This window comes from Sphingosinicella microcystinivorans, assembly GCF_027941835.1.
Classification (GTDB): Bacteria; Pseudomonadota; Alphaproteobacteria; order Sphingomonadales; family Sphingomonadaceae; genus Sphingosinicella.
In genome coordinates, this window is record NZ_CP116005.1 from 2,355,897 (window position 1) to 2,467,064 (window position 111,168).

Here is a 111,168-nt window from a genome sequence, read left to right on the forward strand (position 1 = left end):
GCGCTTCCCGACGCGCGTCGTCGCCGAGCTTCGCGGCTGGCACGACGCGGAGGGCAACTCGCCGTTCTGGGACGGGCTCGGCCGCAAGTTCTTCGAGATGCCCTTCCAGGAGGCGGACCGCTTCAATTCGCTGCACGGCAACCAGTTCATCGCCGATCTGATGCCCAAATACCCGATCTACACCGCGCTTCTCCCCGAAGAAGCGCGCGCGGTGATCGGAAAGCCGCACGATACCGGCGTTCCCGCGCTGAAGCTGCTCGAAAAGGAGGGTTTCATCTACGAAGGCTATGTTGACATCTTCGACGGCGGTCCCACCGTCTTCGGCTACATTGACAACATCCGCACCGTCCGGCAGTCCCGCGAACTCCCCGTCGCCGACGCCGCGCTTCCGGAAGGCGGAGCGGTGACGTCGCTCCTCGCAAAGGGAACGCTGCAAGACTTCCGCGCGTGGCAGAGCGGCGCCGCGGAAACCGCGCAGGGCCTGTCGCTCACCGCCTCGGAAACCGAACTGCACGGTCTTCACGCCGGGGAGACGATCAGCCATGTCGCAGCCTGAGATCGTTTCGACCGACCCATCCACCGGCGAGGTCGTCTGGCGCGGCCCGGTCGCAAGCGCCGAGGACGTGAACCGCGCCGTCGTCTCCGCGCGCGCCGCCCAGCCGGGATGGGAGGCGGTGCGTCTCTCGGACCGTGTCGAGCTGATGCGCCGGTACCAGAACATCGTGCGCGACCGCGGCGACGCGCTGGCGACGATGATCTCGCGCGAGACCGGTAAGCCCTTCTGGGAAACGAAGACCGAGGTGCAGAGCGTCATCGCCAAGGTCGACATCTCGCTCACCGCCTATCAGGAACGCACGGGCAGCCGGAAGAAAGACGGCGAGGGCTTCACGCAGCAGCTTCGCCACCGTCCGCACGGCGTGCTCGCGGTGCTCGGCCCCTACAACTTCCCGGCGCACCTGCCGAACGGACACATCGTGCCCGCGCTCCTCGCGGGCAATGCCGTGGTGCTGAAGCCTTCGGAACTGACGCCCGGCACGGCGGCGCTGATGCGCGAATGCTGGATGCAGGCCGGACTTCCCGAAGGCGCGCTGGAGATCGTGCAGGGCGGCGGCGATGTCGGCCGCGCGCTCGCGGGGCATGAAGGCATCGACGGGCTCTTATTCACGGGAAGCGCAACGACCGGCCACGCGCTCGCCCGCCAGTTCGCCGAGACGCCGCACAAGATTCTCGCGCTCGAAATGGGCGGCAACAACCCGTTCGTCGCGTGGGATGTGCACCCGGCGGACCTGCCCGCCGCCGCCGCGCTCGTCGTCCAGTCCGCCTATCTTTCCGCCGGGCAGCGCTGCACCTGCGCGCGCCGCCTGATCGTCGAGGAGGGGAAGCACGAGGCGCTCGTTGAACAGGTCACGGCGCTCATCGACAAGATCATCGTCGGCGCCCCGTTCGACGAGCCGCAACCGTTCATGGGGCCGGTCGTCGACAACCGCGCGGCGGACCGGCTGCTTGAACAGGTCTCCATCCTCACAGGCATGGGTACGACAGCCATTCGGCGGCTGACCCGGATTACACCGGACCGGCCGTTCCTCACGCCCGCGCTTCTCGACGTGACGGAGGTTCCGCACCGCCCCGACGAGGAGATGTTCGGCCCCGTGCTGCAACTGATCCGCGTGCCGGACTTCTCCGCGGCGATGATGGAGGCGAACGCCACGCGCTTCGGCCTTTCCGCCGGACTCATCGGCGGCGATCAATCGCTCTACGACCGCTTCTGGTCGGGCGCCCGCGCGGGCATCGTCAACTGGAACCGGCCGACGACGGGTGCGGCGTCGAACGCACCGTTCGGCGGCGTCGGCGCGAGCGGCAACCACCGGCCGAGCGCTTACTACGCGGCGGACTACTGTGCGTTTCCGGTCGCGAGCCTTGAGGAGACCAAGGTGCGCGGCGCGATCACGACGGGCCTGAGGGTCGACGAGGCATGACCACGATCGAGGTGAACTTCGACGGGCTGATCGGCCCGTCGCACAATTACGCCGGTCTCAGCCTCGGCAACATCGCCAGCGCGAAGAACGCGGGCGGGGTGTCGCTGCCGCGCGCCGCCGCCTTGCAGGGGCTTGCGAAGATGCGGTTTCTCATGTCGCTCGGGCTGCGGCAGGGCTTCTTCCTGCCGCATGAGCGCCCGAATGCGGCATGGCTTCGAACGCTCGGTTTCTCGGGCACGGATGCGGAGGTCTGCGCCGCGGCGTTCGCGGCCGACCCCGTGCTGTTCCGCAACGCCATGTCGGCCTCGTCGATGTGGACGGCGAATGCCGGAACGGTGTCGCCGGCGCCCGACACGGCGGACGGGCGCGTGCACGTCACCGCCGCCAACCTCTCGACGATGGCGCATCGCAGTATCGAGCACACGGAAACGTACCGGCAACTTGCGACGATGTTCGCGGACAGCCGCTACTTCGCCGTCCATGCCGCCGTGCCCGGAAAGTTCGGGGACGAGGGCGCGGCGAACTTCATGCGCCTCTGTCCGTCGCATGGGCAGAAGGGCGTGGAGGTCTTCATCTACGGCGAGGACCGGCAGGGCCGCTTCCCGTCGCGGCAGGATCGCCGCGCCTCGGAGGCCGTGGCGCGGCTGAACGCCGTGGACGACGCGATCTTCTGGCCGCAGGCGGATGCGGCGATTCAGGCGGGGGCGTTCCACAACGATGTCGTCGCGGTCGCCAACGAGCGGGTGCTGTTCGCACATGAGCAGGCGTTCGAGGACAAGGAGGCGCTTTACGCGGAGTTGCGCCGCCGTCTCCCGGAGGTCGAGATCGTCGAAGTGCCGGCAAGCGCGGTCAGTCTTGAGGACGCGATCGGCTCGTACCTGTTCAACTCGCAGCTCGTCACGTTGCCCTCGGGCGAGATGGTACTCGTGCTGCCGAAGGAGAGCGAGGAGAACGTGCGCGTGAAAGCGTGGCTCGACGCCATGCTCGCGGGCAACGGCCCGATCCGCGCCTGCCATTTCATCGACGTGCGCGAATCCATGAAGAACGGCGGCGGCCCGGCGTGCCTGCGTCTGCGCGTCGCGGTGAGCGAGGCGGCGCTCGCCGCGATCGACCGGCGCTTCCTGCTCGACGATGCGAAGGCGGACGCGCTCGAACAACTGGTGGAGTCGCACTGGCCGGAAAGCATCGCGCCCGATGATCTCGGCAATCCCGCGCTGTGGGAAACGGCGTGGGAAGCCCGGCGGGCGCTGTTTCAGCTGCTGGAGCTGGCGTAAGCCTCGCCCATGCGGCGGACGGCGGCGATCTTCGTGTTGAAGGCGCTCCAGTCGTCGGCCTCGTCGATGGGCTTCCAGATTGCTTCCACCTCGTCGATCAGCATCGTGCAGGGCGCGGTGTCCGACCAGTAGGGGTGCGTGCAGTCGTCGGTGGAGGTGTAGGCGGAAACCGCGGCGCGGAAGGTGTCGAACGGTGCCGCGTCGTAGATCGCGTCTGCCGGGTTCGCTCCGCGCCGCCTGCCGCCGCGCCAGTCGAACCAGAAGCGGTCGGGGGCGATGTCGCTTGCGCCGAGCGCGGCTTCGATGGCGAGCGCCAGCGCCTCGTCGGACTTCGCGTCGTGGGGTTTCACGCCGAGCCGCCACAGGTAGCGCTCGGCGAGCGCGGCCTCGTAGCGTTCGGGGAAGGTCTTGAGCGCGGGGATCAGGCTTTCGGGCTCCGCGACGGTGCGCAGGGCGAGCGCGAGCTGGTGGACGTTCCATTGCAGCGCCTCGGCCTGACGGCCGAAGCTGTAGAGGCCGAAGTTGTCGAAGTAGGCGGCGGTGAACGAATCGTCCCAGCGGGGGGCGAAGCGCCAGGGGCCGTAGTCGAAGCTTTCACCTGTGATGTTGATGTTGTCACTATTGAGGACGCCGTGGACGAAGCCCGCGGTGCGCCAGCTTGCCGCGAGCCGGGCGGCGCCCGCCACGGCATGGTCCATCAGCGCCGCATAGGGATCGTCGTGCGTGCCGCCGACGAAATGGCGCAGGCAGTAGCGGACGAGCGGCGGGATCGCATCGAGTTGCTTCAGGTATGCGAGGCGCTGGAAGGTGCCGTAGCGGATATGGCTGTGGCTGAGGCGGACGAGCACGGAGGAGCGCGTCGGCGAGGGCTCGTCGCCGCGCGTCAGCGCCTCGCCGGTCTCGATCAGCGAGAAGCTCTTCGACGTATGGACGCCGAGTGCCTCCAGCATCTCGGTCGCCAGCACCTCGCGAACGCCGCCCTTCAGCGTCAGCCGACCGTCGCCGAAGCGGCTGTAGGGCGTCCGGCCCGATCCCTTGGTGCCGAGGTCGAGCAGGCGGCCCGCACCGTCGCGCATCTGCGCGAACAGGAAGCCGCGGCCGTCGCCGATGTCGGGGTTGTAGGTGCGGAACTGGTGGCCGTGATAGCGCAGCGCCAGCGGCTGCAGCAGGTTGCCGGGCAGCGGCGCGAAGCGGCCGAAGTGCCGGACCCAGTCCTCGTCCGCAAGGTCGCCGAGGCCCACCGTTTCGGCATGGCGCTGGTTCCGGAAACGCAGGATCGTCTGCGGGAAGTCCGCGGCCCGGACGGGGTCGTAATAGTCGGGACCGAGTTCGAGGATCGCGGGATCGGGCCGGTAGGGCGCGCCCGTCATGCCCCGTGCGTGTGCGGCAGGCCGCAGGCGCAGCGCACGTAGCGGATCGTTTCCGTTTCCACGCGCCTGCGCTGCTCATCGTCGACGCCGGGCGCGAACGCGATGTCGAGCGCCGCGCCGACGACGGCGTAGGTCAGCTCCGCCGCGATCCTGGTGTCGACGTCGGTAAGGTCGTACTTCTTCGCCATCGCGCGGTACTGGTTTTCGCACCACGCCGAGACGACCTCGTGCGAGGCGCGGTAGAACGGCTCGGCGTCGGGGTTCGATTTCAGGCCCATCTTGCCGTGGCCCGCCGTGCCCGCGCAGTTGGCGTTGACGATGTTTTCCCACGATTTCTGCGTGGCGCAGTAATCGAAGCAGCGCTGGATGGTGATGCCGGGTTCGAGGTCTTCCAGCCGGTCGCCCGCTTCCATCGCGGCGCACATGCGCTCGCCGTACATGCGGCCCAGTTCTTCGAGCAGGCTGCGCTTCGAACCGAAGTGATAGAAGATCGAGCCTTCCGAAACGTCCGCCGCGCGGGCGATGTCGGCCGTGCCGGTTTTCGCGAAGCCCTGCGTGGAGAACAGGTGGTTCGCCGCTTCCAGCACGCGCTGGCGCGTTTCCGCCGGATCATACCGCCGCGATCGGCTTTCCGCTATGCGCGTCGCCATAAACCTCATCACCCTCCCGCAGTTGACGCTGATGATATGGGAACTTTTGAGTGAGAGTCAAAAGATTCGTGTCAACCGATCTGGCGCTCGAGGTGCTGCGCCAGATATTCGAGCGTCGCGATGCGCCGGTAGAGCCCGCTGTCGGTGACGGCTTTCATCCGGAAGAATTGCTGCATGTGCGGGAAGTGCAGATCGAGCACGCGCCCGAGGAAGGCGGGCGTCAGCAGGCCGCCGTGCTCGTCCGGGACGGACCCGAGACGCCGCCGGACCGCGTAGCTGCGCTGGCGGAGCCACGGCGGCCGCACGCGCGTGCCGAGCTCGTTCATGCGGTGCGACAGCGTCGGCGGGCGGTCGAAGCTGTAGCCGTAGTCCGAAGGATAGGCGGCGAGCACCGGGTCGATGTGCGTGAGCAGCGCGGCCTCGAAGCGGCCCGCGTTCTTGAGCGCGATCGGCAGTTGCAGCGCGCCCGCGACGACCTCGTGATCGAAGAACGGCATGAAATAGGCGCCTTGCCGCCCGACGAGGCTGATCTCCCGGCCGAAGAAGGCGCGGCAGCGCATCCGCGGGTAAAGTTGCTCGATCAGCGTGCGGCGCAGCTTGCCCGTGTGGCCGGGTTTCTCCAGCGCGGTGAGCGCCTTCGCTTCCAGCCGGTCGAGGAAGCCGCGCGGGTCGAACACGTCGGTCACGTCGCTCAGCGTGTAGCGCGCGAAGAAGGCGCCCATCACCTGCCGCGCCGTCAGCGCGCGGTCGGGCAGGTAGAAGAAGTTGCGGAACACCTCGCCGCACCCGCCGGAGACGGCAAGCTGGCCGCCTTCCTGGCGCTTGTGCCGGGCATGGGCGTTGCCGCCGTTGTCGAACAGCCCGCCGTCGGTGACGAGCGCGTCGGTCTCGTGGAAATTCCGCGCGACGATCGCCGGGAAGTCGTCGGGCGTGATGCGCGCGAAGGATGCCTTCTCGAACGGCTCGAAGCGGAAGCCCTCGTGCTCCGCGATGTGCCGCGCCACCTCGACGTCTCCGTCGCCGGGGCTGCCGTAGACGTAGACGTGCGGGCTGACCCCGGCGCCGCGCAGCAGCGCCAGCGCAAGGCGGCTGTCGAGCCCGCCCGAGAGCGGGCACTGCATCCTGTCGCCGAAGGCGTCGGCATAGACGCGCGCCGTCCCGCGCAGCCGCTCGGCCTGCGCGGCGATGCGCGTCTCGATCGGCGTCGAGGAGATGCGCTCGGGCAGCGGTTTCGTCACCTGCGCGCGCACCGCTTTCACGCCCAGCTCCATCTGGGCGTCGGGGCCGAGCCGCTTCAGTTCGTTGACGACGGTGTCGTCGCCCGTCGGGAAGACGTTGAAGGCGAACTCGTAGACGCCCTGCGGATCGAAGGTGACGCGGTCGAGACTTTTCGCGGCGGCGAGGAAGCTCGTCGAGACGACATCCCAGTCGGCGTCGTGGAAGAGCTGGAAGGCGCCGAAGAAATCGGTGAAGACATAGGTCCGCCCGGCCTTGTGGACGAGCGCGGCGAACTGGCCCGTGGTGCTCGACCAGTCCTCGAACGGAAAGCGGAAGTCCGCGAGCAGCGCGCGCAGCGCCGCCTCGCCGAACCTGCCGCCGTGGACCAGCGTTCCCGCGACCGCGATGAAATCGTCGCCGTCGCGATGAAAGCAGGCATGGCTGCCGTGGATGGGGGCGGCGTGGAAACCGGCGTGCGCGGCAGCGCGCAGCGGCGTGAACCGGCTGAAGCCGTGCAGGCGGAACTGCGCCTCGGCGGCGGCGATGCGCGCCTCGTCGGCGTGTTCCTCCGTCAGTCGGCACAGATAGAAGCCGCCCATGCCGTCCCGTTTCCCTGTTCGCGCCCCTTGGCGCATCCGTGGCGAATGCCGCCTGATCGTTAATTTTCGGCGCTTTGTCACGCCTTTATCGGTGTTTCAACACTGCTATAAGCCGAAACCATGTCCGTGACGCCGCCTTCCAGCCGGCCCCGCCTGCTGCACCTGCATTCGACCTTCGCGCTCGGCGGCAAGGAAGCGCGCGCCGTGCGCCTGATGAACGCGTTCGGCGATGCCTGCGCGCACGACATCGTGAGCGCGGTGCCGGACGCCGCGGGGGCCGCCCGGCAGATCGCCCCGGGCGTGGACGCGCGCGTGCTCCGGGATTTCCCGCAGCTCGCCGGGCGGCTGACGCCCGGCAAGCTGAAGGCGATCGGCGCGGCGATCGCGCGCGGCAACTACGACCTCGTGCTCACCTACAACTGGGGGGCGCTCGACGGCGTGATGGCGAACCGGCTGTTCGCGCGCCGGCCGCTCGTCCACCACGAGGACGGCTTCAACGACGACGAGGTGGTGCGGCAGAAACCCGCGCGCGTGCTCTACCGGCGCCTCGCGCTGCCCTCGGCAAGCGCGCTCGTCGTCCCCTCGCAGGTACTGGAGCGGATCGCGCTCGGCACGTGGAAGCAGCCGCGCGCCCGCGTCGTGCGCATCCCGAACGGCATCGACAGCGCGCTGTTCGCCGCGCCGCCGCCCGCGGGCAGCATCCCGGGCTTCGATCGGCGCGAAGGCGAGGTCGTGGTGGGCACGCTCGCGGGCCTGCGCAAGGTGAAGAACCTGCCGCGCCTCGTCCGCGCCTTCGCGGCGGCGACGCGCATCGTCTCCGTGCCCGCGCGCCTCCTCATCGTCGGCGAAGGGCCGGAGCGGGAGGCGATCCTCGCCGCGGCGGCCGAGGCGGGCGTCGCCGACCGGCTTCTCATGCCGGGGTTCATCGGCAGGCCCGAGACCTGCGTCGGCCATTTCGACATCTTCGCCCTGTCGTCCGACAGCGAGCAGTTCCCCCTGAGCCTCGTCGAGGCGATGGCGGCGGGCCTTCCCGCGGTCGCCACCGATGTGGGGGACGTGCGCGCCATCGTTTGCGAACGCAACCGGCCGATGATCGCGCGGGTCGACGACGACATGGTGTTCGCGAGGCTGCTCGCGCGCATGATCGGCGATCCGCTGCTGCGCGCCGAACTCGGCGCCGCGAACCGCGCGCGCGTCGTCGCCGAATACGACGAGGCGGTGATGGTGGCGCGCTACCGCGAGGTCTATGCCCGCGCTATGGGCGCCGCGATGGACGCTACGTGAGGATCGCCGCCTGACGGTTCAGGCGGTCGCGGCTTCCCGGCGCGCCGGCTTCGCCGCCGAACGCTCGAACACCAGCCCGCAGCGATTGCCGATCACCCAGACGACGCGCGCGTCGAGCTTGCCGGTGGTCTCGGTCTCGAACCGGATGCGCGTGCCCTCCTCGGGCGGGGACGGCAGCTCGATCATGGCGCCGCCCGTGGAAATGTTGCGGACGGCAACCGTGCTGCGCCGCCGGCCGACCGTGATCGCCCCGGACATGCGGGTGGAAACCCGTCCGCGCGCGTCGCCTTCGCTGCTGTCGATCATTCCGGTTCTCCCCCTGCCTTGATGCAACTCGTTCTGTTCTTCGTCGCCAACGCCCCTCTGACGGCGTTTCCGGCAGGTTTGCGGCGGCGACTTCGGAGGACGCAGTCGCCGCCGCCGGGGTGTGGCCGCGATCGGTTGAGAGGAACAGGATCGCGGCCGAACGTGTTGGCGTTTCGTTCTGTGGGACAGGAAATCGGATGAACGGTTCGGGCGGGAGTAAAAACCGGTTGCCGGACTCCCGCCTTGCGGTAGATTCGGCCTTGCGCCTTGCTTTGGTGACGGTGTCGTCACGGGCGGCGGGCGGCTGGTTGTAACCGTTACACCGGAGGTTTCGGCGAGGTTCCGGGAGCGCTGAACTTTCCCGTGAAATCATGCGCCTGCGCTTTTTAACGGAATGTTAGGACGTTTCCGGCTCGTAACAATCAGGGGAACGGTCGCGTTGCGGCAACGGTCGGGGGGAGAGGAGGTCTTTTGATGCACCACGACCCGATCCATCCGGGCGACGCCGTGCGGCGGAAGGTGGACGCGGAACTCGAGGCGATCGAGGCCGATCCGGCGTTCCAGCGGGCGCCCGTGATGCGGCGCCTGCTTCGCTTCCTCGTCACGGAAACGCTCGGGGGGCGCGGCGACAAGCTGAAGTCCTACGCCATCGCGGTCGAGGCGCTCGGGCGCGAGGCGGATTTCGATCCGCAGACCGATTCCTATCCCCGCGTCCAGGTCGCGCGCCTGCGCAAGCTGCTGGACGCGCACTACGCGCACGCGGCGCCCGTGGGCGGCATCCAGATCCGCGTGCCGAGCGGCGGCTATGCGGTCGAGTTCGTCGGCGAGGCGCCGGCCCCGCTGGTGCCCGAGCTTCCCGGGCCGAAGGCAAGCACGGTGCGCTATGCCGCGCTCGGCGTCGCGGCGCTCGCGGTCCTGCTGGCGGCGCTGTTCCTGTGGCGCACGGACGGGAACGCCTGGCGCGTCCGCAACTTCCCGACGATCTATCTCGCGCCCGCGACCGCGCTCGACGCGGCGCAGCCGCAGCGCGACGCGGCGGTCGATCTGACGACGGGCCTCGGCGAAGGGCTCGACCGCTTCACCGCGATCGACGTCGTGCGCACGCCCGCCTCGGGCACGGACTACCGGATCGACACGACGCTTCGCGCCGTGCCCGGCGGCACGCGCATCAACATCACGCTCACCAGCCTCGATACCGGCCGCGTGGTCTGGTCGCGTTCGGGCCTGCGCGAACCCGTCGAAGGCCGGCTGTTCGACGTCGACGAGGTCGCCGCGACGGTCACTGCGCGGCTGGCGCAGCCCGCGGGCGTCATCCACAACGACGGCGACCAGCGGAACATCGACATCGACACGCCCTACGGATGCTGGCTCGCGCTTCGCAGCTACTGGCGGATGATGCCGCCGGAGGACGAGCCGAAGGTGCGCGGATGCGTGACGGCATGGGTCGCCGGCGATCCGAAATCGGCGATGGCGCACGGCGCATGGTCGTGGTTCCTCGCGCAGGATGCGCTGAAGCGCACCGGCGAGGAGCGCGCCGACCTGCTCGCGGGCGCACATGCCGAGGCGCTGAAGGCCGTCGAACTCCAGCCCAACGATCCCGGCGCGCAATATTCGGTGATGCGCGCGGCGCTCTATCTGGGGCTGGATCGGCAGGCCCGCGCCGCCGCCGACCGCGTCATCTACTTCAACCCGAACAATCCGGAGTTCATGGCCGGGGTCGGCATGTTCAAGATCATGATGGGCGATGCCGACGGCGAGGCGGTGCTCCGCAAGGCGCTCTCGCTTCACCCCAATCCCCCGCCGTGGGTGCAGTCGGGATTGTTCTTCGCCGCCGTCTCGCGCGACGATGCCGAAGCGGCGCTCTCGGCGGCGCAGGATTTCCAGACGCCCGTCGGCCCGCCGCTGCAGCACGCGATGATGGCGATGGCGCTCGCCCGCACCGGGCGGATGGAAGAGGCGCAGGCGGAATGGCAGCAGGTCGTGGCGGCCGATCCGCACTACGCCGAGACCCCCGAGAGCATTTTCGATCCGCTGCCGCTCGCGCCGCGCGTGCTCGAACGGAGCATCGCATGGCTGCTGCTGGTCAGCGGCGCGTAATCAGCGGCGCCTGACCGGCCGCGGATGCCTCACGCGGCTTTCCGCGCCGCGAGCCATTCGTCGAAATACGCCTCCAGCACGTCGAGCGGCACCGCGCCGTTTTCGAGAACCGTGTCGTGGAAGGCGCGGATGTCGAATTTGTCGCCCAGCGCCGCCTCCGCGCGGGCGCGCAGCTCGCGGAACTTGAGTTCGCCGATCTTGTAGGCGAGCGCCTGCCCCGGCCACGTGATGTAGCGGTTCACCTCGGCGTCGACGTTTGCCGCGGAAAGCGCGGTGTTCTCCAGCATGAAGTCCACCGCCTGCTGCTTGGTCCAGCCCTTGGCGTGGATGCCGGTGTCGACGACGAGGCGGCAGGCGCGCCACATCTCGTAGGAGAGGCGGCCCATGTCCTTCTCCGGCGTGTCGTAGAGGCCCATCTCGATGCCGAGACGCTCCGAATAGAGGCCCCAGCCCTCGACGAACGCGGTGAAGAACGCGCCGTGCTTGCGGAAATCGTGGAGGTCGAGCTCCTGCTGGAGCGCGATCTGGAGGTGGTGGCCGGGCACCGCCTCGTGAACGCCGAGCGACGGCAGCTCGAACAGCGGGCGCTGGTCGAGTTCGGTGAGGTTGACGCGGTAGACGCCGGCGCGGCCCGCGGCGATGGCGCCGGGCTCGTAATAGGCGGTGGTGTTGCCCGCCGCCTGATCGTCCGGGATCGGCAGCACCGTGTAGGGCAGGCGCGGCAGGCGCCCGAACAGCTTCGGCAAATGGCCGTCGACGGTCTTGGCGAGCGCGCCCGCGCGCAGCATCAGCTCCTCGCCGGTCTTCGCGTAATATTTCGGGTCGGTGCGCAGCATGGCGATGTAGGCCTTGCGGTCGCCCTTGAAGCCCGACTTTTGCACGACCGCATCCATTTCGGCGCGGATGCGCGCGACCTCGCTGAGGCCGAGCTCGTGAATCTCCTCCGCCGTCCGGTCCGTCGTGGTCTGCTGGCGGATGCGGTAGGCGTAGTAGGCGGCGCCGTCCCTGGTCGCCGCGATGCCGACGCTCTTGCGGCACCTGGGCGCGTATTCGGACGTGTAGAATTTCAGGAAATCGCGGTAGGCGGGCGTCACCACGGTCTCCACGGCCTTTGCCGCGCGCGCCTTCAGCGCCTGCCAGTCGCCCTCCGAAATCATCGCAGGCTTCGCGCGGAACGGATACATGAAGCTGCTCTGCCCGGCGCTCGGCGCGATGCGGCCCTCGATCGTCTTTTCGAAGCCCGCCATCGGCACGCACGGCTGCGTGAAGCCTTCGGCGATGGCGCGGCGGGTGACGGCGATGCCGTCGGCGTTCTGCCTGCCGTAGGCCTCGAGGCGGCCGACGTAGCTTTCGTAGTCCGCCCTGTTGAAGAACGGGGAGTCGTCGGCAAGGCCCGCGAACGCCATGTGCCAGCCGTAGCGGTTGGTGAACAGGATGGTAGCTTCCTGCCCGAACGCCGCGCCCTCGACGCTGCTTTCGAGGCTGCGCCTGAGGATGCGGTAGTCGATGCGGTCGGCCTTCGGCAGCGCGTCGATGGAAATGGCGTCGAGGCGCTTCAGGAAGGCCTTGTCCGCGGCAAGGCGGCGCTCGTATCCGGCAAGCGAGATGTCGTCGAGCCTGCCGTCGCCGCGCCGGTCGCCGAGGCTGGTGGCAAGGCGCGGGTTCTCGGCGAGCGTCATCTGCCAGATGTCGTCGCGCAGCCTTGCGAAGTCGTCGGCGGGCGCCGCCCATGCGCCGGATGCGGCGACAGACAGGCCGATCGCGATGAGGCCGGGTTTCATGTGGGTCTCCCTGACGATGCTGTTATACATCCGCACGATAGGGTGGGCGCGGGGGAGTGCAAGATGACGATTTCGGAAGACGCGGAGCCCGAGGCGATCCACATGACGGAGGACCGGCGCTTCCTCGGGCACCCGGTCGGGCTCGGCTATCTGGCGTTTACCGAGGCGTGGGAGCGCTTCTCCTTCTACGGGATGCAGGCGCTGCTCGTGCTCTACATGACGAAGGAGCTTCTGCTTCCGGGGCACGTCGAGAACGTGGCATTGTTCAAGCCGTTCAGTGCGCTCTACGGCGGCATCGAGGGGCAGGCGCTCGCCTCGGCGATCTTCGGCACCTATGCGGCGAGCGTCTACCTGACGCCGATCCTCGGCGGCTTCCTCGCCGACCGCGTGCTCGGCAAGCGGCGCACGGTGCTGCTCGGCGCGGTGACGATGGCGCTCGGCCATTTCCTGATGGCGTTCGAGGCGGCGTTCCTGTTCGCGCTGCTGTGCCTCGTGCTCGGCAGCGGCATGTTCAAGGGCAACATCGCGAGCCAGGTCGGCGCGCTCTACGGCCCCGGCGACCTCCGGCGCGCGGATGCGTTCCAGATCTTCTACCTCGGCATCAACGCGGGCGTCATCGCCTCGCCGCTCGTCGTCGGCACGCTCGGCGAGACGGTCGGCTGGCACTGGGGCTTCGGCGCGGCGGGGGTCGGGATGCTGATCGCGCTTGCCATCTACCTCGCCGGGCAGAAGCACCTGCCGCGCGAGCATTTCGCGCCGCAGGGCAAGCATACCGCAGCCGCGCCGAAGCTGGAGGCGGGCGACTGGCCGGCGGTGATCGCGCTGCTGCTGCTGATCCCCGTGCTTGCCGTCGCGATCGTGCCCAACAACCAGATCTTCAACGCCTATCTCGTCTGGGGCGACCAGCAGTTCGATCTCGTCTTCATGGGCGAGAAACTGCCGACGACATGGCTCGTCACACTGGATGCCGTGGTCAGCGTCAGCTTCCTCGCGCTCGTTGCGCTGTTCTACCGCTGGTACGGCAAGCGCCGGCGGGAACCCGACGAGATCACCAAGATCATCATCGGCTCGGCCTTCTCGGTGGGCGGCATGTTCTGCCTCTACATGGCGGCGGAAACGCAGGGCGCGGGGCAGAAGATCGGGCTCGCGTGGCCGGTCGCCTTCCATGTCATCAACAGCATCGGCTTCGCGCACATGCTCCCCGTGAGCCTCGCGCTGTTCGCCAAGGTCGCGCCGAAGGCGATCAACGCCACGGTGATCGGCCTCTACTACCTCGCCTTCTTCACCGCGAACGCCCTCGTGGGCTGGATCGGCGGCTTCTACGAGACGATGCGGACGACCGAGTTCTGGCTGCTCCATGCCGGGCTTGCCGCCGGTTCGGGCATGGTGTTCGTGCTCTTCAAGCTGTTCATGGGCCGCCGCCTCGCCGTTCAGGGCTGAACGTCGATCAATCCCGACACGCTTTTGGCAGGCGCTTGATTGTGCGGGTGCGACGATGTGCCTGCCTGATCCGAACCCGGTCCTGCTGCGGATCGACGGTTCCTGCACCGCCCCGCGGGACACGACCCGGATCGCCTCGCATCGTTTCCTCCAGTCCCTTCATACGTCGGGGAAATTTACAATTTTCAAATCATGTGCCCTGACAAATCTTGTATCTATTTGTAAAATAAATGTTTTTCATATTGGCATCAAGCTTGCTTTCGGAAATGCGGCTCGGCTTTGGCCTGAGAAACAGGAGGACGTTCATGAAGTTTATTACGCGTACAAAATTGCTGGCAGCAGCGACCGTGAGCGCTTTGGCGCTGGCGGCGCTTCCGGGCTCCGCCAATGCAGGAGCAGTGCTGACCTCGTCGAATGGTCTGGTCCGGATCGGTCTTCAGGACACCGGCGAGATCAATTACACCAGTATCGGCATCGGATACAATTTCAGCGGTCAGGGTGGCCGCACCGGTTTCCAGGATGCGCTGTCGCCCGGCTGCCCATGCGAGGCATGGGGCGTCTCGGCGAACGGTCTCGGCGGCCAGGTCGGCCAATCGACCGGAAACCAGTTCATAGGCTTCACATCCACGGAATCCGCTCCCGGCAGCTTCACGTCCAACACGTACCTCAATCGGGCCGGCCTTACCGGTCTTACGATCTCGCACAGCGTGACCGAGGCCGCATCGACGTCGACAGGCGCCCTCTTCGGCATGACCGTCACGCTTACCAACGGAACCGGCGCGGACCTTTCGAATGTGCGCTATGCGCGGGTCATGGACTGGGACGTTCCGCCCACGGAGTTTGCCGAGCTTGTCACCCACGTCGGAACCGGGACGACCTCCACGCTTATCCGCTCGACCGATGACGGATTCGCGAACGCGAACCCGGAAACCGCGCAGTTCAATTCGGGTATCATGTCCGGCACCGTCAACACCGACTTCAGCGTCAAGGGACCCGCGGACCACGGTTCCTTGTTCGTTTTCGATTTCGGAACGCTTCTTGTCGGTGAGAGCTATACGTTCGACATCTTCTACGGCGCCGGTGCCAACAAGGCGGATGCGCTGTCGCTTCTGTCGCTGATTTCGCCCGAACTCTACTCTCTGGGTCAGTCGTCGGGTCCTGCGTCCGACACGCTTCCGACCTTCGTCTTCGCATTCAGCGGCGTTGGCGGCGATGTCGTCGTGCCTCCTCCCCCGCCGCCGCCGACCGGCGTGCCGGAGCCGGCAGCCCTTGCCCTGTTCGGGCTCGGTCTGGCCGGTCTCGGCCTGATGCGTCGCCGCAAGGCAGCTTAAAGTATACAACAAGGGGGCGGCCCTTCGGCCGCCCCTATTTATCGAACGACAAGCGATCAGGCGCCGGCGGGCGGGTCCGCCGGCGCCTTCGTTTTCAGCGCGCGGAGGCGAGGGAGGATATTTCCGTGCGCCGAAGGTCGAAGCCGCGCGCCGTCATGGCCGCGCGCGTCATGTCGAGGATGGACTTGCGCGCCGTCTCCGGCGTGCCACCGCCGAGCGGCGCGGGATCGTATTCGAGCGCGAGCTGGATCATCTCCGCGACGTCGCGGCCGTGCAGCTTCTCGACGATGCGGAAGGCGAAGTCGATTCCGGCGGTGACGCCGCCGCCCGAGATGCGGTCGCGGTCCTCGACGACGCGCTCCGCGACCGGGATCGCGCCGAAGCCGGCCAGCAGGTCGCGCCATGCCCAGTGGCATCCGGCCCGATAGCCGGTCATCAGCCCGGCGGCGGCGAGGACCAGCGAGCCGGTGCAGACGCTGGTGACGAAGCGGGCGCTCCCGGCCTGCTTCCTGAGCCATGCGAGGGCGGTTTCGTCCTGCATCACCGCGGCGGTGCCGTAGCCGCCCGGCACGCAGATCATGTCGAGCTGCGGGCAGTCCTCGAAGGTCGCCGTCGGCAGGAAGGTGAGGCCGCAATCGTCGCGGATCGGCGCCATGTCCTTCCACACGAAATGCAGCTTCGCGCCCGGCATACGCGCCAGCACCTGCGCGGGGCCGGTCATGTCGAGCTGGGTCAGCTCGGGGTAGAGCAGGAAGCCGATGTGGAATGTCCCGGTCATGGCACGTGTCCTTCGCGTTGTCGGATGCTTCTAGGGAGTTGCCGGATTGGCGGAAATGACAATAACCTGTATAATTCTGCCATGCGGACCGTACTCCTCGTCTTTCCGGGCTTCCAGCTTCTCGATCTTTCGGGCCCCGCCGCCGTGTTCGGCGCTGTCGCGGAGGGGCTCGGGAACGGGGACGAGGTGGTCACGGTTTCGGGGCAGGGCGGGCCGGTGATGTCGAGCTGCGGCGTCGCCGTCTCGACACTCCCGCTGCCGGCGTTCGATGCGGTCGACACGCTGCTCGTGGTCGGCGGCGACGGCCCCGGTCTCCGGGCGCTGATGGAGGACGGGCGGACCGGCGAATGGTTCCGGCAGGGCGCGGCGACGGCCCGCCGCTACGGCTCGATCTGCACGGGCGCCTTCGCGCTCGCGGCGTGGGGGCTGACCGACGGCCGCCGCGTCGCCACGCACTGGAACGGCGCCGGGCTGCTGTCCGAAGGGTTCCCGGGAACGACGGTCGATGCCGACGCGATGTTCGTGGAGGACGGTGCGCTGTGGACCTCGGCGGGCGTCACCGCGGGGATCGACATGGCGCTGGCGATGGTGGAGCGCGACCACGGGCCGCGCCTCGCCAACGCCATCGCGCGGCGGCTGGTGCTGTCGGTGCGCCGCCCCGGCAACCAGTCGCAATATTCGCCGCTGCTCCGCGCGCAGGCGAAAGCCGCCGGGCGCTACGCCGATCTCGTCGGCTACATCGCGGCCAACCTCGACCAGAGGCTCGACGTGGAGTCGCTCGCCGCGCGTGCCCGCGAGACGCCGCGCAGCTTCCACCGCAACTTCCGCGAGGCGACCGGCAAGACGCCCGCGGCTTTCGTCACGGCGGCACGGCTGGACCGCGCCCGCGCGCTGCTCGGCGAAGGCGCGGCGGTGAAGGCCGCCGCCGCGGCGTGCGGCTTTTCCTCGCCCGAGCATTTCGCGAAAAGCTTTTCGGGCGCCTTCGGCCTGTCGCCCGCCGCGTGGCGCGCGCTGAACGCTACTGCGTCTGCACCGCCTCGCCGGTGATCAGGTAGCCGCCTTCGAGGAAGCGCGCGACCTCGTCGGCGGCCGGGTGGCCGAACGCCTTGTATTTCGCGCGCAGGGACGTGCAGCGCTCGCCGGGGATGCGGTCGAGGCCGCTGTCGTTCAGCGTGAGGAGGTCGGCCTCCAGCGCGGCGGCGAGGTCGCTGCCGTAGCATTGCCGCGCGGCCTCCTGAAACGCGGCGGCGTAGCGATAGGCGTCGCCCTCGGCGTAGCTCATCGCCAGCGTCAGCGCGGGCGCGAGCGTCAGCCACGGTTGCAGCGCCGGGTTGATCGCGTGTCCCGCCACGCTCTCCGCGATGCCGTGCCGCCCGGTGAAGGCGCGCAGGTGCAGGAAGCGCGACATGCGCGGGCCGTCGTTGACGGGGTAGTTGTCCCACAGCACGGGTTTGCGGCGGAGCTGCTCCGCGACGCCGTCGAGGTGGCCGCGCGTGAACTCGCGGCTGCACACCTCCTCTCCGGTCCAGAACACGTCCACCGCCGGATCGAGCAGGCGGCCGAGGTCCTCGAGGTAGTGCGCGGGCCGGGCGCCGAACACGCGGTCGAGCACGGGATCGTCGCTGTAGTAGCTCGGGCACATCAGCATCCGGGCGGGGAGCGCGGCGGCGGCGTGGTGCACGATTTCGGCCTGGGTTTCGGCAAGGCCCGGAATGTCGCCGCGCATGTCGTCGAACAGGACGGCGACGATGTCGGGGGCGAGCGCGCCGATCGCCTTCAGCCGCGCGGTGAGCGCCGCCTTGCCGTCGCCGGTCCAGTCGTTGTGCAACTCGTAGGGCGTGAGGCCGACGCCGAAGGCGACGCCCGCCGCGCGGCAGGCGCTCGCGAAGCGCGCCAGTGCGTCCATCGTTTCGGCGGGATGGTCTTCCCGCCACCGGCGGCGCAGACAGGCGTCGGCCTTCGGGGCGTAGATGAAGAACGAGAAGCCGTGCGGCGCGAGGGTTCGCATCACGTGCTCCCGCTCCGCCCAAGTCCAGGGCTCTCCGAAATAGCCTTCGACGAGGCCGAGCGGCGGGATCGTTCCTGTCATGGCGGGATCGTGTAGCGGCTTTCGAGGGGATGGCAAAGGCGAGGGGACCGTGCGACACAGGCGCCGTGAGCCAGCCTGCGCCGTCCGTTCCGTTTGCCGAAGCCGCCCGGGTGTGGGCGCGCATCGGCATCCTGTCGTTCGGCGGCCCGGCGGCGCAGATCGCGCTGATGCACCGCGTGCTCGTCGACGAGCAAAAATGGGTGGGCGAGGCGCAGTTCCTGCACGCGCTCAACTTCTGCATGTTGCTGCCGGGGCCGGAGGCGCAGCAACTCGCGACCTACGTGGGCTGGCTGCTGCACGGCGTGCGCGGCGGGCTCGTCGCGGGGCTGCTGTTCATCCTGCCGGGGATGCTCCTCATGCTCGGCCTGTCGGTGCTCTACGTGACGCTCGGGCAGGTGCCCGCGGTGGCGGGGCTGCTGTTCGGCCTGAAGGCGGCGGTGCTCGTCATCGTCGTGGAGGCGCTGGAGCGCGTCGGCAGCCGGGCGCTCGGCTCGGGCATCGCGCGGCTGCTCGCCGTGCTCGCCTTCGCGGCGCTGTTCCTGTTCGGCGTGCCGTTTCCGGTCGTCGTGCTGGCGGCGGGGCTGATCGGCTACGTCGCGGGGCGGCGCGGCTCGACGGTGTTCGCCCGCGCGCCGGGCGATGCCGCGCTCGACGAGACGCCGCGGCGCAGCGCGCCGCTTGCGATCCTCGGCATTGCGGCCCTCTGGCTCGCGCCGCTGGCGCTGCTGTGGCTCGTCCTGCCCGGCGGCGTCTACGCGGAGATCGCGCGCTTCTTCTCGTGGCTGGCGGTGATCACCTTCGGCGGCGCATACGCGGTGCTTTCCTATATGACGGACGTGGTCGTCGGCAGCTTCGGCTGGCTGCGCCCGCACGAGATGATGGACGCGCTCGGCCTTGCGGAAACGACGCCGGGCCCGCTGATCCTCGTCACCCAGTTCGTCGGCTTCGTCGCGGCGTGGCGGGAGAACGGCGGGTCGGTCGGCGCGGGCATCCTCGGCGCGCTGCTGACGACGTGGGTGACGTTCGCGCCGTGCTTCCTGTGGATCTTCGTGGGCGCGCCCTATGTGGAGCGGCTGCGCGGCAACCGGGCGCTCGCAAGCGCGCTCGCGGCGATCACGGCGGCGGTGGTCGGCGTCATCGCCAATCTCGGCGTCTGGTTCGGCGTGCACTTCCTGTTCGCGCGCACCGTGCGCCTCGATGCCGGGCCGTTCGACGCGGCGCTGCCGGACTGGGCCAGCCTCGACGCCGCCGCGCTGGTGCTCACCGTGCTGCTCGGCGTCATCGCGTGGCGCTGGAGGATCGGCATCGGCCGGCTGTTGCTGATCGGCATCGCGCTCGGGCTCGCCGTCCGGGCCGTGCTTTAGGCATCGACCCCGCCACCGGGCGGCGATATAGCGCCGGACATGCGCAGCCTGATCCCTTTCATCCTGCTCACCGCCGCGCCTGCCGCTGCGCAGCAGGCGGCGGAAGTGCCGGGCGTTCCTGCCGAATGGTTCGCCGCGAAGGAGAGCGCGGCCGCATCTCGCGCGCCCGACCTCGATGCGCTGACCAAGGAGGTGCTCGACCGTGCCCGCTGGTCGACGACGACGCAGGCGTGCGAGACGCTCACGAAGGCGGAGCCCTACGGGCTTCAGTCCGCCACCGCCGACCGGCTGGTGAGCGAGGGGCTGAAGGCGGGCGCGTTCGTCGGCGCGTGGACCTTCTATGCGCGCATAGACTGCGCCGAAACGCCGCTGCTGCGCTACATGTACATCGCCGAGAGCGACGGGCGGCACCTGCTGCTGGTGGTGAACCGCGGCGAGGCGATCTCGACGCCGAGCCAGATGCGCGAGACCAGCAGGATCGCCGCGAAGGCCGCCTATGACCGCGCGAAGCAGCAGCAGCCCGCGTGCGAGGTGACGAGCGTCGGGATGCGGCAGACGCGGATCGCGGCCACGGACGGCGATCTTTCGCCCATGCAGTTCGGCACGCGCTTCGCGGGCGGCTGGAGCGAGGCGTGGGACTTTGTGGCTTGCGGTCGCCGCACGACCGTGACAGTCCGGTTCGACGCCGACGGCAAGGGCGGCGCTTCGGCGCGCGTGACGGACGTCACGCTGTCCTGAGCCGGGCGATGGGGATTACGGAGAGGTTATGACGGACAAGCCGACGCTGGACGCCTGGAAGGCGCTCGCCGACAAGGAAGTGAAGGGCAAGAGCCTCGACTGGGAGACGCCCGAGGGCATCACCGTGAAGCCGCTCTACACGGCGGAGGACGTGACCGCCGATCCCGGCCTTCCGGGCTTCGCGCCGTTCACGCGCGGCGTGCGCGCCTCCATGTACGCGGGGCGCCCGTGGACGATCCGCCAGTACGCGGGCTTCTCGACCGCCGAGGAATCGAACGCCTTCTACCGCCGCAACCTCGCGGCCGGACAGAAGGGGCTGTCGGTCGCGTTCGACCTCGCCACGCACCGCGGCTACGATTCGGACCATCCGCGCGTCGTCGGCGACGTCGGCAAGGCGGGCGTCGCCATCGACTCGGTCGAGGACATGAAGATCCTGTTCGACGGCATCCCGCTCGACCAGATGTCCGTGTCGATGACCATGAACGGCGCGGTGATCCCGATCCTCGCCTTCTTCATCGTCGCGGGCGAGGAGCAGGGCGTCGACCGGAAGCTGCTCGACGGGACCATCCAGAACGACATCCTCAAGGAGTTCATGGTCCGCAACACCTACATCTACCCGCCCGAGCCCTCGATGCGGATCATCTCCGACATCTTCGGCTACACCTCACGGGAGATGCCGAAGTTCAACTCGATCTCGATTTCCGGCTACCACATGCAGGAAGCCGGCGCGACGCAGGTGCAGGAGCTGGCCTTCACCATCGCGGACGGCGCGGAATACGTGCGCTACGGCGTCGCCTCGGGCCTCGACATCGACAAGTTCGCGGGGCGGCTCAGCTTCTTCTTCGCCATCGGCATGAACTTCTTCATGGAAGTCGCCAAGCTGCGCGCCGCGCGCGTGCTCTGGCACCGGGTTATGACGAACCTCGGCGCGAAGGACGAGCGCTCGAAGATGCTGCGCACGCACTGCCAGACCTCGGGCGTGTCGCTGACGGAGCAGGACCCGTACAACAACGTCATCCGCACCACGATCGAGGCGATGGCGGCGATGCTGGGCGGCACGCAGTCGCTGCACACCAACGCGCTCGACGAGGCGATCGCGCTGCCCACCGACTTCTCGGCCCGCATCGCGCGCAACACGCAGATCGTGATCCAGGAAGAGACGGGGATGACCAAGGTCGTCGATCCGCTCGGCGGCTCCTACTACGTGGAGGCGCTGACGCAGGAACTCGTCGACAAGGCGTGGGAGATCATCGAGCGCGTCGAATCCGAAGGCGGCATGGCGAAGGCCGTGGCGGCGGGCTGGCCGAAGGCGATGATCGAGGAAGCCGCCGCGGCGCGGCAGGCGCGCGTCGACCGCGCCGAGGACGTGATCGTCGGCGTCAACAAGTATCGCCTTGCGAACGAGGACCTGCTGGAAACGCTGGAAGTCGACAACACCAAGGTCCGCGAGGCGCAGATCGCCCGCATCAACGCCGTGAAGGCGGCGCGCGACGAGACGGCCTGCCGCGCCGCGCTCGATGCGCTGCGCGCGGGCGCCGCGAAGCCCTCCAGCATCGGGAACAACCTGCTCGCGCTCGCCGTGGACGCGGCGCGCGCGCGTGCCACGCTCGGCGAGATCTCGTCGGCGATGGAGGAAAGCTTCAAGCGCTACGGCACCGTGCCGACGCCGGTGAAGGGCGTCTACGCGGCGCCCTACAAGGGCGATCCCCGCTGGGAGCAGGTGGTGGACGGCGTCAGGGCCGTCGAGCGCCGCATGGGGCGGAAGCCGAAGCTGCTCGTCGCCAAGATGGGGCAGGACGGGCACGACCGCGGCGCCAACGTCATCGCGTCGGCCTTCGGCGACATGGGCTTCGACGTGGTCTCCGGGCCATTGTTCCAGACGCCGGAGGAGACGGTGGTGCTCGCGCTCGAGACCGGCGTCGATGTCGTCGGCGCCTCGTCGCTCGCCGCCGGTCACAAGACGCTGATCCCCGAGCTCATCAACCGCCTGCGCGCCGAGGGGCGCAGCGACATCAAGGTGATCGCGGGCGGCGTCATCCCGCCGCAGGATTATGATTTCCTGCGCGATGCGGGCGTTCAGGGCATCTACGGACCCGGCACCAACGTGGTGGAGTGCGCGGCCGACGTGCTGCGCCTGCTCGGCCACAACATGCCGCCCGCGGGGCTTGCCGAGGCGGCGGAGTAGGGAGTCGGCGCCTGCCGGTTATCGCTCGGCGGCGGCCTTGCGCCGTCCGACGATGAGTCCGGCAAGGCCGAAGCCGAGCAGGGCGAATACGCCCGACAGCGGCGGCTTCAGGACCATGCTCGCGAAGGTCGCGGCATCCGGCAGGACAGCGGGTACGGCCTCGCCGGTGATCGTGGCGCTGCCCGAGGCGACGACGATGCGGCCCTGCTCGGCGATCATCTCGTTGTCCGCGAGCCGCGCGGCGTTGGTGGGCGCGGACCGGTTGGCGAAGAACGTCACGAGCCCCGGCGCACGGTTCACGAAGCGGTTCGCGATGACGCGGACGGGGCCCGGCGGGTTCGCATAACTGCCGCCCTTGCGCATTTCGAAGCCGTAAGCGATGGCCGTGCAGCAATTGTCGGGATGGGGGCCTTTCACGAGAAGATTGCTGCTGATCGTCGCGGCGCCGCCTTGCGGCAGGTCGATGAGGTAGGATGCCGAGCCGTTCGTGTCGTCGATGCGGTTGCGGGTGATGAGGGTCTCCAGCGCGCGCGACTTGATGTAGTGTCCGCGCGCGCCGCGCTCGAAGTGCGAGTCCGTCACGACGAGCCGCGCGATTCCGTTCGCGTAGACTGCATGGCCGACATGGTCGCGCCCGCGGCTCTCCGTCCCGGTGAAGCGCGAACCGCGGACCGTGACGACGCTTCCCGGCACGCTGTCGGTCAGAATGCCCATCTCGTTGCCGTAGAACCGCGAGTCCCGGACGGTCAGGTTTCGCCCTTCGGCGCGGATTCCGGCGCCGTTGCCGTCGGGGACGCGCGCGCCTTCGAAGGCGATGCCCGCAACCGTCACGTCGTTGCCGGAAATGACGAACAGGCCCTTTCGGCCGACGGCCGCGCCGCGCACCACGACGCTGCCCGGCAGCGCGCTTTCCGCTGCGCGGATCGTCAGGCGGTCGGCATGGAAATGCGCGCCTTCATGGAAGCCGGGGGCGAGCACGATCGTATCGCCGGGCCTTGCGGCGTGCGCGGCTTGGGTGAGGGTCGCGTAGGTGCTGTTCGCGCCGACCGTGAGCGTTGCCGCCGATGCGCCGGCCGAGCCGGTTGCCAGCGCCGCTGCCAGAACGAGTCTGAATGCCATGTCCGTCGACCTCGTCGCTGCCGTCATGCCGCGCGAGACCCCCGACCGCGCGGTCTGCTCATGCCCCGCGAATGATGACGGTTTCAATCGCGCCGTCCCCGGAAGCCCGGCCAGCCGTATAGCGGACGGGATGTTACGCATCCGTTTCCCGCCGTGCGCGTATCCAGCGCCGAACATAGCGGGCGGCCGACACCAGCGTCAGAAAACTCGCCGCGATCATCAGCGCTTGCAGCAGGAGGGGCGTTTTCAGAACGCCCGGCAGCGGCAGCAGGATCAGCGCCACGAGCACCATCTGCGCGGCGTTCCCGGCCTTTCCGAACGGGCCGGGTTCGAGCTCGTCGGCATGGCCGCGCACGCGGGCCCAGACGCCGGCGGCGAGCACGAAGCCCTCGCGCGCCGCGACGACGAGCGCGAACCAGCCCGGCAGCAGCCCCGTCCACCAGAGGAGCGCAACGGCGGTGCCGACGAGCAGCTTGTCGGCGACCGGGTCCATCAGCCGCCCGAACGTCGTGACGCTGTGCCACCGCCGGGCGATCCAGCCGTCGATCGCGTCGGTGGCGGCGGCGACGGCGAAGATGATGCCCGCGCGTGTCAGGTCGCCCGCGATCAGGCACAGCGCCATCGGCGGCACCAGCAGCAGGCGCAGCACGGTGAGCAGGTTCGGGATGTTGATAGGGCGCCTCCCGTGCTGTTTTAGTCGCCAGTATCGTCCGCGCACGATAGACGAGGCATGAACGCCATGCACGCCCGTGCCCGGTCTTTTTGGAGGAAACCATGTTCCTGACGCTCAGCGAAACCGTGTCGGTCGCGCCGCAGATCTCGCCCGAGGATGTCGGCGCGGCGAAGGCGGCGGGGTTCACCGCGATCATCAACAACCGGCCCGACGGCGAGGCGCCCGATCAGCCGCCGGGCGAGGTCATTGCGGCTGCGGCGGCGGCGGAAGGGCTCGCCTACGCTCATATCCCGATGTCGCACGGCGGCATCACGCCGGACATGATCGAGGCCGTGCGCAAGGCGCTGGAAGGGCAGCGCACGCTGATGTTCTGCCGTTCCGGCACGCGCTCGACGATGCTCTGGGGGCTCGCCGAAGCCTCGACCGGCAAGGACGCCGACGCGCTCGCCGAGGCCGCGCGCGCCGCCGGATACGACCTGTCGCCGATCCACGGCGTCATGCGGCAGATGGCGGCGCGGTAGCGGACATGCTCGTCCAGACGCTGGTCTCGGTCGGCGGCATAGCGCTCGTGGTGGTGCTGGCGCGCTGGCTCGGCGTGCGGCGTCCTGCGGCGGGCCTCGATACCGGCACGGCGGCGACTCTCGCGGCGGGCGCCATCGCCGGGTTCGAGGCGGGCGAGGTCGCGCTCGATCCGGGCGGCGGCGGCGCGCTGGTTTCGGGGCGGGACGGGCGGTTCGCGCTCATCAAGCCGCACGGCGCGCAGTGGACGGTGCGCGGCCTCGCCCCGCCGGTGCGCGCGACTGTCGAAAACGCCGACTTGATCGTGGACAGCGGCGATCCCATGTTCGGCGCGGTTCGCCTGCGGATCGGCGCGGCGGCGGCGGAAACGCTTGCCGCGCGGTTGCGGGCCGCTGCCGGATAACGCCCATGCAACTGCCCGATCCCGTCGCCCTCGCCATTCCCGCGTTCATCCTGCTGATGGCGGCGGAAGTGCTCTGGGTCCGCTTCGGCGGACGCGGCGAATACGAATGGCGCGACACCGCCACGTCGCTCGTCATGGGCTTCGGCAGCACGATCGCCGGGCTCATCACCGGCGGCGCCGTCGTGGCGGCCGCTTACGGGCTGCACCGGTTCGCGATTCTCGACCTCGGCTGGCACTGGTGGGTGTTCGCGCTCTGCATCCTCGGCGACGATCTCGCCTACTACGTGTTCCACCGGAGCGCGCACCGCGTGCGCTGGTTCTGGGCGGGCCACGTCATCCACCATTCGAGCCAGCACTATAACCTCTCGACCGCGCTGCGGCAGACGTGGACCGGGTTCATCGCGCTGTCGTTCATCTTCCGGATGCCGCTGTTCCTCGTGTTCGACCCGGCGATGGTGTTCTTCGCGTCCGCCATCAACCTCGTCTACCAGTTCTGGATCCACACCGAGGTGGTGGGCCGGATGCCGCGCTGGTTCGAGGCGGTGATGAACACGCCCTCGCACCACCGCGTCCACCACGCGACGAACCCGCGCTACCTCGACAAGAACTACGCGGGCATGTTCATCATCTGGGACAAGCTCTTCGGCACGTTCGAGCCGGAACGCAACGACGAGCCGTGCCGCTACGGCATCGTCAAGAACCTCGGCAGCTTCAACGTGCTGTGGACGGCGTTCCACGAATGGGTCGGCATCGCGAAGGACGTGTGGCACGCGCCCACGTGGACGGCGCGCTGGAACTACGTCGCGAAGCCGCCGGGCTGGAGCCACGACGGCAGCCGCGACACGTCCGAGACGATCAGGGCGCGCTGGGAGGAGCGGCAGGCGCGGCTCGCGGCGGAGCCCGCCGAATGATCTCCATCGGGCGCGGGCTCGCCATCGACGCGGGCGAGATCGCGCTCAGCTTCATCCGCGCGAGCGGGCCGGGCGGGCAGAACGTCAACAAGGTCTCGACGGCGGTCGAGCTTCGCTTCGATCTCGCCGGCTCGCCGTCGCTGCCCGAGGCGGTGAAGCGCCGCGCCGCGCGGCTCGCCGGACGGCGGCTGACGGCGGAGGGTGTCATCGTGCTGCGCGCCGAGCGCTTCCGCACGCAGGAGATGAACCGCGAGGACGCCGAGGCGCGGCTGGTGGCGCTGCTCTCCGAAGCCGCCGTGCCGCCGACGCCGCGCGTTAAGACGAAGCCGAGCAGGGCCGCGAAGGCGCGCCGCACCGACGCCAAGACCGGGCGCGGCAAGGTGAAGGCGCTGCGCCGCAAACCCGCGGACATCTGAAAAGGAGAGGGGCAGCGTGGTCGCCCACGCCGCCCCGGGATTTTACGCAGGTACTGAACTCAGTAGTTGTAGGCGCGTTCGCCGTGTTCGCCGAGGTCGAGACCCTCGCGCTCCACTTCCTCGGAGACGCGCAGGCCGGTGACGAGCTTGGCCACGGTGAAGGCGATCGCCGAACCCACCGTTACCCAGATGATGGCGACCACGACCGCCTGGACCTGGATGATGAGCTGGGCACCGAACACGTAGTCGTCACCGCCCGGTCCGCCGAGGGCGGGGAGCATGGTGACGGCCGTCAGGATCGAGCCGATGATGCCGCCGACCGCGTGGATGCCGAAGGCGTCCAGCGATTCGTCGATGCCGAGCTTCGGCTTGATGGTCATCACGAAGATGCAGCACAGCACGCCCGCCACGACGCCGAGCAGGATCGCGCCCATCGGGCCCGAGTTGCCTGCCGCCGGGGTGATCGCAACGAGACCCGCGATCGCGCCGGAGCACGCGCCGAGCAGCGACGGCTTGTGGCCGAGCACCTTCTCGGTGAGCATCCAGAACAGGATGGCGGCAGCGGTGGCGACGAAGGTGTTGATGAGCGCGAGGCCCGCGCCGCCGCTGGCGCCGAGCGCCGAGCCGGCGTTGAAGCCGAACCAGCCCACCCACAGCAGGCCCGTGCCGATCAGGGTCATGGTCAGCGAGTGCGGGGCCATGATCTCCTTCTGGTAGCCGATGCGCTTGCCGAGGATGATCGCGCCGACCAGCGCCGAGACGCCGGCGTTGATGTGCACGACCGTGCCGCCCGCGAAGTCAAGCGCACCCCATTCGAAGATCAGGCCGCCTTCCGCCCAGACCATGTGCGCGAGCGGGTAGTAGACCAGCGGCAGCCACAGGGCCACGAAGATCAGGACGGCGCTGAACTTGGCGCGTTCGACAATGCCGCCGATGACGAGCGCGGCGGTGATCGCCGAGAAGGTCATCTGGAAGGCGACGAACACGAATTCCGGGATGGTCCCGGACAGCGAGTCCGACGTGATCCCGGCCATGAACGCCTTGTTGAAGCTGGCCATGAAGGCGCCGCCGCCGTCACCGAAGGCCATCGAGTAGCCGAAGATCACCCACATGAGCATCGCGAGGCTCGCGACCGCCGTGACCTGGGTGAGCACCGACAGCATGTTCTTGGTGCGCACGAGGCCGCCGTAGAACAGCGCGAGGCCGGGAACGATCATGGCCATGACGAGAACGGTGGCGACGATCATCCAGGCGGTGTCGCCGGTGTCGAGGACCGGTTCCGCGTCCTGCGCGAAGGCCGGCAGTGAAAACAGCAGGGGGGCGCCGAAAGCCAGCGCGCGTCCTGCCCATCCAAGAGTTGGTTTCATTCCTTACCCCCAGTCTTCTAAAGAGCGGTTCTGTTGGTCTCGCCGGTGCGGATGCGCACGGCGCCGCCGACATCGAGCGTGAAGATCTTGCCGTCGCCGATGCTTCCGGTCGCGGCGGCGGCGGAGATGGTTTCAACGACACGCGGAGCAAGGTCGTCGGCGACGACGATCTCGAGCTTCAATTTCGGGACCATGTTCACACTGTACTCGGCGCCGCGGTACACCTCCGTGTGCCCCTTCTGGCGCCCGTAACCTTTCACCTCCGTCACGGTCAGCCCCTGCACGCCGATGTCGCTCAGGGCCTCCCGCACGGGGTCGAGCTTGAACGGCTTGATGATAGCGATGATCAGCTTCATGCCTTTGCCCCCTCCTGTGTGGTTGTGCCGGGGAGGCGTTCTGCATGATGCGTGCCAACTGCTGCACCGCAGCAAAACAGGCGACTCTCGCGCCGTTTCGGGCAAAGCGTGATTAAAAATCAGGCGATGAAGGGGGTGTGCCTAGATTCTAGGCGTGAATATTGACGAAAGTTTAAGCGCCGGTCCCGTCGAGGATCTGCCGCGCGCGGGCGAGGTCGCTCTCGTCCACCATCAGCCGTGCCGACGTGATCGGCCCCAGCCCGAGGCTGGACATGCCCGCGTCGAACAGTACGGCCGGAATGCCCTCCGCCTCGAGCGCGAGACGGGCCACATCGGCGTCGATGCGGCCCGAATATTCGCGGACCATCGCGAGCGGCATCAGGCGTCCTCGCTCACGTAGCGGTCGGTGACGCGGATCGGCAGGCCGTCGATGCTCCGCGTGCGGTCGGCGCGGCGCTTCACCCACGCCGAGGGGTCCGTTCCGGCCTGCCGATGGTATTTCACCAGCGTCTGGCGTTCGCGCTCCAGCGTCATGTGCGGTACGCCCCAGCCGCAGCTCGTTTGCGTGCTGTCCAAGGCGATGTCGAAGATCTGCCGCGTGCCGGGCAGGATCGTGAAGTGCGCCGCGAGCGCATCCCAAGCCTCGTCCTGCGGCAGCACGGGCCTGCCGTGCCCATAGATGCGGAAGATGAGCGCGGGATTGTCGAACGCGCAGAACATCAGCGTGATGCGCCCGTCCGCGGACAAATGCGCGTGCGTCTCGTTGCCCGATCCGCCGAGATCGAGATAGGCGACGCGCTTGCGTCCGAGCACGCGGAACGAATCGTAGCCCTTGGGGCTGAGGTTGATGCGCGCGCCGGCCGCGGCGGTGGCGACGAAGAACACGGGCTGGCGGGTGATGAACGCGATATGCTCGTCGGTCAGCTCGTCGAAGAAGTCCGCCATGCGCCTGCTCTCCCGTCTCAGGCGGCGGTGCCGCCCACCGTCAGCCCTTCCAGCATCAGCGTGGGCTGGCCGACGCCCGCGGGCACGGACTGTCCGCCCTTGCCGCAGATGCCGACGCCCTCGTCGAGTTCGAGGTCGCTGCCGATGGCGACGACCTTCTGCATCGCCTCCGGCCCCGATCCGATCAGCGTCGCGCCCTTGATGGGCGCGCCGAGCCTGCCGTTCTCGATCCGGTAGGCCTCCGTGCAGGAGAACACGAACTTGCCGTTGGTGATGTCCACCTGCCCGCCGCCGAAGCTCCTGGCGTAGATGCCGGACTTCGCGCGGGAGAGGATCTCGCCGGGGTCGTCCCTGCCCGCCAGCATGAACGTGTTCGTCATGCGCGGCATTGGCGCGTGCGCGAAGTTCTCGCGGCGGCCGTTGCCGGTGGGGGCGACGCCCATCAGCCGGGCGTTCAGCCGGTCCTGCATGTAGCCCTTGAGGATGCCGTCCTCGATCAGCACGGTGCGGCCCGTGGGCGTGCCCTCGTCGTCGATGGTGAGCGAGCCGCGCCGGTTCTCGAGGCTGCCGTCGTCCACGATCGTCACGCCGGGCGACGCGACGCGCTCGCCGAGCCTGCCGGAGAAGGTCGAGGCGCCCTTGCGGTTGAAATCGCCTTCGAGGCCGTGGCCGACCGCCTCGTGCAGCAGCACGCCGGGCCAGCCGGGGCCGAGCACCACGGTCATCTCGCCCGCGGGCGCGGCGACGGCGTCGAGGTTCACCAGCGCCTGCGCGAGCGCCACGTCGATGGCGCGCTCCCACGTCGCCGCCTCGAACAGCCGGTCGTAGAGGTAGCGGCCGCCGATGCCGTGATAGCCGGTCTCCCGCCGCCCGTCCTTCTCGGCGACGATCTGGACGTTGAGGCGCACCAGCGGGCGGATGTCGGAGGCGCGGAAGCCGTCGCCGCGCAGGATCTCGATGGCGGACCAGCTCGCGGTGAGCGAGGCGGACACCTGAACGACGCGCGGGTCGCGGGCGCGCGCGGCGGCGTCGATCTTCTGGAGCAGCTCGACCTTGCGCGCGAAGGGGATGGCGCTGATCGGATCGTCGTCCACGTAGAGCTTGCGGTTGGTGCGCGCGGGCGGCGCGGCGAGCGTGCCGCCGTGCCCGCCGCGCACCAGCGCCACCGTCTCGCCCGCGCGCCGGATCGCCGCCTCGCTGATCTCATTGGCGTGTGCGAAGGCGGTGGTCTCGCCCGAAACGCCGCGCAGGCCGAAGCCCTGCGTCGTGTCGAAGCTCGCAGATTTCATGCGGCCGTCGTCGAAGCTGAAGCTCTCGGCGACGGTGTGCTGCATGTAGAGCTCGCCGTCGTCGGTGCCGGCGAGAACGTCGGCGACGACGCGCTCGGCGCGGGCCGGGTCGAGCTCTGAATAGAACAGGCGGGTCGGGTCGGTCATGCGCCCGATATGGGCGTTCCGCCCTTATTTGTCACGCGTGTCGGCGGGTCCGCCCGAAAGGATGAAGCGCCGGTCGCAGTAGCCGCAGTCGACGTAGCCGCCCTCCATCTCCATGTAGACGCGGGGATGGCCGAGCGGTCCCTCGTCGCCGTCACACGACACGCGCGTCGTGTCGACGTAGCGGACTTCGGGGACGAACGGGTCTTTCTGGGCGGTGGCGTTCATGGGCCGAGCGCTTAGCACCGGTTTTCCGCGGCCTCAAGTCCGCTCGGGGCCCGGCTCAGGCAAAGTGCCCGGCGATCACCGGGCCGAGCGCGATCGCGGCGATCAGCGCGGTCTTCAGCACGCGAAGCAGCAGCGCCGGGCGGCGGGAGACGGGAACCATGAGCATGGCCGCGACGATGGCGCCGGAACGGTTAGCAAAGCGTTAAGAGCCGCGCTCATTGAACGAAGTTGCGCAATGCCTATCTAGCCGCTTGCCGCGTGCAGGTGCGGGCGGTATAGGCCGCGCCGGGAGCGGTCGTTTCGCGCGCGCCTCACCAGCTCGCGGGCCGGAACGGTCGGGGCAGGAGTTGCGTTGAATGATTGATACGGTTGAAGGGATTACCGTCCTGGCCGACGACGACCAGAACCAGACGACAGCGGCGTGGAACGGCATCGAATTGCCGACAGGCTATGTGCCCAGCGAGGACGAGCCTTTCATGAACCCGCTGCAACTCGCGTATTTCCGCAAGAAGCTTCTCGACTGGAAGGACGACATCCACCGCGAGGCGAAGGAGACGCTCGCCCAGCTCCAGAAGGAGCCCTTGCAGGAGGCGGACGCCACCGACCGCGCATCGAGCGAGACCGACTGGTCGATCGAACTGCGCGCGCGGGACCGGCAGCGCAAGCTCATCAACAAGATCGACGCGGCGCTGCGCCGCATCGAGGCGGGCGAATACGGCTTTTGCGAAGTGACCGGCGAGCCGATCTCGCTGAAGCGCCTCGACGCGCGCCCGATCGCCACGATGACGGTCGAGGCGCAGGAACGCCACGAACGGAACGAGAAGATCACGCGCGACGAATAGCGCGGCCGTGCCGCCGGGTGCATCGTTACGCGAAAGTCACGGAAATCCGCGCGCGTCCGGGTGAACGGGCGTCCTGATCCGCAACGCCTCGTTAACTACGCAGGCGCTAGTTTGCCGTCCGGGTTGCAAACTGGCGGGGCCGATGACGCCGATCAATGAAGCCATAGGGCCGGAAGACCTGGCCGCGCTGGAGGCTGCGCTGCCGCGGAAGTGGTGGAGCGGCCGGCGCATCGTCACGGCCGCGCTGATCGCCGTCGCCCTCGCCGCCGCGCTCTACGGTCTCCGGTGGGCGGCCGCGCCGGGCGTGCTGACGCCCGCGGTGCCGCACTATGTCGAGGTCCCGGCGATGACGGTGAACCTCCGCGCCAAGGGCGGCGAGCGCCGCTATCTCAAGGTGCGCGTGGTGATCGAGGCGGCAAGCCGCGAGGACGCCGCCGCCATATCGGCGCGGCTTCCGGCGGTGATCGACGGCTTCCAGTCGTTCCTGCGCGAGCTGCGCCCGCAGGACCTCGGCGGCGCCTCCGGCACGTACCGCATCAAGGAAGAGCTGATGGTGCGGATCAACCGCGCGGGTGCCGGGCGGGCGAGCGACGTGCTGGTGCAGGAGCTGATCCAGCAATGACCAGCCGCAGCATGAAGTTCGATCCCGAGGCGTGGCTCCGCGACGACATCGAGGCGGAGTGGGCGGTGGTGCGCGAGCAGATGCAGCGCGCCGCGCCGCAGGGCGCGCCCGCGCGCGAGACGAAGCGCGGCATCCCGGCCTCCGAGCAGACCGGCATCGACGCCATCATCAACGCCGGTCTCGTCTCCAGCGAGCGGCTGCCGATGCTCGACGTGGTGTTCGACCGCCTCGTCCGGCTGATGACGGCGAGCCTCCGCAGCCTCACCTCCGACAACATCGAGATTTCCGTCGAGGCGGTCGCCTCCGTCCGCTTCGGCCGGTTCCTGAACGACATGCCGCTGCCGTCGCTGATCGGCGTGGCGCGCGCGCAGGAATGGGACAATTTCGCGCTGCTCGTCGTCCGCCCCGAGCTTGCCTTCACCATCGTCGACGTGCTGCTCGGCGGACGACGCGGCGTGCCCCCGGCGCACATCGGCGGGCGGGGCTTCACCGCGATCGAGACGAAGCTCGTCACGCGCATGGTGGGCGCGGTGCTGAACGACCTCGGCGCGGCGTTCGAGCCGCTGTCGCCCGTCACGTTCGCGCTCGACCGGATCGAGACCAACCCGCGCTTCGCCGGGATCGCGCGGCCGACGAACGCCGCCGTCAACGCGCGCTTCCGCGTCGAGATCGACGAGCGCGGCGGTCTCCTCGACCTCGTCATTCCCTATGCGACGCTGGAGCCGGTCCGCGAGCTGCTGCTGCAGCGCTTCATGGGCGAGAAGTTCGGCCGCGACTCGATCTGGGAGCGGCATCTCGCGTCGGAGCTTCACCGCACCCGCGTCGACGTGGAAGCCGTGCTCGGCGAGCAGCAGATGACGCTCGCCGACGTGATGACGTTCAAGCCCGGCCAGACCATCCTGTTCGGCACGCGCGAGACGCATCCGGTCACGCTGCGCTGCGGCGGGCGCACCGTCGGGCACGGACGCATGGGCCGCTGCGGCAATCGCGTGGCGGTGCGGCTGACCGACCGCGAGACGGAACGGCAGCCGGGAAAGACGTTCCGCCCGCGCGGCGAGGACTAGGCGGTGCGCCTTTTCTCCAAACGATCATTGTTGCTCGCCGCGCTCGCGCTGGCGGCCCCGGCGCCCGTTTCGGGCGATGCGCCGGACGTTCGCGCCGCGCTCCGGGCGCTCAGCGTCGCGTCGGAGGCCGAGCGGCCTGAGTGGCGCTGGCGGCTGGCGCGGGACTACGTCGCCGCCGGTCTCTACGCCGAGGCGGACGGCGTGCTCGGCGTGCTCGGCGCCGATTCGCCGGGCCGCGCGGAAACACCCGAATTCCGGCTGCTGCGCGCCGAGGTCCTCACGGCGATCGGGGAACCGGAAAAGGCGCTCGCGCAGCTGGAGACGCCGGCGCTCGCCGAAGCGCCCGCCGCCTGCCTTCTCCGCCTCGCCGCGGCGGCGCGGCTGCGGCGTCACGCGGCGGTCGCCGACGCCCACCGCTGCGCTGCGCCCGCGCTTGCGGCGATGCCTGCTGCGGCACGGGTTCCCTACCTGATGGCCGCCGTCCGCACCTATGCGGAGGCGGGCGACACGGATGCCGCGGCGGCGCTGCTTCGCGGGATGGAGGGGCTGTCCCCGCTCCAGCAGGGCGAGGCCGAATACTGGCGGGGCGTCACGCTGCGCGGCAGCGCGCCCGAGGCGGCGCTGGCGCATTTCCGGCGCGCGGCGGGGGGCGCAAATCCCATCGCGGCGCTGCGGGCCGAGGTTGCCGCCACCCGGATCGAGGTCGCTGCGGGCCGTCTCGGCGCGAAAGCCGCGCTCGGCCGTCTCGAGCGGCTCGGCAACCGCTGGCGCGGCGGCGCGGCGGAGCGGGACTTGCTGATGGCGCTCGGCGATCTCAGGGACGCATCGGGCGACGTGCCCGGCGCCTTCGCGGCGTGGAGCGCGGTCGCGGAGGGCTTCCCGGTCGATGCGCCCGCGCTCAGGCAAACGCTTGCCCGGCGGTTCGCTGCCGCCTTCGCGGAGGACGGCGCCGCACTGCCGCCCGCGCAGGCCTTCGCCCTGTTCCGCGATTTCCCGGACTACGCCCCGCAAGGCCCCGAAGCCGATGCCATGATCCGCCGCCTTGCCGAACGCCTCGCCGGTGCGGGCATGATCGCCGAGGCGGCGCAATTGCTCGGCCATCAGGTCGCCAACCGGCTCGAAGGCACGGCGCGGGCGAGCGTCGCGGTGCGGCTCGCCGAACTGCTCGTGGCGAGCGGCAAGCCGCGCCGCGCGCTCGCCGTGCTCGCCGACGCGCGCGCCGCGCTGCCCGCCGATCTCGACCTGCGCCGCCGTCAGGCGGAGGCCGCCGCGCGCATCCGGACCGGCGGTGCGTCGGAGGCCCGCACCCTGCTGGCGGGGATCGAAGGCCGCCGCGCCGACATCCTGCGCGCCGAAGCGGCGTGGACGCTTCAGGACTGGCCTGCGGTGATCGACGGTCTCGAACCCCTGCTGCCGGAGCGCGAGGCGCGCACTGCGGACGAGGGCATGATCCTGCGCGTCGCCGTCGCGGCCGCCCGGCAGGGCGACAAAGACCGGCTTCGCGGCCTCGATGCGCGCTATGGCACGGCGATGCGCGGGCAGGCGGGCCGCGCGTTCGAAGCGATCGTGAATGCCGCGCGGCTCGATCCGCTCACGCGCCGCCGCGTGCTTGCCGCCGCAGCGGAGACGGCGTCCGGCTATCCGGTGATCGACGGCAGCGCGGCGTAGGCGGCGGGGTCGCCCCACGCGAGGAACGGCCCGTTCAAATAGTCGTCCTTGCCGTAGCGGAACGGCGTGCCGTGCTCGTCGACCATTGCGCCGCCCGCGGCGAGCAGCACGGCGTGCGCCGCGGCGGTGTCCCACTCCGATGTCGGGCCGAAGCGCGGATAGACGTCCGCCTCGCCCTCGGCGATCATGCAGAACTTGAGCGAGGAGCCGCTCGGCTTCACGTCCGCGCCCGGAATCCCCGCCACATAGGCCAGCGTGCGGTTGTCGTTGTGCGAGCGGCTGGTGACGACGACGGGCCGCGCTGGAAGCGGCCGGCAACGGATCGCCGTCTTCCTGTCCCCGTCGAACCGCCACGCGCCCTCGCCGACGATGCCCGCCCAGATCGTGCCGGTGCGCGGCGCCATCACCATGCCGAGCACGGGGCTGCCGTTCACGACGAGGCCGATGTTCACCGAATAGTCGGCGCCGCCGTCGAGGAAGCTCTTGGTGCCGTCGAGCGGGTCGATGAGCCAGAAGCGCTCGGCGGCGGCGGGCTTGCCGCCGGCCTCGCAGGCTTCCTCGCCGACGATCTGCGTCCCCGGGTCGATGCTCTGGAGCGCGGCGACGATCAGCGCCTCGGCGCGCTCGTCGGCCTCGGTGACGGGCGAGCGGTCGGCCTTGGTGCGCGAGGCCGCGCCGGTTTCGCGGATCTGTTCGATGAGGGTTGCCGCGTCCCGGATCACCGGGAGCAGCGCGTCAAGAAAGCGGCGTGTCACGCATCCGCGGTATCGAAGAGTTCCGCGGGTTTCAAGCCGAGGCGGTCGATGTGGCGGCGGATGCCCGGCCACTCGCGCGTCAGGAACTGCTTGCGTTCGTCGGCGATCAGCCGTTCGCGCGCGCCCGGCTCCACGAACAGCCCGAGCCCGCGCCGCGCAGAGACGAGCCCGGCGGATTGCAGCTCCTGATAGGCCTTGGAGACGGTGAGCGGATTGACCTGCTGCTCGGCGGCGAGCGCCCGCACCGAGGGCAGCGAATCCCCGACGCCGTAGTCGCCGTCGATGATGGCGGCCGCGATCAGGTCGCGAATCTGGATATAGATCGGGCGCGTCGTCTGCCACATAGTGTCATAAAACCATAAGACAGTAGTACGGTCAAGGCTTACGGTGCGGCTATGCGCTGCGCCAGACGCTCACCACGTCGTCGAGGTCCGGGCGCGGGCGTTCTTCCACCGGCTTCCCCGGCGTGCCGAGGAACAGGAAGCCGACGATGCGGTCGCCCGCTTCGCCGAGCAGCTGCGTCACGCCCTCCGAATAGGCCGCCCAGCCGGTCAGCCAGCACGACACGAAGCCCTCGGCGTGCGCGGCGTGCGCGAGCGTCATGGCCGCGGCTGCCGCCGACGCCGTCTGCTCGGCGAGCGGGATGTGCGATTCGGGCGCGGGGCGGTGGAGGACGACGACCAGCGCGGGCGCCTGCCGCGCGAACTCGCGGATGGCTTCGCGCTCGAGGCGGCCCGCCTCCGGCTTCTCGGCCACATAGATCGCATCGAACGCCTCGGCGAGCGCGGCGCGTTCGCCCTCCGGCACCACCACGAAGCGCCACGGCGCCAGCTTGCCGTGGTCGGGCACGCGCGCGGCGGCGGTGAGGATGCGCCGGAGCTGCGCCGCGTCCGGGCCCGGTGCGACCATATCGCGCGCCTTGCCGGAGCGGCGCGTGAGAAGCAGGGACATGGGGGTGGTGCGGTCGTTGAACGCGGTCACAGATGGTTTGCCTTCTTGCGATTCGCCGATAGGCCGTTGCGGTGCGGGAGTCCGCTCGCTAGCAGAAGCGCCTCCGGAAAAGAAAGCAGGTCGCGACTGTGCGGTATCGTTTTTGCCTTTTGCTCGCCCCCGTGCTCGCTCCGGTGGCCCTCGCGCATCCCGCGGCGGCCGAGGAGACGATCGTCGTCACCGGCCATGCGCTCGAGCAGCCGCCGGGGACGCGGGCCTATTCGGTGCAGGTCATCGACGGCGCTGCGCTGCGGGACGTGCCCGGCGGGCTGGAGACGGCGCTGGAGGCGGCCTCCGGCTTCCAGATGTTCCGCCGCACGGACAGCCGCTCGGCGAACCCGACGAGCCAGGGCGCGCAGCTTCGCGGCATCGGCGGCAATGCGTCGAGCCGGGCGCTGGTGCTGCTCGACGGCGTGCCGGTGGCCGATCCGTTCGCGGGATGGATCCCGTGGCCCGCGATCCGGCCGGAAAGCCTGTCGTCGGTGCGCATCACCACCGGCGGCGGCGCAGGTGCGTTCGGCGCGGGCGCGCTCACCGGCGTGATCGAGCTGGCGAGTGCGGGGCGGGACCGCGCGCCCGTGATCGGCATCGACTACGGCAGCCGCGATTCGATCGCCGCTTCCGCGGGCGTGACCGTGCCGCTCGGCCGGGGCTTCGTGTCGGTCGATGCCGGCTATGACCGCGGCGACGGCTTTCATCTCGTCAGGCGGTCGCAGCGCGGCGCCGTCGATATTCCGGCCTCCTACGAGCAATACGGCGGCGCGGTGCGCTTCGTCGTGCCCGTGGGCGACGAGACCGAGCTCCAGGTGCGCGGCGCGGCGTTCGCGGACGACCGCGTGCGCGGCGTGGACATCGTCGATTCGGCGAACAGCGGCGCCGATGCGAGCGTGCGGCTGGTGTCGCGGGGGGCGCTGCCGTGGGAGGCCGTCGCCTACCTCCAGACGCGCGACTTCTCCTCGCGCTTCGCGCGCGTCGAGGCGGACCGCAGCGCCGCCTTCCCGACGCTCGACCAGTATTCGGTTCCGGCAACCGGCTACGGCGCGAAGGTCGAGCTTCGCCCGACGCTCGGCGCTCATGCCCTGCGCCTCGGCGCGGACTGGCGCGGCGCGACCGGAGAGACGAAGGAGTTCTACACGCCGGTCGCCAACGTCTACACGCGCATCCGCGAGGCGGGCGGCGACAGCAATGTCTACGGCGTTTTCGTCGAGGACGACTGGCGGCTGACGGAGGCGCTGCTGCTGACGGGCGGTGTCCGCGTCGACCGCTGGTCGCTGACGAACGGGCACCTCGACGAGCGCCAGATGACGGGCGGCGTGCTGACCGACACGGATTTCGCGAAGCGCTCGGGCACGGAGCCGAGCGCCCGGCTCGGGCTCGCGCTCGCCGCGACCCCGGCGCTGACGCTGCGCGCCGCTTCCTATCTCGGCTTCCGCGTGCCGACGCTGAACGAGCTTTACCGGCCGTTCCGCGTCGGCGCGGACGCGACCGCCGCAAATGCTGCGCTGAAGCCGGAGCGGCTGCGCGGCATCGAGGCGGGCTTCGACTACCGCCCGCTCAGCACCGCGCATGTCTCGGTCACGGCCTTCTACAACCGCGCGCGGAACGCCATCGGCAACGTCACGCTGGCGCAGGGGCCGGGCACGTTCCCCGGCGTCGGCTTCGTGGCGGGCGCCTACCGGCAGCGGCTCAACCTCGACGCGATCGAGGCGTGGGGCGTCGAGGCCAATGCGGGCCTCGATCTCGGCCGCTGGTCGCTCGGGCTCTCCTACGCGTTCACCGATGCGACGGTGGAGGCGAGCGGCGCATCCGTGGCGCTCGACGGGATGCGCCCGGCGCAGACGCCGAAGCACCAGGCGAGCGCATCGGCGAGCTGGCGCTCGGGCGGCTGGAGCGCGGGCGCGGCCGCGCGCTACGACGGCGCGCGCTACGAGGACGATCTCCAGACGCTCCGGCTCGACGACGCACTGACGCTCGACGCCTTCGCTGAGGCGCCGCTCGGGCGCGGCCTGTCGCTGCGCGTCGCGGCCGAGAATCTCGCGGACGCGAACGTCGAGGCCGGGCGCACCAGCGACGGCATCGTCGATCGCGGCCAGCCGCGGACCTTCTGGGTCGGCGTGCGCTGGCGGCCCGGCCGCTAGGCGCCGAAACATTCTTTCAATGCGCGGGGCGCGCGGCTAGTCTCGCGCCACGGGAGAGCGGCGCGGCCTGATCGAAGCCGTTCGCGAAAGGGAAGAGGGTCCGGTATCCATGACTCAACCGACGGGGGCCGCCGCCGGCGCCCTTCCAGCAACCGATTCGATGGGCACGATCCTCGGGCACCCCAAGGGTCTTTTCGTGCTGTTCTTCGCCGAGATGTGGGAGCGCTTCTCCTACTACGGGATGCGGGCGCTGCTCATCTTCTACCTCGTCCAGCACTGGATGTTCTCGGACCAGAAGGCCTCGGTGATCTACGGCGCCTACACGGCGCTCGTGTACATCACGCCCGTCATCGGCGGCTATCTCGCCGACCGCTGGCTCGGCCAGCGCAAGGCGGTGCTGTTCGGCGCGGTGCTGCTGAGCTTCGGCCACCTGCTGATGGCGGTGGAAGGCGACGGCGGGCAGGACAGCACGGCGCTCAACGTCTTCTGGCTGGCGCTCGCCTTCATCGTCGTCGGCTCGGGGTTCCTCAAGGCCAACATCTCGGTGATCGTCGGGCAGCTCTATCCTCGCACCGACGTGCGGCGGGACGGCGCCTATACGATCTTCTACATGGGCATCAACCTCGGCGCGGCGCTCGGCGCGATCATCGCGGGCTATCTCGGCCAGACCCATGGCTGGAGCTACGGCTTCGGCGCGGCCGGGTTCGGCATGTTGCTCGGCCTCGCCGTGTTCGTGTGGGGCAAGCCCTATCTGATGGGACGCGGCGAATCGCCCGCGCCCGAGAAGCTGGCCGCGCGTGTCGGCGGCATTTCGTTCGAATGGCTGCTCTATGCGCTGTCGTTCGTGACGGTCGGCCTCGTCTGGCTGATGATCCAGTACCAGGCGCTCGTCGGCACGCTGCTCGGCATCTCCGGCGCCATCCTCGTTGCCTATGTGCTCTACACGGCGGTCGCGAAGCTCTCGCACGAGGATCGCGACCGGATCTTCGCGGCGATGTTCCTCATCCTCGGCTCGATCCTGTTCTGGTCGCTGTTCGAGCAGGCGGGCTCGTCGCTCAACCTGTTCACGGACCGCCACGTGGACCGAGAGATTTTCGGGATCGAGGTGCGCGCGGCGATTTTCCAGTCGCTGAACGCCATCTACATCGTGCTGCTCGCGCCGCTGTTCGCCGCGCTCTGGATCGGGCTCGGGCGGCGCGGCATCGAGCCGTCGGCGCCTGCGAAGTTCGGCCTCGGCCTCATCCAGCTCGGTGCGGGCTTCTTCGTTCTCGTCGCCGGCGCCGCCGCGGCGGGCGCGGACGTGCCGACGCCGGTCATCTACATCTTCCTCATCTACCTGCTGCACACCACCGGCGAGCTTTGCCTGTCGCCGGTGGGGCTCAGCGCGATGAACCGGCTCGCGCCCGCGCACATGGCGAGCCTGATCATGGGCACGTGGTTCTTCGCCTCGGCCGCAGGCAATTTCGCGGCGGGCCTGATCGCGGCGGCGACCGGGGCCGATCACGGCGGCGGCGCGGGCGCGGCGAAGGAGGTCGTGCTCGGCGTCTATTCGAACGTCGGCTGGGTGGCGGTTGCCGTCGGTGTCGGCGTGCTCGTCATCTCGCCGCTCATCAGGCGGCTCATGCACCTCGACACGCTGAAGGACGACGGCGCGCTCGCGGGCGCAGGCGAGATCGGCGAGCCGCAGGCGGCAGGGGTGAATACGGCGGCGGAGACGCGCCCGTGAAGCGCCTCGGCCTTGCACTCGTATCGGCCGCGCTGCTTTCCGCCTGCGCAGGCCAGCAGGAAGCCCCGAAGTCGGCGGCCGCCAAGCCGTCGCGCGATCTGCCGACGATCAACAGGAACCCGTTCCCGTCGACCTACAAGCCCTATGCCTCGGCGCCCACGCTGATCCGCGGCGCCGACATCTACGACGGCGCGGGCGGCAAGATCGTCGGCGGCGAGGTGCTGCTGGTCGACGGCAAGGTCGCCGCCATCGGGCAGACCGTGTCCGCGCCGGAGGGCGTGACGGTCGTCGACGGCACCGGCAAGTGGGTGACGCCGGGCGTCATCGACGTGCACAGCCATCTCGGCAACTATCCGACGCCCTCGGTGGACGCGCATCAGGACGGCAACGAGATGACCGGCGCCAACACGGCGGACGTGTGGGCCGAGCACGGCGTCTGGCCGCAGGACCCCGGTTTCAGCCGCGCGCTCGCAGGCGGCATCACGACGCTGCATATCCTGCCCGGTTCGGCGAACCTGTTCGGCGGGCGCGGCGTCTCCTTGCGCAACGTGCCGGGCCGCACCGTGCAGGAGATGAAGTTCCCCGGCGCCCCCTACACGCTCAAGATGGCGTGCGGCGAGAACCCGAAGCGCGTCTACGGCAGCCGCAACCAGAAGCCGGGCAGCCGCATGGGCAACATCGCCGTCGACCGCGCGACATGGGCGAAGGCGCAGGAATACGACCGCAAGTGGGACGAGTACGAGGGCAAGGTGAAGGCCGGCACGGCGGGCATGAAGGACGTGCCCGCGCGCGACCTCGCGATGGACACGCTGCGCGGCGTGCTCGACGGCGAGATTCTCGTGCAGAACCACTGCTACCGCGCCGACGAGATGGCGCTCGTGCTCGATATGGCGAAGGAGTTCGGCTACAAGGTCACGACCTTCCACCACGCCGTCGAAGCCTACAAGATCGCCGACCTTTTGAAGGCGAACGGCACCTGCGCCGCCATGTGGGCGGACTGGTGGGGCTTCAAGATGGAAGCCTACGACGGCATCCGCGAGAACCTGCCCTTCGTCCACGCGGCGGGCGGCTGCGCGATCACGCACTCGGACGACGATCTCGGCATCCAGCGGCTCAACCAGGAAACCGCCAAGGCGCTCGCCGACGGCAACCGCGCGGGCCTCGACATCAAGCCCGAGGAAGCGTGGACGTGGATCGGCATCAACGCCGCGAAGGCGATCGGACTCGATAAGGAGATCGGCAGCCTCGCCCCCGGCAAGCGCGCCGACGTCGTGCTGTGGAACGACGATCCGCTCTCCGTCTATGCGAAGGCCGAGAAGGTCTGGATCGACGGCGCGCTGATGTTCGATGCGCTGTCGCGGCTGCGGCCGGTGAGCGACTTCGAGCTCGGCCAGCCCGGCGAAGGAGACCCGAAATGAAGCGGCTTCTCTCCCTCATCGCACTGACGCTCGCGTATCCCGCCGCGGCGGAAACCGTCGCCATCGTGAACGGCAAGGTCGCGACCGTCGCCCGCGCCGAGCCGATCGAGAACGGCACCGTCCTCATCCGCGACGGGCGCATCGCCGCTGTCGGCGCGAACGTGGCCGTTCCGGCGGACGCGCGCGTCGTCGACGCGGCGGGCGGCTGGGTGACGCCGGGGCTGTTCGCGGGCTATTCGCGCGTGGGCATCGTCGAGGTCGACGCGGTGTCGGGCACCAACGACACCCGCGCCTCGGCGGCGCCCTACGCGGCGGCGATCGACATCGTGCCCGCCGTCAATCCGCTTACCACCGCCATCGCCGTGACGCGCATCGAGGGCGTGACGCGCGCCGCCGTGATGCCGGAGGCGGGAAACGACATCTTCGGCGGGCAGGGCCTCGTGCTCTCGCTCGGCGACGGCGCGCCGGTCACGCGGCCGCAGGCGTTCCAGTACATCGTGATGGGCGAGGACGGTGCGCGCCTCGCGGGCGGCTCGCGCGGCGCCTTGTTCGCGCGGCTTGCCGATGCGTTCGCCGAGGCCGCGGCCTACGCGCGCAACCCGGCGGGCTACGGCTTCGGCCGCGACCGCGGCTCGCTCCTCAAGAGGGCCGATGCCGCCGCGCTCGCGAAGGTCGTCGGCGGCGAGGTTCCGGCGGTCGTCAGCGTCAACCGCGCCAGCGACATCGTGAATGTGCTCGCGCTTAAAAAGACCTATCCGCGCCTGCGCCTGATCCTCGCGGGCGCGGCGGAAGGCTGGACGGTGGCGGACAGGATCGCGGCGGCGGGCGTGCCGGTGCTGGCGTCGGTCGCGCCGAACCTCCCCGAAAGCTTTGAGGCGCTCGCCGCGACGCAGTCGAACGTCGGGCGCATGATCCGCGCGGGCGTGAAGGTCGCGATCGTGCCGATCGGCCGCGATCTCAACCATCAGGTGCGCCTCATTCCGCAGCAGGCGGGCAACCTCGTCGCGCAGGGCCGGATTCCGGGCGGCGTTCAGGTCAGCCATGCCGAGGCGCTCGCGGCGCTCACGCGCAACCCGGCCGAGATCTTCGGGCTCGGCGGCGAACTCGGCACGCTGGAGCCGGGCAAGCGCGCCGATGTCGTCGTCTGGTCGGGCGATCCGATCGAACTCGCCTCCGCGCCGACCGCGCTGTTCATCGACGGCCGTGCGACGCCGCTCGAATCGCGGCAGACGAAGTTGCGCGACCGCTACAATCCGCTGAAACAGGATACGATGCCCAAACAGTACAGCCGCTAGGAGAAGGGGAGGGCCGTGAAATGGCCGGGCTTGCAATCGCCGTCGCGTTGTTTGTGCTTACCCATTTCATCCTGTCCCACCCGCTCCGAGCGCCGCTCGTCGCAAGGCTCGGCGAGAAGGGCTTCCTCGGCCTCTATTCGCTGGTGGCGGCCGCGACGCTGATCTGGGCGGTGCTCGCCTACCGCGCCGCGCCGACCCAGCAGCTCTGGGTGCCGCCGCTCTGGGTGCTGCAAGTCGGCGGCCTCTTGATGCTGATCGCCTGCATCCTGTTCGTCGGTTCGTTCCTCGCGCCCAATCCGGCGATGGTGGAGGCGGGGAGGCTCCTTGCGAAAGGCACCGCGCCGAAGGGCGTGATGGGTATCACCCGGCATCCGATGATGTGGGCGTTCGGGCTCTGGGCCGTGGTGCACGTCGCCGCGACCGGGCGGCTCGAAACGCTGATCCTCGCGGGCGGCATCGGCATCCTCGCGCTCGTCGGCGCGCGGTTGCAGGACGGCAAGAAAGCCGCCCAGCTCGGCGCGGCGTGGGCGGCCTATGCGGGAAGCACCAGCTACTGGCCGCTCGGCGCGCAGCTTTCGGGACGGCTCGGCTGGTCCCGCGCGTGGCCCGGCGTGCTGCCCGTCGCCATCGGCCTCGCGCTCTATGTCGTCCTCGTCATGGCGCACCCGCTCGTCATCGGCAAAGCGACGGGGGCGGTGCCGTGGAGCTGACCGGCAAGACCGTCTGGATCACGGGCGCGTCGTCGGGCATCGGCGCGGCGCTCGCCGAGGCCTTCGCGGCGTCCGGCGCGAACGTCATCCTCTCGGGGCGGCGCGAGACCGCGCTCGCCGACATTGCGCGGCGGCTCGAAGGCGAACGGCTCGTACTGCCGTTCGAGACGACCGACTACGCGGCGCTGCCGGGCATCGTCGACCGGGCGTGGGCGTGGCGCGGCGCCATCGACATCCTCGTCAACAACGCCGGTATCTCGCAGCGCTCGATGGCGCTCGACACGGATTTCGGCGTCTACCGGCAGATCATGGAGGTCGATTTCTTCGCGCCGCTCCGGCTCACCCAGTTCGTGCTGCCGAAGATGGTGGCGCGCGGGCAGGGGCATTTCGTCCAGATCGCCAGCGTCGCGGGCAAGATCGGCGCGCCGATGCGGACCGGCTACTGCGCCGCCAAGCACGCGCTCGTCGGCTATTCGGACGCGCTGCGCGCCGAAGTCGCCCAGCACGGCATCGGCGTCACGGTGGTCACGCCCGGCTTCGTGCAGACGAATATCGCGGAGAACGCGCTCGACGGCCACGGCAACCGCTACGGCCCGAAGGACGACCCGACCGGCCACGGCATCAGCGCTGCCGAAGCGGCGGACGAGATCCTCGCCGGCCTGCGCGCCGAAAAGCCCGAGATTCCCGTCGGCAGGGGTCTCGAGATGCAGGCGCTGTGGCTGAAGCGCCTCGCGCCGCGCTATGTTTTCCGGCGCGTCGCAGCGATGGCGCCGAAGCGCTAGCGGCGCACCATCGCGAGCATCGCCGGGCTACCGTAGCGCTCGCCCGCCGTGCCGCCCACCGGCGCGGCGGCGTTCAGCGCCGCGACGTCCGCCGCGGTCAGCGCCAGATCGGCGGCGGCGGCGTTCTCCTCCAGCCGCTTCACCTTCTTCGTGCCGGGGATCGGGATGATGTCCGGCCCCTGCGCGAGCAGCCATGCGAGTGCGACCTGCGCGGGCGTGGCGCCGTGCGCGTCGGCGATGCGCTTCACTGCTGCGACCAGCTCCATGTTGGCGTCGAAGTTCGCGCCCTGATAGCGCGGGTCGTGCCGCCGGTAGTCGGTTTCCGGATAGTCCTCCGCCCGCTTCACGTCGCCGGTGAGGAAGCCGCGTCCGAGCGGCGAATAGGGCACGAAGGCGATGCCGTGCCTGCGGCACACGGGCAGGATGTCGGTTTCGACATCGCGCTCCCACAGCGAATATTCGGATTGCAGCGCGTCGATCCGGTGCGTCGCGGCGGCGCGTTCCAGCGTGGCCGTGCCCGCCTCGGACAGGCCGATGAAGCGGATCTTCCCCTGCCGCTGGAGGTCCGCCATCGTGCCGACGACCTCCTCGATCGGCACGTCGGGATCGACGCGGTGCTGGTAGAACAGGTCGATCACGTCCGTTTGCAGCCGTTTCAGGCTCGCCTCGCAGACGGCGCGGATGGTCTCGGGGCGGCTGTCCGTTCCCCGCGAACGCCCATCGACAATTTTGAAGCCGAACTTGGTGGCGATGAACGCCTTGTCGCGCCTGCCCTTGAGGGCCTCGCCGAGGAACTCCTCGTTCGCATAGGGGCCGTAGACCTCGGCGGTATCGAGGAAATCGACGCCGATCTCGAGCGCGCGGTGGATGGTGCGGACGGCTTCGTCCCTGTCCACCTCGCCGTACATCGCCGCCATGCCGGAAACCCCGGCGATGCCCATGCAGCCGAGCCCGATCGCGGAAACGTCAGTCGTGCCGAGGTTGCGCCGTTTCATCGTCGATGCCCTTTCCGTAGATCGTGCCGGCCTTCACGCCGGCAAGGAAGCCGTTCATCTCGCGTCTCACGGGAACGGCCAGCAGCGCAAGCCCGATCAGGTTCGGCACGACCATCAGGAAGAACAGGCTGTCGATCAGGTCGATGACCTTGCCGGGCGAGAGCACCGCGCCGATCGGTTGCAGCAGGCAGTAGAGCAGCTTGAACGCGATCTCGCTCGCGCGGCCGTGGCCGAACAGGTAGCCCCACGCCTGAAGCCCGTAGTAGCCCCACGAGATTAGCGTCGAGAAGGCGAACAGGAACACCGCGACGGAGAGCACGTAGGGGAACCACGACGCCACCGTGCCGAACGCGGCGGAGGTCATGGCGATGTCGCCGTGGCCGTCGTCGTAGACGCCGGTGACGACGATGATGAGCGCGGTCATCGTGCAGATGATCATGGTGTCGAGCAGCGGCTCGATCAGCCCGACCATGCCTTCGGATGCCGGGTGATGCGTCCGCGCCGCGCTGTGCGCCATCACCGCGCTGCCGACGCCCGCCTCGCACGAGAACACCGCGCGCCGCATCCCGACGACGAAGCTGCCGATGGCGCCGCCCGCCACGGCCTCGGGCGCGAAGGCCGTGCGCACGATGGTTTCGAGCGCGCCGGGGATGGCCCCGGCGTTGGTGATCAGGATGACGACGCCCGCGCCGAGGTAGATGAGGCACATCAGCGGCACCAGCCGCGCGGCGACGCTGGCGATGGAGCGGACGCCGCCGATGATGACGACGCCGACGGCGAGCGTGAGGAACAGCCCGTAGACGAGGCCGTTGCCGGGTCCGTTGTCGATTTCCGCGATGAGGGTGAGCTGGCTGAAGCTCTGGTTCACCTGCAGGAGCGGCAGCGCGCCGCCGAGCGCGAAGACGGCGTAGAGCGCGCCGAGGCCCCGGCCCGTCTTCGGCAGGCCGAGCCGGGCGAGGCCGTTCTTCAGCGTGTACATCGGCCCGCCGAGCACCTCGCCCGTGGGCGTGAACTCGCGGTACATCAGGCCCAGCGTCACCTCGGCGGCCTTCAGCGCCATCGCGAAGAAGCCGATCACGAACATCCAGAACGCCGCACCCGGCCCGCCGAGCGCGATGGCGATGGCGACGCCGCCGATGTTGCCGAGGCCGATGGTGCCCGAAAGCGCCGTCGACAGCGCCTGGAACTGGCTGACGCTGCCGGGCGCGCTGTCGTCGATGTGGCGGCCGCGGATGAGCTGGAAGCCGATGCCGACGCCGCGGAATTGCGGCAGGCCGAGCCAGAGCGTGAAGAAGATCATCGCCGCGCCGAGCGCGAGCACCACCAGCTCGATCTGCGCCCCGAAAAACGGCACCTTCATGAACACGAAGGCGGAAAGCCGGTCGATAAAACGACCCATTGCCTCGATCATTGCGTGCGGCCCGCCCTTCATTTTAACGATTTTGAGGCATAAAGAGCCTGTTATGAACGCGCGTGCAAGACGCGCGGGGGCTTGAGAGGACGATTATGGGCGGCCGCCGCTATTTCGGCACCGATGGAATCAGGGGGCTCACCAACACCGCGCCGATGACGCCCGAGATCGCCATGCGCGTCGGGCAGGCGGCGGGCGCCAAGTTCCTGCGCGGCGATCACAAGCACCGCGTCGTCATCGGCAAGGACACGCGGCTTTCCGGCTACATGATGGAATCGGCGCTGATCGCCGGCTTCACCAGCGTCGGCATGGACGTGGTGATGGTGGGGCCGGTGCCGACCCCGGCGGTCGCGATGCTGACGCGCTCGATGCGCGCCGATCTCGGCGTCATGATCTCGGCGAGCCACAACGCCTATCAGGACAACGGCATCAAGCTGTTCGGGCCGGACGGCTACAAGCTCTCCGACGAGGACGAGCTCGAGATCGAGGCGCTGCTCGAGGCCGCGCCGAAGCTCGCCGACCCGGCGCAGATCGGCCGCGCCAAGAAGATCGAGGACGCGCGCGGCCGCTACATCCACTTCGCGAAGTCGACCTTCCCCGATCACCTGCGCCTCGACGGGCTGAAGCTCGTCGTCGATTGCGCGAACGGCGCGGCGTACAACGTCGCGCCGAGCGCGCTCTGGGAGCTTGGCGCGGACGTCGAGGCGATCGGCGTCAACCCGAACGGCTTCAACATCAACGACGACGTCGGCTCCACGAAGCCCGCGGCGCTCCAGAACAAGGTCGTGGAATCGGGCGCACATATCGGCATCGCGCTCGACGGCGACGCCGACCGGCTGATCATCGTCGACGAGCGCGGCCAGATCGTCGACGGCGACCAGTTGATGGCGCTCGTCACCCGGAGCTGGCACGCGGCGGGCCGCCTCAAGGGCGGCGGGCTCGTCGCCACGGTGATGTCGAACCTCGGCCTCGAACGCTACCTCGGCGGCCTCGGCCTCGGCCTCGAACGCGCCAAGGTCGGCGACCGCTACGTGCTCGAGGCGATGCGCGCCAAGGGCTACAACGTCGGCGGCGAGCAGTCCGGGCATATCATCCTCTCCGACTATTCGACGACCGGCGACGGCCTCGTCGCGGCGCTTCAGGTCCTCGCCGTGCTCGTCGAGGACGGCAGGCCCGCCTCGGAGGTGCTGAAGCTGTTCGATCCACTGCCGCAGCTCCTCAAGAACGTCCGGTTCAACGGCGGCCAGCCGCTCGACGCCGACAGCGTCAAGGGCGTCATCGCCGCCGCCGAGGCGCGCCTCAACGGCACGGGCCGGCTCGTCATCCGCAAGTCGGGGACGGAGCCGCTGATCCGCGTGATGGCGGAGGGCGAGGACATGGGCCTCGTCGAAAGCCTCGTCGACGAAATCTGCGAAGCGGTGGCGAAGGCGGCATGACCAAGCCCAGACCGGCGCGCGTCCTCATCATCGCGGGGTCCGATTCCGGCGGCGGCGCCGGCATTCAGGCCGACATCAAGACGGTCACGATGCTCGGCGGCTATGCCGCGACCGCGATCACCGCCGTCACCGTACAGGACACGAACGGCGTCCACGACGTGCATCCCGTCCCGGTCAGCGTGATCGCCGCGCAGATCGAGGCCGTGCTGGCCGACATCGGCGCGGATGCGATCAAGATCGGAATGCTCGGCAGCCAGGCCGTGGTCGAGGCCGTGGCGGGCGCGCTCACCGACGTTTCCGTGCCGATCGTCCTCGATCCGGTGATGGTCGCCAAGGGCGGCGCGCACCTGCTGCGTCCGGATGCGGTCGAGGCGCTGACCTCGCTGCTCGTGCCGATGGCGGACGTGGTGACGCCCAACATCGTCGAGGCGGAGGCGCTTTCGGGCAAGAAGATCCGCTCGCCGGAGGATGCCCGCGACGCCGGGGAGGCGATCCTCGGGCTCGGCGCGAAGGCGGTGCTGGTGAAGGGCGCGCACCTCAAGGGCGACGAGATCAGCGACTGGCTGGTGACGCCGGGGCGCGCCAAGGAATGGATCGATTCGCGCATCGCCACCAAGCACACGCACGGCACGGGCTGCACGCTCGCCTCGGCGCTCGCGGTCGGCCTTGCCCAGAAGATGCCGCTCGAACAGGCGGCGTGGCGCGCGCGCGACTACGTGCGGCAGGCGATCCTCGCCGCGCCGGGCTTCGGCGCCGGGCACGGGCCGCTCGGCCACGGCTGGCCGCTGGCGCGGTGAAACGCGCAGGGCCGGACTACAGTCACGAGGCGCGTTGCAGCGGCCTCGTCGCCGGTGTCGACGAGGCGGGCAGGGGGCCGCTCGCCGGGCCGGTCGTCGCGGCCGCGGTGATCCTCGATCCCGCCTGCATCCCGGACGGTCTCGACGACAGCAAGAAGCTCACCGCGCAGCGCCGCGAGGCGCTGTTCGACACCATCATGGGCTGCGCGCGCGTCGGGGTTGGCGAGGCGAGCCCCGAAGAGATCGACCGCATCAACATCCTTCAGGCGACCTTCCTCGCCATGACGCGCGCCGTCGCCGCGCTGCCGGTCGCGCCCGACCATGTGCTTGTGGATGGCAACCGCACGCCGCGTTGGCGCTGGCGCTGCGACGCGATCGTCGGCGGGGACGGTCTCTCCGTGTCGATCGCGGCCGCCTCGATCATCGCCAAGGTGACGCGCGACCGGCACATGATCCGGCTCCACGAGGCGTTCCCCGGCTACGGCTGGCACGAGAACAAGGGCTACCCGACGCGCGCCCATCTGGAGGCGGTCACGCGCATCGGCATCACCGTCCATCACCGCCGCAGCTTCGGCCCGGTCCAGCACGCGTTCGAATTCGGCGACTGAACGGCGATTGAGTCGTTTCCGCCACACCCACTAGGTCTGGCGTGCGGCGCTCCAAGGGATCGCAAGGGGTTGCGGTCAAGACTTCATGTTTAATAGAATCTTAAGTTAACTCTGCAACCCTTTGAATCCACGGACTCTTGACGCAGGAGTCCGTGCCGGGCCAAGGTCCGCGCGCTTTTGGATCAAGAGGGCGAACAGGGGTCGTTATGGGAACTGCACCGGACAGCATCGACGAGGCGTCGCGCGTCTCCTCGCGCATCATTCTCGGCGATTGCATCGCGGAGATGGAGGCGATGCCGGCGAAGTCGGTGGACCTCGTTTTCGCCGACCCGCCCTACAACCTCCAGTTGAACGGCGACCTGTTCCGCCCCGAGGGCAGCCGCGTCGATGCGGTCGACAACGACTGGGACAAGTTCGACACGTTCGGCGCCTACGACAATTTCACCTGCCGCTGGCTCTCCGCCGCGCGCCGCATCCTGAAGGACGACGGCACGATCTGGGTGATCGGCAGCTACCACAATATCTTCCGCGTCGGCACCGTGCTTCAGGACCTCGGCTACTGGATTCTGAACGACATCGTCTGGCGCAAGACGAACCCGATGCCGAACTTCAAGGGCACGCGCTTCACCAACGCGCACGAGACGATGATCTGGTGCTCGAAGTCTGAAAAGGCGCGCTACACCTTCAACTACCACGCCATGAAGATGCTGAACGACGACGTGCAGATGCGCTCGGACTGGACGATCCCGATCTGCACGGGCGGCGAGCGCGTCAAGGTCGGCGGCGTCAAGGCGCACCCGACGCAGAAGCCCGAAGCGCTGCTCTACCGCGTGCTGATGGCCGCCTCGAACCCCGGCGACACGGTGCTCGACCCGTTCCTCGGCTCCGGCACCACCGGCGCGATGGCGAAGATGCTGGGCCGCAGCTTCATCGGCATCGACCGCGAGCAGGCCTATGTCGAGGTCGCCGAGAAGCGCATCGCGGCGACGAAGCCGCTGGCGCCCGACGCCATGCAGATCACCCGCGGCAAGCGGCAGGCGCCGCGCGTCGCCTTCGGCACGCTCGTCGAGGCCGGGCTCATCCTGCCGGGTCAGGAACTCGTCGACACGGCGCGCCGCTACAGGGCGCGCGTCCGCGCCGACGGCAGCCTCGCCTTCCGGGGCGACGCCGGCTCCATCCACCAGATGGGCGCGGCGGCGCAGGGCGCGCCTTCGTGCAACGGCTGGACCTTCTGGCACATGGAGACGGGCGGCAAGCTCGAACCCATCGACGCGGTGCGCGAGGCTTACAGGCGCTCGGCCGCGGCCTGACACAGGGGACGCACGCCCGATCTGTCACGCTGACGAGACACGCTGATGAAAACCTACTACCGCCCCACCGGCTTCGTCGACGCGCCCTTCGGCTACGACGGGCAGACGCAGCGCCTCGCAGGTGGGCTGACATGGTTCTCGGCGGTCGAGATCATCGAGCGCGGCGGCGGCAGGCGCGTGTCGCAGCGGCTGGTGCCCGTCTCCGAGGTCGATACCGCGCACCCGCTCTGGGCGCGGCTGACGGCGCCGCGCGCGCCGATCCGGCTCGGCGAGCGGACGGTGCGCTTCTCCGAGCCTTCGGTGATGGCGATCCTCAACCGCACGCCCGACAGCTTCTCCGACGGCAGACGCCATGCCTCCGACGACGAGGCCGCCGCCGCGGCCGTCGCGATGGCGGCGGAGGGCGCGGCGATCATTGATGTCGGCGGCGAATCCACGCGCCCCGGCGCCGCCGAGGTGTGGGAGCAGGACGAGATCGCGCGCGTTGCGCCCGTCATCGAGCGGCTGGCGAAGGCGGGCATCGCCGTTTCCATCGACACGCGCAAGAGCGCGGTGATGGCGGATGCGCTGGCGCGCGGCGCGGGGATGGTCAACGACGTCTCCGGCCTCACGCACGACGAGCGCGCGCTCGAAACCGTTGCGAAGGCGGGCTGCCCGGTCGTCATCATGCACACGCAGGGCCCGCCCGAGACGATGCAGCGCGATCCGCAGTACGAGGACGCGCTGCTCGACGTCTACGACTGGCTTGAAACGCGCATCGACGCGGCCGTTGCGGCGGGCATCGCGCGCGACAGGATCATCGTCGATCCCGGCATCGGCTTCGGCAAGACGGTGCGCCACAACCTCGAGATCCTGAACGGCCTGTCGCTGTTCCACGGCCTCGGCGTCCCCGTGCTGCTCGGCGCCAGCCGCAAGCGCATCGTCGGCGCGCTGTCGAACGAGGCGCCGGTCGATCGCCGCCTCGGCGGCTCGCTCGCGCTGGTGATGGCGGCGATCGCGCAGGGCGTGCAGGTGGTACGCGTCCACGACACCTTCGAATCGGTGCAGGCGATCCGCGTGTGGCGCGGCCTGCGCGACGCGGCGCTCAGCCCGCCCGCGCCGTAGCCCATCGTGGAAGGCGGCAACCGCCGCTTGTGAGTCCGTGGGTCGTGCGGGTAGAACGCAGCCGCTTTTCGCGGGAGTGGCGATCATTCGATTCGTCCTTGGATTGCTGGCCGTCATCCTGTTTGCCGGGGCCGCAGCGCTCACCGGCGAGCGGATCGCCGCGCCCGGCGTGCCGAGCGCATCCGACGTGCGCGCGGCGCGCAATCTCGCGCTTTCGCTGGCGGGCACGGCGACGGCCGAGGGGCCTTCCGAGATCACCGCCTCGCGCGCCGAGATGGAAAGTGCCGCCCGCGTGCTGATGAACGGCGTTCCCCGCCTGCGCATCGCGCCGCGCCTTGCCGACGATGCGCTCGCCGTGAAGGCGAACGTCCGGCTTTCCGGCGGGACGTGGCTGAGCGGCGGGCTTCGCATCGCCGAGAGCGAGGCGGGCGGCTATCCCGAGATTTCCGGCAATCTCGGCGTCCTTCCGCTTCCGAGCTTCGTCGTCGAGCCGCTGCTCGGGCTCGCGCACAAGGCCGCGGAGATGCGCGCCGGGACGCGCTTTCCGACCACGCGCGAAGCGATCCTCGGCTTCGAATCGCGGGACGGCGCGGCGCACGCCGTGCTCGATCTGCCGCGGGGCCTGCTGAAAGGGGTGAGCAAGCTCGCGCCGTCCGACGACGCCATCGACGGCGGGCGCGTGAACAGGCTCTATGCCCGGACGCTGGCCTCGCTCGGCGACCGCCCGCTGGACCTGCCGGACGTCTATGCGTCGCTCTTCGAAGGCGCGCCCCGAAACGGAGAGGCTGCGCGCGCCCACGCCCGCGCCGCGATGGTGGCGGCAGCGATGCTTACGGTCGGGCCGCGCGCGGCGCGCCTCGCCCGCGGCGCCGAGGCCGCGCATCACCCGGAGTTTCCGGTGGTCCTCGACGTCTCGCTCGCGGGGCGGGCCGACCTTGCCAAGCACTTCGCGCTGTCCGCCGCGCTGGCGGCGGCTGCCGATCCCTCGATCGGCCGTGCGCTCGGCACGTGGAAGGAACTCGACGACAGCCTTGCCGGAGGCAGCGGCTTCTCGTTCGTCGACCTCGCCGCCGACCGGGCCGGTCTCCGGCTCGGCGAGGCGGCGGCCGACCCCGCGCGCGCCGGACAGCTCGCCTCCCGCTTCGCGGCGGGGGCGCCCGACCTGCTTCCCCTGTCCACGCTCGGCCTCACCGAAGGCATCAGCGCCGAGGTGTTCGAGCGCCGCTACCGCAACATTTCCAGCGCCGAATATGCGGCAGCGGTGGCACGCGTCGACCGCGCGCTCGACACGCTGCCCGTCATGGCCCGCTGAAAGGCCCGGCGTTTCCGCTCAGTTCAGCCGCTCGACCGCCACGGCTGTCGCCTCGCCGCCGCCGATGCAGAGGCTGGCGACGCCCTTCGTCAGCCCCGCGTCGCGCAGCGCGCCGAGCAGCGTGACGATGACGCGCGCGCCGCTGGCGCCGATCGGGTGGCCGAGCGCGCAGGCGCCGCCGTGGACGTTCACCTTGTCCTCGTCGAGGCCGAGGTCGCGGATCGCCGCCATCGCTACCACGGCGAAGGCCTCGTTGATCTCGTAGCGGTCGACGTCGCTCGCCGACCAGCCGACCTTCTTCAGCAGCTTCTCGATCGCGAACACCGGCGCGGTGGTGAACCACGCCGGGGCCTGCGCGTGCGTCGCGTGGCCGAGGATGCGGGCGATCGGCGTCAGGCCGCGCGCCTTCGCCGTCGATTCGCGCATCAGCACCAGCGCCGCCGCGCCGTCGGAGATCGAGGAGCTGTTCGCCGCCGTCACCGTGCCGTCCTTCGCGAACGCGGGCTTCAGCGTCGGGATCTTGTCGAGCTTCGCCTTGCCGGGCTGCTCGTCGATGTTCACCGTCACGTCGCCGCCGCGGGCGCTGATCGTCACCGGCACGATCTCGCCCGCGAACTTGCCGTTCGCGATGGCGGCCTGCGCGCGCGTCGTCGAGCGCACGGCGTAGGCGTCCTGCGCCTCGCGCGTGAACTGGTAGTGGCGCGCCGTCTCCTCGGCGAACGTGCCCATCGCGCGGCCCTTGTCGTAGGCGTCCTCGAGGCCGTCGAGGAACATGTGGTCCTTCACCTCGCCGTGGCCCATGCGGTAGCCGCCGCGCGCCTTCAGCAGCAGGTAGGGGGCGTTCGTCATCGATTCCATGCCGCCCGCGACCATGATCTCCGCGCTGCCCGCGAGGATGTTGTCGTGCGCGTCCATCGTGGCCTTCATGCCCGATCCGCACATCTTGTTGAGTGTGGTCGCGCCGACGCTGTCGGGGAGCCCCGCGCCGAGCAGCGCCTGACGCGCCGGGGCCTGCCCCTGTCCCGCGCCGAGCACGTTGCCCATGATGACCTGCTCGACGTCGGCGGCCGGAACGCCCGCCTCGTCGAGCGCGGCGCGGATCGCGGCGCTGCCGAGCTGGCTGGCGGTAAGCGCCGAAAAATCGCCCTGAAAGCCGCCCATGGGGGTGCGCTTGGCGCCGACGATCACGATTGGGTCCACGAGATGCTACTCCTCTTTCGTTCCGGTCATCGCGAGGCCCGACAGCGGGTGCGCGCCGGCGACGTTGTTTTCCCAGCCCGTCACGCGCGGCGACACCAGCGACCAGCGGATCGGCGACAGGACGGCTATCAGCGGCGCATCCTCGGAGATGAGCCGGTTCGCGCGCCGCTGGAGCTGGATGCGCGTGCCGGGATCGTCCTCGGTGGCCGCGTCGGCGAGTAGCTGGTCGACGGCGGGGTTGCAATAGCCGCCGAGCCGCACCGCGCAGGTGAACGGCTGCAGGAACGTGTCGGCGACGGGGGCGCGCGCGATGCGCTCGACGACGGCGAGGTCGAAATCGCCCTTCTCGATGGCGCGCCGGTGCGACAGCGGCCCGCGCGCATAGGCCTTCACGCGCACGCCGATGGCGCCCCACGAATTGCTGATCGCGCCGAGCAGGTCCGCGTGCTCGCGGCCGTGGGGGATCGCGACCGAGAGCGTCAGCGGCTGGCTCACCGTGTACCCGGCCTCCGCGAGCAGGCGCACGGCCTCGCTCTCGCGCGCGTCGGGCGACCACCCGGCCCAGTCGCCCGCGCTTCCGGCGTAGGCGTCGGGCAGCGTCGGCGGCAGCGCCGAGTAGGCGGGTTGCAGCCCGGCGACGCCGAACAGGCGGGAGAGGATCGCGGTGCGGTCGAACGACATGGCGAGCGCGCGGCGCACGCGCACGTCGGCGAGCGGACCGGCGCTGGTGCGCGCCAGATAGAAATAGAGGCCCCACGTCGGCTCCAGCAGCAGCGCCCGCGAATCGGCGCCCGTCCGCGCGGCGCGAAGGCCGGCGAGGCGGCCGCCGCTCACGACGTCGAGTTCGCCCGCGTTGAAACGCCGGATCGCGCCGTCCGCATCGGCGCGGGACAGCACCGCGCCCGCGAGCGAGACCGTGTCCGCTGCGTAATAGGCGCTGTTCTTCACGAGGTGCAGCGCGCCGCCCGCTTCCTCCGGCGTGTCGGCCATCGTGAACGCGCCCGAAGCGGGCGGGGTCTTGCCCGTGCGGACGATCGCCGCCGCCGGGTCGGCGAGCAGCTGGAGCAGCGCCGGTTCGGGCTTGGCGAGCGTGATGACGACCGTGTCGGGGCGCGGATCGGTGACGCCCAGCATCCGCGCGGGCCGCCGGTTCGCGGCGATGAGCGCGGCGTTGTCGATCATCATCAGCTCGTCGCGCAGCGGATTGCCGGAGCCGGGGCTGACGATGCGCCGCATCACCGCCACGACGTCCCCGGCGGTGAGCCGCCGCCCGTCCGCCCAATAGGCCTCACGCAGCTTGAACACGTAGGTGAGGCCGTCGTCGCTGACGCGCCAGCTGAGCGCGAGCGACGGCACCACCCGCCCGCTCGGCTCCAGCGTGGTAAGCCCGATGTGCATGGCGCGCGCCGCGGCGCTTTCGAGGCTGTCGTCGGGCGCGAGGCTGGCGCCGTCGTCGGCGACGAAGGCCATGCGGAGCAGGCTGTCGCCGCCGTCGTCCGCCGCGCGCTCGCAGCCGCCGAGCGCGATCAGCGCGGCTGCGAAGCAGCCGGCTATCCTGGCAAGGCGGGTCGTCGCTGGGCGGGTCATCGGGGCCGGTCTAGACCAGCAGTGTGGCAATTTCAGCCACGAGTTTTCCGCTTTCGTCACGAATCTGACCCGGATGCACGCTAGCCTTTGCGTCTCGAAGCGCGGCGGCTTGCCCTTTCGCGCTGCGGTTCCCCCAAACCGACCTTGCCGGCGGCGCAGAAATGCGCCGCCGATCTTTCACGCGCCAGCGCGACGGCGCGATTGCATGGCACGGCGCGCGTCGGTAAGCCTTGCATTCACCATGCCAAGTCACGCCTCCCGCGCCCCCGCGCACGATATCCTGAAGCTTATCGGCGGTACGCCGCTCGTCCGCCTGCGCGGCCCGTCCGAACGCACCGGCTGCACCATTCTCGGCAAGTGCGAGTTCCTCAATCCCGGCGGATCGGTGAAGGACCGCGCGGCGCTCTACATGATCGAGGCCGCGGAGCGCGAAGGCCGCCTGAAACCGGGCGGCATCGTCGTCGAGGGCACGGCCGGGAACACCGGCATCGGCCTTGCCGTGGTGGCGAACGCGAAGGGCTATCGCACCATCATCGTCATGCCCTCGAACCAGTCGGTCGAGAAGATGGCGACGCTGCGCGCGCTCGGCGCCGAGCTGGTGCTGGTGCCACCCACGAAATACGCCGACCCCGAGCATTTCCAGCACCGCTCCCGCCGCATCGCGGAGGAAACGCCGGGCGCGATCTGGGCCGGGCAGTTCGACAATCTCGCGAACCGGCAGGCGCATATCGAAACGACTGCACCCGAGATCTGGGCGGACACCGGCGGCACGGTGGACGGCTTCACCTGCTCGGTGGGCACCGGCGGCACGCTCGCGGGGACGGCGATGGGCCTCAAGGCGAGGAACCCGGACGTCCGCATCGCGCTCACCGATCCCTACGGCGCGGCCATGTACTCGTGGTTCGCGCGCGGCGTGCTGGAGCCGGAGGGCGCGTCGCTCGCCGAGGGCATCGGGCAGGGCCGCGTCACCGCCAACATCGACGGCGCGCCGATCGACACGCAGTTTCGCGTCACCGACGAGGAGGGCCTCCGCGCCATCCACGGCCTGCTCATCGAGGAAGGCATCAGCCTCGGGCTTTCATCGGGCATCAACATCGTCGGCGCCGAGCGGCTCGCCGAGGAGATGGGGCCGGGCCACACCATCGTCACCATCCTCTGCGATTCGGGCCTGCGCTACCTCTCCAGCCTCTACAATCCGGAGTGGCTGGCGGAAAAAGGCCTGCCGGTGCCGGACTGGCTCGCCAAGCCGTGACGTCCCGATGAGCGCCCCATGAGCACCCGATGAGCACGATCGTCCGCTTCGACAACGTCGGCCTGCGCTACGGCACGGGCGCGGAGGTGCTGCGCGACATCGGCTTCCGGCTCGAAACCGGCGCGTTCATGTTCCTCGTCGGCTCGTCGGGGGCGGGCAAGACCTCGCTGCTGAGGCTGCTCTATCTCACGCAGCGCCCGTCGCGCGGCCGCATCGACATGTTCGGGCGCGACATCACCAGCCTGCCGCGCACCGCGCTCCCGGCGCTGCGCCGCCGCATCGGCGTCGTGCTCCAGGACTTCCGCCTGATCGAGCACCTGACCGCCTTCGACAACATCGCGCTGCCGCTCCGCATCGCGGGCGTGCACGAGGCGGAGGTGAAGGCGCACGTCGACGAGCTAATGGCGTGGGTCGGCCTCGCCGAGCGCCGCGATGCGCGCCCCGCCGTCCTCTCGGGCGGCGAGCAGCAGCGCGTCGCCATCGCCCGCGCCGTGATCGCGCGGCCCGACATCCTGCTCGCCGACGAGCCCACCGGCAACGTCGACCCCGAGATGGCCGGGCGGCTCTTGCACCTGTTCCACGAACTCAACCGGCTCGGCACGACGGTCGTGGTGGCGACGCACGCGCTGCACCTGATGTCGCGCGTCCCGTCCGCGATCACGCTGCGCCTCGACCGCGGCGAGATGCTCGATCCGATGGGCGTGCTGCGCAATCCGCCGCCCGTGGAGCCCGCGGAGCTGCGCGCGTGATCGCCTGGCTCCAGCCGCGCGCCCAGCGCTACCGTTTCCTGCCCGAAGGGCGCTGGGCCGGCGGCACGCTGCCGTGGATCATCGGCATGATGACCTTCCTCGCCATGCTGGCGCTCGCGGGCGGCATCGCGCTGTCGAATGCGACCGCGGCGCTCACCGGGGGGCTTTCGCGCAGCTTCACCGTGCAGATCGTCGAACCCAACCCCGACCTCAAGCGCGAGCAGACGGCGGCGGTCGCCGCGATGCTGCGCGCCCGCGCCGATCTCGCCGACGTCGTCGTGCTCGGCGACGCCGAGCTTCGCGCGCTCGTCGAGCCGTGGCTCGGCTCCGGCAACATCGGCGAGGACCTGCCGCTGCCCGCGATGATCGACGCGCGCTGGAACAGCGGCGCGGGTGACACAGCGGTGATCGCCGAGGCCGTCCGCGCGCTTGCCCCCACCGCGCGCATCGACACCCATGCCCAGTGGTTCCGTCCGCTCGCAGGCGTCGTCGCGGTGCTGAAATGGCTCGCGGTCGCGATCGGCGTGCTGGTCGTCGCCACGACCGCGGCGATCGTGGCGCTGTCCGTGCGCGCCGCGCTCAGCACGCACGGGCCGACGATCGAGACGCTGCACATCATGGGCGCGGAGGACCGCACCGTGGCGGCGCTGTTCGAATACCGCTACGCCATCCAGGGGCTGGCGGGCGGCATGGTCGGCGCGCTCGCCGGGGTCGCGGTCATCGTCTTCATCGGCAACCTTCTCGGCCAGTTCGGCGGCGGCCTCGCCGGGGAGATCAGCCTGTCGCCGCTCGGCTGGACGGCGCTTGCCGCCGTGCCGCTGCTCGTGGCGCTGCTCACGATCCTCACGGTGCGCGTCACCGTGGGGCGCAGGCTGAAGCAGCAGCTATGACCTCGGTCCTGGTGCGCTCCGCCATGCTGCTCGCGCTCGCATGGATCGCGGGTTTCGTGTGGTTCGTGATGAGCCTGCCCGAACCCGCGCCCGACGATATCCGCACCGAGGGCATCGTCGTGCTCACGGGCGGCCCCGGCCGCATCGCGCGCGGCGTCGACCTGCTGCGCGCGGGCAAGGCGGACCGGCTGCTGATCTCGGGCGTCGACGCCAGCGTCCGGCCGATCGAGCTTGCGATCGAGCTGAACGTCCCGGCGGACGTGTTCGAATGCTGCATTGATCTCGGCAAGCAGGCGGCGGACACGCGCGGCAACGGCGAGGAGATCGCCGCGTGGGTGCGGCAGTACGAATACACGTCCGTGCGCCTCGTCACCTCGCAGTTCCATGTCGCGCGCGCCACGGCGGAGGCGCGCGCGCGGGTCGGCGCGGGCGTGACGCTCGTGCCCGACGCCGTCCCCGCGCGCATGTCGGCGCGGGTGCTCGCGCTCGAATACAGCAAGTTCCTGTTCCGGCGCCTGCTGCTGCTGATGGGTGAGGCCTGATGGTCGTGTTGCGTTCGCTTGCCTTCGCCTTCGTCTTCTATGTCGTCGGCGCGCTTCTCGTGGTCGCCGCGGCGTTCGAGGCGCTGGTCTCGCGCCGCGCCGCGCACGACGGCGCGCGGCGCTGGTCGGCATTCTTCCTGTGGGCGTCCTCGCGCATCGCGGGCGTGCGCCTCGAGGTCGTCGGCGCGGTGCCCAAGGGCCCGGTGATCGTCGCGATGAAGCATCAGGCGGCCTATGAGACGATGGCCGTGCCGCGCCTGTTCCGCTGGCCTGCCGTGGTGATGAAGGCGGAACTGATGCGGATTCCCGTGTGGGGCTGGATCGCGCGCCGTCACGGCTCGATCCCCGTCGACCGGGATGCGTCCTCGGCGGCGATGCGCACGATGCTGCGCGTCGCCGAGCAGGCCGTGGCGGAGGGCCGCGAGATCGTGATTTTCCCGGAGGGCACGCGCACGCCCGTGGGCGAGGCGCCGCCGCTGAAGCCGGGCGTATCCGGGCTCTACAGGCTGATGAAGCTGCCCGTGGTGCCGGTCGCGCTCGATTCCGGAACGCTTTGGCCGCGCCGCAGTTTCTGGAAGCGGCCCGGCACGATCACGATGCGCTTCGGCGAGGTGATTCCGGCTGGGCTCGACCGCAAGACGTTCGAGGCGCGGCTCCACGCCGCCATCAACGAGGAGCCGTGATGAGCCGCCTGCCGTTCTGGGTGCCGGTGCTGCCGCTGCTGCTCGGCCTCGTCGCCTACTGGCTCTACTGGCAGGGCGAGGCGAAAGCCTTCGGCGAGATCGTGGCCGCACGGATCGGAGTGCCCGTGGAGACAGCCGGTTTTCCGTACCGGATCGAGGCGCGCGCTGCGAACGTCGCGGTACGCCGCCAGACGCGCGAGCTTTCCGTCGCCGCGCACGCGGCGGGCATGGTCGTCAACCGCCAGCCGTGGCGCACCGGGCACGTGGTGATTCAGGCCGAGGCGCCCCGCCTCCAGATCGCGCTCACGCGGCTCACGGGTATGCGCCTCGATGTCGAGGCTCCCGCGATGCTGGCGAGTATGCGCCGGCCGGGCGACACGCTCGAACGCCTGTCGATGCACTTCGAAACCGCGAAGGTCTGGCTGCCGCTCGCGGGCGGCCCCTTCGATGCGACGGACTTCGAGCTGCACCTGCGCGAGACGCCCGGCGGCGAACCGCAGGGCCGCTCCCCGACGCTGCCGGTTCAGGCCGAGGCGCGCATCGCGGGGACGCTGGACCGGGCCGGCGCGCGCCTCGGCATCGACATTCCGCTGTTCGTGACGGCGCGCGCGCGTATCGGCTCGCTCGACGGCTGGCGCGATGGCGGCACCATCGAGGTGAAGGGCGCGCAGCTGCTCGCACAGGGCAAGCCGCTCGCGGACCTCGACGCCACGCTCGCGCCGCTGCCGGACGGCCGCGTCGCCGTTTCCGGCACGATCAGGAGCGAATGTCCGTTCACGGTGAAGGCGCTTCTCGAAGGCGCGGTCCCGGCGACGGAATACCGCGCCCGCCGCCCCCGCACGATGACGCTCACCGGCGACAGCGCGGCGGGCTTCGCGGTCGGCGATCCCGAGGGCGCTAGCGGTGGTCCCGTCCGAAGTCAGGAGCCGCCGTGTCCTGTCCTGCGTCGATGATCGTGCGGCGGATGTCGCGCGTGCGCGTGAACAGGGTGAACAGCGTGTCGCCGTCGCCCCAGCGGATCGCGCGCTGAAGCGCGGTCAGGTCCTCGGTGAAGCGCTGGAGGACTTCGAGCACGGCGTCCTTGTTGGCGAGGAACACGTCGCGCCACATCTGCGGATCGGACGCCGCGATGCGCGTGAAGTCGCGGAAGCCGCCCGCCGAGTACTTGATCACCTCGGAGCGCGTCACGCCCTCGAGGTCGGAGGCGGTGCCGACGATCGAATAGGCGATGAGGTGGGGCAGGTGGCTCGTCACCGCCAGCACCAGGTCGTGGTGCTGCGGGTCCATCGTCTCCACCTTGCTGCCGAGGCGCCGCCAGAATTCGGCGAGCCGTTCCGTTGCCGTCGCATCGGTGCCGGGGGGCGGCGTCAGGATGCACCAGCGGCCGTGGAACAGCTCGGCGAAGCCTGCGTCCGGCCCGGATTTCTCGGTGCCCGCCACGGGGTGCGCCGGGATGAAGTGCGCGCGCGCCGGCACCAGCCCGGCAAGCGCCGCGACGCTTCCCTTCACCGATCCGACGTCGCTGACGACCGCGTCGTCGGCGAGGTCCTCGCGCATCTCCTCGATCACCGCGCCCATCTGCCCCACGGGCACGCACAGCACGACGAGATCGGCGTCGATCACGGCGGTGCCGGGCGTGTCGGCGACATCGTCGACGAGGTCGAGGTCGTGGGCGCGCTCGCGGACCGCGGCGCTGCCGTCATAGCCGACGAGGCGCACCGTCGGCATGTGCAGCCGCACCGCGCGCGCGAGCGACGAGCCGATCAGCCCGAGCCCGATGACGGCGACGCGGGAGAAGGGCAGCATCAGGCGAGGAAGGCGCGCAGCGCCGCGATCACGGCCTGCGTCTCTTCGTCCGTACCGATGGAGATGCGAAGCGCGTGGCCGAGGCCCTGGTTCGGCAGCCAGCGCGTCAGGAAGCCGCGCTCGGTGAGGTACGCGTTCGCCGCTTCCGCCGTGTGCGGGCCGGCCTCGGGGAACGTCACCAGCACGAAGTTCGCCGCCGAAGGCACCGCGCGCAGCCCCTTGTTGCCGAGCGCCTCGACGGCCTCGACCAGCGCCGCGCGGTTGCGGGCGTTGTCGGCGCGGCACCTCGCCACCCAGTCCTGATCGGCGAGGGCCTCCACCGCGCCTGCAAGCCCGGCGCTCGTCACGTTGAACGGCCCGCGGATGCGGTTCACCATGTCGATGACGTCCGGCGCGCCGTAGGCCCAGCCGACCCGCTCCGCCGCGAGGCCGTAGATCTTCGAGAAGGTCCGCGTCATCACGACGTTGGGGTGCACGCGGGCGAGCGCGATGCCGTCGTCGTAGCCGGGTTCCTCGACATATTCGGCGTAGGCCGAGTCGATCACCAGCAGCACGTGCGGCGGCAGCCCGGCGTGCAGCCGCTCCACCTCGCTCTGCGCGATCAGCGTGCCGGTGGGGTTGTTGGGGTTGGCGAGGTAGACGATCTTCGTCCGCTCGGTGACGGCGGCGAGCAGCGCGTCGACATCGGCGGTGTAGTCGGTGTCGGGCGCCGCCACGGGCGTCGCGCCCGCGCGCTCGGCGGCGATCGGGTAGACCATGAAGCCGTGGCGCACGTACAGCACCTCGTCGCCCGGCCCCGCGTAGGCGAGCGCGATGCACTGCAATATCTCGTCGGAGCCGGTGCCGCAGACGATGCGCTCCGCCTCGATGCCGTGCCGCGCGGCGATCGCCGCGCGCAGGTCGTGGCTGCTGCCGTCCGGGTAGCGGTTCGCCTTGCCGACCGCGGCGCGCATCGCCTCGATCGCCTTCGGGCTCGCGCCCAGCGGGTTCTCGTTCGAGGAGAGCTTCACGAGGGTGACGCCCGGCGCGGCCTTGGCGCGGCCCGGTACATAAGCTTCGATGGCGCTGATCCAGGGCTTCGCGGTGGGGGCCTCAGTCATCGTTTCTCGGGCTTCCTGCTCATGGGTCCAGACGGCACGCGCATTGGACGAAGCGGCGCGCGGTTGCAAGAGAAGCTGCTGCGAAAATCATATCAGGCCTGAAACAACACATGAAACCAAACGCGCGACCCGCGCGTTGGCGGCGCATTGGGAACAACAGGGAGACATGCCGTGGATAAAGGCAGTCGCACCATTGTGGTCGTTGTCGCCGTGATCGTCCTGCTGGCCGTCGTGGGTTACGCGCTCGGTCTGTTCAACGTGGATGCGAGCGGCACCCTGAAGACGCCGGAAGTCAGCGTCACGGGCGGCGAGATACCCGAACTTCAGGTCGAAACCGGCGAGATAGACATCGGTACGGAAAAGGCATCGGTGCCGGTCCCCGAGGTCGACGTGAAGACGGACAATGTCGAGATCGACGTTCCGACGGTGGATATCAAGCCGGCCGGAGACGACGGTAGCGCCAGGCAGTAAGCCGGCTGCTGCCGTCGAGCGCCCCGGCCGGAATCCCCCTCCGCCGGGGCGCTCAATCTTTCAGCCCCCCCGATTCAGCGCTGCGCGGAAAGGTGATCCGCGAGCTTGAACGACAGCGCGAGGATGGTGAGCGTCGGGTTCGCCCACCCGCCCGTCGGGAACAGCGAGCTTCCCGCCATGTAGAGATTGTCGATGCCGTGGACGCGCGCGTCGCCGTCGCAAACGCCCTCGGCGGGCGGCGCCATGCGCGTCGTGCCCATGTGGTGATAGCCGCCGATCGGGTTCTTCGAGATCAGCGGGTCGAAGGCCCACGGGTTCGCCGGATCGTCGAGCCACGCCATCGGCTCCACGCGCCCGATGCCGAGCCGCCGGAACTCGCGGTCAAGCGCCTGCATCGTCGCCTTGACGCTGCGCTTGTCGATCTCCTTCAGCGCCCAGTGCAACTCCGCGCGCGGCATACCGAGCGCGTCGGTCTCGGTCCTGTTCAGCATCACGCGGCTGTCGCGGTTCGGCGCCTGCTCGCTGCGCACGACGGCATAGATGCGCCTATCGCTGGTCTTGGTCAGCAGCCACGGGCGATACGGGTCGATCCATTCCTGGAAGCGCGTGCCGGTGTGCTTCAGCGCGTACCAGCTCTTGCGCCAGAACTTGTTCGGCACCGCCATCGAATGGCGCATGAAGTTGAAGCCCTGCATGAACGCGCCCATCGGCCGTCCCGGCGGTTTCCGCACGTTGATCGTGAAGCTGGCGTTGAGCACGCCTTCGCCGCGCTGCACGGCCTCGCCCGGCCGCAGCGCGGCGGCGAAGCGGCTGCCGTGGAAGCGGAACGACTTGCCGAAGGCGAGCGCGGCGATTGGCTTCTCCGCGACGATCTCGCCGCCCCGGCAGTGGACGTGCTCCATGAAGCTGCGGCCCACCCAGTCGGTGTCGTTGCCGACGCCCGCCGGGCGCACCGAGCGCGAGGCGAGCAGCAGGCGCGCGTTCTCGATGCCGCCGCAGGCGATCACGTACTGCCTCGCCTTCACCTGCCCGCGCTTGCCGGAAAGGTCGGCGATGTCGAGCCGGTCGACGGTCTTGCCGTCGCCGTGCAGGACGATCTCGGTGACGGTGGCTCCGGTCATCACGGTGATGCGCGGATGCTTCAGCACGTCGTCGCGGTACGCCGCCGTGAAGCGGTCGATGTGATGGTCGAACTGCCAGTAGGAGGCGTCGATCTCGCTGCGGTCGAGCTTGGGGATGCCGCGCATCCGGTCGAGCACGTGCGCCGTGCGGTATTCGCTGATGAGCCCGAGCCGCGCTTCCGCCATGTCGTAGAACGGCGCGAGCGCTTCCGGCCCGAACGGCCAGCCGGAATGTTCGACCCACGGACGCGTCTCGAAGTCGATGGGGTCGAGCCGGCAGGTGCGGCCGCCCCAGATCGCGGTGGTGCCGCCGAAGAAGCGTAGCCGCGCGCGGTAGAGGTCGTAATAGGGCAGGCCGGTGTTCGCGGCGCGGTTGAGCTGCTGCACGGCCTCGTCGAAATCGAGGCCCCCCGATTCGAGCAGCAGGACATCGCGGCCCTTGTCGGCGAGCGCCTTCGCCACCGTCTGCCCCGCGGCGCCCGCGCCGACCACGCAGACATCCGCCGGAATCGCACTGCCGCCTGCCACGTCGCCGAAGGACGAGAGCATGTTTCCCCCTGACGCTCCCCCCCGAAAGGGAGCCGAGCGGCCCGATGACCGCTGCACTGCAATGGTCTATGCAGCATCGGCATGGGCATCAAGCACGAACCGAATCCCGGGCACAGCGGCCCGATGACCGTGGCGCTCGGCGCGGCGCGGGCGGCGGCGGCGCGCGGCGAGGTGCCGGTGGGCGCGGTGATCGTCGATGCCGACGGGACCGTGCTCGCGGCCGAGGGCAACCGGACGCGCGCGCTTTCGGACCCCACCGCGCACGCCGAGATGCTGGCGATCCGCGCGGCCGCCGCGCGCCTCGGCAGCGAACGGCTCGCCGCGTGCGATCTCTACGTCACGCTGGAGCCGTGCCCGATGTGCGCGGCGGCGATCAGCGCGGCGCGCATCCGGCGGCTCTATTACGGTGCGTCCGATCCCAAGAGCGGCGGCGTCGAGCATGGCCCGCGCATCTTCGCAAGCCCCTCCTGCCATCACCGGCCGGAGGTGTATCCGGATATTTCCGCGTCTCCGGCGGCGGCGCTGCTGCGCGAGTTCTTTGCGGCGCGGCGTTAACACTCGCCTCAACATTTGAGTCTAAGTGCCGATGCCGGATAGCGTTTTATCCGAATTAAGGGTCATGGGAAGTGCAAGGGGTCGTCGCCGCAAGGGGACGAGTGATGTTGTTCAAAAAAGTGCAGGCGTTCGTGAACAAGGCCAAGAAAGCCGACGACCTGCCCGCCCTGACCGATCTTACGCAGGCCATCACCGAGGAGCTCGGTTTCGACTGTTTCGCACTGCTGCATTCGCCGCGGCAGAACGGCGTGCCCGCCGAGACCGTGCAACTCACCACCTATCCCGCCCCGTGGGTGGAGATGGTGCGCGACCGCGCCTACTGGGTCGACGACCCGGTCTTCGCGGCGTGCGAGATTGCGGTGGCGGGCTTCCCTTGGAAACACATTCCCGAGATGGTCGTGCTCAGCGAGCGGCAGAGGGGCGTGATGCGCCTTGCGCGGGACGAAGGATTGCTCGACGGGTTCACCGTGCCGATGCCCAAGGGCGGCACGACGGTCGGGCTCTGCTCGTTCGCGACGCGCCGCGAATGCCGGAACGATCACTACGGCGCGGCGGCCGCGCAGTCGGTCGGCTGGTTCGCGTTCGAGGCCGCCCGCCGCATCAGCGCGCACGCGCCGATCGCGCTGCCGCCGGCTGCGGCGCTGACGCCGCGCCAGCTCGATTGCATCGTGCTGTACGCGCGCGGCAAGAGCGACGCGATGATGGCGCGGCTGCTCGGGATCAGCCCCAAGACCTGCAACGAGCATATCGAGATCGCCAAGCGCCGCTACGGCGTCGCGACCCGGCAGCAGCTGCTCGCGCGCGTGCTCTGGAACGGCCAGCTCAGCTTCGCGGACATCCTGAGCTGACCGGCGCGCTGCCCAAGCCCGGGAAGTCTGGCGGTCAAGCGCCGGTTGTGTCATGGTGGCGCCGGGCTCATGAAGGGAGAACTGCGTCCAGTCGCCGGCAAACAGGTGACGGACATCGAGGGGGAGGGTTACTGATGGCGCGTCTGGCCGGTGAGACCGAAACGCTCCTTTCCATTCAGGAAAGCGTCCTGTCATGCGCGGATTTCTCCGCGCTCGAACGCGATGTCCTTGCGCCCGCCGCGGATTATCTCGGCGCCGCGACAAGCTGCTTCATACAGTTCTGGGTCAATCCCACGGGCGAAATCCGCTTTGGGCGGACCGCCGCCCACAACGTGCCCGAACGCGCGCATCAGGGTTATCTCACGCATCATTTCCGCGGGGACCCCGCGATCAACGCGGCCAGCCGAAACTTCGGCACCATGCCCTATGTCTTCTGCACCTCGGAGGTCTCCGACTATTCGGAGCTCACCAACAGCCCGTTCTACAACGATTTCTTCCGGCCGAACTGCATCCACCACGTGATGGTGATGACGCAGCGGCCGCAGAGCCGCGACGGCGACATGCTGATCTTCGGCTTCCATCGCCCGCGGTCCGACCGCCCGTTCAGCGATACCGAGAAACACCGCCTGAAGCGGCTGGCGTCAGCGCTCGGCTGCTCGGCGCGGACGCTGTGCCTGCAGGACGACTTCGCCATGAGCGAGCGCGCCATCGCCGAGTATGGCGCGGCGTATCCCGCGCACGGGCTGGTGTTCCTCGACGATCACATGAGGGTGCTCTACGGCAACCGGACCGGGCTCGCGCACCTCGCGCTTCAGGACGTCGGCGGGCGCGTGCGGCTGGAGGCGCTGTCCCGCGCCTGCCAGAGGGCGCTGCGGACCAGCGACACGGCCGACGCCGTTTCGGTCGATATTTCGAGATCGAGCGGCATCGTCGCGTCGGTGCGGGCGCGCTCCGATCACGAGGGGCGCCTCGTCTTCGTCGTGCACACCAACCGGCGCAACGACGAGGCGGTCTTCGAGACCCGCTGCCGCGAATACCAGCTCAGCCCGCGCGAGGTGGACATCACGCGGGCGCTCGCCGCCGGGCTTTCCAACACGGAGATCGCCGGGCGGCTGTTCATCAGCGTCCGCACGGTGGAGAACCACCTGCGCTCGATCTATGCCAAGGCCGGCGTCAACCGCCGCACCCAGCTGCTGAGCCGGCTCAACGACTTCGAATAGTCGGCAGCCAGGCGATGATCCGCGCCAGCGCGTCGCGCCCGGACGAGAGCGCGCCGGCGAAGGACAGGAAGCCGTGGATGGTGCCCGCGTAGTGGTGGCTGATCGAGGCGACGCCCGCCTCTTGCAGCCTGCGGTGATAGGCGAGGCCTTCGTCGCACAGCGGATCGTAGCCCGCCGTCACGACGAGCGCTTGCGGCAGCCCCGCGAGGCTCTCCGCGAGCATCGGCGAGGCGAACGTATTTTCCGTTTCGGCGGCGTCCGTCAGGTACATGCCGCGCAGCCAGCCGATGTCCTGCTGGCCGAGGAAATAGTCGCCGCCGCCATAGGCCGCGCGGGAGGCGTAGGGCGGCGTGTCCGTGAGATCGACGCAGGGGTAGACGAGGACCTGTGCGTCGATGCGCGGGCCCCCGTTGTCCCGCGCGTGCAGCGTCAGCGCCGCGGTCAGATTGGCCCCGGCGCTGTCGCCCATGACGACGAGCGGCTGGCCCGGGCGGCGCTGCGCATCGCACCACGACAGCGCGGCGACGCAGTCGTTGAAGCCGGCCGGGAAGGGATGCTCGGGCGCGAGCCGGTATTCGACCGACACCACCGTCGCATCCGCGCCCGCCGAGACCGCCCGTGCGATCGCGTCGTGCGTTTCGACCCCGCCGAGCGCCCAGCCGCCGCCGTGGATCAGCAGCAGCATCGGGCCCTTCGCGTCCGCGCCGCGGTACACGCGAACGGCGACATCCGTCCCGTCTCCCGGGATCCTCAGGTCCCGGCTGCCGACCTCCGGCGCTTCCGGTGCCATCTGGGCGGTCGCGGCGGAAAGCTGCCGGCGCGCCTCGGCGACGGGCAGGGTCCAGAGCGGCGGCGCGCCCGAAGCCCGCATGGTGTCCAGAAGCGCCGCCACATCGGGATCGAGTCCGGTCATCGTGCGCCCCCTCCCTAGAAGCGCTTCTTCACCGAAAGCCCCCACTCGCGCGGGCGCCCGTAATAGCCTTCGGTGTGGCCGAAGCTGGTTTCCGCGGAGACGCCGCCGCCGAGATAGGCCTTGTTCGTCAGGTTGGTGACGAAGCCCGCGATCTCGAGGCCGAGGTCGTCGTTCGCATAGGTGATCCGCGTGTTGATCAGCGCGAAGCCGTCCTGCACGAGCGTCGCCACGTTGGTGGGATCGAGATAGGTGCGGCTCTTGTACGTCAGGTCGCCGCGGAAGGAGAGATTGCTGTTCGTGCCCACCGGCACCGTGTAGACGATGCTCGCGTTGCCGGTCCATTTCGGGACGAAGGGCTGATGCGTGTCGAGCGTGATGTCGCTCACCCCGGGCGCGAGGCTGGTGTACTTGAAATCCGTGTAGCCGAGCCCGGCCGAAAGCTGGAGGGCGGGGGTCGGCTGCGCCTGCAACTCCAGCTCGAAGCCCTTCACCTCGGCGTCGCCCGCGTTGCCGAGGTCGAGCACGAGCACGCCGGCCTCGTTGGCCTTCACGCGCGAAAGCTGGATGTCGGTGTAGTCGTTCCAGTAGGCGGCGACGTTGAAGCGCAGCATCCGGCCGAGCAGGTCGGACTTGAAGCCGAGCTCGTAGGCCGTGACCTCCTCGGGGTTGAAGGGCACCGGCGGCGTGTTGTCCACGGTCGGGCGGCCGTTGAAGCCGCCGCTCTTGAAGCCGCGCGACACCGACGCATACGCCATGAACTGCGGCGAGAAACGATAGTCGATCGACGCCATCGGCGTGAACGAATCCCAGCTCTTGCCCACGGTCGTCAGCGGGATGATCGGCACGCCCGACGCGACGCGGATGTGCCGCAGCGTGTAGTCCTTGCTCTCGTGCGTGTAGCGCGCACCGACCGTCAGGTTCAGGTCGTCGGCAAGCGCGTAGGTCGCCTGTCCGAACGCGGCGTAGCTCTTGATGCGGATCTGTCCGTCGTCAGAACATTTGGCGCAACTCGCGGCGTAAATTAGCGGAGCGCGGGCCTCGTCTGGGGGCTGATATTAGGCGGCGAGCTTGCGGTGCAGCAAGCGCCGATGTTCGATGGTCTGTCGTTTGATCCTTTCGCGCTGTTTGATGATGGCAGGTGCCCTGCCGAAGTAGGCGTCGGCTGGCGTCACGTTGCCGAGGCTTTCATGGTATCGGCGGTGATTATAGTGGTCGATGAAGGCCTCGATCTGGGCCTCCAGATCGCCGGGCAGGAAGTAATTTTCCAACAGGATGCGGTTCTTGAGGGTCTGGTGCCAGCGTTCGATCTTGCCCTGGGTCTGAGGATGCATCGGGGCACCGCGGACATGGCTCATGCCGTTGGCGCCGATCCATTCGGCCAGCTCTTCAGCGATATAACTGGGACCATTATCGCTGAGCAGCTTCGGTTTTTGCACGACCCTGGCCGAAGAACAACCCGAGGCTTCGAGCGCCAGCTCCAGCGTGTCGGTGACGTCCTCGGCACGCATGGTGGTGCACAGCTTCCAAGCGATGACGTAACGGGAGAAGTCGTCGAGCACGGTCGACAGATACACCCAGCCCCACCCGATGATCTTGAAGTAGGTGAAGTCGGTCTGCCACATCTCGTTCGGCCGTGTCGTCTTCGTGTGGAACGCATCGGCCGCCTTGATCACGATGAAGGCCGGGCTGGTGATCAGGTCATGGGCCTTCAACAGACGGTAGACCGTGGCTTCCGACACGAAGTAGCGCTTCTCGTCGGTGAAGCGCACCGCGAGCTCGCGGGGTGACAGATCGGTTGTATCCAACGCCATGTCGATGATTTGCTGCTGGATATCATCGCCGATGCGGTTCCACACTCGGCTTGGAGCCGATGGCCGATCCTCCAGTGCCTCCGGGCCGCCCTCGAGGTAACGGTCGTACCAGCGGTAGAAGGTTCTGCGCGGGATACCGAGCTGGTCCAGCGTGCGTTTAGCCGGCAGGTGCGATTGCTCGACGATCCTGAGGATCTCCAGCTTCTCGGATGCGGGATACCTCATTCGCCGCCTTCCCCATCCGCGATCATGCTTTTTTGAGCAGACGGTTCTCCAGCGTCAGATCGGCGACGCATTCCTTCAGCGCACGGGCTTCGCGGCGCAGGTCATGCACCTCGCCGGTGGTCGCGGCACGGGCGGTGTCGCCCGCCAAGCGCCGCTTGCCCGCTTCCATGAACTCCTTCGACCAGGTATAGTACAGGCTCTGCGCTATGCCTTCCTTGCGGCACAGCTCGGCGATGCTGTCCTCGCCGCGCAGCCCTTCCAGTACGATCCGGATCTTGTCCTCTGCTGAGAAGTGCCGGCGTGTCGCGCGCCGGATATCCTTCACCACCCGTTCCGCAGGGGCTTGGCCGATTTTTTCAAGGAGGATTTGGGCTTCATCTTCGTTCCTTCGTCACTACGACGAAGCCCAAATCCTCCTTACTTCACAACCTCAAATCTGTGCCATTGGTGCTGACGGCGGACACTTTTTCCGCTTCGATTTCTTGAGGCCACTTTCTGCATTGGCAGATGTTGCGAACGCACGCAGCGCGATTTGCAGGTTGTCGATTTTCTCGCTCATGCCGCACCACCATTCTCGGACGTGGCAGCTCGATTCATTAGGGCGTCCGCGAAGATGTAAAGGCGTTCGACGATTACTTTCAGCATATCAGCGAGGCCGCGAAGGAAACGCCCGATGCTGTCGAGCATCGTGTCAGCATCGGGACTGACGGGTGGATAATCCTTCTGATCGTCGGTGACCTTATCGTGACTGAGGATCAGCGTGCAATAGGCACCCCCTTCGTGGGGTGATCGGCGTGCAAAAAGGACCCCTTCATCCCGGGGATTTAGTCGGCCGACTGGTTTTGATCAGTTGGCGAGAACGGGATGTTGATCGTGGAGACAGTGGTTCGGATTCGGCGTGAGCATGCAGCGGGTAAGGCGATCAAGGCGATCGCTCGTGACCTTCGTTTGTCGCGGAAGGTCGTCCGCAAAGCGATCCGGTCGCCGGAGGCGGCGTTCAACTATCAGCGCAAAGTCCAGCCGCTGCCGCGGATCGGTCCTTATCAGGATCGTCTCGATGCGCTGCTTGAGGAGAACGAAGGTCGCGGCCGCCGCGATCGGCTACGGATGACGCGTATCCATGACCTGCTGGTGCGCGAGGGGTTCGATGGATCCTATGATGCGGTGCGCCGCTATGCGGCGCGCTGGCGTGCTGCGCGGCGGAAGGATGCTGGCGAAGGCGCACCGGCGTTCATCCCGATGACCTTCCAGCCGGGTGAGGCCTACCAGTTCGACTGGAGCCACGAGGATGTGGAGATCGCCGGCAAGCCGATGCGGGTGAAGGTGGCGCATATGCGTCTCTGCGACTCGCGCGCACCCTATGTCCGGGCCTATCCGCGCGAGGGCCAGGAGATGCTGTTCGATGCCCATGCCCGGGCGTTCGCGTTCTTCGGCGGTGTGCCGCGACGCGGTATCTACGATAATATGAAGACGGCGGTGACGGCCGTGTTCACCGGCAAGGAGCGTGTGTTCAACCGCCGCTTCCTGATCATGACCGATCATTACATGGTCGAGCCGACCGCCTGCTCGCCGGCGGCGGGATGGGAGAAGGGCCAGGTCGAGCAGCAGGTCCAGACGATCCGAGGCCGCTTCTTCCAGCCGCGACTCCGGTTCGCCAGCCTGGCCGAGCTCAACGGGTGGCTGGAGGCCGAGTGCCGGCGCTGGGCCGAGCATCATGCCCATCCCGAACGCGGGGATATTACCGTCGCCGAGGCGCTGGATATGGAGCGACCGGCCCTGCAGCCGATCCTGGCACCGTTCGACGGCTTCCATGAGAGCGAGCATGCCGTCACCGGCACCTGCCTCATCAGCTTCGATCGCAACCGCTACTCGGTCATGTCGACGGCCGCACGCCGGACCGTTCAGGTGCGCTCCTATGCCGATCGCATCGTCATACGCTGCGGCGATGCGATCGTCGGGGAGCATGAGCGCCACTTCGGTCGGAACCGCACGATATACGATCCCTGGCATTATCTGCCGGTCCTCGCGCACAAGCCCGGCGCGCTGCGTAACGGCGCACCGTTCCAGGACTGGGATCTGCCGCCCGCCCTGCACCGATTACGGCGAAGGCTCGGCACCGGGGACGAGGCCGATCGCAGGTTCGTGCGGGTCCTCTCGGCGGTGCTCACCGATGGCCTGGAGCCGGTAGAGGCTGCCGTGCGCGAAGCGTTGGCGAACGGAACGGCCAGCGACGAGCTGATCCTCAACATCCTCTCCCGGCGCCGCGAGCCGGCGACACCCCACAGCATCGTCACTTCGGAAGACCGGATGCTGCAGCATCCTCCGCTCGCCGACTGTGCCCGCTATGATCTGCTGCGAGGCTATGATGCAGCGGCATGATATGATCGACACGATGCGCGGCCTCGGACTCAAGGGCATGGCGGCGGCGTTCGACGAGGCGGTCACCACCGGCCTCCAGCGCAAGCGCACCACCATGGAGATACTGACCGACCTGCTCCGTGCTGAGGCGACCCACCGGGATGCAGCCTCCATCCGCTATCGGATGACGGCTGCGAGGCTGCCCGTGGTGAAGGACCTGGAGCGGTTCAGCTTCGAGGGCACACCGATCAATGAGGAGATGATCCGCTCCCTTCACGATGGCTCCTTCCTCCCGCCTCGCCGCAATATCGTGCTGGTCGGCGGCACGGGGACAGGCAAGACCCACCTCGCCATCGCGATCACCGCCAATGTCGTGCGAAGGGGCGCTCGCGCCCGCTACTTCAACACCGTCGATCTGGTGACACGCCTCGAAGAGGAGACCCGGATCGGCAAAGGCGGGACCCTGGCGGCGCAGCTGTCGCGGCTCGACCTGATCGTGCTCGACGAGCTCGGTTATCTGCCGTTCGCCCGCTCGGGAGGGCAGTTGCTGTTCCACCTCATCAGCAAGCTTTATGAGCGGACCAGCGTCATCATCACCACGAACCTCGCCTTCGGCGAATGGCCGACCGTGTTCGGCGATCCCAAGATGACCACGGCGCTGCTCGACCGCGTCACCCACCACTGCGATATCGTCGAGACGGGCAACGACAGCTGGCGCTTCAAAAACCGCAGCTGACAGCCACCTTCGGCGCCTTCAAAAATCTATCTTGCGCTGCGCGCGCCTCCGGTCGGGCTACGCCCGCCCTCCGCCGCACGCAGCGCAAGGCCATCTTCAACAAACCAGCATCATATTATCCGAAAAGGGGGTCCCTCTTCGACGCCGATCGGGGGTCCCTTTTGAACGCCGTTTGACACCTCCGCGCTAGCGCAGCATAAGAATGCCCTTGTTTCTTATTATCTGCAAACGCGCAGCAAGGACTATTTTGGGAATATAGACAATAAGCGTTGGTATTCAAAAATAGAGATGTTTCTCTATCATCAGGTTGGTGTGAAAAATATAAATATATATGAATTTCAAAATACGAAAAATGGCAGGAAATTAATAAGACATATTGAGAACTTTATTCAAAACGAAATTCATAAGGAGAAGAGGCATACTGCTTTATCTGCTGTCGATATCGGCGCGCTTACGCCATTAGAGTACGAGCGCTATTGCGCAGACATATTACGGCGTCTATCCCCTTGGCATACGGCGTTGACCGCGTAACGAAATCGGCATAGCTTCCCTATGGGGGGAGCATGATGGCATCGCTTACAATTCCTCGGGAAGAGGAAATAGTCCTACAGTTTGACTTCGATCCCGGCGCGAATGCCGATGCGATCATCGCTGCTGAGGCGCTGATAGCTTGGGTTGAAGCGGCTCGCACGGCGAATGCCATTATTAACCCGCTCAGCGAGTTGAAGGTTGATCTTGTAAGTGCGGAACAGGCCTGCCTAAAACTTCGCACCGTTTTTCGATTTGTCGAAGATAAGGTTCTCGGACCTCCCGCGGACTTTCTTGACGAGTTTCCTCGTATAAAAAAGCTGGTGGTCGCCACCGTGATTGGCATTCCGGCAGGACTTGCCATTGTTGTTGGCGAGCATGTGATGTTTCCCGATCCACCAGCCGACCTAAGCCCCGCCGCCAAGCAGGTCTTTCAGGAAGAAGCCAAGAAGCTGGAATCTTCTCCAGAAGTCAAAAAGAAGGTCCAGGAATTCTATAAAAAGGTCGAAAAACAGGGAACCATCAGTCAAGTTCAGATCAAGGAGGGAGACGAGCGCGCGCCCCCTCTAATGACAATCCCTCGCACTGAGTTTTCGGTCCGGAGCGGCCTCTGGTCGCCGCCCGAGGAGCAGCCCACTGAGCGGCCACAAGTGAAGGATTGGGATGTGGTGCTAACCCATCCCGTCCTAGTCTCGAAACCGGAGATTTGGCGCTTCAAGAGGGAGGGACTGCCATTCTCTGCGAAGATGGAGGATAATGCCATCCTTCTGGCCATAAAGGACGGGCGGCTACCCTTACACTTCCAAGAGGGGGAAGCAATGAAGGTCCGTGTAGAGTGGCGAGAGCGGCTTGTAGGAAAAGTTTGGGAGCCGGTCGCTCGATCATACAAAATTACTAAAGTGCTTGCGCCAAAGCCGCTAGCTGCCGCCGCCCCGCTTCTCACCGAATAGAAGGACAGCGAGCGAACACAAAAAGATCGGTCCAAGAGTCGAAAAGGCGGCCAACGGAAAGGCGTTTATGGCCAGATAAGTGCCACACGCGATAGCCACGGCAAGTGCCAAAATCGTCGGATCGGAAAAGGCGCTCCTAAACCACCGCCCTAGCATTTCGCGCCTCACTCGTGCTATCGTTCGGAGCCGTCAAGCTAGCACGACACGGATCGAAACCCTAATCGTGAGTCTTTTCAATGGCTTGATTCAAAAGGAGAATCGCCGTGGATGCGCGGAATAGGTTAAAGCTCACGCAAACCCGCGACGAGGCTGGAAACATCATTCCTGAAATGCTCAATCATTTCATTGCCGAACGCGAAGCCGAGGGCCAAGCCCCCGGCGACGCGGCGAAGCTCACTGACCTTACTCGTCGCCTTGCGGAAACTCCGAAATCAGTTCAGCGAACATCGAAGCGGGGCGGGTTCGCCGGTTGAACCGGAACTCGAACTCTTTGACGTAGCGGTCCAAATGCTTGGCGCTCACGGCGGTATGCGTGCCCTGAATGCTGCATTTCAGGTGCCGCCAGAACGCTTCGATGCTGTTCACCGTCGCGCCCTGAAAGCCGACATACTCCCCAGCGCCGTGGTTCACCGTCTTGTGGACGTAGCCCATCGTGTGCAGGCCCATGTAGCTGTTCAGCTCGTCGGTGTGCAGTTCGCCGCCCGGCTTCACGTTCTCGGTGACGAACGGCTGTAGCGTCGCGCGGCGCTGGTTCGGAACGACCTTGGCGATCAGGTCGCCGTTGCGCTCCAAAGCGCCGACAACAACGGTTTTGCCCGCCGCGCCCCGCATGTGCTTGCCGCGCTTCACGCCGCCTACCAGTGTCTCGTCTACCTCAACCGCCGTGCCCTCGCCGCCAATCGGCTCCTCGCCGTCCACAGCAGCCATGTGCTTGCGGATTTCATGGCCGATCCGCCACGCTGTTTTGTACGTCACGCCAAGCTGGCGCTGGAGTTCCTTGGCCGAAACGCCGTGCCGCGTCGTCGTGAACAGGTGCATGGCATAGAACCAAAGCTGAAGCGGCGTGCGGGTCTGCTCGAACGGCGTGCCAACGGTCGGGTGCAGATGGTCGCCGCAGCCGCCGCAGGAATAGGCGCGTTCGGCCTTGATCCGATACCAGCGGCCAACGGTGCCGCACTTGGGGCACTCGTGCGCATCGCCGAAGCGGACGTTGAACAGGTGCTGTAAGCAAGTCTCGTCGTCAGGAAACTGCTTGAAGAACTGGCGGGTGGTGAGCGGCTTCGTGTTCATGAAACCTATATAGCGAAATCATGTTCCGTATGCAAGGGGGATAGACGCCCATATTACATCATTGCGGGTGGTCTGTGCAGATGACACCAGCAACCAGAGACGGAGGCGCAGACTTTGTTGCTGAAAAGGGGCGGCATCGTCTGGTAGCGCAATGCAAGCGTTACGCCCAGCCTGTCGGGAACAAAGCCGTTCAGGAAGTCCATTCAGCAGTTCGCCTGTACCACGGCACCATAGCGTGTGTAATTGCGCCAATGGGTTTCACTTCACAGGCTCGACGCGAAGCTCATGGCTTATCTGTCACGCTTCTACATCATTCAGCGTTAAAGGCATTCGCTGAAAAATTCGATGCACACACATCTGAAAATCGTTCAATCATTAAAATAATTAATTCGTAATAAATATAATTAAAAATACACTACTGCGATTTTAATGAAAAATTCTGATTTTCATTTCATATTATAATTGAATTTATACGTTGAATTGGATCATATTCTATGAAATTGATTGTGATAATGGGTCTTTCGGCTGGACTTTCCTTTTCAGCAATGGCTGCTGACAAGCCCTCGGCCGAAGCGATACAGCCGATAATCGTGGCCCAGCCGGAGCAGAAACTTCCGAGCAATCAGGTTTATCTGCCAGCGAATACGGAGATATTTCTTAGCCTTAACGAGGCACTCAGCACAAAGCAGAGCAAGGAAGGCCAAGCCTTTTCCTTAACCGTCACCCATAACGTCATGCTAAATGGCTATGTCGTTATCCCAAAAGGCTCACGTGCCGTAGGTGAGGTAACGTGGATTACCGGAAAGGGCATGTTCGGCAAGTCCGGCAAGATGGAAATTGAAATCCGGTACGTGGACTTCGCTGGTACGAGGGTGCCTGTAGAGGGCAAGTTCCGTCAGGAAGGCAATGGGAACACAGTTGCAACGGTCGGTGCGGTCGTTGTGGTGCCGGTCGCTGGCTTCTTTGTGACCGGGAGAAGTGGAGAAATACCGAGGGGCCGTGAACTGGGCGTGTTCACCAAAGACCCGATACCGGTGCTTCTCCCAAGCGCCTACCAGCCTACCGCTCTAAGGTAATAGCAACGTTCAATCCGCTCGCGGGCGGGCGAACGAGTCTAGGAAGCGTCTCGTCGCCGACGAGGCGCTTTCTTGTGTTGTACGCCGCATCGGTGTCACCTTTTTGCAACACAATGTGACCTTAACCCGGCGCTTGTGGTCACTCTTCGCTTTATTTTCCCTTATCCCTATACCCCCCGGTAGTTACCGGGATAGTAACCATGGATATTTCTGAGTTAAGACGGAAATACTGCTGGTGCGCTGTACGGCGCGGTGTTTCGTGAGGGGGGCTATGATCAGGTTCGTAACGGCGAAGAACAGGTCGCAACATCGCGCGCTCCTCGATCAGATGCACCGCGACAGGAAGCGCGTGTTCGTGGACTGGCTGAAATGGGACGTGCCCGTGGTCGGCGACATGGAGATCGACCAGTACGACACCGACGACGCCATCTACATCATCGACGTGGATGATGCCGGCGATCACGTCGCCTCCATCCGCCTCCTGCCCTGTTCGGTGCCGACGCTGATGGCGGAGCATTTCTCCGACATGGTGCAGAGCCCGGTTCCGGCGGACGACACCGCGTGGGAGATGACGCGCCTGTGCGCCAATCCGAACGTCAAGGACAAGCTCGCGCAGTGGACGGGCCGCAAGAACATCACCGTCGCCGCCATCGAGTTCGCGCTGATGCGGGGCATCGGGCAGCTCATCTTCGTGACGCATTCGAGCTGGGTGCCCACGATCCTGTCGGTGGGCTGGGACATCGAGCTGCTCGGCCTGCCGCGCAAGGACGGCAATGAATCGATCGCCGCGATGCGGATCAACGTCACGCCTGAAACACTGGCGCTGATCCGCCGCAACTGGGGGGTGAAGGAATCGCTGCTTCCGGCCGAAGAGGCGCTTTCAGCGGTTGCCTGAGGAGGCATCGTCCCGAAAGGGGCGGTGAGTTCGAAACATGCTGGACACGACGGTCGCGGATTCGCGGCGCGATGCCGCGCGCGCCTTTGAGCACCGTGCGGAAAAGTGGGAACCGGTTTTCCGCAAGAACGATGCGGCCACAAGGCGCTGGAGCAGGCTGCGCAATTCCGGAATCACGCAGCCTGCTCCAGAGATGCCGATCGGCGAACCGGATGTGCTGTAAGTGCCGGTCGTGCGCCGCGTTCACGCTGGCCGGGCGGGTCAGCGAGGCGAAGGCGCTGCTCGATGCGATCAATGTCGGCGGGTTGCTCGATCCGGGGCAGGGGGAGGATGCGCGGGTCGCGGGCCGGGCGCTGCTGGAGGTGGTGCTGAAGCGCCTCGCGGACGGCGTCGACGATGCGCGCCGGCTGCCCGCGATCTGCGGGTCCGCTCAGCCCGGGGGACCGAGCGTCTTGAGATAGGCGACGAGGTCGTCGATCTGGTCGGGCGAGAACTCGAACGCGGGCATGTCGCCGTGGCCGACGAAGACGCCCTCCGCGAAGGCCTCGGCGATGTAGTCGGGCGGGTAGTTGGTGAACAGCGTCGCGAACGACGGCGCCGAGGCGTGCGTGCTCTTCTGCCCCGTCTGCGTGGCGTGGCAGCGCGTGCAGTTCGCTTCCGCAAGCGCCTCGCCGCGCGCGACGGCGGCGGTGTCGCGCGCGAGTTCGGACGGCGGCGGGCTGCCCTCCGGCAGCGCCGCCTCCGGCGAGGGCTGCGGCGCCTGCGCGGGCTGCGGCGCGGCGGTCTCCTGCCCTGCGGGCTTGTCCGCGTCCTTCTTCTTCTCGCACCCGGCAAGGACAAGTCCCCCGGCCAGCGCGATCATTGCCAGCCTTGCCGTAACCCCCGGAACTCCGATGCGCATACCTGTCTCCTCGCGCGCACAATGCCGTCTGCGCGCGCCGCGTCAACGGGGTGTTTGGTGTTTGGCGTGCGCTGCGATGAACGGCGCCGGGGCATGGACGGCTCGTCGCATACCGGGGGAACTCCCCGGGTGCCGCCTCGTTGGGTTGGCAGATGGACGAGAGAAGGAGGATCAGCAATGCAGACAGAAAAATCCGATGAGACCCACGATCTCATCTCTTCGGAGAAGGTGGACGGCACCGCGGTTTTCGACCGCGACGGCGGGCGGATCGGTTCGGTGAAGTCGCTGATGATCGAAAAGCGCGGCGGCCGCGTCACCGATGCCGTGGTCTCGGTCGGCGGCTTCCTCGGCATCGGCGAGAAGTACCACAGCCTGCCGTGGTCGACGCTGAAGTACGACACCGATGTCGACGGCTACCGCCTCGACGTGACCGAGGACCAGCTCCGCAGCGGTCCGACGTTCGACGAGGCGCACGCTGATACGGCGCTCGACCGCGCCTATCAGCACCGCGTCTATTCGCATTACGGTGTGAACCCTTACTGGTAATCGCGAAGAGACGCGCTGGCAGCGGCTCGCGGGCTCATGGCCTGCGGGCCGCTGTTTGCATTCGCGGGCCGCGCGGCCTATGCGGCTTTCCCATGCGCGTCCCCATCCTGCTGTCGCTCGCCATCGCCGCCTGCGGCAACGCCGCCCCGCCCGCCATTGAGCCCGTCGCCGTCGAAAGCACCGCGGTTCCCTTCGATGCGCGCGACGCCGCGCGGCAGGGCGAGGGGCGGCTGCGCTATGCGGGCGGCATCGCCCTGCGGTCTGCGGCGTCGTGGTTCGGCGGCCTGTCGGCGCTTCGCTGCCCGGACGGCTGCTACGCGGTCGGCGATACCGGATTCCTGTTCAGCTTCGATCGTCTGGAGCGGGACGGCCGCCTCGTCGGCATCGCGAATGTCCGCGGCGGCGCGCTTCTGGATCAGGACGGCGCGGCCGGGACCAAGGCGACGCGCGACGCGGAATCGCTCGTGCTGAGCCCCGGCGGGGCGGAGGCGCTCATCGGCTTCGAGCGGACGAACGCCCTCTGGGTCGTGCCGCTCGATCAGCCGGAATGGCGCGCGCGGCAGGTCTACGGCCTTCCCGAAATGCGGGACTGGCCGCTGAACGGCGGCGCCGAGACGCTGGTGATGCTGCCGGGCGACGTGCCGCTCGTCATCGCCGAGGACGCCCCGGACGGCGGCGACCGGCCCGCCGTCGCCATCGGCGCGGTGAAGCGGCCGGACGGCACGCGCGCGAACTTGCAGTTCCGCTATCGTCCGCCCGCGAATTTCTCGCCGACGGATGCGGCGCTGCTGGACGACGAACGGCTTATCGTCCTCAACCGCGCCTTCTCCCCGCTCACCGGCGTCGCGATGGCGCTGGTCGAGGTGCCGCTCGCCGAGATTCGGGAGGGCGCCACCGTGCAGGGCCGCGAGATCGCGCGCCTGCGCCCGCCCGCGAGCATCGACAACATGGAGGGGATCGACATCCGCCGCGAGGACGGGCGGGTGTTCGTCTACCTCGTCAGCGACGACAACTTCAACGCCGCGCAGCGCACGCTGCTGCTGAAGTTCGAGCTGTTGCCAGAATAGCAGAAGGGCCGGCGGATCGTCTCCGCCGGCCCTTCCGGATCGGTCAGCGAAACCGCTCAGGCGGCGGCGGTCAGCTTCTTCTTGATGTCGCGCTTCAGGCGGCGCGCGCGCAGGCTCAGCTTCTCGTCGCGGGTCTTCAGCAGCCAGTTGTCGAGGCCGCCGTTGTGCTCCACGGAGCGCAGGCCGTGCGTCGAGACCTTGAGGCGAACCGTGCGGCCGAGCGCGTCGGAAATCAGCGACACGTTCTGGAGGTTCGGCAGGAACACCCGCTTGGTCTTGTTGTTGGCGTGGGACACGTTGTGACCCACTTGGCGGCCCTTGCCGGTCAGTTCGCAAACGCGCGACATGCTCTTCGTCCTCGAATCTCTTGAGTTTCAGCCGTGGCTTGAAAGAGCGCGCCTATAGGGGACGAAGCGCGCTGCGTCAACCGCGCTCATCCGCCGCCGAGCTTCGAGAGCACGAAGGCGAACAGGAAGCCCGTCACCGCGATCAGCCCCGCGAACTCGGGCGTTTCCTCGGTGGCCTCGGGGATCATCGTGTCGACGAGCATGGCGAGGATGCCGCCCGCCGCAACCGCCGTCGTCGCGGCGAGCACGTTTGGGTCCGCGCCCGCGAGCAGCAGGTTGCCGAGCAGCGCGGCGAGTCCGGAGGCGAGCGCGATGCCGCCCCACACACCGAAGATGTAGGCCGGGCCGCGCCCCGCCGCGCGCATCCCGGCGGCGCTCGAAAGCCCCTCCGGCACGTTCGACAGGAACACCGCGGCGACCATCACGAGGCTGACGCCCGTGCCGTCGAGCAGGCTAACGCCGATCGCGATCGATTCCGGGATGCCGTCGAGCAGCGCCCCGACCGCGATGGCGAGCCCGCCGCTCCCGGCGGCCGGCGCCTGGCTCTCGTCGGGGTTGTAGCCCGATCGCTTGCGGTGCCTCGCGCCCCGGCGGGAGATCGCGATGTTGGCGGCGGTGTAGACGAGCGCGCCCGCGAGAAAGCCCGCGGCGGCGGCGTCGAAGCCGCCCTGCGCGTAGGCCTCGTCCATCAGGTCGAAGGCGACGGCGGAGATGAGGACGCCCGATCCGAACGCCATCACCATCGCGATCAGCCGCTGCGACGGGCGGCGGAGCGCGGCGAACGCGGCGCCCAGCAGCAGCGCGCAGCCGCTGCCGAATCCCCACAATCCTGCTTCGAGCCACTGCGGCACCGCACCCTCGCGCACATCGGCGATGTCCCGGCATAGCGCAGCGCGCGCTCAAAGTCCCGCGCTGCCGCGCGGGCGCGAAACCGCTCTTTCCTCATCCGCCCATCCGTTCTAGACGGGGCTCATGGCTCTTTTCGCGATCCACTGCATCGACAAGCCCGCCAGCGGCGACCTGCGCACCGCGACCCGGCCCGCGCACCTCGAACATCTGGATCGCGCGCGCGATCGCATCCTCGTCGCCGGGCCGCTGCTCGACGAGGAGGGGAAGCCGATCGGATCGCTGCTCATCATCGACTGCGAGGACCGCAAGGCCGCGATCCAGTACGCGGCGGACGATCCCTACGCGCTCGCGGGGCTGTTCGCCTCGGTGGCGGTGACGGCATGGCGGCAGGTCCTTCCGAAATAGGCGTCCTCACCGGGCGGCGGGGCCCGGTGCTCGTCGTGACGATCAATCGTCCCGATGCGCGGAACGCCGTTGATGGCCCCACGGCCGCCGCGCTCGTGGACGCTTTCCGCGCGTTCGATGCCGACGAGACGCTGGCGGTTGCCGTGCTGACCGGCGCGGGCGGCAATTTCTGCGCCGGCGCCGACCTGAAAGCGATGGGCACGCCGCGCGGCAACCGCGTCGATGCCGCGGGCGACGGCCCGATGGGGCCGAGCCGCCTCGTGCTCTCGAAGCCGGTGATCGCCGCCGTCGAGGGCTATGCCGTCGCGGGCGGGCTGGAGCTTGCCGCCTGGTGCGACCTGCGCGTCGCCGCGCGCTCGGCGGTGTTCGGCGTGTTCTGCCGCCGCTGGGGCGTGCCGCTCATCGACGGCGGCACGGTGCGGTTGCCGCGCCTCATCGGCGATCGCGTGCGCTCGACATGATCCTCACCGGACGGCCCGTGGCCGCGGACGAGGCGCTGGACTGGGGCCTTGCGAACCGCGTGGTCGAGGACGGCGCGGCGCTGGAGGCGGCGGTCGCGCTCGCCGAGGCGATCTCGGCTTTCCCGCAGGCCTGCCTCAGGAACGACCGCGCCAGCGCGCTCGCCCAGTGGAGCGCAAGCGAGGCGGACGCGATGGCCCGCGAGTTCGCGCTCGGCATGGAGACGCTGGCGTCGGACGAGGGGCGGGCAGGGGCGGCGCGCTTCGCCGGCGGCGCGGGGCGCGGCGGCCGTTTCGAATGATGCGCGCCTGACAGGTCTCCCACCGGGCCGAACCTGTGAATTCGTGACGTCATGACGTTGACGCTCGGGGCGCACTGCGGCACATGCGCCCTTTCAGGTCTGTAAGCGTTTCTGTTTCACCGGCCCCACGACGCGACGGATCTTCATGGACGTTCTTCGGCATTTCGGTTTGAAGCATGTGCTGTTCCGGCAGGAGCCGCACGGCCAGCTCTACCTGCACCACGCCTTCGAAACCGCGCTTTCGGAGATCGTCGACGCCGTGCTGGCGTGCGAGGGCGTGACGCTTTCGGGCGCGGCGGGGATGGGCAAGTCGCAGCTTCTGGCGGCGGCGGCGCGGGAACTTGCCGCGCGCGGCGTCTCGGCGGCGGGCTTTGCCGGTCCCGCGCTCGCCGTGCAGGCCGATTTCGCCAACCTCGACGCCATCCTCATCGACGAGGCGGACGCTGCCGCGCCGCGCGTGCTGGAGGCCGTGCTCGCGAAGGCCGCGCAGCACCGCGCGACCGTCGTGCTCGGCGCGCTCGATCCGTCGCGGCTGCCCGAACAGGCGCGCTTCGTCCGGCTGGCGCCGATGGCGGGGCGCGAGGCCGCGGATTTCCTCGTCGATGCGTCCGCCGCCGCGGGGCGGCCGGACCTGTTCACGGCCGCCGCGCAGGAGGCGATCGTGGAGGCGGTGTCCGGCAATCCCCGCGTGCTGAAGCAGATCGCCGGGGCCGCGCTTCTGGAAGCGATGTTCGATGGCGCTGTCGTCGTCGAGCAGCGCCACGTGCTTGCCGTGATCGCCGCGCGGCCGCCGCTGCCCGCGGCGGAGCCCGACTACGCGCTCGACGCGCCGCAGCGGCTGCAACGCGCCCCGGAACGCCAGTCGCCGCCGCAGCCCGAGCCCATCGTCGTCGCCGCGCCCGAAGCCGAAGAGCCGCAACCGATGAAGCCGTGGGTGCCCGAGGAGCCGCGCCGCCGCTTCGGCGCGCGCGGCGTCGTCGCGGCGACAGGCGCGCTCGGCCTGCTGATCGCGGCGGCGCTCGCCTACGCCGTCAATACGTTCGGGTGGGAGCGGATCGCGGCGTTCCTGCATGTGCCGGACACCGTCCGGCCCGCAAGCGGGGAACTGCGCCCGGCGCCGCAAGGCCCTGCGCCCGGCTTCTCCGAGCCGGAGCTCGCCGTGCTGCCGGATACCGGCGACATCGTCGACGCGCCGGTGCCGGTGCCGGTGCCGGCGCTCGCCGAGACGCTGTCGGACGGCAGCGCCGCGGTGCCGCCCCCGGTTCCCGACTGGGCGACGCCCGGCTATCGCCCGCCGTCGGCGACGCTGCCGACGATCTCGGCGGCGGTCCGGGCGGGCATCGCCAATCCGGCGGTGGGCAGGACGCCGAGCGTCGCCGGCTCGCTGCCGCAGGAAGGCCCGGCGATCGAGGGCCGCGAGGCGCTCGCCGAGCCGCCCGCACCGGACATCACGCTCACGCCGCTCCCCGCGATCGAAGACTAGGCGCGCGCCGGGCGGCCGCGCCTAGCGCCGCCGGATACCCTCGGCGATCATCGCGTTCGCCAGCGCGGCGACGGTTTCCGGGTCTGACGAATCGTCGAGCACGCAGTAGCGCAGGCCGAGGAAGACGTTGATGCCCATGATCGCCCACGCATGGGCTTCGTCGACGTCCTCGCGGATCTCGCCGCGCGCCGCGCCCGCCTTCAGCCTGTCGAAAATGCGCCGCGCCGTCCCCTCGTAGTGCTGGCGGTAGCTCTCGGGGTCGGCGAACTCGGCCTCGTCGATGATCCGGTACACCTCCTTGTGCTCGCGCGCGAACTCCAGGAACGCCTTCAGCGCCGCGCGCTCCCCGGAAAGCGTATCCGTGGTGCGCGCGATCGCCTCGCCCGCGCGCTGCCCCACGCGCGCCGACATGTCGCGCACCAGCGCCCGGAAGATCTCATCCTTCGATTCGAAGTAGGTGTAGAAGCTGCCGAGCGCCACGCCTGCGCGGCGCGTGATCCCGCTGATCGAGCCCTCGTGGAAGCCCTTCTCGCCGAATTCGACGGCCGCCGCGTCGAGCAGGGCGCGCTGCGTGCGCCGCCCGCGCGCGGTGCGCGGCGTGCGCTCGCCCTGTTGCGGATTTGCATCGGTTGCCATCGTCCTCCCCTTCATTCTTTCCCGACCCCATAAATCAATTTGAAAGGTGGTTCAACTTTCAGTATTGGAGCAGTCAACACAGGTCGTCGAGCCTGGAACCTATCGCCGTTGGGGAGGAAAAATGCGCAGCATTTCGATTCATTCCGTTCTTGTCGCCACGACCGCGCTTGCGGCTTTCGCGCCGCTTCCCGCGTTCGCGCAGGACACCGCCGTCAGCGAGACCTTCGATGACGCGATCGTCGTCACCGCCCGCCGCCGCGAGGAAAGCCTTCAGGACGTGCCGATCGCCGTCACGGCGATCAGCGGCGCTGCGCTTGAGCGGCAGGGCGCGCTCGACATCACCGAGATCAGCGAAAGCGCGCCGAACGTGACGCTCGAAGTGTCGCGCGGCACCAACACCACGCTCACCGCCTTCATCCGCGGCGTCGGCCAGCAGGACCCGGTCGCGGGCTTCGAGGCGGGCGTCGGCCTCTATCTCGACGACGTGTATTTGAACCGCCCGCAGGCCGCCGTGCTCGACATCTACGACGTCGAGCGCATCGAGGTGCTGCGCGGCCCGCAGGGCACGCTCTACGGCCGCAACACCATCGGCGGCGCGGTCAAGTACGTGACGAAGAAGCTCGATGCCGACCCGATGCTGCGCCTGCGCGGCGCGCTCGGCACGGACGAGCAGGCCGATCTCGTCGTCACCGGCAGCATCCCCGTGGGCGACGGCACGCTCCGCCTCGGCGGGTCGGTCGCGCGGCTCAGCCGCGGCGGCTTCGGCAAGAACCTCACCACGGGCGACGACAACTACAACAAGGACATCTGGGCGGGCCGCGCCACCGCCGAGGTCCACGGCGAAGGCGTCTTCGTCCGTCTCTCGGGCGACTACACCAAGGACAAGAGCAACCCGCGCGGCGGCCACCGCCTGATCGCGGGCATCGCCAGCGGCACGCCGGTGCTGGGCGACGTCTACGACAGCCGCGGCGGGCTCGACGATCCGAAGCAGGAGGTGAAGGCGTGGGGCACCGCGCTGTTCGTCGAGGCGAATCCCTCCGACTATGTCACGCTGCGCAGCATTACTTCCTACCGCAAGGACGACAGCGGCACGCCGATCGACTTCGACGCGCTGCCCGCGGTCGATGTCGACGTGCCCGCGACGTACAACAACAAGCAGCTCTCGCAGGAAATCCAGTTCCTCTACCAGAACGGCGCGTTCAGCGGCCTCATCGGCGGCTATTTCCTCGATGCGAACGCGCGCACGGCGTTCGACGTGCGCCTGCCCGCCACCGTCACCGCGCTCACCTTCGGCGACGTGGATACGGAGACGTTCGCGATCTTCGGCGATTTCACCTACGATTTCAGCGAACAGCTCAGCCTGTCCGTCGGCGGCCGCTACACGTGGGACGAGCGCACATCCACGATCCTGCGGCAGGTTTTCATCGGCGGCGGGTCGCCGTACTTCGGCGGCGGCGGCACGCTGTTCGCCTTGCAGTCCGACTTCAAGGGCACGGCGAACTTCAAGGAGTTCACGCCGCGCGCCTCGATCAGCTTCAAGCCGAATCCCGATCACAACCTCTATGCGAGCTATTCGAAGGGCTTCAAGGGCGGCGGCTTCGATCCGCGCGGCGTCAGCACCGCGGCGCCGGACACGAACGGCGACGGCGTGCGCAGCTACGACGAGATCTTCGATTTCATCTCGTTCGAGCCTGAGACGGTGGACAGCTACGAGATCGGCTGGAAGGCGTCGCTGTTCGACCGCCGCGTCCGCTTCAGCCTCGCGGCGTTCCACGCCGATTACAAGGACGTGCAGATTCCCGGCTCGGTCGGCACCGTCATCGGCGGCCAGCAGACCTTCATCGGCGTGACGACGAACGCCGGCAAGGCGCGCATCCAGGGCATCGAGTTCGAGGGGAGTGCGGTGCTCGCGGAGAGCTTCGGCGCGACTGACGATGCGCTCAGCTTCAACTGGGCGCTCGGCTACATCAACGCCGACTACAAGCGCTTCATCGACAGCCGCGGCATCGACGTCGCCGACCGCCGCAACTTCCAGAACACGCCGAAGTGGACGGCCTCGGGCACGCTCGCCTACGAAGTGCCGGTCTCGTCGGGCACGCTGCACGCCGGCACCACGCTTTCCTACCGCAGCAAGACCTACCAGTTCGAGCTGCCCGCGCCGGGCCTCGACCAGAAGGGCTATGCGCTCTGGGACGCGAGCCTCGTCTGGTCGTCGGAGAGCGACCGCTTCAGCCTCGGCGTCCACGGCAAGAACATCCTCAACAAGAAGTACATCACGTCGGGCTACGTGTTCCTCAGCCAGAATCTGGATACGGGCGCGTACAACCGCACGCCGGAGGGCGCGCTCATCCCGACGCTCGGCGCGGACGGCGTGCTCACGGCATATTATGGTAATCCGCGGCAGGTGTTCGTCACGGCCGGGTACAAGTTCTGAACGGTTCCCCCACCGACCTCGGCCCCGGTATGCGAACGCGCGTACTGGGGCTTCTTCTGCTCGTCTACACGTTCAACTTCATCGACCGGCAGATCATCGGCATCCTCGCCGGGCCGATCAAGGCGGACCTCGGCCTCAGCGACACCGAGCTCGGCCTGATGGGCGGGCTCGCCTTCGCGCTTTTCTATTCGGGCCTCGGCATCCCCATCGCCATCGCCGCCGACCGGATGAGCCGCAGCACGATCATCGCCGTCTCGCTCGGCCTCTGGAGCCTGTTCACGGCGGCGTGCGGCCTTGCCACGAACTTCTGGCAGCTGTTCCTCGCGCGGCTCGGCGTCGGGGTCGGGGAGGCGGGCGGCGTCGCGCCCTCCTATTCGCTGATCGCCGACTATTTCCCGCCCGATCAGCGCGCCCGCGCGCTCGCCGTGTTCTCGTTCGGCATCCCGGTCGGCTCGGCGCTCGGCGTCGTGCTCGGCGGCTGGGTGGCGAGCACGGTCGACTGGCGCTTCGCCTTCATCGCGGTCGGCCTTGCCGGGCTCCTCATCGTGCCCGTGTTCAGGCTCGGCGTGCCGGAGCCGGAGCGCGGCCGCTACGACCCCCCGGCGGCGGAGCGCCTGCCGGTCAGGCGCGTGCTCGCCACCGTGGTCGGCAAGCCGACCTTCTGGTTCATTTCGCTCGGCGCGTCGTGCAGCTCGATGTGCGGCTACGGTCTCATGTTCTGGCTGCCGTCCTACTTCGGGCGCAGCCTCGGCCTCGGCCTCGCCCAGATCGGCTGGTACATGGGCGCCATCCTGTTCTTCGGCGGCATCGCGGGCGTGTGGGCGGGCGGCTGGCTCGGCGACCGGCTGGGTAAGGCGAGCAAGCGCGCCTATGTGCTCGTGCCCGCCGCCGCGTTCGTGGTGGCGGTGCCCTTCTATGCCGCGGGCATCCTGCAATCGTCGCTGGCGTTCGCGTTCGTGCTGTTCCTCGTGCCGCAGGCGCTCGCGCTGATGTGGCTCGGCCCCGTCGTCAACGCCGTGCAGGGCCTCGTGCCGCCGACGATGCGCGCCACCGCCTCGGCCTGTTTCCTCTTCGTCAACAACCTCCTCGGCATCGGCGCGGGCACGCTCTTCTTCGGCGCCGTCTCCGACCTCTACGGCAGCCGCTTCGGCGACGAATCGCTCCGCTATGCCATCCTCACCGGCCTCGGCTTCTACCTCCTCGCCGCCGCCTTCCTCTGGCTCGCCTCCCGCCGCATCGCGCAGGATTGGCACCAATAAGCCTCTCCCTTGATGGGAGAGGATACGAAGACTTGCCGGCAGGGCCGGCCAGTCGCAGTCGGTGAGGGTGGCCTGCGGCAAAAAGTTAACAAATCGTGAATTTCCACCTTGGCCGCTCCGGCTCGGATGCTATCAATACGCCATGCGTATGCTGCGTCGCATCGGACGGCTCTTCAGGATCACCAACGGCTTCGAGGCTGGCGTGATCGTCTACGCCCTCGGCCTCGGCGCGGCGATGCGCGGCAACGCCTATCTCGAAGCCTACCCCGGCGCATTCGGCTGGGCGCTTTACGCGGCCTGCCTGCTCGCCGTGCTCATGGCCGGGGCGGCGCTCGTCGATGGGGTTCACGCGGCAAGTCCGGAGCTGGCTGCCGAGCGGCGGCTTTTGCGGGTGACGCGCGCCGCACGCGGCCCACGGGGCTGACGGCAAGACCGTCCGTCTTCCTTGCAAGCACGAAGTGGATGCCGCCGAGCGCGGGCAGCAGCCGCGTCAGCGGCCGGTCCAGCCATTTGAGGCCGCGCACCGGCGGCGCCACGAGCGCCGTCTTCCACGCGACCGGCTCGAACATCGCCTCGCGCAGCAGCGCGCCGAGGCCGTTGCGGCCATAAGGCTGCCCCTGTCCGAACGGCGTCGATTCGAAGTGCGTCCACACGCCCGCGCGGTTCGGCGCGATCAGGATGAGTTCCCCCGCCGGCGCGAGCACGCGCCACAGCTCGCGCAGCAGCTTCGGCGGATCGGCGAATTCGAGCGCATGGACCAGCAGCGCCTGATCGAACAGCGCCTCCACGAACGGCAGCTCGGTCTCGCGCGCGCTCACCGCGCACGACGGTCCCCGCCGCGGCCACGCCCGCGCGCCCTGATCGGCGGGCATCACCATGCACAGCCGCTCGACGCGCGCGGGGTCGAGGCCTTGCAGCAGCGGCGCCGGATAGCCGAGCGCGAGCAGCCGCGCCGAGGCGTCGGTGCGGACCGCGGGGGCGACGATCTGCGCGAGCAGCCGCGCCGTCCTGCGCCCGTCCGCGCCCGCGTAATAGGCCCTCAGCGCGTCGAGGCCCGGTCTCATTGTTGCGTCGGCCCTACCGCTCCACGCACATGGCGATGCCCATGCCGCCGCCGATGCACAGCGTCGCGAGGCCCTTCTTCGCGTCGCGGCGCTGCATCTCGTGCAGCAGCGTCGTCAGGATGCGCGCGCCCGACGCGCCGATCGGGTGGCCGATGGCGATGGCGCCGCCGTTGACGTTGAGCTTCTCGGGATCGAAGCCGAGTTCCTGCCCCACGCAGAGCGCCTGCGCTGCGAACGCCTCGTTGGCCTCGATGAGGTCGAGGTCGCCGACGCTCCACCCGGCCTTCTCCAGCGCCTTGCGCGATGCCGGAACCGGCCCGATGCCCATGTAGGCGGGGTCGACGCCCGCGCTCGCCCACGATGCGACGCGCGCCAGCACCTTGGCGCCGCGCCTTGCCGCCTCGTCTGCGGACATCAGCACCAGCGCCGCCGCGCCGTCGTTGAGGCCGCTGGCGTTCGCCGCCGTCACCGTGCCGTCCTTCTTGAAGGCGGGCTTCAGGCCCTGCATCACCTCGATGGTGGCGCCCGCGCGGATATATTCGTCCTGATCGACGACGGTGTCGCCCTTGCGGCCCTTGATCGTCACGGGGACGATCTCGTCCCTGAAGCGTCCGGCGGCGCGCGCGGCCTCGGCCTTGTTCTGGGAGGCGACGGCGAAGGCATCCTGCGACGCGCGGTCCACCTGGTACTTCTCGGCGAGGTTCTCCGCCGTGATGCCCATGTGATAGCCGTTGAAGGCGTCCCACAGGCCGTCCTTGATCATCGTGTCGACGAACGCGATGTCGCCCATCTTCTGCCCGGCGCGCAGATGCTGCGCGTGCGGGGCGAGGCTCATCGATTCCTGTCCGCCCGCGATCATGACGCTGGCGTCGCCGTTCTGGATCGCCTGCGCCGCGAGCGCGACGGCGCGCAGGCCCGATCCGCACACCTGGTTGACGCTCCACGCGGGCGTCTCCTTGGCGATGCCCGCCGCGATCGCCGCCTGCCGCGCCGGGTTCTGGCCCTGCGCCGCCGTCAGCACCTGCCCGAGGATGACCTCCGACACGTCCTGCGCGCCCACGCCCGCCTCGGCGAGCGCTGCGGAGATGGCGATGCGCCCCAGCTCGTGCGCGGGGGTGCTTGCGAAGCTGCCGAGAAAGCTGCCGACCGGCGTGCGCTTGGCGGCGACAATGACTGCGTCCATGCGGGAATCCTTTTTTCGAATTTCCCGGCCTATGTAGTGCGCTTCAGGCCATCAGCCAATCGGCGAGCGGTTGCCAGAGCTGCGCGCGCGCGTTCGCGCCGACCATCATCCCCACATGCCCGGCGTCGATCAGCCGCGTCTCGCCGAACGGTTCGACCGCGATCGCGGGCACCAGCCGGTCGCTGCGCGAGACGATGTTGAGCGTCGGTTTCACGGGCGGGCCGACGACCTTGCCGTCGACGCGCCAGCCGCCCTCGATGGGCACGTTCGCGCCGAAGAAGTCCTCGAAGCACTCGCGCGCGGCGGGGATGGTGAGGGCGGGGCCGGTGTTCGCCCAGTCCTCGACCGCGACGAACAGCCGCGCCTCCTTCGAGGCCGGGTCGAGGCCTGCGAAGCGTTCGTACTTCGCGACCGCGCCCGCCGGGTCGAGCGACCAGAAGGCCGGCTGGACGAGGTCCATCGGCATCCCGCCGAGCGCGGGAAGCGATGGCGCGAGGCGCCGCCAGTACCGGACGAGGTCCTGCCGCCGCGTCTCCGGATAGCCCGCGAAGTCCCACGGCGCCGCGATCGTCGCGACGCGGCGCACAAGAGGGTGCGACGCGGCGGCGAGCGCCATCGTGCCGCCGAGGCAATAGCCGACGAGGTCGAGCGGTTCGCCCACGCTGTCCAGCAGCGGCCGCAGCCGCTCGGTGACGTACCCGCCCACGGAGAGTCCGGCCTCCGCCGCGCCGGGCGACTGCCAGTCGACGAGCAGCGGCCGCACGCCGCGCGCCGCGAGGTAGCGCAGCAGCGAGCGCTCCGCCGTCAGGTCGAGCACGTCGGCGCGGTTGACGAGCGACGGCACGAACACCGCCGGGCGCCCGCCGCGGCCGTAGTCGCGCAGCACGGCGCTGCCCGCCGACGCGGCCACGGGCATCTCCGCGAGATCGCGCCGCCAGCCGAAGCGCTGATAGGCGGCGAGGCCGGCGAGGAACCGGTCCATGCGCGCCCGGTCGTCGCCGATCGCCTGCCGCGCATGGTCGAGGAACAGCGGCAGCGGATGCGGGCCGCGCGGCGCGGCCGCGGCATCCGACGCCGTCTGTTGCTGCGCAGCATTGCCGCGTGCTATGGTTTTCGCACCCGCAGCATCGAGGTCGTTCATGTCCGACGAAGAAACCAAATCCGACCCGATCATCATCAAGAAATACGCCAACCGCCGTCTCTATAACACCGGATCATCTAGCTACATCACGCTCGACCATCTCGGCGAGATGACGCGTGCGGGCGTGGACTTCAAGGTCATCGACGCGAAGTCGGGCGAGGACATCACCCGCTCGGTGCTCACGCAGATCATCATGGAGGAGGAGAATCGCGGCCAGACCATGCTGCCGACGCCGTTCCTCCGCCAGCTGATCGCGATGTACGGCGATTCGATGCAGTCGATGGTGCCGCCCTATCTCGAGGCGTCGATGACGGCGCTCCGCCGCAATCAGGAGCAGTTCCGCAAGTCGATGGCGGGGGCGTTCAACCCGTTCGAGGCGATCGCCAAGCAGAACATGGCGATGTTCCAGGCCGCCGCCGACATGATGGCCGGCAAGACGCCGCCCGTCCCGCAGGACGAGCCGGCGGACGAGGCGAGCGAACTCGCCGATCTCAAGCGCGAGATGGCGGAGCTTCAGGCGAAGCTCGACAAGCTCGGCAAGAAGTAGCGCCTTCCTCTCCTCCCCCTGACAAGGGGAGGCCGGGTGGGGGTCGATGGCACGGCGCCCGCCGCCTGACCCTCCCTGACAGGGAGGGGCGAGGTGCTACCGCCCCATCGCGAGGAACTTCGTCCGCCGGTCGTCGCGCACGGCGTCGGCGCCCATGCCGTCCATCGTCGCGAGCTGCGCCTCCACCGCGTCGCCGAGCAGCTTGATCGCCGCCTGCGGGCTCCTGTGCGCGCCGCCCACCGGTTCCGGCACGATCGCGTCGATGAGGTTCAGCGCCTTCAGGTCCTGCGCGGTCTGCTTCATCGCCGCCGCCGCGTCCGCCGCCTTGTCCGCCGTGCGCCACAGGATGGAGGCGCAGCCTTCGGGCGAGATCACCGCGTAGACGGCGTGCTCGAACATGATGATGCGGTTCGCGGTCGCCAGCGCCACCGCGCCGCCCGATCCGCCCTCGCCGACGATCGCGGCGACCATCGGCGTGCCGAGCCTCAGGCACGCCTCGGTCGAGCGCGCGATGGCTTCCGCCTGTCCGCGCTCCTCGGCGTGGATGCCGGGAAACGCGCCCGAGGTGTCGACGAAGCTGACGACGGGCAGCCCGAAGCGGTCGGCCATCTCCATCAGGCGCACGGCCTTGCGGTAGCCTTCCGGCTTCGCCATGCCGAAATTGTGCTTGAGGCGGCTCGCCGTGTCGGAGCCCTTCTCGTGGCCCATCACCATCACCGGGCGGCCCCGGAAGCGCCCCGGTCCGCCGATGATCGCGCAGTCCTCGCCGAACTTGCGGTCGCCCGCGAGCGGCGTGAAGTCGGTGATGAGCGCGGCGGTGATGTCCTTCAGGTGCGGCCGCGCCGGGTGGCGGGCGACCTGCGTCTTCTGCCACGGCGTCAGCTTCGCGTAGATCGCCTTCAGCTGCGCCTCGACCTTGGCTTCCAGCCTCTTCACCTCGGCGTCGATGTTGACCGCGCCTTCGCCGGCCGACGCCTTCAGTTCCTTGATGCGCGTCTCCAGCTCGGCGACGGGCTTCTCGAATTCGAGATACGTGATCATCGCCCCCGCCTAGTCGTCTTGGCGCCGATCGGCAAGCGGATGCGCGCGGTTGACGAGATCGACGAGGTGCGCGGACTGCACGTGCGTATAGATTTGCGTCGTCGCGATGTCGGCGTGGCCGAGCATGGATTGAAGCGCGCGGAGGTCCGCGCCGCCCTCCAGCAGGTGCGTCGCGAAGGCGTGGCGCAGCACGTGCGGGCTGACCCGCGCGGGTGCGATCCCGGCGGCGGCGGCAAGGTGCTTCACGATCTGGAACAGCCGCACGCGCGACATGTGCGTGCCGCCGGACGGGAACAGGTATTTCTCGCCGGGGCCGAGCGTCGCCGCCCACGCCGCCACGGCCTCCCCGGCGCGCGTCGAGACCGGCACCATCCGCTCCTTGTCGCCCTTGCCCTTCAGCACCGCATAGGGCGTGCCCGGCTTGATCGCCGCGCGGGGCAGGGAGACGAGTTCGGTCGCGCGCAGCCCCGATCCGTAGAGCAGCTCGATCAGCGCTTTCAGCCGCAGCCCCGCAGGGGTGCCCGACGCCGCCTCTTCCTCGACGACGGCGAACATCCGGTCCACCTCCTCGCGCGACAGCGTCTTGGGCAGCGGCCGGCCCTTTGCGGGAGAGCCGAGGTCGCCCGCCGGGTTGTCGGCGCGCAGCCCCTCGGACACGAGGAACGCGAAGAAGCGCCGCACCGCGGAGAGCTTGCGGGCGAGGCTCGTCGCCGCGAGGTCGCGCCATTCGTGGACCAGCCGTTCGAGCCCGCGTGCATCCGCAGCGCCCAGCCGGCCGGAGAGCGCCTCGCTCGCCTGCGCAAGATCGCGGCCGTAGGCGGCGATGGTGTTGGCGGCGGCGCCCCGCTCGGCGGCCATCATGTCGAGGAACAGCGCGATCGCGCGGCGATCATCCAGCGCGGTCAACTCCGCGTCACCGCCTCGACCGCCATCATCCGCGCCTCGCGCGTGAAGCCCGCGCGGTTCAGCGCGCCGACGACGACCGAAAGCTGTGCGGGCGAAACCCCCGCCCAGCTCGATTGCAGGCCGACCGCCGCCAGGATCGCCACCTCGCCGCGCCGCTTCGCGATGGCGGCCTCCGCGATGCGCCGCGTGTAGCGGTTCTCGATCGGCTGGACGCCGAAGTCGCTCGCGAGGCTGCTCCAGCCGCCGCCGGGGTCGAGCGCCTGCATCGCCGCGGCGAACATCGCGGCCTTCCGGTCCGCGCTGCGCCCCGAAAGCCCCCTGTGCCATGCCCGCGCCGCGCCGAGGTCGCCGCTCGCGACCTTGCCGGTGCGGTCGGCGAGCGCGAGGTACGGCCACGCCGCCCGCCGCGCGTCCTCCGGCCCGTCCGCCAGCACCGGCCACCACGCCAGCGCCTCGCGCACATAGCCCGCCGAGAGCATGGATTCGATGAGGCCGGGCGCGTCGTCCGCCTGCGCGGCGGCGGGCGGGATGCGCGCGGCGGCGGCCGCCGTCCGCACGAGCGCGCCGTAGCGTTCCTGCGGCGTCTTGGCGCCCCGCCAGATGCGCTGCATCGCGGCGATGCGTTCCTCGGCGTTGCGGCCCGCGTAGGCGGCGCGGATGTCGGCGATGGCGTCCTCGCCCGCCGCGCCCGGTTCGATCGCCGCGATGCGCGCGGCGGCGAGCGCGGCGAGTTCGCGTGCCGAGGCGATGCCGTAGGCGGCGGCGATCGGTGCTGCGGCGGAGCGCTGCGCGATCGAAAGCCCCGGCGCGCGCATCATCCACCCGGCGAGCGCGACCGGCGGGCGGGCGAGAAGCGTTTCCGGGATCTCGATGCCCGCGGCGGCGGCGAGGCCGAAGCGGTAGGCGCTGAGCTGCTTCGTCTCGCTCCAGTCGACGTTGGCGCCGCGGCCTTCGCCCGTCACCACGGTCGCGGCGCGCTCGGCGAGCACGATGTCGATCACCGGCATGGCGCGGCGCGCGCGCAGCCGGTCGAACTGCGCGGCGGCGGTGATGTCGTCGCCTTCCAGCCCCGCGCAGATCGCGTTCGCGGCTTCCCAGAACGGCAGCTTCGAAAACGCCTTGGCGGTCGGCGCGAGCGGGCACAGCGCGGGGATGTCGGCGGCGGCGAGGTGCACCTGGCTCGCCACCGCGTAGAGGCGCGGCGTGTAGCGGTCGAGCGGCAGCGCGTCGACGAGCAGCTTGGCGCCGTCCACCTCGCCCATGCGCAGCAGCAGCAGCGCGCGCTCGGCGAGCCAGTCGGCGGGGCGCACGCCGCTCGGCGTCGGCACCCGCGAAAGCAGCGCGCGGCGCAGCACGATATGGCCCCAGCGCGAGGCGATCGGCGGCCTGGTGCGCTGGAGCAGGCCGTTCAGGAACCGCCCGTCGCTGTCCTGGAACGCGCCCATGCCGTAGCCGCCGAGCCGCGCGGTGAGCGGCCCCGCGACGTCGAAGCTGCCCGCACGGGCCGGGCCGCGGGCGAAGGGGTCGGGGGCGGCGGGCGTCTGCGCGGCGGGCACGCCCGGCAGCCCCGGGACCGGCAGGCCTGCGGACGGGCTGGCCGCCGGCGTCTCGGCTGCCGCGGGCGTATCCGGCTCGCGTTCCACGGGTCGCGGCGCGGGCGGCGGGGTTTCCGGCGGCGGCGCGCCGAACACGTCGGGCAGCAGCGACTTCGGCGCATCCTGCCCGGATGCTGCCGTCGCGATGAACAGTGCTGCGAGGGCGGTGCTAGAGACCCAGCGTTTCATTCGAAACCGGCTCTTCGACGCGTTGTGTCGTGTGCGGAATATCGACGAACATCAGCACAGCGCCGCCGATGACGACGATGGCGAGGATGATGACAAGCAGCCAGAAAATCAGGCGGGACAATCGCATCTCCGGGGCAATCGCGTTGGTTTCGTTCCGCTCCAAGCGTGAGCGCGGCGGAGCGCGCTTGGCCTTCGGCGAGGCGCCTGTGTATAGCGAGTGCGATGAACGCTTGCGAACCAAAAAACACCTCCCCGCCGCCTGTTCGCCGCAGGCGCGGTCTCAGCCGTTCCGTCGTGCTGGTGGGGCTGATGGGCGCAGGGAAAACCACGATCGGGCGGCGGCTCGCCAGGCGTCTCGGCCTCGAGTTCGTGGACGCCGACGAGGCCATCGAGGCGGCGGCCGGGCTCACGGTTTCGGAGATTTTCGCGCGCTACGGCGAGGCGTATTTCCGCGAAGGCGAGCGCCGCGTGATCGCGCGCCTCATCTCCGGCCCGCCCAAGGTGATCGCGACCGGCGGCGGCGCGTTCGTCGATCCCGAAACCCGCGCGCGCGTGCTCGAAAGCGCCATCGCGGTCTGGCTCGATGCCGACATCGACACGCTCGTCGAGCGCGTCTCCAAGCGCGACCACCGGCCGCTCCTCAAGGACAAGGATGCCGGGCAGGTGCTCCGCGATCTCGCCGCCGTGCGCAATCCCGTCTATGCCGAGGCGCAGACTCGCGTGCCGAGCCAGCCCGCGCCGCATCACATCGCCGTCGATGCCATCGTGGCGGAACTCCGCCGTCTGGGGGAAACCGCGTGAGGGAAACCGTTCGGGTCGAGCTTGGCGCGCGCGCCTACGACATCGTCATCGCGCCGGGCGTGCTCGCCGAGGCGGGGCGCGAGATCGCGCTGCCGAAAAGCGGCCGTCCGCAGCTCGTCGTCACCGACGAGACCGTCGCCGCCGCGCACTTCGACAGGCTCGTGGCCGCGCTCGGCCGTCCGGTCGACCCCGTGATCTTCCCGGCGGGCGAGGCGACGAAGAACTGGCGCTCGCTCGAAACGCTCGTCGAGCGTATCCTCGCGGCGGGCGTCGAGCGCGGAGACGCCGTCATCGCCTTCGGCGGCGGCGTTATCGGCGATCTCACCGGCTTTGCCGCCGCCGTCGCGCGGCGCGGCTGCGAATTCGTGCAGATCCCGACGACATTGCTCGCGCAGGTCGATTCGTCGGTCGGCGGCAAGACGGCGATCAACGCCGCCGCGGGCAAGAACCTCGTCGGCGCCTTCCATCAGCCCGCGCGCGTGCTGATCGACCCGGAGCTTCTCGACACACTCGGCCCCCGCGAGATGCGTGCAGGGTACGCGGAGGTCGTGAAGTACGGCCTCCTCGGCGACGCGGACTTCTTCGCGTGGTGCGAGGCGAACGGCGCCGCGCTCCTCGCCGGGGACCGCGCCGCGCAGGTCCATGCCATCGCGCACAGCTGCCGCATGAAGGCGGCGATCGTCGCGGAGGACGAGCGCGAGACGAGCGGCCGCCGCGCCCTCCTCAACCTCGGCCACACCTTCGGCCACGCCTTCGAGGCGGAAACCGGCTTCTCCGACCGCCTGCTGCACGGCGAAGCCGTCGCGATGGGCATGGTGATGGCCTTCGCCTTCTCGGCGCGTCGGGGCCTGTGCAGCGCGGAGGACGCCGCGCGCGCCGGGGCGCACCTCGCCGCCTCGGGCCTGCCCGTCAGCCCCAAGGGCTTCGGCTTCGATGTCGAGGCGCTCCTCCACCACATGCAGCAGGACAAGAAAGCCGCAGGCGGCGCCACCCCCTTCGTCCTCGCCCGCGGCATCGGCGACGCCTATCTCGACAGGACCGTGGTGCTGACCGAAGTTGCCGCCTTCCTCGCGCTAGGACTCTGACCCTCTTCATCCTTTTTATCGTCATCCCGGCGAAGCGGAGGCGCTCGAGGATCAATGCCGGGATGGCGAGCCTCGCGCGCAGCCTGAACGCGACGCGCAGATGGAGTCGCTGCCGCGCCCACGTGCGCGCCGGCCAGGGCTCGAATGGAAACCGGAGCGCGGGCTGTCCCGGAAGCTCTCAGGTCGGTTCGGACTCGGACGGGGAAGGGGGCTCAGTCGCTCACTCTCTTAAACGATCTGAATCTGCATCTTTCCGGGTATGTCGCCAGGATCACGTCACAACCCCATTGGAAAGCCGCCGGCAACCGGAACGGCCAGCCCAGTCAGGAAACGGGCTCCGGGCCCTGCGAGGAAGGCGACGACATCGGCGACTTCCTCGGGGGTTCCGCAACGGCGCAGTGCGGCCGGCGCCGACATCATCTGCTCGGCCTCCGCTACGCTGACACCGTGTTCGCGCGCCATCATCTCAGCCTCGGTCACGCCCATCTGGGTCTGGATCATGCCGGGGCAAATGGCGTTGCAACAGATGCCGCCGCTGCCGAATTCCGCAGCGATGGTCTTGGTGAGGCCGATGACGGCATGTTTCGTCGTCGTGTACGCACTATAGCCCGCGACCGCCGTGATCCCCAGCAACGACGAGTTGTTGACGATCGCGCCGCCACCGCGCGCCAGCATGACGGGGATGGCGGCCCGGCACGTGTTGATCATGCCCTGCACGTTGACGGCGAAGCTGAGGCCCCAGTCCGCGTCGCTCACCTCCAGAAACGGCCCGGCACCGGCAACCGTGCCGGCATTATTGAAAAGAATGTCGAGGCTGCCGAAGCGCCGGGCACAGCTTGCCAGCGCCTCTTCCACCTGTGCGCGATCGGTTACGTCAACGGCCATCGCGTGCGCCTCGCCACCAGCCTGCCGTATCTCCGCCGCAAGGCGTTCCAGCTCCTCCTGGCTGTCGCCGATCGTGAGCGCACCCCAATGCAACTCTGGCCGGGCACGGCACAGATCCGACAGAACCACGGTGGCGCCTCTCGCAGCCAACGTCGCGGCGGTTACAGCGCCCATGCCGCGCGCCTTTCCCGCCCCGGTCACGAAGGCGACCTTGCCGGCAAGGTCCTTTTCCAGACGCGCTCTTCCTTTGCCTGTGTCCCCGTTCATTGGTGAATGACCTGAACGGTTGTGAACTCGGCGAGTCCGAGGGTTCCGAACTCGACGCCGATGCCGGACTGCTTGACGCCGCCGAAGGGGGCGTCGGGGCGGATGGCGCCGTGGGCGTTGACCCACGCGCTGCCGCATTCGAGACGGCCCGCGAGCGCCGCGGCCCTGGCGACGTCGCGCGACCACACCGAGCCGCCGAGGCCGCTCGGGTTGTCGTTGGCGCGGGCCAGCGCATCCTCGACGTCGCTGTAGCGGATCACCGGCAGCGCCGGGCCGAACTGCTCCTCGTCGACGATGGCCATGCCGTCCTTCGCGTCGGCAAGGATCGTCACCGGATAGAACAGCCCCGCGCCTTCCATCGGCGCGCCGCCGCACAGGGTCGGGCGCCGTCCGCGATCGCCGCGTCGACGAGCGTGCGCACGCGGTCGAACTGCATCCGGTTCTGCACCGTGCCGAGCGCGCTGTCGGCCTCGCGGCCGTCGCCCACCTTCACGTTCGCGGCATAGTCGACGAGCCGCCTGCACACGGCGTCGTAGATCGAATCGTGCACGTAGAGCCGCTTGATCGCTGCGCAGGTCTGGCCGTTGTTGATGAACGCGCCCCAGAACAGCTTCTCGGTGACGGCATCGAGATCGGCGTCGGGCAGCACGATCGCCGCGTCGTTGCCGCCGAGCTCCAGCGTCAGCCGCTTCAGCGTCTCCGCCGCGCTCGCCATCACGCGCCGCCCCGTGCGCGTCGAGCCCGTGAACACGATCTTGTCGATGCCCGGATGCACCGACATGGCGCGGCCGATCTCGTCCTCGCCCGCCACCGCGTTCAGCACGCCGGGCGGCAGCGCCGCCTGCAGCAGCTCGGCGAGGCGAAGCGTCGCGATCGGCGTGTAGGGTGAGGGCTTCAGCACCACGGTGTTGCCCGCGCGGATCGCCGGCATGATGTGCCAGATCGCGATCATCACCGGGAAGTTCCACGGCGTGATCGAGCCGACGACGCCGATCGGCTTCCTGTGCAGCGTCACACGGCCGCCCGCGTCGTCCTGGATCGTCTCCACGGGCAGGTCGAGGCTCGCGGTGTGGCGCGTCCACGCCACCGCGCCGCCGATCTCCCACTGCGAGCCGAGCCCGCCCAGGGGCTTGCCCTGTTCCAGCGTCACCAGCCCGGCAAGCTCGGCGGCGTTCGCCTCTATGATGTCCGCCATCGCGTTCACCGCCGCCTTGCGCTCGGCGTCCGGCGTCCCCGCCCACGCCGGGAACGCACGCCGCGCCGCCGCGACCGCCGCGTCCAGATCCGACGCGCGCGCCGACGGGCACCGCGCGAACACGGTCCCGTCCGCAGGGTTCAGCACGTCGAAATACGCGCTCGCCTCAACAGACGCGCCGTCAATGATCAGACTGTAGGTTTGCGGCATCTGATGATTCTTCCTGAAGGGGCCTTGACGCGGGAATGCGATCAGATTGTCTGTTGTGCCCCTGCGGTCGCCAGCGTCTCGATGAGCGCGGGAGAAAAGCCGGCAGTAACGCCGCCATCTATGAGAACAGCCTGCCCCGAGACGAAAGCACAGTCGTCGGCGACCAGAAAATGGATCAGCGCGGCCACCTCGTTCGGCTTGCAGATCCGGCCGAGCGGAGTCGCCGTGGCCATCATCGCGCCCTCCGCCGCCGCCGCGGGATCATCCATCATCGGCGTATCGACGGTGGACGGACAGATGCAGTTCACACGGATGCCGAGCGGCCCCAGCTCGGTTGCCGCCACACGCGTGAAAGACACGACGGCTCCCTTGGACGCCGAGTATGCGCCGTAGGTGGGAAAGCCAAAGGTTCCGGCCAGCGAGGCGGTGTTCACGATGGCGCCGCCACGGCCCTGACTGGCCATGATCGCCGCCGCGTGCCGCGTGCCGATCACGACGCCGAGCGTATTCACGCGGAACATGCGCTCGTAGAGCAGCGTTCCATGCCCTTCGAGCAGCGGCTCGCCATCACCGATCCCGGCATTGTTGACCATGATGTCGAGGCCGCCCATGGCCGCGGCGGCACGCGCGATTGCATCCGCCATTGCCCGTTCATCGGATACATCGACCTCGATACCGATACCGCCCGCCCTGGCCGCGAGCGCCCCGGTGGGCGTGAGATCGAGCGTGGACACGCGGGCGCCCGCCGCCGCCAGGCGGTCGGCGGTCGCCGCGCCGATGCCGGATGCGGCTCCGGTGACGACCGCGCATTTTCCATCAAGCCTGAACATACTGTGCCTCCATCAAAGAGCGCTGCCCGGGTACGGAAACGGGCGCGGATCGAGAAAGCGCCGGAGAACATTTCCCGTCACGCGCGCCACGGAATTGGCATAGCAGTTGTGTGCAAGGCTGCCGCCCCACGAGATCGAACCGGTGGAAAACACCGCGCCGCCGGACGGCGTTTCGAAGAACGTCATGTCTGCGCGTACATCGGGGTCGGCGATCCCGGCCGGCACGGTCATCAGCAGTTCCTCCTTGGCGCGGAGCATCGCGTCATTGAAGCCGCTCGCCGAGGCGACCACGAGCGCGTGCGACGGGGTGCCGAGCACGATGTCTGCCCGGTCGATCTCCTCGCCGGCCGCAGCACCGCCATGGCTGCCGAAATCGCCGATAATGTCTCCGTCGATCCCATCGAAGATGAAGGCGACGCGGGGATCATGGCTTGCGCCCGTGCGCTGATACGGGCGTCCGCCGCCGAAGCCCTGTGCGGCAAAGCCAACGCCGACCAGCCGCTGCGGCGGCAAGCCCTGATGGCGCCAGAGGCCGCCCAGGCCGCCGTCGAAGCTGTTGTAATATTCGCCGGGCTCCGCCCGCCATCCGCGCGTGCTGTCGTCCGCGCGGCGAATCTCCATGACGCCCGGAAGCGTGGGATGAAACGCGACACGCCAGTAGAAACCGTTGCCGCCCATGTAGATGAGCCGTCCGCCGCGATCGAGGAAACCACGCACGGCGTTCATCATCGGCAGCGACCAGTATTCCGGATGCGTGCCCGTGATCACCACCCGGTAAGGCGTGAGGAGCGCGGCACCTTCGCGATCGAGCACGTCGTCGGTGAGCATGTCGACCGGCTGACCGATAGCCTTGAGCCAGGCGATGATGTCCCCGTCCGCGGTAAAACCCCAGTTGACCGTGCACGGCGCCACGTTGACGATGGGCCGATGCCAGGTGCTGACGGCCTTGCCGGCGCCATCGGGATGCGTCTCGTAAAGCGAAAAGCCGAACTCGGGATGCGAAAGCAGGAACCGGTCGGTCGGGCCGTCCAGATTCATTTGCGCGACGTGCTCGGGCATCACGGTCGGCACGATGACGTTGGCATAAGCGAGATAGCTGGCCGTCGGCGCGAGAAAGGCGATGTCCGACGTTGCCGTGCCCTTCTGCGGCAACACGTAGAACGGCATCCATGCCCGGTCCGCCGCCGCGCCGACCCGAACCGCATAGAGGCCTGAAGGCGTGTTTTCCGGGATATTCAACCGCAAGCTGGCAGGCCATCCGGCATCAGCCATGTCGTCGACATGAAACCGGATCGCGCCGTAATGCTCCGGCGCGTGTTTCCAGTCGAATGCACTGCCGTTCCACAGGCGGCCCGTGACGCCGCGAAGCGGCTGCTGCACGGTCTCCCCGCTCCGCCCGGCGATCCGCTCCGACACGACCTCCGATCCGATATCGCGGCTGAAATCCCATGCCGCGACGGTTGAGGGCAGGACCGGTGCACAGCTTGCGTCCACGATCAGCCTGTCCAGATCGCTTTCCGTCACGCCGCCGTGAAGCGCCGGTGCTTCGAGCTTGCCGGTGAAGCCGCGCCGCGCGTTGCCGTTCGCGGCCGCGCCGAAGTGAAGGTCCTCGATCGCCGCAAGCGACGATGCCGCCGGCAGCACGCCGGACTGCGTCAGCCACGGGCCCCCGGGTTCGTCGCTGCCCGTTCCGGCGAGCGTTTTCGATTTCAGCTCGACGGTGCCGTTCGCTCTCTCGATCGTGCAGGCAAGAAACGTCCAGCGCTGCAGCCGGATCGGCGCGGATGCCGCGACGCGCGCACCGCCGCATTCCACGAAGAGATGCCCGTCGGCACCGATACCGATGAGGACGGCGTCCGCGTTGACGCTGGCGACGATCGCATCGTGCGGCAGAAAGGTGCTGACATGTAGGAACAGCGTGAGCGTGACCCGCTCGGGAACGGCAAGCGGCTGGCGGCTGCAATCGACCCTTACGCAGGAACCGGCGACTGTAGGATGCCGGGCAACGTCAAGCACCTCGGGACAATCGAAACCGGCCGGCTCTTCGGCATAGGTCGGCGGATCGCAGCGACTGTCGCAGCCGAACAGCCGCACGATACCAACGGGATAGACGCCGGGTGCATCGGAGCTGACGAAGACCTGAAGCGCCTCTCCCGGCCGCACCGACCACCGGTCGAGATATCCTGCAACGCTGCGTTCCATGGCACCTTTCCGCAATCGCCGTCTGCAAGGGACTAGAAGGTCACGCCCAGCTCGATGCCGACAGCGCGGGGCTCTCCCGGAATGACTTGTACGAAGCCGAAGTCGGCCAGCGGGTTCCGGTTCACCGCATAATAGGTGTCGAACAGGTTCCGGCCCCAAAGCGCGACCGAATAGCGTTCGTCGAACGTCACCCCGATGCGGCCGTTCACCAGCGTGTAGGCCGGCTCGCGGCCCAGTGCCGTGTTTTCCGTATTGTAGTAGACAAAGCTGCGGTGGCTCACATCGATATTCGCCTGCAGCCGTGCGGCCTGCGAGATATCGTTCTCGTAGCGGATGCCGCCGCTCAGCGTCACGCTCGGCGCACGGGCGAGGCGATTGCCGGAGAAGTCTCCAAAGTCGCTCGGGAAGTCCTTGAACTCGGAATGGAGCAGCCCGACGGCCGTGTTGAACGAAAAGCCGCCGCCCAGCCGCGCGGAGAGTTCCATCTCCGCACCGTAAAGTTCGGCTTTCGGTGCATTCACCAGCAGCGTAACCGGGAACCCGTTCGAATCGAACTGCGAGAACACCTGGATGTCGCGGTAATCGTAGTAGAAGCCCGCCATGTTCAGCGTCACGCGATCATCAAACAAGCGTCCCTTCGCGCCGACTTCATAGGAGGTGAGCTCCTCGGTTTCGAACGGTACGTTCTGCGCCGGATCGAAGATGAAACCGCCGTTGAAGCCGCCGCCCTTGTAGCCCCGCGAAACGCTGCCGTAGAGCAGCCAATCCGCGCTCGGCTCGTAGTTCAGCCCCAGCTTCCACGACCAGTTGCTGTCCTTGAAGGAAAGCGGCGTATCGAACAGCGGAATGACGAGACCGGGTTCCTCGAATTGCAGCCGGGTCCGGAAGTCCTTCTCGTCGTGCGTGTATCGCAGGCCCGCAACCAGCGTGAGCGGGTCCGCGATCTTCGCCTCGACCTGTCCGAACGCCGCATAGGTCTCGCCGCTCTGACGGTTGAGGTGGCGGGAGAAGAACGCATCAGGCGAAGGCCGCGCGTCGCGCAGCATGTCGGCGGTCTGGTCCTGCGTGATGCGTTCCCACGAATAGAAGGCGCCGACGATCCAGTTCATGAAGCCGGCTTCGCCGCTGGCGCGCAGCTCCTGCGAGAAGGTTTTCGATTTCGCCCCGAGCGCCACCTCGATGAACCTGTTCGGGCTGACATCGGTATCTTCGGGGAAAAAGTTCTCGGCTTCGTTGTAGCCGGTGACGGAGATGATCTGGGCGGCATCCAGATCGAGCGCCATGCGCAGCGACGTGCCATAGGCTTCGTTCTTCAGCCTTGCGTTGCCGCTAAAGCGACCCCGGTATTTGGGATCCTGATCGCTGTAGCCGAACGCGTCGACACACTGGCCCGCCAGGATCTGCGCGTCCGCGCAGAACGCGGGGGCCCCCGCGATCACCGAGGCCGGATCGAACATGCCGAGTTGATCGTACCACGTGAAACGGTTGGTGCTCCGGTCGAACCGGCCGCGCAGGATCATGTCGAGCCTGTCGTTCGGCCGGAAGCGCAGCGTGCCCCGAAGCGCCCACGCATCGGCGCCGTTCGAGCGCTGGCCGGTCAGCACGTTCTTGAAATAGCCCTCGGCATAGTTGCGCAGCGCGGCGACGCGCACGCCGACCGTATCGCTCAGCGGACCGCTGGCGACGAACTCGCCGCGAACGGCATTGTACGATCCGTAGCTGGCGATGGCATGGCCTTCGAAGCTGTCGCCGGGAAGGTTGGAAACGAAATTGACCGCGCCGCCCGTGGTGTTGCGTCCGTAGAGCGTGCCCTGCGGTCCGCGAAGAACCTCGACCCGGTTGAGGTCGAGCATCGCGAAATTCTGCGCGCCGAACGCGCTGAGATTGACCTCGTCCGTGTAGAGCGCCACCGGCCCCGAATTGTTGAGGCTGAAATCGTTGAGACCGATGCCGCGCAGGAAGATCGCCGGCTGCGAACCGGGGCCCGCGATCTCGTTGATCTGGAGGTTCGGCGTGAAATCCCCGAGATCGACACTGTCCTGCAACCCGAGTTCGTTCAGCCGCTCACCGGAGAACGCCGTCACCGCGATGGGCACCTTTTGCAGCGACTCCTCGCGTCGCTGCGCGGTGATGATGATCTCGTCGGTCGCATCTCCCGCACTTTCGCTCTGGGCGAACGCCTGTGTGCCCCACACGAACGAAGCAGATCCCGCAAGCAGCACGACGCAGGTCGCGCTTTTCAGTCGACTTCCCATTTTCCCCTCCTGAAATTGTGTTGTTTTCCTGATTATTCCGCAGCAGCAAGCGCCGGCGCGCAGGCCGGGTCGTAAAAACCGGGTCTGACTTCAGGCCATCCCATCAACGCACGCACGCGCTCCACTTCGCGCACGAAAACCTCGACGTTGACGTAGTTGGCGGTGCGGTTCGTCGCGATGTAGTGCATCCCCTCCTTGAGATCGATGACATCGCTCTGAACCAGCTGCTCCCACGTCCTCGCGGCGTCCGGCGCTTCCTTTCGCGCCTTCAGATAGTGGGCCGCCATCACGCTCAGCTGATCGCCCTGCAGATAGGGCGCGCCTGCGGCCTCGATCAGCCCGAAGGTAAACAGGGTCGGATACCGCGCACTGAATGACCCGAGGTAGAGCTGCGGGCGCCCGTCCTGCCAATCGATCAGCTCCGGATCGATGAACGGGATCAGGTGATCATAGCCGGTGGCGCAGATGATAAGATCGACGTTCTCGCGCGTGCCGTCCTTGAACACCACGCCGCTACCGTCCAGCCGCTCGATCGCGCCCTTGGCGACGACATCGCCGTGCCCCAGGTGGTGGATGAGCTGCGTGTTCAGCAGCGGATGGCTTTCGAGGAGCCCATGATCGGGCTTGGGCAGCCCGAGGCGCGTGGGATCGCCGACGATGATGTAGAACAGGTCCTCGAGCGGAAGCTCTGCGATATGCTTCGGAATCCCCTCCCGGCTGCCGCGCAGGAATTCCAGAAGCGGCATACCGCACACATATTTCGGCACGAAATGATAGCCGCGGCGCACACTGATAAACGTGGCGGCGGCTGAGCGCGCGGAATCGCAGGCGATGTCCGCGCCGCTGTTGCCGAGCCCGATGACGAGCACGCGCTTGCCTTCAAGCTGGTCGCTGTCGGTGTAGGCGGCGGAATGGATGATCTCGCCCGAGAACGCGCCTTCCAGCGCCGGCATCCGGGGGTGCCAGTTGCTGCCCGGGCAGCAGACCAGCGCCCGGTAACGGCGGCGCTGCACCGCTCCGCCCGGCAGATGCTTCAGCGTGACGATCCAGTCCCCGGACTCCAGCGGCTCGGCGTGCTGGACCTCCGTATTGAACTCGGCGAGCCGAATCAGATCGAACTTGCTGGCGAAGCCCTGAATATAAGCTAGAATGTGAGTATTACTCGGGTAATCGGCATAATCATCCGGCATCGGGTAGTCCGGATAGGCCGATGTGTTCCGCGACGAAATATAGTGGCAGCTGCGGTACATGGGCGTGCCGGGGTTGGCGATGTCCCAGAGACCGCCAACACCGCTGTGGCGCTCGACAATCTCGACTTTCAGGCCGGATTTCCGCATGGCCCGCGCTGCGATCAGGCCGTGCGGCCCCGCACCTACGATGCAGACCGTGTCGCTGCGGTCCTCCACGTCCTCCGCAACCGGCACACCACGCCCACCCGCAACATCGCCCTCTGTCATTGCCCACTCCCGCTTCCAATATGTGAGCAGCTATCATCTTTTTGAAACGTGAGCAATACTCGTTTATGGAGAGCGAATGCGTATCGAGAAAGACAGCGCCGCTCCAAGGCGCACCCCCATCCAGCGACGCGCCCGCGACCGGGTGAATCGCATCCTGACCGCCGCCGAAGCGCTATTGGTGGAGCGCGGCGTCGGCGACCTGAAGATGAACGAGGTCGCCGAGCGCGCGGAAGTGCCGATCGGTTCCGTCTATCAGTATTTCGCAAGTCGCGAAGACCTGCTGGGGCAGCTCGTTACACGCTATCATCAGGCGATCGAGGACTATAACCGGTCGCTTTTCAAGGAAACGGACAGCATCTCCGGCTTCCTCGCGGCCCTTCGCAGCATCCTCGATTTCGCCTGGACATATCTGCACGAAAATACCGGCTATCGGGAAATCTGGTTCGGCGCGCAAACCTTTGAACCCCTGCGTCAGCTCGATTGGGAAGACACGTTCTGCAACGCGTCAATCCTCTCCGACACTCTGAAAACGCTTCTTCCGAACATCCCCCGGGAGGAGCTGGAAGCGTTCTGCATCATCATTTGCGATTCGTCCGGCAGCACGGCACGCATGGCCGTGCAATTCCCCGAGCGCGCGGCGCAGCTGCAGGAGCAGAGCTGGCGAATGATTACCTGCCGCCTGATGGAATTCGTGTCGCGGGACGCGTTTGCAAACTGCGCCTGAGAGTGGTTTCCCCTCATCAAAACCAAAGCTCAAATAGCCTCCTGAAGGCCGGGACCCATAACCACGGTAGCGGCCTCCGGGTGTAAGGGGCCATGCGGCATGACCGGGCTCAAGCCGAAGAGGCTTCCGAAATAGGATCGGCCATGCAAGGCAGGGCCGCTGCTCTTTGAAGCGCGCCCGTTCCCCGCGCGCACATGAATATCCTCAACCACCGAACACCGGCGCGCACGAGCGCCGCACGCTCACGCGCGAGCATGTCTCAGCTTCATCAACTTCGCGGGAAATCCGGGCTTCGCGGAGCACGCCGGAGCGCGCTCTCCAGCCGCTCCCGTCCTATTTTGCAAGCGGCCGTCAGGCCTCGATCCGGTTCGTGCCCGGCCGCACCCGCGCGCTGTGCGTCGCCGCCAGCGCCGTCGACCGCGCCCGGATCGTTTCGAGGAAGTGCCAGTCGCACTGCGCCGCGTCGGGCGTCAGCGACAGCGTCATGTAGCCCCGGCGGCTCGTCTCGCACCACTTGAGTTCCGGGTTCGCACCGATCAGCGCCGCCGCCACCTGCTTCGGGTTCGCGCCGCGCATGTAGCTCTCCATGCCCGGCGAGGTGACGCCCTGCACGCCGAACTCCACGCCCGCGGCCGCACCGTTGTTCGCAAGGTCGCAGGCCCATGCGTTGTGGCTGTCTCCGGCGAGGTTCAGCAGGTTCGCGCCCGCCGCCTGCGCCGCGCCGAGGTAGCACGTCCGCGCCGCCGGATAGCCGCCCCAAGAATCGAAGTTGAACGGCAGCCCGACCTTTCCGGCGAGCACGCCCGCCTGAAAACGCTGCTTCACGTAGTCGGGCGGCGTGCCGCCGAGCCACGAGGCGTCGGCGTCCGCGGGCACTTTCGTCTCGCCCGCGAGAATCTGCTGCGCCACCACCTGCCAGCGCGTGCCCGCCTTCACGGATCGAGCGAGCGCATCCGCGAGGAACGCCTCCTGCGCGGTGCCGAGCATCTGGCGCGCGGGATCGGCCCACACGGTGTCGCGGAACGCCGCCAGCGCCTTCGCCGGATCGTCCGCCAGCTTGAACGCATCGGCGAGTTCCGGTTGCCGGTCGCGACCCTCCAGCCGCGTGTCGAGCCGGATCAGCGTCGCGAGGTCGCCGATCTCATACGCCTTGTAGGGCGCGTCGGACATCGGCAGCCAGTGCCGGTACGCAGCCTTCGCCGCCGCCTTGCGCGCCGCCCACGGACCTTCCGTTTCCGGCTGGTGATTCTCGGCGCCGTCCTTCCACGTGTCGTTCGCGAACTCGTGGTCGTCCCAGATCGAGATCATCGGGAAGCGCTGGTGCAGCGTCTGCAAGTCCCGGTCGCGGCGATAGGCGGCGTAGCGGGGGTGGTAGTCGGCGGGCGTCACGATCTCGTGCGCCGGTTCGAGGATGCGCCCCGGCATCGCCTCGGCGGCGCTCGGGTAGGTGCCGCGCCCGTACTCGTAGATGTAGTCGCCGAGGTGGACGAGAAGGTCGATGTCCTGCCGCTCCGCCGCGTGGGCGTAGGCGTTGAACAGGCCGAACGGCAGGTTGGAGCAGGAGAAGACCGCGATGTTGAAGCGCCCGGTGCGCCCCGCCGGCAGCGTCCGCGTCCGGCCCGTGGGCGAGGTTTCGCCGGAGGCCGCACGGAAGCGGTAGTAGTACCAGCGCCCCGGCTCCAGCCCCTCGGCGCGGGCGCGGGCGCAGTGGTCGGC

106 protein-coding genes and 3 pseudogenes (2 of these 109 running past the window's edge) are annotated in these 111,168 nt (G+C 68.6%); 61 read left to right on the plus strand and 48 right to left on the minus strand.

Annotated elements, in window-relative coordinates; all coding sequences use genetic code 11:
* The 3 genes in view from PE061_RS11330 to PE061_RS11340 are tightly spaced (each overlapping or abutting the next) and all read left to right on the plus strand, a layout consistent with a single transcriptional unit that may run on beyond the window.
* Positions 1 to 556, plus strand: partial view of an arginine N-succinyltransferase gene (locus PE061_RS11330; protein ID WP_271255394.1) — the 3' portion only. Its footprint begins 464 nt before the window's first position; the window shows 556 of its 1,020 coding nt (coding positions 465-1,020); its start codon lies off the left edge, out of view; its stop codon occupies positions 554 to 556.
* Positions 543 to 1,976, plus strand: a complete 1,434-nt coding sequence (gene astD / locus PE061_RS11335) for a succinylglutamate-semialdehyde dehydrogenase (RefSeq protein ID WP_271255395.1) — start codon at positions 543 to 545, stop codon at positions 1,974 to 1,976. Before PE061_RS11330 ends, astD begins: the two co-directional genes overlap by 14 nt.
* Positions 1,973 to 3,250 (plus strand): N-succinylarginine dihydrolase, encoded by a 1,278-nt coding sequence (locus PE061_RS11340; protein ID WP_271255396.1) that lies wholly within the window; start codon positions 1,973 to 1,975, stop codon positions 3,248 to 3,250. Before astD ends, PE061_RS11340 begins: the two co-directional genes overlap by 4 nt.
* On the opposite strand, the gene PE061_RS11345 is transcribed toward PE061_RS11340, so the two are convergent.
* The 3 genes from PE061_RS11345 to PE061_RS11355 all read right to left on the minus strand — a co-directional run bounded on the left by PE061_RS11345 (position 3,229) and on the right by PE061_RS11355 (position 7,087).
* Positions 3,229 to 4,620, minus strand: a complete 1,392-nt coding sequence (locus tag PE061_RS11345; RefSeq protein ID WP_271255397.1) for a protein adenylyltransferase SelO family protein — start codon at positions 4,618 to 4,620, stop codon at positions 3,229 to 3,231. The genes PE061_RS11340 and PE061_RS11345 overlap by 22 nt on opposite strands.
* Positions 4,617 to 5,270 (minus strand): TetR/AcrR family transcriptional regulator, encoded by a 654-nt coding sequence (locus PE061_RS11350; RefSeq protein WP_271255398.1) that lies wholly within the window; start codon positions 5,268 to 5,270, stop codon positions 4,617 to 4,619. The genes PE061_RS11345 and PE061_RS11350 overlap by 4 nt, the downstream gene beginning before the upstream one ends.
* Positions 5,271 to 5,341: 71 nt before the next feature.
* Positions 5,342 to 7,087 carry an asparagine synthetase B family protein gene (locus tag PE061_RS11355; RefSeq protein WP_271255399.1) on the minus strand — a complete coding sequence of 582 codons (1,746 nt, stop codon included), beginning with the start codon at positions 7,085 to 7,087 and terminating at the stop codon, positions 5,342 to 5,344.
* Between the two features lie 120 nt (positions 7,088 to 7,207).
* On the opposite strand from PE061_RS11355, the gene PE061_RS11360 reads away from it, so the two are divergent.
* Positions 7,208 to 8,371 carry a glycosyltransferase family 4 protein gene (locus PE061_RS11360; RefSeq protein ID WP_271255400.1) on the plus strand — a complete coding sequence of 388 codons (1,164 nt, stop codon included), beginning with the start codon at positions 7,208 to 7,210 and terminating at the stop codon, positions 8,369 to 8,371.
* Between the two features lie 18 nt (positions 8,372 to 8,389).
* Here the strand turns inward: PE061_RS11360 and PE061_RS11365 are convergent, their stop codons facing one another.
* Complete coding sequence (locus PE061_RS11365; RefSeq protein WP_271255401.1) at positions 8,390 to 8,677, minus strand: PilZ domain-containing protein; 288 nt, start codon at positions 8,675 to 8,677, stop codon at positions 8,390 to 8,392.
* A gap of 474 nt (positions 8,678 to 9,151) precedes the next feature.
* Here PE061_RS11365 and PE061_RS11370 point away from each other — a divergent pair, with 474 nt between their 5' ends.
* The gene (locus tag PE061_RS11370) at positions 9,152 to 10,774 is read left to right on the plus strand and encodes a hypothetical protein (RefSeq protein WP_271255402.1); all 1,623 of its coding nucleotides are present in this window, start codon (positions 9,152 to 9,154) and stop codon (positions 10,772 to 10,774) included.
* A gap of 29 nt (positions 10,775 to 10,803) precedes the next feature.
* Here the strand turns inward: PE061_RS11370 and PE061_RS11375 are convergent, their stop codons facing one another.
* Positions 10,804 to 12,555 (minus strand): DUF885 domain-containing protein, encoded by a 1,752-nt coding sequence (locus PE061_RS11375; RefSeq protein WP_271255403.1) that lies wholly within the window; start codon positions 12,553 to 12,555, stop codon positions 10,804 to 10,806.
* Between the two features lie 63 nt (positions 12,556 to 12,618).
* Here PE061_RS11375 and PE061_RS11380 point away from each other — a divergent pair, with 63 nt between their 5' ends.
* Both PE061_RS11380 and PE061_RS11385 read left to right on the plus strand, forming a co-directional pair.
* On the plus strand, positions 12,619 to 13,995 hold the full coding sequence (locus PE061_RS11380; protein WP_271255404.1) for a peptide MFS transporter: 1,377 nt from the start codon (positions 12,619 to 12,621) through the stop codon (positions 13,993 to 13,995).
* Between the two features lie 305 nt (positions 13,996 to 14,300).
* Entirely contained in the window at positions 14,301 to 15,326 is a 1,026-nt protein-coding gene (locus PE061_RS11385) for a PEP-CTERM sorting domain-containing protein (protein ID WP_271255405.1), read from the plus strand.
* Positions 15,327 to 15,420: 94 nt separating this feature from the next.
* Here PE061_RS11385 and PE061_RS11390 read toward each other — a convergent pair whose 3' ends face one another.
* Positions 15,421 to 16,104 (minus strand): DJ-1/PfpI family protein, encoded by a 684-nt coding sequence (locus tag PE061_RS11390; protein WP_271255406.1) that lies wholly within the window; start codon positions 16,102 to 16,104, stop codon positions 15,421 to 15,423.
* A gap of 81 nt (positions 16,105 to 16,185) precedes the next feature.
* On the opposite strand from PE061_RS11390, the gene PE061_RS11395 reads away from it, so the two are divergent.
* Positions 16,186 to 17,151 (plus strand): GlxA family transcriptional regulator, encoded by a 966-nt coding sequence (locus PE061_RS11395; protein WP_271255407.1) that lies wholly within the window; start codon positions 16,186 to 16,188, stop codon positions 17,149 to 17,151.
* Here the strand turns inward: PE061_RS11395 and PE061_RS11400 are convergent.
* Positions 17,123 to 18,193 (minus strand): beta-N-acetylglucosaminidase domain-containing protein, encoded by a 1,071-nt coding sequence (locus tag PE061_RS11400; RefSeq protein ID WP_271255408.1) that lies wholly within the window; start codon positions 18,191 to 18,193, stop codon positions 17,123 to 17,125. The genes PE061_RS11395 and PE061_RS11400 overlap by 29 nt on opposite strands.
* Before the next feature lie 29 nt (positions 18,194 to 18,222).
* Here PE061_RS11400 and chrA point away from each other — a divergent pair, with 29 nt between their 5' ends.
* Genes chrA through scpA form a run of 3 tightly spaced genes read left to right on the plus strand, consistent with a single transcriptional unit; the run spans position 18,223 to position 22,480 of the window.
* On the plus strand, positions 18,223 to 19,557 hold the full coding sequence (gene chrA, locus PE061_RS11405; protein ID WP_420794298.1) for a chromate efflux transporter: 1,335 nt from the start codon (positions 18,223 to 18,225) through the stop codon (positions 19,555 to 19,557).
* A gap of 39 nt (positions 19,558 to 19,596) precedes the next feature.
* Positions 19,597 to 20,295, plus strand: a complete 699-nt coding sequence (locus tag PE061_RS11410) for a hypothetical protein (RefSeq protein ID WP_271255410.1) — start codon at positions 19,597 to 19,599, stop codon at positions 20,293 to 20,295.
* A 28-nt stretch (positions 20,296 to 20,323) separates the two neighbouring features.
* Positions 20,324 to 22,480, plus strand: coding sequence for a methylmalonyl-CoA mutase (gene scpA / locus PE061_RS11415; RefSeq protein ID WP_271255411.1), 2,157 nt, complete (start codon positions 20,324 to 20,326; stop codon positions 22,478 to 22,480).
* Between the two features lie 18 nt (positions 22,481 to 22,498).
* On the opposite strand, the gene PE061_RS11420 is transcribed toward scpA, so the two are convergent.
* A complete protein-coding gene (locus PE061_RS11420) occupies positions 22,499 to 23,599 on the minus strand; it encodes a right-handed parallel beta-helix repeat-containing protein (protein WP_271255412.1) in 1,101 nt (366 codons plus the stop codon).
* 133 nt (positions 23,600 to 23,732) lie between these two features.
* Positions 23,733 to 24,344, minus strand: coding sequence for a CDP-alcohol phosphatidyltransferase family protein (locus PE061_RS11425; RefSeq protein ID WP_271255413.1), 612 nt, complete (start codon positions 24,342 to 24,344; stop codon positions 23,733 to 23,735).
* A gap of 29 nt (positions 24,345 to 24,373) precedes the next feature.
* Between PE061_RS11425 and PE061_RS11430 the strand changes: the two genes are divergently transcribed.
* Genes PE061_RS11430 through arfB form a run of 4 tightly spaced genes read left to right on the plus strand, consistent with a single transcriptional unit; the run spans position 24,374 to position 26,521 of the window.
* Positions 24,374 to 24,793 carry a TIGR01244 family sulfur transferase gene (locus PE061_RS11430; protein WP_271255414.1) on the plus strand — a complete coding sequence of 140 codons (420 nt, stop codon included), beginning with the start codon at positions 24,374 to 24,376 and terminating at the stop codon, positions 24,791 to 24,793.
* Positions 24,794 to 24,798: 5 nt separating this feature from the next.
* Positions 24,799 to 25,194, plus strand: a complete 396-nt coding sequence (locus PE061_RS11435; RefSeq protein WP_271255415.1) for a hypothetical protein — start codon at positions 24,799 to 24,801, stop codon at positions 25,192 to 25,194.
* A gap of 5 nt (positions 25,195 to 25,199) precedes the next feature.
* Positions 25,200 to 26,105, plus strand: coding sequence for a sterol desaturase family protein (locus PE061_RS11440; protein WP_271255416.1), 906 nt, complete (start codon positions 25,200 to 25,202; stop codon positions 26,103 to 26,105).
* Entirely contained in the window at positions 26,102 to 26,521 is a 420-nt protein-coding gene (gene arfB / locus PE061_RS11445) for an alternative ribosome rescue aminoacyl-tRNA hydrolase ArfB (RefSeq protein ID WP_271255417.1), read from the plus strand. Before PE061_RS11440 ends, arfB begins: the two co-directional genes overlap by 4 nt.
* A gap of 59 nt (positions 26,522 to 26,580) precedes the next feature.
* On the opposite strand, the gene PE061_RS11450 is transcribed toward arfB, so the two are convergent.
* The 6 genes from PE061_RS11450 to PE061_RS11475 form a co-directional block, all read right to left on the minus strand.
* On the minus strand, positions 26,581 to 27,888 hold the full coding sequence (locus tag PE061_RS11450) for an ammonium transporter (RefSeq protein ID WP_271255418.1): 1,308 nt from the start codon (positions 27,886 to 27,888) through the stop codon (positions 26,581 to 26,583).
* A 17-nt stretch (positions 27,889 to 27,905) separates the two neighbouring features.
* The gene (locus tag PE061_RS11455) at positions 27,906 to 28,244 is read right to left on the minus strand and encodes a P-II family nitrogen regulator (protein ID WP_271255419.1); all 339 of its coding nucleotides are present in this window, start codon (positions 28,242 to 28,244) and stop codon (positions 27,906 to 27,908) included.
* Positions 28,245 to 28,416: 172 nt separating this feature from the next.
* Entirely contained in the window at positions 28,417 to 28,623 is a 207-nt protein-coding gene (locus PE061_RS11460) for a DUF2007 domain-containing protein (protein WP_271255420.1), read from the minus strand.
* Positions 28,623 to 29,189: a pyridoxamine 5'-phosphate oxidase family protein gene (locus tag PE061_RS11465; protein WP_271255421.1), complete on the minus strand. Its 567-nt coding sequence runs from the start codon at positions 29,187 to 29,189 to the stop codon at positions 28,623 to 28,625. The genes PE061_RS11460 and PE061_RS11465 overlap by 1 nt, the downstream gene beginning before the upstream one ends.
* A 17-nt stretch (positions 29,190 to 29,206) precedes the next feature.
* The gene (gene tldD / locus PE061_RS11470; RefSeq protein ID WP_271255422.1) at positions 29,207 to 30,625 is read right to left on the minus strand and encodes a metalloprotease TldD; all 1,419 of its coding nucleotides are present in this window, start codon (positions 30,623 to 30,625) and stop codon (positions 29,207 to 29,209) included.
* A 24-nt stretch (positions 30,626 to 30,649) separates the two neighbouring features.
* Positions 30,650 to 30,850 carry a zinc-finger domain-containing protein gene (locus PE061_RS11475; RefSeq protein WP_271255423.1) on the minus strand — a complete coding sequence of 67 codons (201 nt, stop codon included), beginning with the start codon at positions 30,848 to 30,850 and terminating at the stop codon, positions 30,650 to 30,652.
* 476 nt (positions 30,851 to 31,326) lie between these two features.
* Between PE061_RS11475 and dksA the strand changes: the two genes are divergently transcribed.
* The 4 genes from dksA (at position 31,327) to PE061_RS11495 (ending at position 35,046) form a co-directional block, all read left to right on the plus strand.
* Positions 31,327 to 31,692, plus strand: a complete 366-nt coding sequence (dksA, locus tag PE061_RS11480) for an RNA polymerase-binding protein DksA (protein ID WP_271259179.1) — start codon at positions 31,327 to 31,329, stop codon at positions 31,690 to 31,692.
* Positions 31,693 to 31,834: 142 nt separating this feature from the next.
* Complete coding sequence (locus PE061_RS11485) at positions 31,835 to 32,314, plus strand: flagellar basal body-associated FliL family protein (protein ID WP_271255424.1); 480 nt, start codon at positions 31,835 to 31,837, stop codon at positions 32,312 to 32,314.
* Positions 32,311 to 33,378, plus strand: a complete 1,068-nt coding sequence (gene fliM, locus PE061_RS11490; RefSeq protein WP_271255425.1) for a flagellar motor switch protein FliM — start codon at positions 32,311 to 32,313, stop codon at positions 33,376 to 33,378. The genes PE061_RS11485 and fliM overlap by 4 nt, the downstream gene beginning before the upstream one ends.
* A 3-nt stretch (positions 33,379 to 33,381) precedes the next feature.
* Positions 33,382 to 35,046, plus strand: a complete 1,665-nt coding sequence (locus tag PE061_RS11495; RefSeq protein WP_271255426.1) for a hypothetical protein — start codon at positions 33,382 to 33,384, stop codon at positions 35,044 to 35,046.
* Here PE061_RS11495 and cysQ read toward each other — a convergent pair.
* The 3 genes from cysQ to PE061_RS11510 are packed head-to-tail and all read right to left on the minus strand — an operon-like array spanning position 35,016 to position 36,752.
* A complete protein-coding gene (cysQ, locus tag PE061_RS11500) occupies positions 35,016 to 35,801 on the minus strand; it encodes a 3'(2'),5'-bisphosphate nucleotidase CysQ (protein WP_271255427.1) in 786 nt (261 codons plus the stop codon). The two genes, PE061_RS11495 and cysQ, sit on opposite strands and share 31 nt — an antisense overlap.
* Complete coding sequence (locus PE061_RS11505) at positions 35,798 to 36,145, minus strand: GntR family transcriptional regulator (RefSeq protein WP_271255428.1); 348 nt, start codon at positions 36,143 to 36,145, stop codon at positions 35,798 to 35,800. Before PE061_RS11505 ends, cysQ begins: the two co-directional genes overlap by 4 nt.
* 49 nt (positions 36,146 to 36,194) lie before the next feature.
* A complete protein-coding gene (locus PE061_RS11510; RefSeq protein WP_271259180.1) occupies positions 36,195 to 36,752 on the minus strand; it encodes a nitroreductase family protein in 558 nt (185 codons plus the stop codon).
* A 128-nt stretch (positions 36,753 to 36,880) separates the two neighbouring features.
* Between PE061_RS11510 and PE061_RS11515 the strand changes: the two genes are divergently transcribed.
* The 6 genes from PE061_RS11515 (at position 36,881) to PE061_RS11540 (ending at position 44,860) form a co-directional block, all read left to right on the plus strand.
* Positions 36,881 to 38,929, plus strand: coding sequence for a TonB-dependent receptor (locus tag PE061_RS11515; protein WP_271255429.1), 2,049 nt, complete (start codon positions 36,881 to 36,883; stop codon positions 38,927 to 38,929).
* A gap of 109 nt (positions 38,930 to 39,038) precedes the next feature.
* On the plus strand, positions 39,039 to 40,655 hold the full coding sequence (locus PE061_RS11520; RefSeq protein ID WP_271255430.1) for a peptide MFS transporter: 1,617 nt from the start codon (positions 39,039 to 39,041) through the stop codon (positions 40,653 to 40,655).
* Positions 40,652 to 42,073, plus strand: coding sequence for an amidohydrolase (locus PE061_RS11525; protein WP_271255431.1), 1,422 nt, complete (start codon positions 40,652 to 40,654; stop codon positions 42,071 to 42,073). Before PE061_RS11520 ends, PE061_RS11525 begins: the two co-directional genes overlap by 4 nt.
* Positions 42,070 to 43,368, plus strand: a complete 1,299-nt coding sequence (locus tag PE061_RS11530) for an amidohydrolase family protein (protein ID WP_271255432.1) — start codon at positions 42,070 to 42,072, stop codon at positions 43,366 to 43,368. Before PE061_RS11525 ends, PE061_RS11530 begins: the two co-directional genes overlap by 4 nt.
* Before the next feature lie 20 nt (positions 43,369 to 43,388).
* Positions 43,389 to 44,078 carry an NnrU family protein gene (locus PE061_RS11535; protein WP_271255433.1) on the plus strand — a complete coding sequence of 230 codons (690 nt, stop codon included), beginning with the start codon at positions 43,389 to 43,391 and terminating at the stop codon, positions 44,076 to 44,078.
* On the plus strand, positions 44,069 to 44,860 hold the full coding sequence (locus tag PE061_RS11540; protein ID WP_271255434.1) for an SDR family oxidoreductase: 792 nt from the start codon (positions 44,069 to 44,071) through the stop codon (positions 44,858 to 44,860). The genes PE061_RS11535 and PE061_RS11540 overlap by 10 nt, the downstream gene beginning before the upstream one ends.
* Here PE061_RS11540 and PE061_RS11545 read toward each other — a convergent pair.
* Both PE061_RS11545 and PE061_RS11550 read right to left on the minus strand, forming a co-directional pair.
* Positions 44,857 to 45,855 (minus strand): aldo/keto reductase, encoded by a 999-nt coding sequence (locus tag PE061_RS11545; protein ID WP_271255435.1) that lies wholly within the window; start codon positions 45,853 to 45,855, stop codon positions 44,857 to 44,859. The genes PE061_RS11540 and PE061_RS11545 overlap by 4 nt on opposite strands.
* The gene (locus PE061_RS11550) at positions 45,827 to 47,263 is read right to left on the minus strand and encodes an alanine/glycine:cation symporter family protein (protein WP_420794397.1); all 1,437 of its coding nucleotides are present in this window, start codon (positions 47,261 to 47,263) and stop codon (positions 45,827 to 45,829) included. The genes PE061_RS11545 and PE061_RS11550 overlap by 29 nt, the downstream gene beginning before the upstream one ends.
* Before the next feature lie 98 nt (positions 47,264 to 47,361).
* Here PE061_RS11550 and glmM point away from each other — a divergent pair, with 98 nt between their 5' ends.
* The 6 genes from glmM to PE061_RS11580 all read left to right on the plus strand — a co-directional run bounded on the left by glmM (position 47,362) and on the right by PE061_RS11580 (position 53,833).
* On the plus strand, positions 47,362 to 48,702 hold the full coding sequence (gene glmM / locus PE061_RS11555; protein WP_271255437.1) for a phosphoglucosamine mutase: 1,341 nt from the start codon (positions 47,362 to 47,364) through the stop codon (positions 48,700 to 48,702).
* A complete protein-coding gene (thiD, locus tag PE061_RS11560; RefSeq protein ID WP_271255438.1) occupies positions 48,699 to 49,499 on the plus strand; it encodes a bifunctional hydroxymethylpyrimidine kinase/phosphomethylpyrimidine kinase in 801 nt (266 codons plus the stop codon). Before glmM ends, thiD begins: the two co-directional genes overlap by 4 nt.
* Entirely contained in the window at positions 49,496 to 50,107 is a 612-nt protein-coding gene (rnhB, locus tag PE061_RS11565; protein ID WP_271255439.1) for a ribonuclease HII, read from the plus strand. Before thiD ends, rnhB begins: the two co-directional genes overlap by 4 nt.
* 206 nt (positions 50,108 to 50,313) lie before the next feature.
* Positions 50,314 to 51,417 carry a site-specific DNA-methyltransferase gene (locus PE061_RS11570; protein WP_271255440.1) on the plus strand — a complete coding sequence of 368 codons (1,104 nt, stop codon included), beginning with the start codon at positions 50,314 to 50,316 and terminating at the stop codon, positions 51,415 to 51,417.
* A gap of 45 nt (positions 51,418 to 51,462) precedes the next feature.
* Positions 51,463 to 52,521 (plus strand): dihydropteroate synthase, encoded by a 1,059-nt coding sequence (folP, locus tag PE061_RS11575; RefSeq protein ID WP_271255441.1) that lies wholly within the window; start codon positions 51,463 to 51,465, stop codon positions 52,519 to 52,521.
* Between the two features lie 76 nt (positions 52,522 to 52,597).
* Positions 52,598 to 53,833 (plus strand): hypothetical protein, encoded by a 1,236-nt coding sequence (locus PE061_RS11580; RefSeq protein ID WP_271255442.1) that lies wholly within the window; start codon positions 52,598 to 52,600, stop codon positions 53,831 to 53,833.
* 18 nt (positions 53,834 to 53,851) lie between these two features.
* Here PE061_RS11580 and PE061_RS11585 read toward each other — a convergent pair whose 3' ends face one another.
* A complete protein-coding gene (locus PE061_RS11585) occupies positions 53,852 to 55,033 on the minus strand; it encodes an acetyl-CoA C-acyltransferase (protein WP_271255443.1) in 1,182 nt (393 codons plus the stop codon).
* A gap of 6 nt (positions 55,034 to 55,039) precedes the next feature.
* On the minus strand, positions 55,040 to 56,620 hold the full coding sequence (locus PE061_RS11590; protein ID WP_271255444.1) for a peptide ABC transporter substrate-binding protein: 1,581 nt from the start codon (positions 56,618 to 56,620) through the stop codon (positions 55,040 to 55,042).
* A 241-nt stretch (positions 56,621 to 56,861) separates the two neighbouring features.
* Between PE061_RS11590 and PE061_RS11595 the strand changes: the two genes are divergently transcribed.
* From PE061_RS11595 to PE061_RS11620, 6 genes are read left to right on the plus strand one after another with little or no spacing between them, the layout of a single operon-like run.
* The gene (locus PE061_RS11595) at positions 56,862 to 57,872 is read left to right on the plus strand and encodes a cysteine synthase A (protein WP_271259181.1); all 1,011 of its coding nucleotides are present in this window, start codon (positions 56,862 to 56,864) and stop codon (positions 57,870 to 57,872) included.
* A 29-nt stretch (positions 57,873 to 57,901) separates the two neighbouring features.
* Positions 57,902 to 58,621: a cell division ATP-binding protein FtsE gene (gene ftsE, locus PE061_RS11600; protein ID WP_271255445.1), complete on the plus strand. Its 720-nt coding sequence runs from the start codon at positions 57,902 to 57,904 to the stop codon at positions 58,619 to 58,621.
* A complete protein-coding gene (locus PE061_RS11605) occupies positions 58,618 to 59,511 on the plus strand; it encodes a cell division protein FtsX (RefSeq protein ID WP_271255446.1) in 894 nt (297 codons plus the stop codon). The genes ftsE and PE061_RS11605 overlap by 4 nt, the downstream gene beginning before the upstream one ends.
* On the plus strand, positions 59,508 to 60,053 hold the full coding sequence (locus tag PE061_RS11610; RefSeq protein WP_271255447.1) for a YdcF family protein: 546 nt from the start codon (positions 59,508 to 59,510) through the stop codon (positions 60,051 to 60,053). Before PE061_RS11605 ends, PE061_RS11610 begins: the two co-directional genes overlap by 4 nt.
* Entirely contained in the window at positions 60,053 to 60,736 is a 684-nt protein-coding gene (locus PE061_RS11615) for a lysophospholipid acyltransferase family protein (RefSeq protein ID WP_271255448.1), read from the plus strand. Before PE061_RS11610 ends, PE061_RS11615 begins: the two co-directional genes overlap by 1 nt.
* Positions 60,736 to 61,689, plus strand: a complete 954-nt coding sequence (locus PE061_RS11620) for a DUF2125 domain-containing protein (protein ID WP_271255449.1) — start codon at positions 60,736 to 60,738, stop codon at positions 61,687 to 61,689. Before PE061_RS11615 ends, PE061_RS11620 begins: the two co-directional genes overlap by 1 nt.
* Here PE061_RS11620 and PE061_RS11625 read toward each other — a convergent pair.
* Positions 61,634 to 62,542: a prephenate/arogenate dehydrogenase family protein gene (locus PE061_RS11625; protein ID WP_271255450.1), complete on the minus strand. Its 909-nt coding sequence runs from the start codon at positions 62,540 to 62,542 to the stop codon at positions 61,634 to 61,636. The genes PE061_RS11620 and PE061_RS11625 overlap by 56 nt on opposite strands.
* The gene (gene hisC, locus PE061_RS11630) at positions 62,542 to 63,642 is read right to left on the minus strand and encodes a histidinol-phosphate transaminase (RefSeq protein WP_271255451.1); all 1,101 of its coding nucleotides are present in this window, start codon (positions 63,640 to 63,642) and stop codon (positions 62,542 to 62,544) included. The genes PE061_RS11625 and hisC overlap by 1 nt, the downstream gene beginning before the upstream one ends.
* Positions 63,643 to 63,813: 171 nt before the next feature.
* Between hisC and PE061_RS11635 the strand changes: the two genes are divergently transcribed.
* On the plus strand, positions 63,814 to 64,113 hold the full coding sequence (locus tag PE061_RS11635; RefSeq protein ID WP_271255452.1) for a hypothetical protein: 300 nt from the start codon (positions 63,814 to 63,816) through the stop codon (positions 64,111 to 64,113).
* Between the two features lie 74 nt (positions 64,114 to 64,187).
* On the opposite strand, the gene PE061_RS11640 is transcribed toward PE061_RS11635, so the two are convergent.
* Positions 64,188 to 65,783: an FAD-dependent oxidoreductase gene (locus PE061_RS11640; RefSeq protein ID WP_271255453.1), complete on the minus strand. Its 1,596-nt coding sequence runs from the start codon at positions 65,781 to 65,783 to the stop codon at positions 64,188 to 64,190.
* 123 nt (positions 65,784 to 65,906) lie between these two features.
* Between PE061_RS11640 and PE061_RS11645 the strand changes: the two genes are divergently transcribed.
* The 3 genes from PE061_RS11645 (at position 65,907) to PE061_RS11655 (ending at position 68,406) form a co-directional block, all read left to right on the plus strand.
* On the plus strand, positions 65,907 to 66,338 hold the full coding sequence (locus PE061_RS11645; RefSeq protein WP_271259182.1) for a nucleoside deaminase: 432 nt from the start codon (positions 65,907 to 65,909) through the stop codon (positions 66,336 to 66,338).
* Positions 66,339 to 66,442: 104 nt separating this feature from the next.
* Positions 66,443 to 67,186 carry a helix-turn-helix transcriptional regulator gene (locus PE061_RS11650; protein ID WP_271255454.1) on the plus strand — a complete coding sequence of 248 codons (744 nt, stop codon included), beginning with the start codon at positions 66,443 to 66,445 and terminating at the stop codon, positions 67,184 to 67,186.
* A 134-nt stretch (positions 67,187 to 67,320) separates the two neighbouring features.
* The gene (locus tag PE061_RS11655; RefSeq protein ID WP_271255455.1) at positions 67,321 to 68,406 is read left to right on the plus strand and encodes a response regulator transcription factor; all 1,086 of its coding nucleotides are present in this window, start codon (positions 67,321 to 67,323) and stop codon (positions 68,404 to 68,406) included.
* Here PE061_RS11655 and PE061_RS11660 read toward each other — a convergent pair.
* The 4 genes and pseudogenes from PE061_RS11660 to PE061_RS11675 form a co-directional block, all read right to left on the minus strand.
* Positions 68,390 to 69,319 carry an alpha/beta hydrolase gene (locus tag PE061_RS11660; protein ID WP_271255456.1) on the minus strand — a complete coding sequence of 310 codons (930 nt, stop codon included), beginning with the start codon at positions 69,317 to 69,319 and terminating at the stop codon, positions 68,390 to 68,392. The two genes, PE061_RS11655 and PE061_RS11660, sit on opposite strands and share 17 nt — an antisense overlap.
* A gap of 14 nt (positions 69,320 to 69,333) precedes the next feature.
* Positions 69,334 to 70,341 (minus strand): TonB-dependent receptor, encoded by a 1,008-nt coding sequence (locus PE061_RS11665; protein WP_271259183.1) that lies wholly within the window; start codon positions 70,339 to 70,341, stop codon positions 69,334 to 69,336.
* Between the two features lie 33 nt (positions 70,342 to 70,374).
* Positions 70,375 to 71,733: pseudogene (locus tag PE061_RS11670) on the minus strand (IS3 family transposase).
* Between the two features lie 52 nt (positions 71,734 to 71,785).
* Entirely contained in the window at positions 71,786 to 71,914 is a 129-nt protein-coding gene (locus tag PE061_RS11675) for a hypothetical protein (protein ID WP_271255457.1), read from the minus strand.
* Between the two features lie 305 nt (positions 71,915 to 72,219).
* On the opposite strand from PE061_RS11675, the gene istA reads away from it, so the two are divergent.
* The 3 genes from istA to PE061_RS11690 all read left to right on the plus strand — a co-directional run bounded on the left by istA (position 72,220) and on the right by PE061_RS11690 (position 75,927).
* On the plus strand, positions 72,220 to 73,734 hold the full coding sequence (istA, locus tag PE061_RS11680) for an IS21 family transposase (protein ID WP_021238707.1): 1,515 nt from the start codon (positions 72,220 to 72,222) through the stop codon (positions 73,732 to 73,734).
* Complete coding sequence (istB, locus tag PE061_RS11685) at positions 73,721 to 74,449, plus strand: IS21-like element helper ATPase IstB (RefSeq protein ID WP_031304487.1); 729 nt, start codon at positions 73,721 to 73,723, stop codon at positions 74,447 to 74,449. Before istA ends, istB begins: the two co-directional genes overlap by 14 nt.
* Before the next feature lie 563 nt (positions 74,450 to 75,012).
* Positions 75,013 to 75,927 carry a hypothetical protein gene (locus tag PE061_RS11690; RefSeq protein ID WP_271255458.1) on the plus strand — a complete coding sequence of 305 codons (915 nt, stop codon included), beginning with the start codon at positions 75,013 to 75,015 and terminating at the stop codon, positions 75,925 to 75,927.
* Positions 75,928 to 76,329: 402 nt separating this feature from the next.
* Here the strand turns inward: PE061_RS11690 and PE061_RS11695 are convergent, their stop codons facing one another.
* Positions 76,330 to 77,217, minus strand: coding sequence for an IS1595 family transposase (locus tag PE061_RS11695; RefSeq protein WP_271255459.1), 888 nt, complete (start codon positions 77,215 to 77,217; stop codon positions 76,330 to 76,332).
* Between the two features lie 50 nt (positions 77,218 to 77,267).
* Between PE061_RS11695 and PE061_RS21775 the strand changes: the two genes are divergently transcribed.
* The 5 genes from PE061_RS21775 (at position 77,268) to PE061_RS11715 (ending at position 79,649) form a co-directional block, all read left to right on the plus strand.
* Positions 77,268 to 77,612: a restriction endonuclease gene (locus PE061_RS21775; protein WP_420794398.1), complete on the plus strand. Its 345-nt coding sequence runs from the start codon at positions 77,268 to 77,270 to the stop codon at positions 77,610 to 77,612.
* A 99-nt stretch (positions 77,613 to 77,711) separates the two neighbouring features.
* A complete protein-coding gene (locus tag PE061_RS11700) occupies positions 77,712 to 78,293 on the plus strand; it encodes a hypothetical protein (protein WP_271255460.1) in 582 nt (193 codons plus the stop codon).
* A 271-nt stretch (positions 78,294 to 78,564) separates the two neighbouring features.
* A complete protein-coding gene (locus PE061_RS11705) occupies positions 78,565 to 79,188 on the plus strand; it encodes an acyl-homoserine-lactone synthase (protein WP_271255461.1) in 624 nt (207 codons plus the stop codon).
* Between the two features lie 37 nt (positions 79,189 to 79,225).
* Entirely contained in the window at positions 79,226 to 79,411 is a 186-nt protein-coding gene (locus tag PE061_RS11710) for a hypothetical protein (RefSeq protein WP_271255462.1), read from the plus strand.
* On the plus strand, positions 79,401 to 79,649 hold the full coding sequence (locus tag PE061_RS11715) for a hypothetical protein (RefSeq protein ID WP_271255463.1): 249 nt from the start codon (positions 79,401 to 79,403) through the stop codon (positions 79,647 to 79,649). The genes PE061_RS11710 and PE061_RS11715 overlap by 11 nt, the downstream gene beginning before the upstream one ends.
* Here PE061_RS11715 and PE061_RS11720 read toward each other — a convergent pair.
* A complete protein-coding gene (locus tag PE061_RS11720; protein WP_271255464.1) occupies positions 79,619 to 80,089 on the minus strand; it encodes a c-type cytochrome in 471 nt (156 codons plus the stop codon). The genes PE061_RS11715 and PE061_RS11720 overlap by 31 nt on opposite strands.
* Before the next feature lie 177 nt (positions 80,090 to 80,266).
* Here PE061_RS11720 and PE061_RS11725 point away from each other — a divergent pair, with 177 nt between their 5' ends.
* Together PE061_RS11725 and PE061_RS11730 are read left to right on the plus strand one after the other, a co-directional pair.
* A complete protein-coding gene (locus PE061_RS11725; RefSeq protein ID WP_271255465.1) occupies positions 80,267 to 80,635 on the plus strand; it encodes a PRC-barrel domain-containing protein in 369 nt (122 codons plus the stop codon).
* A 92-nt stretch (positions 80,636 to 80,727) separates the two neighbouring features.
* Positions 80,728 to 81,702, plus strand: coding sequence for an esterase-like activity of phytase family protein (locus PE061_RS11730; RefSeq protein WP_271255466.1), 975 nt, complete (start codon positions 80,728 to 80,730; stop codon positions 81,700 to 81,702).
* Positions 81,703 to 81,758: 56 nt separating this feature from the next.
* Here the strand turns inward: PE061_RS11730 and rpmB are convergent, their stop codons facing one another.
* Together rpmB and PE061_RS11740 are read right to left on the minus strand one after the other, a co-directional pair.
* Positions 81,759 to 82,049, minus strand: a complete 291-nt coding sequence (gene rpmB, locus PE061_RS11735) for a 50S ribosomal protein L28 (RefSeq protein ID WP_271255467.1) — start codon at positions 82,047 to 82,049, stop codon at positions 81,759 to 81,761.
* 86 nt (positions 82,050 to 82,135) lie between these two features.
* Entirely contained in the window at positions 82,136 to 82,915 is a 780-nt protein-coding gene (locus PE061_RS11740; protein ID WP_271255468.1) for a ZIP family metal transporter, read from the minus strand.
* Between the two features lie 106 nt (positions 82,916 to 83,021).
* Between PE061_RS11740 and PE061_RS11745 the strand changes: the two genes are divergently transcribed.
* The 3 genes and pseudogenes from PE061_RS11745 (at position 83,022) to PE061_RS11755 (ending at position 85,546) form a co-directional block, all read left to right on the plus strand.
* Positions 83,022 to 83,303 (plus strand): YciI family protein, encoded by a 282-nt coding sequence (locus PE061_RS11745; protein ID WP_271255469.1) that lies wholly within the window; start codon positions 83,022 to 83,024, stop codon positions 83,301 to 83,303.
* Positions 83,279 to 84,063: pseudogene (locus PE061_RS11750) on the plus strand (crotonase/enoyl-CoA hydratase family protein). Before PE061_RS11745 ends, PE061_RS11750 begins: the two are co-directional and overlap by 25 nt.
* A 145-nt stretch (positions 84,064 to 84,208) precedes the next feature.
* Entirely contained in the window at positions 84,209 to 85,546 is a 1,338-nt protein-coding gene (locus tag PE061_RS11755; protein ID WP_271255470.1) for a hypothetical protein, read from the plus strand.
* 21 nt (positions 85,547 to 85,567) lie between these two features.
* Here PE061_RS11755 and PE061_RS11760 read toward each other — a convergent pair whose 3' ends face one another.
* Positions 85,568 to 86,182, minus strand: coding sequence for a TetR/AcrR family transcriptional regulator (locus PE061_RS11760; protein WP_271255471.1), 615 nt, complete (start codon positions 86,180 to 86,182; stop codon positions 85,568 to 85,570).
* A gap of 121 nt (positions 86,183 to 86,303) precedes the next feature.
* On the opposite strand from PE061_RS11760, the gene PE061_RS11765 reads away from it, so the two are divergent.
* The 3 genes from PE061_RS11765 (at position 86,304) to PE061_RS11775 (ending at position 90,299) form a co-directional block, all read left to right on the plus strand.
* Positions 86,304 to 88,616: a TonB-dependent receptor gene (locus PE061_RS11765; RefSeq protein WP_271255472.1), complete on the plus strand. Its 2,313-nt coding sequence runs from the start codon at positions 86,304 to 86,306 to the stop codon at positions 88,614 to 88,616.
* Between the two features lie 29 nt (positions 88,617 to 88,645).
* Positions 88,646 to 89,875, plus strand: coding sequence for a spinster family MFS transporter (locus PE061_RS11770; protein WP_271255473.1), 1,230 nt, complete (start codon positions 88,646 to 88,648; stop codon positions 89,873 to 89,875).
* 142 nt (positions 89,876 to 90,017) lie between these two features.
* Positions 90,018 to 90,299 (plus strand): hypothetical protein, encoded by a 282-nt coding sequence (locus PE061_RS11775; RefSeq protein ID WP_336296991.1) that lies wholly within the window; start codon positions 90,018 to 90,020, stop codon positions 90,297 to 90,299.
* Here the strand turns inward: PE061_RS11775 and PE061_RS11780 are convergent.
* The 3 genes from PE061_RS11780 to PE061_RS11790 are packed head-to-tail and all read right to left on the minus strand — an operon-like array spanning position 90,190 to position 93,263.
* Positions 90,190 to 90,939 (minus strand): class I SAM-dependent methyltransferase, encoded by a 750-nt coding sequence (locus PE061_RS11780; protein ID WP_271255474.1) that lies wholly within the window; start codon positions 90,937 to 90,939, stop codon positions 90,190 to 90,192. The two genes, PE061_RS11775 and PE061_RS11780, sit on opposite strands and share 110 nt — an antisense overlap.
* 13 nt (positions 90,940 to 90,952) lie before the next feature.
* The gene (locus PE061_RS11785) at positions 90,953 to 92,122 is read right to left on the minus strand and encodes an acetyl-CoA C-acetyltransferase (protein ID WP_271255475.1); all 1,170 of its coding nucleotides are present in this window, start codon (positions 92,120 to 92,122) and stop codon (positions 90,953 to 90,955) included.
* A gap of 43 nt (positions 92,123 to 92,165) precedes the next feature.
* Positions 92,166 to 93,263 (minus strand): alpha/beta fold hydrolase, encoded by a 1,098-nt coding sequence (locus tag PE061_RS11790; RefSeq protein ID WP_271255476.1) that lies wholly within the window; start codon positions 93,261 to 93,263, stop codon positions 92,166 to 92,168.
* On the opposite strand from PE061_RS11790, the gene phaR reads away from it, so the two are divergent.
* Complete coding sequence (gene phaR / locus PE061_RS11795) at positions 93,262 to 93,810, plus strand: polyhydroxyalkanoate synthesis repressor PhaR (protein ID WP_271255477.1); 549 nt, start codon at positions 93,262 to 93,264, stop codon at positions 93,808 to 93,810. The genes PE061_RS11790 and phaR overlap by 2 nt on opposite strands.
* Before the next feature lie 96 nt (positions 93,811 to 93,906).
* On the opposite strand, the gene PE061_RS11800 is transcribed toward phaR, so the two are convergent.
* From PE061_RS11800 to PE061_RS11815, 4 genes are read right to left on the minus strand one after another with little or no spacing between them, the layout of a single operon-like run.
* Complete coding sequence (locus PE061_RS11800; protein WP_271255478.1) at positions 93,907 to 94,851, minus strand: acetyl-CoA carboxylase carboxyltransferase subunit alpha; 945 nt, start codon at positions 94,849 to 94,851, stop codon at positions 93,907 to 93,909.
* A 9-nt stretch (positions 94,852 to 94,860) separates the two neighbouring features.
* The gene (locus PE061_RS11805) at positions 94,861 to 95,748 is read right to left on the minus strand and encodes a tyrosine recombinase (RefSeq protein ID WP_271259185.1); all 888 of its coding nucleotides are present in this window, start codon (positions 95,746 to 95,748) and stop codon (positions 94,861 to 94,863) included.
* Between the two features lie 5 nt (positions 95,749 to 95,753).
* Positions 95,754 to 97,541: a hypothetical protein gene (locus PE061_RS11810; protein ID WP_271255479.1), complete on the minus strand. Its 1,788-nt coding sequence runs from the start codon at positions 97,539 to 97,541 to the stop codon at positions 95,754 to 95,756.
* Positions 97,522 to 97,662 (minus strand): hypothetical protein, encoded by a 141-nt coding sequence (locus PE061_RS11815; protein WP_271255480.1) that lies wholly within the window; start codon positions 97,660 to 97,662, stop codon positions 97,522 to 97,524. Before PE061_RS11815 ends, PE061_RS11810 begins: the two co-directional genes overlap by 20 nt.
* 101 nt (positions 97,663 to 97,763) lie before the next feature.
* Here PE061_RS11815 and PE061_RS11820 point away from each other — a divergent pair, with 101 nt between their 5' ends.
* Positions 97,764 to 98,342, plus strand: coding sequence for a shikimate kinase (locus tag PE061_RS11820; protein ID WP_271255481.1), 579 nt, complete (start codon positions 97,764 to 97,766; stop codon positions 98,340 to 98,342).
* Positions 98,339 to 99,427 (plus strand): 3-dehydroquinate synthase, encoded by a 1,089-nt coding sequence (gene aroB, locus PE061_RS11825; RefSeq protein ID WP_271255482.1) that lies wholly within the window; start codon positions 98,339 to 98,341, stop codon positions 99,425 to 99,427. The genes PE061_RS11820 and aroB overlap by 4 nt, the downstream gene beginning before the upstream one ends.
* Positions 99,428 to 99,703: 276 nt before the next feature.
* On the opposite strand, the gene PE061_RS11830 is transcribed toward aroB, so the two are convergent.
* From PE061_RS11830 to PE061_RS11855, 6 genes and pseudogenes are all read right to left on the minus strand, one after another.
* Positions 99,704 to 100,579, minus strand: a complete 876-nt coding sequence (locus PE061_RS11830; RefSeq protein WP_271255483.1) for an SDR family NAD(P)-dependent oxidoreductase — start codon at positions 100,577 to 100,579, stop codon at positions 99,704 to 99,706.
* Positions 100,576 to 101,984, minus strand: a pseudogene (locus PE061_RS11835) (aldehyde dehydrogenase family protein). The gene PE061_RS11830 and the pseudogene PE061_RS11835 overlap by 4 nt, the downstream one beginning before the upstream one ends.
* Before the next feature lie 41 nt (positions 101,985 to 102,025).
* The gene (locus PE061_RS11840; protein WP_271255484.1) at positions 102,026 to 102,814 is read right to left on the minus strand and encodes an SDR family NAD(P)-dependent oxidoreductase; all 789 of its coding nucleotides are present in this window, start codon (positions 102,812 to 102,814) and stop codon (positions 102,026 to 102,028) included.
* A gap of 12 nt (positions 102,815 to 102,826) precedes the next feature.
* On the minus strand, positions 102,827 to 105,016 hold the full coding sequence (locus PE061_RS11845; protein WP_271255485.1) for a N,N-dimethylformamidase beta subunit family domain-containing protein: 2,190 nt from the start codon (positions 105,014 to 105,016) through the stop codon (positions 102,827 to 102,829).
* Between the two features lie 32 nt (positions 105,017 to 105,048).
* Positions 105,049 to 107,271 carry a TonB-dependent receptor gene (locus tag PE061_RS11850; RefSeq protein WP_271255486.1) on the minus strand — a complete coding sequence of 741 codons (2,223 nt, stop codon included), beginning with the start codon at positions 107,269 to 107,271 and terminating at the stop codon, positions 105,049 to 105,051.
* Between the two features lie 32 nt (positions 107,272 to 107,303).
* Complete coding sequence (locus PE061_RS11855) at positions 107,304 to 108,677, minus strand: flavin-containing monooxygenase (RefSeq protein ID WP_271255487.1); 1,374 nt, start codon at positions 108,675 to 108,677, stop codon at positions 107,304 to 107,306.
* A gap of 127 nt (positions 108,678 to 108,804) precedes the next feature.
* Between PE061_RS11855 and PE061_RS11860 the strand changes: the two genes are divergently transcribed.
* On the plus strand, positions 108,805 to 109,452 hold the full coding sequence (locus PE061_RS11860) for a TetR/AcrR family transcriptional regulator (protein ID WP_271255488.1): 648 nt from the start codon (positions 108,805 to 108,807) through the stop codon (positions 109,450 to 109,452).
* 351 nt (positions 109,453 to 109,803) lie between these two features.
* On the opposite strand, the gene PE061_RS11865 is transcribed toward PE061_RS11860, so the two are convergent.
* Positions 109,804 to 111,168, minus strand: the 3' portion of a protein-coding gene (locus PE061_RS11865; RefSeq protein ID WP_271255489.1) for an alkaline phosphatase D family protein. The gene runs 261 nt beyond the window's last position; only the last 1,365 of its 1,626 coding nucleotides appear in the window; its start codon lies off the right edge, out of view; its stop codon occupies positions 109,804 to 109,806.

Excerpts from the sequence above, each read along its gene's own strand:
- tldD (WP_271255422.1), bottom strand. The coding sequence starts at position 30,625 with ATGACCGACCCGACCCGCCTGTTCTATTCAGAGCTCGACCCGGCCCGC.
- PE061_RS11340 (WP_271255396.1), top strand. The coding sequence starts at position 1,973 with ATGACCACGATCGAGGTGAACTTCGACGGGCTGATCGGCCCGTCGCAC.
- PE061_RS11380 (WP_271255404.1), top strand. The coding sequence starts at position 12,619 with ATGACGATTTCGGAAGACGCGGAGCCCGAGGCGATCCACATGACGGAG.
- PE061_RS11845 (WP_271255485.1), bottom strand. The coding sequence starts at position 105,016 with ATGGAACGCAGCGTTGCAGGATATCTCGACCGGTGGTCGGTGCGGCCG.
- phaR (WP_271255477.1), top strand. The coding sequence starts at position 93,262 with ATGTCCGACGAAGAAACCAAATCCGACCCGATCATCATCAAGAAATAC.
- PE061_RS11725 (WP_271255465.1), top strand. The coding sequence starts at position 80,267 with ATGCAGACAGAAAAATCCGATGAGACCCACGATCTCATCTCTTCGGAG.
- PE061_RS11400 (WP_271255408.1), bottom strand. The coding sequence starts at position 18,193 with ATGACAGGAACGATCCCGCCGCTCGGCCTCGTCGAAGGCTATTTCGGA.
- PE061_RS11780 (WP_271255474.1), bottom strand. The coding sequence starts at position 90,939 with ATGAGACCGGGCCTCGACGCGCTGAGGGCCTATTACGCGGGCGCGGAC.
- PE061_RS11505 (WP_271255428.1), bottom strand. The coding sequence starts at position 36,145 with ATGTGGCAGACGACGCGCCCGATCTATATCCAGATTCGCGACCTGATC.
- PE061_RS11535 (WP_271255433.1), top strand. The coding sequence starts at position 43,389 with ATGGCCGGGCTTGCAATCGCCGTCGCGTTGTTTGTGCTTACCCATTTC.
- PE061_RS11355 (WP_271255399.1), bottom strand. The coding sequence starts at position 7,087 with ATGGGCGGCTTCTATCTGTGCCGACTGACGGAGGAACACGCCGACGAG.
- PE061_RS11465 (WP_271255421.1), bottom strand. The coding sequence starts at position 29,189 with ATGGCGGACTTCTTCGACGAGCTGACCGACGAGCATATCGCGTTCATC.
- istA (WP_021238707.1), top strand. The coding sequence starts at position 72,220 with ATGTTGATCGTGGAGACAGTGGTTCGGATTCGGCGTGAGCATGCAGCG.
- PE061_RS11545 (WP_271255435.1), bottom strand. The coding sequence starts at position 45,855 with ATGAAACGGCGCAACCTCGGCACGACTGACGTTTCCGCGATCGGGCTC.
- PE061_RS11760 (WP_271255471.1), bottom strand. The coding sequence starts at position 86,182 with ATGGCAACCGATGCAAATCCGCAACAGGGCGAGCGCACGCCGCGCACC.
- PE061_RS11510 (WP_271259180.1), bottom strand. The coding sequence starts at position 36,752 with ATGTCCCTGCTTCTCACGCGCCGCTCCGGCAAGGCGCGCGATATGGTC.
- PE061_RS11765 (WP_271255472.1), top strand. The coding sequence starts at position 86,304 with ATGCGCAGCATTTCGATTCATTCCGTTCTTGTCGCCACGACCGCGCTT.
- PE061_RS11640 (WP_271255453.1), bottom strand. The coding sequence starts at position 65,783 with ATGCTCTCGTCCTTCGGCGACGTGGCAGGCGGCAGTGCGATTCCGGCG.
- PE061_RS11570 (WP_271255440.1), top strand. The coding sequence starts at position 50,314 with ATGGGAACTGCACCGGACAGCATCGACGAGGCGTCGCGCGTCTCCTCG.
- PE061_RS11360 (WP_271255400.1), top strand. The coding sequence starts at position 7,208 with ATGTCCGTGACGCCGCCTTCCAGCCGGCCCCGCCTGCTGCACCTGCAT.
- PE061_RS11625 (WP_271255450.1), bottom strand. The coding sequence starts at position 62,542 with ATGCTGCCCTTCTCCCGCGTCGCCGTCATCGGGCTCGGGCTGATCGGC.
- PE061_RS11430 (WP_271255414.1), top strand. The coding sequence starts at position 24,374 with ATGTTCCTGACGCTCAGCGAAACCGTGTCGGTCGCGCCGCAGATCTCG.
- PE061_RS11530 (WP_271255432.1), top strand. The coding sequence starts at position 42,070 with ATGAAGCGGCTTCTCTCCCTCATCGCACTGACGCTCGCGTATCCCGCC.
- PE061_RS11860 (WP_271255488.1), top strand. The coding sequence starts at position 108,805 with ATGCGTATCGAGAAAGACAGCGCCGCTCCAAGGCGCACCCCCATCCAG.
- PE061_RS11460 (WP_271255420.1), bottom strand. The coding sequence starts at position 28,623 with ATGCCGCTCGCGATGGTCCGCGAATATTCGGGCCGCATCGACGCCGAT.
- PE061_RS11610 (WP_271255447.1), top strand. The coding sequence starts at position 59,508 with ATGACCTCGGTCCTGGTGCGCTCCGCCATGCTGCTCGCGCTCGCATGG.
- PE061_RS11410 (WP_271255410.1), top strand. The coding sequence starts at position 19,597 with ATGCGCAGCCTGATCCCTTTCATCCTGCTCACCGCCGCGCCTGCCGCT.
- PE061_RS11390 (WP_271255406.1), bottom strand. The coding sequence starts at position 16,104 with ATGACCGGGACATTCCACATCGGCTTCCTGCTCTACCCCGAGCTGACC.
- PE061_RS11755 (WP_271255470.1), top strand. The coding sequence starts at position 84,209 with ATGGACGTTCTTCGGCATTTCGGTTTGAAGCATGTGCTGTTCCGGCAG.
- PE061_RS11520 (WP_271255430.1), top strand. The coding sequence starts at position 39,039 with ATGACTCAACCGACGGGGGCCGCCGCCGGCGCCCTTCCAGCAACCGAT.
- PE061_RS11455 (WP_271255419.1), bottom strand. The coding sequence starts at position 28,244 with ATGAAGCTGATCATCGCTATCATCAAGCCGTTCAAGCTCGACCCCGTG.
- PE061_RS11820 (WP_271255481.1), top strand. The coding sequence starts at position 97,764 with ATGAACGCTTGCGAACCAAAAAACACCTCCCCGCCGCCTGTTCGCCGC.
- PE061_RS11710 (WP_271255462.1), top strand. The coding sequence starts at position 79,226 with ATGCTGGACACGACGGTCGCGGATTCGCGGCGCGATGCCGCGCGCGCC.
- astD (WP_271255395.1), top strand. The coding sequence starts at position 543 with ATGTCGCAGCCTGAGATCGTTTCGACCGACCCATCCACCGGCGAGGTC.
- PE061_RS11830 (WP_271255483.1), bottom strand. The coding sequence starts at position 100,579 with ATGAACGGGGACACAGGCAAAGGAAGAGCGCGTCTGGAAAAGGACCTT.
- rpmB (WP_271255467.1), bottom strand. The coding sequence starts at position 82,049 with ATGTCGCGCGTTTGCGAACTGACCGGCAAGGGCCGCCAAGTGGGTCAC.
- PE061_RS11850 (WP_271255486.1), bottom strand. The coding sequence starts at position 107,271 with ATGGGAAGTCGACTGAAAAGCGCGACCTGCGTCGTGCTGCTTGCGGGA.
- PE061_RS11645 (WP_271259182.1), top strand. The coding sequence starts at position 65,907 with ATGACCGTGGCGCTCGGCGCGGCGCGGGCGGCGGCGGCGCGCGGCGAG.
- dksA (WP_271259179.1), top strand. The coding sequence starts at position 31,327 with ATGAACCCGCTGCAACTCGCGTATTTCCGCAAGAAGCTTCTCGACTGG.
- PE061_RS11620 (WP_271255449.1), top strand. The coding sequence starts at position 60,736 with ATGAGCCGCCTGCCGTTCTGGGTGCCGGTGCTGCCGCTGCTGCTCGGC.
- PE061_RS11615 (WP_271255448.1), top strand. The coding sequence starts at position 60,053 with ATGGTCGTGTTGCGTTCGCTTGCCTTCGCCTTCGTCTTCTATGTCGTC.
- PE061_RS11660 (WP_271255456.1), bottom strand. The coding sequence starts at position 69,319 with ATGACCGGACTCGATCCCGATGTGGCGGCGCTTCTGGACACCATGCGG.
- PE061_RS11715 (WP_271255463.1), top strand. The coding sequence starts at position 79,401 with ATGTGCTGTAAGTGCCGGTCGTGCGCCGCGTTCACGCTGGCCGGGCGG.
- PE061_RS11650 (WP_271255454.1), top strand. The coding sequence starts at position 66,443 with ATGTTGTTCAAAAAAGTGCAGGCGTTCGTGAACAAGGCCAAGAAAGCC.
- istB (WP_031304487.1), top strand. The coding sequence starts at position 73,721 with ATGCAGCGGCATGATATGATCGACACGATGCGCGGCCTCGGACTCAAG.
- PE061_RS11840 (WP_271255484.1), bottom strand. The coding sequence starts at position 102,814 with ATGTTCAGGCTTGATGGAAAATGCGCGGTCGTCACCGGAGCCGCATCC.
- PE061_RS11785 (WP_271255475.1), bottom strand. The coding sequence starts at position 92,122 with ATGGACGCAGTCATTGTCGCCGCCAAGCGCACGCCGGTCGGCAGCTTT.
- PE061_RS11745 (WP_271255469.1), top strand. The coding sequence starts at position 83,022 with ATGGCTCTTTTCGCGATCCACTGCATCGACAAGCCCGCCAGCGGCGAC.
- PE061_RS11485 (WP_271255424.1), top strand. The coding sequence starts at position 31,835 with ATGACGCCGATCAATGAAGCCATAGGGCCGGAAGACCTGGCCGCGCTG.
- PE061_RS11345 (WP_271255397.1), bottom strand. The coding sequence starts at position 4,620 with ATGACGGGCGCGCCCTACCGGCCCGATCCCGCGATCCTCGAACTCGGT.
- fliM (WP_271255425.1), top strand. The coding sequence starts at position 32,311 with ATGACCAGCCGCAGCATGAAGTTCGATCCCGAGGCGTGGCTCCGCGAC.
- PE061_RS11675 (WP_271255457.1), bottom strand. The coding sequence starts at position 71,914 with ATGAGCGAGAAAATCGACAACCTGCAAATCGCGCTGCGTGCGTTCGCA.
- thiD (WP_271255438.1), top strand. The coding sequence starts at position 48,699 with ATGACCAAGCCCAGACCGGCGCGCGTCCTCATCATCGCGGGGTCCGAT.
- PE061_RS11770 (WP_271255473.1), top strand. The coding sequence starts at position 88,646 with ATGCGAACGCGCGTACTGGGGCTTCTTCTGCTCGTCTACACGTTCAAC.
- chrA (WP_420794298.1), top strand. The coding sequence starts at position 18,223 with ATGGCAAAGGCGAGGGGACCGTGCGACACAGGCGCCGTGAGCCAGCCT.
- PE061_RS11700 (WP_271255460.1), top strand. The coding sequence starts at position 77,712 with ATGAAATTGATTGTGATAATGGGTCTTTCGGCTGGACTTTCCTTTTCA.
- PE061_RS11370 (WP_271255402.1), top strand. The coding sequence starts at position 9,152 with ATGCACCACGACCCGATCCATCCGGGCGACGCCGTGCGGCGGAAGGTG.
- PE061_RS11690 (WP_271255458.1), top strand. The coding sequence starts at position 75,013 with ATGATGGCATCGCTTACAATTCCTCGGGAAGAGGAAATAGTCCTACAG.
- ftsE (WP_271255445.1), top strand. The coding sequence starts at position 57,902 with ATGAGCACGATCGTCCGCTTCGACAACGTCGGCCTGCGCTACGGCACG.
- PE061_RS11350 (WP_271255398.1), bottom strand. The coding sequence starts at position 5,270 with ATGGCGACGCGCATAGCGGAAAGCCGATCGCGGCGGTATGATCCGGCG.
- glmM (WP_271255437.1), top strand. The coding sequence starts at position 47,362 with ATGGGCGGCCGCCGCTATTTCGGCACCGATGGAATCAGGGGGCTCACC.
- PE061_RS11375 (WP_271255403.1), bottom strand. The coding sequence starts at position 12,555 with ATGAAACCCGGCCTCATCGCGATCGGCCTGTCTGTCGCCGCATCCGGC.
- PE061_RS11775 (WP_336296991.1), top strand. The coding sequence starts at position 90,018 with ATGCGTATGCTGCGTCGCATCGGACGGCTCTTCAGGATCACCAACGGC.
- PE061_RS11440 (WP_271255416.1), top strand. The coding sequence starts at position 25,200 with ATGCAACTGCCCGATCCCGTCGCCCTCGCCATTCCCGCGTTCATCCTG.
- PE061_RS11810 (WP_271255479.1), bottom strand. The coding sequence starts at position 97,541 with ATGAAACGCTGGGTCTCTAGCACCGCCCTCGCAGCACTGTTCATCGCG.
- PE061_RS11435 (WP_271255415.1), top strand. The coding sequence starts at position 24,799 with ATGCTCGTCCAGACGCTGGTCTCGGTCGGCGGCATAGCGCTCGTGGTG.
- PE061_RS11655 (WP_271255455.1), top strand. The coding sequence starts at position 67,321 with ATGGCGCGTCTGGCCGGTGAGACCGAAACGCTCCTTTCCATTCAGGAA.
- PE061_RS11790 (WP_271255476.1), bottom strand. The coding sequence starts at position 93,263 with ATGAACGACCTCGATGCTGCGGGTGCGAAAACCATAGCACGCGGCAAT.
- PE061_RS11365 (WP_271255401.1), bottom strand. The coding sequence starts at position 8,677 with ATGATCGACAGCAGCGAAGGCGACGCGCGCGGACGGGTTTCCACCCGC.
- arfB (WP_271255417.1), top strand. The coding sequence starts at position 26,102 with ATGATCTCCATCGGGCGCGGGCTCGCCATCGACGCGGGCGAGATCGCG.
- hisC (WP_271255451.1), bottom strand. The coding sequence starts at position 63,642 with ATGACTGAGGCCCCCACCGCGAAGCCCTGGATCAGCGCCATCGAAGCT.
- PE061_RS11705 (WP_271255461.1), top strand. The coding sequence starts at position 78,565 with ATGATCAGGTTCGTAACGGCGAAGAACAGGTCGCAACATCGCGCGCTC.
- PE061_RS11730 (WP_271255466.1), top strand. The coding sequence starts at position 80,728 with ATGCGCGTCCCCATCCTGCTGTCGCTCGCCATCGCCGCCTGCGGCAAC.
- PE061_RS11475 (WP_271255423.1), bottom strand. The coding sequence starts at position 30,850 with ATGAACGCCACCGCCCAGAAAGACCCGTTCGTCCCCGAAGTCCGCTAC.
- PE061_RS11590 (WP_271255444.1), bottom strand. The coding sequence starts at position 56,620 with ATGACCCGCCCAGCGACGACCCGCCTTGCCAGGATAGCCGGCTGCTTC.
- PE061_RS11395 (WP_271255407.1), top strand. The coding sequence starts at position 16,186 with ATGCGGACCGTACTCCTCGTCTTTCCGGGCTTCCAGCTTCTCGATCTT.
- scpA (WP_271255411.1), top strand. The coding sequence starts at position 20,324 with ATGACGGACAAGCCGACGCTGGACGCCTGGAAGGCGCTCGCCGACAAG.
- PE061_RS11595 (WP_271259181.1), top strand. The coding sequence starts at position 56,862 with ATGCCAAGTCACGCCTCCCGCGCCCCCGCGCACGATATCCTGAAGCTT.
- folP (WP_271255441.1), top strand. The coding sequence starts at position 51,463 with ATGAAAACCTACTACCGCCCCACCGGCTTCGTCGACGCGCCCTTCGGC.
- PE061_RS11695 (WP_271255459.1), bottom strand. The coding sequence starts at position 77,217 with ATGAACACGAAGCCGCTCACCACCCGCCAGTTCTTCAAGCAGTTTCCT.
- PE061_RS11450 (WP_271255418.1), bottom strand. The coding sequence starts at position 27,888 with ATGAAACCAACTCTTGGATGGGCAGGACGCGCGCTGGCTTTCGGCGCC.
- PE061_RS11385 (WP_271255405.1), top strand. The coding sequence starts at position 14,301 with ATGAAGTTTATTACGCGTACAAAATTGCTGGCAGCAGCGACCGTGAGC.
- PE061_RS11420 (WP_271255412.1), bottom strand. The coding sequence starts at position 23,599 with ATGGCATTCAGACTCGTTCTGGCAGCGGCGCTGGCAACCGGCTCGGCC.
- PE061_RS11800 (WP_271255478.1), bottom strand. The coding sequence starts at position 94,851 with ATGATCACGTATCTCGAATTCGAGAAGCCCGTCGCCGAGCTGGAGACG.
- PE061_RS11720 (WP_271255464.1), bottom strand. The coding sequence starts at position 80,089 with ATGCGCATCGGAGTTCCGGGGGTTACGGCAAGGCTGGCAATGATCGCG.